Annotated in this window: 90 protein-coding genes, 4 tRNA genes, 3 pseudogenes and 1 other annotated feature (2 of these 98 cut by a window edge); of the genes and pseudogenes, 60 read left to right on the top strand and 37 right to left on the bottom strand. The window is 54.3% G+C overall.

All coding sequences use genetic code 11. The features are described from left to right. The 9 genes and pseudogenes from ACQG1K_RS14515 to yegD form a co-directional block, all read right to left on the bottom strand. Positions 1-215: pseudogene (locus ACQG1K_RS14515) on the bottom strand (hypothetical protein); it reaches 751 nt to the left of the window's first position. 409 nt (positions 216-624) lie between these two features. After that, entirely contained in the window at positions 625-1986 is a 1362-nt protein-coding gene (gene yegQ / locus ACQG1K_RS14510) for a tRNA 5-hydroxyuridine modification protein YegQ (protein ID WP_367076010.1), read from the bottom strand. 176 nt (positions 1987-2162) lie between these two features. Then, a complete protein-coding gene (gene baeR / locus ACQG1K_RS14505; protein WP_015572364.1) occupies positions 2163-2885 on the bottom strand; it encodes a two-component system response regulator BaeR in 723 nt (240 codons plus the stop codon). Next, positions 2882-4285: a two-component system sensor histidine kinase BaeS gene (gene baeS / locus ACQG1K_RS14500; protein WP_023306582.1), complete on the bottom strand. Its 1404-nt coding sequence runs from the start codon at positions 4283-4285 to the stop codon at positions 2882-2884. Before baeS ends, baeR begins: the two co-directional genes overlap by 4 nt. Beyond that, complete coding sequence (locus tag ACQG1K_RS14495; protein WP_045621313.1) at positions 4282-5697, bottom strand: MFS transporter; 1416 nt, start codon at positions 5695-5697, stop codon at positions 4282-4284. Before ACQG1K_RS14495 ends, baeS begins: the two co-directional genes overlap by 4 nt. Next, positions 5698-8775, bottom strand: a complete 3078-nt coding sequence (gene mdtC / locus ACQG1K_RS14490; RefSeq protein ID WP_367076007.1) for a multidrug efflux RND transporter permease subunit MdtC — start codon at positions 8773-8775, stop codon at positions 5698-5700. It abuts the gene before it with no gap. Further along, on the bottom strand, positions 8776-11898 hold the full coding sequence (locus tag ACQG1K_RS14485) for an MdtB/MuxB family multidrug efflux RND transporter permease subunit (RefSeq protein ID WP_367076005.1): 3123 nt from the start codon (positions 11896-11898) through the stop codon (positions 8776-8778). Beyond that, positions 11898-13100: an MdtA/MuxA family multidrug efflux RND transporter periplasmic adaptor subunit gene (locus tag ACQG1K_RS14480; protein WP_032623941.1), complete on the bottom strand. Its 1203-nt coding sequence runs from the start codon at positions 13098-13100 to the stop codon at positions 11898-11900. Before ACQG1K_RS14480 ends, ACQG1K_RS14485 begins: the two co-directional genes overlap by 1 nt. 211 nt (positions 13101-13311) lie before the next feature. Further along, on the bottom strand, positions 13312-14664 hold the full coding sequence (gene yegD / locus ACQG1K_RS14475) for a molecular chaperone (RefSeq protein WP_023306578.1): 1353 nt from the start codon (positions 14662-14664) through the stop codon (positions 13312-13314). A gap of 130 nt (positions 14665-14794) precedes the next feature. On the opposite strand from yegD, the gene alkA reads away from it, so the two are divergent. Continuing rightward, positions 14795-15667 carry a DNA-3-methyladenine glycosylase 2 gene (gene alkA / locus ACQG1K_RS14470; protein ID WP_367076003.1) on the top strand — a complete coding sequence of 291 codons (873 nt, stop codon included), beginning with the start codon at positions 14795-14797 and terminating at the stop codon, positions 15665-15667. Here alkA and ACQG1K_RS14465 read toward each other — a convergent pair. Next, on the bottom strand, positions 15632-18961 hold the full coding sequence (locus tag ACQG1K_RS14465) for a diguanylate cyclase (protein WP_367076001.1): 3330 nt from the start codon (positions 18959-18961) through the stop codon (positions 15632-15634). The two genes, alkA and ACQG1K_RS14465, sit on opposite strands and share 36 nt — an antisense overlap. Before the next feature lie 342 nt (positions 18962-19303). Between ACQG1K_RS14465 and udk the strand changes: the two genes are divergently transcribed. From udk to asmA, 3 genes are all read left to right on the top strand, one after another. Continuing rightward, entirely contained in the window at positions 19304-19945 is a 642-nt protein-coding gene (gene udk / locus ACQG1K_RS14460; protein WP_000130320.1) for a uridine kinase, read from the top strand. A 91-nt stretch (positions 19946-20036) separates the two neighbouring features. Further along, the gene (gene dcd, locus ACQG1K_RS14455) at positions 20037-20618 is read left to right on the top strand and encodes a dCTP deaminase (protein WP_006811250.1); all 582 of its coding nucleotides are present in this window, start codon (positions 20037-20039) and stop codon (positions 20616-20618) included. Between the two features lie 23 nt (positions 20619-20641). Next, the gene (gene asmA / locus ACQG1K_RS14450) at positions 20642-22492 is read left to right on the top strand and encodes an outer membrane assembly protein AsmA (RefSeq protein WP_367076000.1); all 1851 of its coding nucleotides are present in this window, start codon (positions 20642-20644) and stop codon (positions 22490-22492) included. A 90-nt stretch (positions 22493-22582) separates the two neighbouring features. Here the strand turns inward: asmA and ACQG1K_RS14445 are convergent, their stop codons facing one another. Further along, complete coding sequence (locus tag ACQG1K_RS14445) at positions 22583-24166, bottom strand: TerC family protein (protein WP_367075998.1); 1584 nt, start codon at positions 24164-24166, stop codon at positions 22583-22585. Between the two features lie 693 nt (positions 24167-24859). Between ACQG1K_RS14445 and ACQG1K_RS14440 the strand changes: the two genes are divergently transcribed. The 37 genes from ACQG1K_RS14440 to ugd all read left to right on the top strand — a co-directional run bounded on the left by ACQG1K_RS14440 (position 24860) and on the right by ugd (position 66210). Then, on the top strand, positions 24860-25996 hold the full coding sequence (locus ACQG1K_RS14440) for a polysaccharide export protein (protein WP_022648641.1): 1137 nt from the start codon (positions 24860-24862) through the stop codon (positions 25994-25996). Between the two features lie 6 nt (positions 25997-26002). Beyond that, positions 26003-26446, top strand: coding sequence for a low molecular weight protein-tyrosine-phosphatase Wzb (wzb, locus tag ACQG1K_RS14435; RefSeq protein WP_003862078.1), 444 nt, complete (start codon positions 26003-26005; stop codon positions 26444-26446). Positions 26447-26448: 2 nt separating this feature from the next. After that, positions 26449-28611 carry a tyrosine-protein kinase Wzc gene (wzc, locus tag ACQG1K_RS14430; RefSeq protein WP_022648640.1) on the top strand — a complete coding sequence of 721 codons (2163 nt, stop codon included), beginning with the start codon at positions 26449-26451 and terminating at the stop codon, positions 28609-28611. A gap of 122 nt (positions 28612-28733) precedes the next feature. Continuing rightward, entirely contained in the window at positions 28734-29576 is an 843-nt protein-coding gene (gene wcaA, locus ACQG1K_RS14425; protein ID WP_006811246.1) for a colanic acid biosynthesis glycosyltransferase WcaA, read from the top strand. Continuing rightward, positions 29576-30067, top strand: coding sequence for a colanic acid biosynthesis acetyltransferase WcaB (gene wcaB / locus ACQG1K_RS14420; protein ID WP_023300548.1), 492 nt, complete (start codon positions 29576-29578; stop codon positions 30065-30067). The genes wcaA and wcaB overlap by 1 nt, the downstream gene beginning before the upstream one ends. Then, complete coding sequence (gene wcaC, locus ACQG1K_RS14415) at positions 30064-31281, top strand: colanic acid biosynthesis glycosyltransferase WcaC (protein ID WP_045308632.1); 1218 nt, start codon at positions 30064-30066, stop codon at positions 31279-31281. The genes wcaB and wcaC overlap by 4 nt, the downstream gene beginning before the upstream one ends. Beyond that, complete coding sequence (gene wcaD / locus ACQG1K_RS14410; RefSeq protein WP_022648637.1) at positions 31256-32476, top strand: colanic acid polymerase WcaD; 1221 nt, start codon at positions 31256-31258, stop codon at positions 32474-32476. Before wcaC ends, wcaD begins: the two co-directional genes overlap by 26 nt. Before the next feature lie 16 nt (positions 32477-32492). Then, entirely contained in the window at positions 32493-33239 is a 747-nt protein-coding gene (wcaE, locus tag ACQG1K_RS14405; protein WP_367075994.1) for a colanic acid biosynthesis glycosyltransferase WcaE, read from the top strand. A 16-nt stretch (positions 33240-33255) separates the two neighbouring features. Beyond that, on the top strand, positions 33256-33804 hold the full coding sequence (wcaF, locus tag ACQG1K_RS14400) for a colanic acid biosynthesis acetyltransferase WcaF (protein ID WP_367075992.1): 549 nt from the start codon (positions 33256-33258) through the stop codon (positions 33802-33804). Between the two features lie 24 nt (positions 33805-33828). Further along, positions 33829-34950, top strand: coding sequence for a GDP-mannose 4,6-dehydratase (gene gmd, locus ACQG1K_RS14395; RefSeq protein ID WP_003863514.1), 1122 nt, complete (start codon positions 33829-33831; stop codon positions 34948-34950). Positions 34951-34952: 2 nt separating this feature from the next. Further along, positions 34953-35918 carry a GDP-L-fucose synthase gene (gene fcl, locus ACQG1K_RS14390; protein ID WP_015572377.1) on the top strand — a complete coding sequence of 322 codons (966 nt, stop codon included), beginning with the start codon at positions 34953-34955 and terminating at the stop codon, positions 35916-35918. A gap of 2 nt (positions 35919-35920) precedes the next feature. Continuing rightward, on the top strand, positions 35921-36400 hold the full coding sequence (locus tag ACQG1K_RS14385) for a GDP-mannose mannosyl hydrolase (RefSeq protein ID WP_072201098.1): 480 nt from the start codon (positions 35921-35923) through the stop codon (positions 36398-36400). Beyond that, a complete protein-coding gene (gene wcaI / locus ACQG1K_RS14380; protein WP_022648633.1) occupies positions 36397-37620 on the top strand; it encodes a colanic acid biosynthesis fucosyltransferase WcaI in 1224 nt (407 codons plus the stop codon). The genes ACQG1K_RS14385 and wcaI overlap by 4 nt, the downstream gene beginning before the upstream one ends. A gap of 3 nt (positions 37621-37623) precedes the next feature. Continuing rightward, positions 37624-39060: a mannose-1-phosphate guanyltransferase gene (gene cpsB / locus ACQG1K_RS14375; RefSeq protein ID WP_023300545.1), complete on the top strand. Its 1437-nt coding sequence runs from the start codon at positions 37624-37626 to the stop codon at positions 39058-39060. A gap of 108 nt (positions 39061-39168) precedes the next feature. After that, entirely contained in the window at positions 39169-40539 is a 1371-nt protein-coding gene (gene cpsG, locus ACQG1K_RS14370) for a colanic acid biosynthesis phosphomannomutase CpsG (protein ID WP_022648631.1), read from the top strand. Between the two features lie 128 nt (positions 40540-40667). Further along, positions 40668-42062: an undecaprenyl-phosphate glucose phosphotransferase gene (gene wcaJ, locus ACQG1K_RS14365; RefSeq protein WP_426720824.1), complete on the top strand. Its 1395-nt coding sequence runs from the start codon at positions 40668-40670 to the stop codon at positions 42060-42062. 1 nt (position 42063) lies between these two features. Beyond that, the gene (gene wzxC, locus ACQG1K_RS14360) at positions 42064-43542 is read left to right on the top strand and encodes a colanic acid undecaprenyl disphosphate flippase WzxC (protein ID WP_063841326.1); all 1479 of its coding nucleotides are present in this window, start codon (positions 42064-42066) and stop codon (positions 43540-43542) included. 15 nt (positions 43543-43557) lie between these two features. Next, on the top strand, positions 43558-44838 hold the full coding sequence (gene wcaK, locus ACQG1K_RS14355; protein ID WP_367075988.1) for a colanic acid biosynthesis pyruvyl transferase WcaK: 1281 nt from the start codon (positions 43558-43560) through the stop codon (positions 44836-44838). Continuing rightward, positions 44835-46055, top strand: a complete 1221-nt coding sequence (wcaL, locus tag ACQG1K_RS14350) for a colanic acid biosynthesis glycosyltransferase WcaL (protein ID WP_367075986.1) — start codon at positions 44835-44837, stop codon at positions 46053-46055. Before wcaK ends, wcaL begins: the two co-directional genes overlap by 4 nt. A gap of 12 nt (positions 46056-46067) precedes the next feature. After that, complete coding sequence (wcaM, locus tag ACQG1K_RS14345) at positions 46068-47459, top strand: colanic acid biosynthesis protein WcaM (RefSeq protein ID WP_367075984.1); 1392 nt, start codon at positions 46068-46070, stop codon at positions 47457-47459. Positions 47460-47633: 174 nt separating this feature from the next. Next, complete coding sequence (galF, locus tag ACQG1K_RS14340; protein WP_023306567.1) at positions 47634-48530, top strand: GalU regulator GalF; 897 nt, start codon at positions 47634-47636, stop codon at positions 48528-48530. Between the two features lie 353 nt (positions 48531-48883). After that, positions 48884-49966 (top strand): dTDP-glucose 4,6-dehydratase, encoded by a 1083-nt coding sequence (rfbB, locus tag ACQG1K_RS14335; RefSeq protein ID WP_367075982.1) that lies wholly within the window; start codon positions 48884-48886, stop codon positions 49964-49966. A 51-nt stretch (positions 49967-50017) separates the two neighbouring features. Beyond that, positions 50018-50962 (top strand): NAD-dependent epimerase/dehydratase family protein, encoded by a 945-nt coding sequence (locus ACQG1K_RS14330; protein WP_063199128.1) that lies wholly within the window; start codon positions 50018-50020, stop codon positions 50960-50962. Next, positions 50962-51996, top strand: coding sequence for an MraY family glycosyltransferase (locus ACQG1K_RS14325; RefSeq protein WP_148741928.1), 1035 nt, complete (start codon positions 50962-50964; stop codon positions 51994-51996). The genes ACQG1K_RS14330 and ACQG1K_RS14325 overlap by 1 nt, the downstream gene beginning before the upstream one ends. Further along, a complete protein-coding gene (locus tag ACQG1K_RS14320) occupies positions 51997-52557 on the top strand; it encodes a sugar O-acyltransferase (RefSeq protein WP_063199134.1) in 561 nt (186 codons plus the stop codon). It begins immediately after the preceding gene. Between the two features lie 38 nt (positions 52558-52595). Further along, positions 52596-54482: a nucleoside-diphosphate sugar epimerase/dehydratase gene (locus tag ACQG1K_RS14315; RefSeq protein ID WP_047363176.1), complete on the top strand. Its 1887-nt coding sequence runs from the start codon at positions 52596-52598 to the stop codon at positions 54480-54482. A gap of 81 nt (positions 54483-54563) precedes the next feature. Next, positions 54564-55103 (top strand): dTDP-4-dehydrorhamnose 3,5-epimerase, encoded by a 540-nt coding sequence (gene rfbC / locus ACQG1K_RS14310; protein WP_063199136.1) that lies wholly within the window; start codon positions 54564-54566, stop codon positions 55101-55103. Continuing rightward, the gene (locus ACQG1K_RS14305) at positions 55100-55918 is read left to right on the top strand and encodes an NAD-dependent epimerase/dehydratase family protein (protein WP_063199139.1); all 819 of its coding nucleotides are present in this window, start codon (positions 55100-55102) and stop codon (positions 55916-55918) included. Before rfbC ends, ACQG1K_RS14305 begins: the two co-directional genes overlap by 4 nt. Next, positions 55911-57170 carry an O45 family O-antigen flippase gene (gene wzx / locus ACQG1K_RS14300; RefSeq protein WP_367075980.1) on the top strand — a complete coding sequence of 420 codons (1260 nt, stop codon included), beginning with the start codon at positions 55911-55913 and terminating at the stop codon, positions 57168-57170. The genes ACQG1K_RS14305 and wzx overlap by 8 nt, the downstream gene beginning before the upstream one ends. Continuing rightward, the gene (locus tag ACQG1K_RS14295) at positions 57157-58131 is read left to right on the top strand and encodes a glycosyltransferase (RefSeq protein ID WP_367075978.1); all 975 of its coding nucleotides are present in this window, start codon (positions 57157-57159) and stop codon (positions 58129-58131) included. The genes wzx and ACQG1K_RS14295 overlap by 14 nt, the downstream gene beginning before the upstream one ends. A gap of 1 nt (position 58132) precedes the next feature. Then, the gene (locus tag ACQG1K_RS14290; RefSeq protein WP_063199147.1) at positions 58133-59281 is read left to right on the top strand and encodes an O-antigen polymerase; all 1149 of its coding nucleotides are present in this window, start codon (positions 58133-58135) and stop codon (positions 59279-59281) included. Next, a complete protein-coding gene (locus ACQG1K_RS14285; protein ID WP_063199150.1) occupies positions 59274-59810 on the top strand; it encodes a serine O-acetyltransferase in 537 nt (178 codons plus the stop codon). Before ACQG1K_RS14290 ends, ACQG1K_RS14285 begins: the two co-directional genes overlap by 8 nt. A gap of 1 nt (position 59811) precedes the next feature. Then, the gene (locus ACQG1K_RS14280) at positions 59812-60822 is read left to right on the top strand and encodes a hypothetical protein (RefSeq protein WP_049137382.1); all 1011 of its coding nucleotides are present in this window, start codon (positions 59812-59814) and stop codon (positions 60820-60822) included. A 48-nt stretch (positions 60823-60870) separates the two neighbouring features. After that, positions 60871-61743 (top strand): glucose-1-phosphate thymidylyltransferase RfbA, encoded by an 873-nt coding sequence (gene rfbA, locus ACQG1K_RS14275; protein WP_028013773.1) that lies wholly within the window; start codon positions 60871-60873, stop codon positions 61741-61743. Positions 61744-61800: 57 nt separating this feature from the next. Further along, complete coding sequence (locus tag ACQG1K_RS14270; protein ID WP_148741926.1) at positions 61801-63267, top strand: glycoside hydrolase family 1 protein; 1467 nt, start codon at positions 61801-61803, stop codon at positions 63265-63267. Positions 63268-63414: 147 nt separating this feature from the next. Further along, positions 63415-64821, top strand: coding sequence for an NADP-dependent phosphogluconate dehydrogenase (gndA, locus tag ACQG1K_RS14265; protein ID WP_063199153.1), 1407 nt, complete (start codon positions 63415-63417; stop codon positions 64819-64821). 222 nt (positions 64822-65043) lie between these two features. Further along, positions 65044-66210, top strand: a complete 1167-nt coding sequence (gene ugd, locus ACQG1K_RS14260) for a UDP-glucose 6-dehydrogenase (protein ID WP_367075976.1) — start codon at positions 65044-65046, stop codon at positions 66208-66210. Between the two features lie 49 nt (positions 66211-66259). On the opposite strand, the gene ACQG1K_RS14255 is transcribed toward ugd, so the two are convergent. Then, the gene (locus tag ACQG1K_RS14255) at positions 66260-67264 is read right to left on the bottom strand and encodes an NAD-dependent epimerase (protein WP_367075974.1); all 1005 of its coding nucleotides are present in this window, start codon (positions 67262-67264) and stop codon (positions 66260-66262) included. A gap of 192 nt (positions 67265-67456) precedes the next feature. On the opposite strand from ACQG1K_RS14255, the gene wzzB reads away from it, so the two are divergent. Both wzzB and ACQG1K_RS14245 read left to right on the top strand, forming a co-directional pair. Continuing rightward, on the top strand, positions 67457-68437 hold the full coding sequence (gene wzzB / locus ACQG1K_RS14250; protein WP_063199162.1) for an LPS O-antigen chain length determinant protein WzzB: 981 nt from the start codon (positions 67457-67459) through the stop codon (positions 68435-68437). A gap of 112 nt (positions 68438-68549) precedes the next feature. Beyond that, positions 68550-69505, top strand: a pseudogene (locus tag ACQG1K_RS14245) (IS4 family transposase); the annotation flags it as partial. Positions 69506-69616: 111 nt separating this feature from the next. On the opposite strand, the gene hisIE reads toward ACQG1K_RS14245, so the two are convergent. From hisIE to hisL, 9 genes are all read right to left on the bottom strand, one after another. Beyond that, on the bottom strand, positions 69617-70228 hold the full coding sequence (gene hisIE, locus ACQG1K_RS14240) for a bifunctional phosphoribosyl-AMP cyclohydrolase/phosphoribosyl-ATP diphosphatase HisIE (RefSeq protein WP_023306558.1): 612 nt from the start codon (positions 70226-70228) through the stop codon (positions 69617-69619). Further along, a complete protein-coding gene (gene hisF / locus ACQG1K_RS14235; protein ID WP_367075972.1) occupies positions 70222-70998 on the bottom strand; it encodes an imidazole glycerol phosphate synthase subunit HisF in 777 nt (258 codons plus the stop codon). Before hisF ends, hisIE begins: the two co-directional genes overlap by 7 nt. Next, positions 70980-71717 carry a 1-(5-phosphoribosyl)-5-[(5-phosphoribosylamino)methylideneamino]imidazole-4-carboxamide isomerase gene (gene hisA, locus ACQG1K_RS14230; RefSeq protein ID WP_032654196.1) on the bottom strand — a complete coding sequence of 246 codons (738 nt, stop codon included), beginning with the start codon at positions 71715-71717 and terminating at the stop codon, positions 70980-70982. The genes hisF and hisA overlap by 19 nt, the downstream gene beginning before the upstream one ends. After that, positions 71717-72307 (bottom strand): imidazole glycerol phosphate synthase subunit HisH, encoded by a 591-nt coding sequence (hisH, locus tag ACQG1K_RS14225; RefSeq protein WP_003859485.1) that lies wholly within the window; start codon positions 72305-72307, stop codon positions 71717-71719. The genes hisA and hisH overlap by 1 nt, the downstream gene beginning before the upstream one ends. Then, positions 72307-73374 (bottom strand): bifunctional histidinol-phosphatase/imidazoleglycerol-phosphate dehydratase HisB, encoded by a 1068-nt coding sequence (gene hisB, locus ACQG1K_RS14220; protein WP_038416352.1) that lies wholly within the window; start codon positions 73372-73374, stop codon positions 72307-72309. The genes hisH and hisB overlap by 1 nt, the downstream gene beginning before the upstream one ends. Beyond that, on the bottom strand, positions 73371-74432 hold the full coding sequence (gene hisC, locus ACQG1K_RS14215; RefSeq protein WP_022648605.1) for a histidinol-phosphate transaminase: 1062 nt from the start codon (positions 74430-74432) through the stop codon (positions 73371-73373). Before hisC ends, hisB begins: the two co-directional genes overlap by 4 nt. After that, the gene (gene hisD / locus ACQG1K_RS14210) at positions 74429-75733 is read right to left on the bottom strand and encodes a histidinol dehydrogenase (protein WP_023300525.1); all 1305 of its coding nucleotides are present in this window, start codon (positions 75731-75733) and stop codon (positions 74429-74431) included. The genes hisC and hisD overlap by 4 nt, the downstream gene beginning before the upstream one ends. 5 nt (positions 75734-75738) lie before the next feature. Further along, complete coding sequence (gene hisG / locus ACQG1K_RS14205; protein ID WP_000886595.1) at positions 75739-76638, bottom strand: ATP phosphoribosyltransferase; 900 nt, start codon at positions 76636-76638, stop codon at positions 75739-75741. A gap of 45 nt (positions 76639-76683) precedes the next feature. Continuing rightward, positions 76684-76807: a sequence feature (His leader region), on the bottom strand. Then, positions 76783-76833, bottom strand: a complete 51-nt coding sequence (gene hisL / locus ACQG1K_RS14200) for a his operon leader peptide (RefSeq protein WP_099516347.1) — start codon at positions 76831-76833, stop codon at positions 76783-76785. (Overlaps the previous feature by 25 nt.) Before the next feature lie 172 nt (positions 76834-77005). Here hisL and ACQG1K_RS14195 point away from each other — a divergent pair, with 172 nt between their 5' ends. From ACQG1K_RS14195 to ACQG1K_RS14180, 4 genes are all read left to right on the top strand, one after another. Then, entirely contained in the window at positions 77006-77830 is an 825-nt protein-coding gene (locus ACQG1K_RS14195) for an SDR family oxidoreductase (RefSeq protein ID WP_006811206.1), read from the top strand. 41 nt (positions 77831-77871) lie between these two features. Then, positions 77872-78801: a LysR substrate-binding domain-containing protein gene (locus tag ACQG1K_RS14190; RefSeq protein ID WP_022648603.1), complete on the top strand. Its 930-nt coding sequence runs from the start codon at positions 77872-77874 to the stop codon at positions 78799-78801. A gap of 219 nt (positions 78802-79020) precedes the next feature. Then, positions 79021-79083, top strand: a complete 63-nt coding sequence (gene yoeI / locus ACQG1K_RS14185; RefSeq protein ID WP_099458931.1) for a membrane protein YoeI — start codon at positions 79021-79023, stop codon at positions 79081-79083. After that, positions 79073-80431 carry an APC family permease gene (locus ACQG1K_RS14180; RefSeq protein WP_022648602.1) on the top strand — a complete coding sequence of 453 codons (1359 nt, stop codon included), beginning with the start codon at positions 79073-79075 and terminating at the stop codon, positions 80429-80431. The genes yoeI and ACQG1K_RS14180 overlap by 11 nt, the downstream gene beginning before the upstream one ends. Positions 80432-80554: 123 nt before the next feature. Here the strand turns inward: ACQG1K_RS14180 and sbcB are convergent, their stop codons facing one another. Beyond that, positions 80555-81991, bottom strand: coding sequence for an exodeoxyribonuclease I (sbcB, locus tag ACQG1K_RS14175; RefSeq protein ID WP_400182190.1), 1437 nt, complete (start codon positions 81989-81991; stop codon positions 80555-80557). A 191-nt stretch (positions 81992-82182) separates the two neighbouring features. Between sbcB and dacD the strand changes: the two genes are divergently transcribed. The 4 genes from dacD (at position 82183) to ACQG1K_RS14155 (ending at position 85580) form a co-directional block, all read left to right on the top strand. Next, complete coding sequence (gene dacD, locus ACQG1K_RS14170; RefSeq protein WP_139153925.1) at positions 82183-83355, top strand: serine-type D-Ala-D-Ala carboxypeptidase DacD; 1173 nt, start codon at positions 82183-82185, stop codon at positions 83353-83355. A 118-nt stretch (positions 83356-83473) separates the two neighbouring features. After that, entirely contained in the window at positions 83474-83947 is a 474-nt protein-coding gene (sbmC, locus tag ACQG1K_RS14165) for a DNA gyrase inhibitor SbmC (RefSeq protein ID WP_022648599.1), read from the top strand. 91 nt (positions 83948-84038) lie between these two features. Next, the gene (locus tag ACQG1K_RS14160) at positions 84039-85097 is read left to right on the top strand and encodes an FUSC family protein (protein ID WP_022648598.1); all 1059 of its coding nucleotides are present in this window, start codon (positions 84039-84041) and stop codon (positions 85095-85097) included. 147 nt (positions 85098-85244) lie between these two features. After that, entirely contained in the window at positions 85245-85580 is a 336-nt protein-coding gene (locus tag ACQG1K_RS14155; RefSeq protein WP_000450410.1) for a DUF496 family protein, read from the top strand. A 146-nt stretch (positions 85581-85726) separates the two neighbouring features. On the opposite strand, the gene ACQG1K_RS14150 is transcribed toward ACQG1K_RS14155, so the two are convergent. Further along, positions 85727-85802, bottom strand: a tRNA-Asn gene (locus tag ACQG1K_RS14150). Positions 85803-85963: 161 nt separating this feature from the next. On the opposite strand from ACQG1K_RS14150, the pseudogene emmdR reads away from it, so the two are divergent. Beyond that, positions 85964-87447: pseudogene (emmdR, locus tag ACQG1K_RS14145) on the top strand (multidrug efflux MATE transporter EmmdR). Between the two features lie 103 nt (positions 87448-87550). Further along, a tRNA-Asn gene (locus tag ACQG1K_RS14140) sits at positions 87551-87626 on the top strand. A 142-nt stretch (positions 87627-87768) separates the two neighbouring features. On the opposite strand, the gene ACQG1K_RS14135 is transcribed toward ACQG1K_RS14140, so the two are convergent. From ACQG1K_RS14135 to shiA, 3 genes are all read right to left on the bottom strand, one after another. Continuing rightward, positions 87769-89541 (bottom strand): aminopeptidase P family protein, encoded by a 1773-nt coding sequence (locus ACQG1K_RS14135; RefSeq protein ID WP_045623417.1) that lies wholly within the window; start codon positions 89539-89541, stop codon positions 87769-87771. Between the two features lie 15 nt (positions 89542-89556). Next, on the bottom strand, positions 89557-91011 hold the full coding sequence (locus tag ACQG1K_RS14130) for an AMP nucleosidase (RefSeq protein WP_022648595.1): 1455 nt from the start codon (positions 91009-91011) through the stop codon (positions 89557-89559). A 76-nt stretch (positions 91012-91087) separates the two neighbouring features. After that, on the bottom strand, positions 91088-92404 hold the full coding sequence (shiA, locus tag ACQG1K_RS14125) for a shikimate transporter (RefSeq protein ID WP_022648594.1): 1317 nt from the start codon (positions 92402-92404) through the stop codon (positions 91088-91090). Positions 92405-92660: 256 nt separating this feature from the next. Here shiA and pagP point away from each other — a divergent pair, with 256 nt between their 5' ends. Next, positions 92661-93236: a lipid IV(A) palmitoyltransferase PagP gene (gene pagP, locus ACQG1K_RS14120; RefSeq protein ID WP_023300518.1), complete on the top strand. Its 576-nt coding sequence runs from the start codon at positions 92661-92663 to the stop codon at positions 93234-93236. Here the strand turns inward: pagP and ACQG1K_RS14115 are convergent. The 3 genes from ACQG1K_RS14115 to ACQG1K_RS14105 are packed head-to-tail and all read right to left on the bottom strand — an operon-like array spanning position 93233 to position 98342. Then, positions 93233-94156, bottom strand: a complete 924-nt coding sequence (locus ACQG1K_RS14115) for an acyltransferase (RefSeq protein WP_160863192.1) — start codon at positions 94154-94156, stop codon at positions 93233-93235. The genes pagP and ACQG1K_RS14115 overlap by 4 nt on opposite strands. 38 nt (positions 94157-94194) lie before the next feature. After that, entirely contained in the window at positions 94195-97257 is a 3063-nt protein-coding gene (locus tag ACQG1K_RS14110) for an efflux RND transporter permease subunit (RefSeq protein WP_367076600.1), read from the bottom strand. Then, positions 97257-98342 carry an efflux RND transporter periplasmic adaptor subunit gene (locus ACQG1K_RS14105; protein WP_367076598.1) on the bottom strand — a complete coding sequence of 362 codons (1086 nt, stop codon included), beginning with the start codon at positions 98340-98342 and terminating at the stop codon, positions 97257-97259. Before ACQG1K_RS14105 ends, ACQG1K_RS14110 begins: the two co-directional genes overlap by 1 nt. A 472-nt stretch (positions 98343-98814) precedes the next feature. Here ACQG1K_RS14105 and ACQG1K_RS14100 point away from each other — a divergent pair, with 472 nt between their 5' ends. From ACQG1K_RS14100 to ldtA, 3 genes are all read left to right on the top strand, one after another. Next, a complete protein-coding gene (locus tag ACQG1K_RS14100) occupies positions 98815-99246 on the top strand; it encodes a universal stress protein (protein ID WP_023300514.1) in 432 nt (143 codons plus the stop codon). Positions 99247-99293: 47 nt separating this feature from the next. Beyond that, positions 99294-101987 carry a cation-transporting P-type ATPase gene (locus ACQG1K_RS14095; protein ID WP_426720831.1) on the top strand — a complete coding sequence of 898 codons (2694 nt, stop codon included), beginning with the start codon at positions 99294-99296 and terminating at the stop codon, positions 101985-101987. A 62-nt stretch (positions 101988-102049) separates the two neighbouring features. Next, positions 102050-102964, top strand: a complete 915-nt coding sequence (gene ldtA / locus ACQG1K_RS14090; RefSeq protein WP_367076596.1) for a L,D-transpeptidase — start codon at positions 102050-102052, stop codon at positions 102962-102964. A gap of 47 nt (positions 102965-103011) precedes the next feature. On the opposite strand, the gene ACQG1K_RS14085 is transcribed toward ldtA, so the two are convergent. Both ACQG1K_RS14085 and ACQG1K_RS14080 read right to left on the bottom strand, forming a co-directional pair. Next, on the bottom strand, positions 103012-104169 hold the full coding sequence (locus tag ACQG1K_RS14085) for a DDE-type integrase/transposase/recombinase (RefSeq protein WP_023305267.1): 1158 nt from the start codon (positions 104167-104169) through the stop codon (positions 103012-103014). A gap of 194 nt (positions 104170-104363) precedes the next feature. After that, positions 104364-104439, bottom strand: a tRNA-Asn gene (locus tag ACQG1K_RS14080). Between the two features lie 320 nt (positions 104440-104759). Between ACQG1K_RS14080 and nac the strand changes: the two genes are divergently transcribed. Together nac and cbl are read left to right on the top strand one after the other, a co-directional pair. Next, positions 104760-105677, top strand: coding sequence for a nitrogen assimilation transcriptional regulator NAC (gene nac / locus ACQG1K_RS14075; RefSeq protein WP_022648585.1), 918 nt, complete (start codon positions 104760-104762; stop codon positions 105675-105677). A gap of 96 nt (positions 105678-105773) precedes the next feature. Next, on the top strand, positions 105774-106724 hold the full coding sequence (gene cbl / locus ACQG1K_RS14070; RefSeq protein WP_003859532.1) for an HTH-type transcriptional regulator Cbl: 951 nt from the start codon (positions 105774-105776) through the stop codon (positions 106722-106724). A 99-nt stretch (positions 106725-106823) separates the two neighbouring features. Here the strand turns inward: cbl and ACQG1K_RS14065 are convergent. The 6 genes from ACQG1K_RS14065 to ACQG1K_RS14040 form a co-directional block, all read right to left on the bottom strand. After that, a tRNA-Asn gene (locus tag ACQG1K_RS14065) sits at positions 106824-106899 on the bottom strand. Positions 106900-107066: 167 nt separating this feature from the next. Next, on the bottom strand, positions 107067-109256 hold the full coding sequence (locus ACQG1K_RS14060; protein ID WP_048966154.1) for a TonB-dependent siderophore receptor: 2190 nt from the start codon (positions 109254-109256) through the stop codon (positions 107067-107069). Between the two features lie 26 nt (positions 109257-109282). After that, positions 109283-110608 (bottom strand): lysine N(6)-hydroxylase/L-ornithine N(5)-oxygenase family protein, encoded by a 1326-nt coding sequence (locus tag ACQG1K_RS14055; RefSeq protein ID WP_023306541.1) that lies wholly within the window; start codon positions 110606-110608, stop codon positions 109283-109285. Then, on the bottom strand, positions 110605-112347 hold the full coding sequence (gene iucC / locus ACQG1K_RS14050) for an IucA/IucC family protein (RefSeq protein WP_032623996.1): 1743 nt from the start codon (positions 112345-112347) through the stop codon (positions 110605-110607). The genes ACQG1K_RS14055 and iucC overlap by 4 nt, the downstream gene beginning before the upstream one ends. Next, positions 112344-113291 (bottom strand): GNAT family N-acetyltransferase, encoded by a 948-nt coding sequence (locus tag ACQG1K_RS14045; protein WP_032623998.1) that lies wholly within the window; start codon positions 113289-113291, stop codon positions 112344-112346. The genes iucC and ACQG1K_RS14045 overlap by 4 nt, the downstream gene beginning before the upstream one ends. Further along, positions 113291-115033, bottom strand: coding sequence for an IucA/IucC family protein (locus ACQG1K_RS14040; protein ID WP_426720832.1), 1743 nt, complete (start codon positions 115031-115033; stop codon positions 113291-113293). Before ACQG1K_RS14040 ends, ACQG1K_RS14045 begins: the two co-directional genes overlap by 1 nt. 138 nt (positions 115034-115171) lie before the next feature. Here ACQG1K_RS14040 and ACQG1K_RS14035 point away from each other — a divergent pair, with 138 nt between their 5' ends. After that, positions 115172-115343, top strand: partial view of an MFS transporter gene (locus ACQG1K_RS14035; protein WP_038416336.1) — the beginning only. Its footprint extends 1037 nt past the window's final position; 172 of the gene's 1209 nt are visible here — the first part of the coding sequence; its start codon is at positions 115172-115174; its stop codon lies beyond the right edge, outside the window.

Here is a 115343-nt window from a genome sequence, read left to right as displayed (position 1 = left end):
GAGCTTTCGTTTGGTGTCGCAATCCTTCTTGATGGCCGTACTAGCCACTGACGTGTACCGTCTGAGTAGATAATCCCGGCCTGGCTAAAATTTCTGCTGCAGTCCAGTTGACCTGCAAGTGCTGTGAAATTTATATCGCCGCCAGAGGCAAGACCAAGACTGCGTGCGAGTTCGTAATCTGGAAGATCCTTTGAAAATTGTCCTGTAAATGTCACTTCATCTCTCCGTCCGTGTGAAACGTTGACTGTTGATAAATCAAGAGTAAAGGTCCTGTTAACACTTAAAATTAGGAATGTTCCGTATAGTGTTCATCCCTCTCAAAGCCATTAAAAAATGTGATTAGGCTCCTTTGTTCGTTCGATTTGCTTAGATGATACGCCTAATGCTGACACAAACCTTTCCCGGGTCAATGCAACGCCATATTTATCAGGGGGAAAAATTTCAGGAGTTAACAAAAAAATAAGCCCGCGTAAGGGAGATTACGCAGGCTAAGGAGGTGGTTCCTGGTACAGCTAGCATTTATGGGTTATGTTTTTCAGCGGGGGGATAATACCCGTATTGAACGAAGCGGTATGTGATCCGATTCTAAGAATTATCCCAGCGTGAAAAAATCCCGTTGATTGACTATTTGCCGTGCGGATTTCGGGTATTTTCACCTTCAAAATTGCGCATCAGCAGCGCAAACTCCAGCTCTACTTCTTCAGGAACCGGCAGCCAGACCACATGGCCGTCGCCAGGTGCGACCTCAATCGCCTCACCTTTTTTGTTTTCCAGATGCTCCAGGCGGAAGTTCATGTTGCCCTGTGGTGTCATCAGCTCCAGGCTGTCGCCTTTAGTGAATTTGTTTTTTACGGCGACGGCGGCCAGCGGGCCTTTACGCTCGCCGGTGAAGTCGCCTACAAACTGCTGGCGCTCGGAAATCGAATAGCCATGCTCGTAGTTCTGGTAGTCGTCGTGGGTATGTCGACGCAGGAAACCCTCGGTATAACCGCGATGCGCCAGGCCTTCCAGCGTTTCCAGCAGGCTGGTGTCGAACGGTTTACCGGCGGCGGCATCGTCGATGGCTTTGCGATACACCTGCGCGGTACGAGCGCAGTAGTAATAGGACTTGGTGCGGCCTTCGATTTTCAGGGAGTGCACGCCCATCTGGGTTAAACGCTCCACGTGCGCGATGGCGCGCAGATCCTTCGAGTTCATGATATAGGTGCCGTGCTCGTCTTCGAAGGCGGTCATGTACTCACCCGGACGTTTGGCTTCTTCGATCATAAACACGCTGTCGGTAGGCGCGCCGATACCCAGCGTTGGCTCAACGTTGGTGACCGGGATCGGCTCGTGTTTATGCACGATGTTACCGATGTCATCCTCTTTGCCTTCCTGAACGTTATATTCCCAGCGGCAGGCATTGGTGCAGGTGCCCTGGTTCGGGTCACGCTTGTTGATGTAGCCAGAGAGCAGGCAGCGGCCGGAGTAGGCCATGCACAGCGCGCCGTGAACGAAGATTTCGATCTCCATATCCGGCACCTGGGTGCGGATCTCTTCGATCTCTTCGAGAGACAGCTCGCGAGACAGAATGACGCGGGTCAGCCCCATCTGCTTCCAGAATTTCACCGTTGCCCAGTTGACGGCGTTAGCCTGCACCGAGAGGTGAATGTCCATATCAGGGAAGTTCTCCCGAACCAGCATGATTAAACCCGGGTCCGACATGATCAGCGCGTCCGGCCCCATCTCCACGACCGGCTTCAGGTCACGAATGAACGTTTTCAGCTTGGCGTTGTGCGGCGCGATGTTCACCACCACGTAGAATTTTTTGCCCAGGGCATGCGCTTCGTTGATGCCGAGCTGAAGATTCTTATGGTTGAATTCGTTGTTACGCACGCGCAGCGAATAGCGCGGCTGGCCCGCGTAGACGGCGTCGGCACCATAGGCGAAAGCGTAACGCATATTTTGCAGCGTTCCCGCCGGGGAAAGGAGTTCCGGTTTAAACATGTTTGTTCTCGTTCTGATGACAGGTCAGATCCGCGTGCACCAGGTGCAGCGGTAAGGGGAGATCCCCCACTTTAAGGGCGGGCATTGTAGCGCTGCGGGGCGGGGAGGTAAAGCCCGGACCCCTTACCCTAACCCTCTCCCCCCTGGGGAGAGGGCAGGGTGAGGGGAGAATGTTGTCAGGCAATCCTGCACGCATCCGCTTCCCAGCGATACCCCACGCCGTACACCGCGCGAATAAACGACTGGTCGGCGTCCAGCGCCTCCAGCTTGCGGCGCAGGTTTTTGATGTGGCTGTCGATGGTGCGGTCGGTCACCACGCGGTAATCGTCATACAGATGGTTGAGCAGCTGCTCGCGGGAAAACACTTTTCCCGGCTCGTGGGAGAGGGTTTTCAGCAGGCGGAACTCCGCGGGGGTGAGATCCAATAGTTTGCTGCGCCAGCTCGCCTGGAAGCGGCTTTCGTCGACTATCAGCGGGCTTTGTGCATCCAGCACCTGCAATTCACGCTGCGGCTTGCAGCGGCGGAGGATGGTTTTCACGCGAGCGACCACCTCCCGCGGGCTGTAAGGCTTGCAGATGTAATCGTCAGCGCCGATTTCGAGCCCCAGCAGACGGTCGATCTCTTCGATTTTGGCCGTCACCATCACGATGGGCACATCGGAGAAACGACGAATTTCGCGGCACAGGGTTAGGCCGTCGGTACCCGGCAGCATCAGATCCAGCAGGATCAGATCCGGCGGCGTCTGGCGCACGTAGGGCAGCACCTGGTCGCCGTGGCTGATAAGCGTTGGCGCGTAACTCGCAGCGCGCAAATAGTCGATCAGCAGTTGCCCAAGTTTAGGCTCGTCTTCCACGATCAAAATACGCGGTGTGTTGTCGTCAATCGGTAACTCGGTCATGCTTCCCTCGATAAATCCCGTTCCAGAGGTAACTCTACTGTAATGCTAACCCCGCCAAAAGGCGAATGGGCGGCGCGGATGGTGCCGCCGTGGGCCTCCACAATATTAACGCAAATCGCCAGGCCAAGGCCGGAGCCGCCGCTGGCGCGGTTGCGTGAACCTTCGGTGCGATAGAAGCGCTCGAACAGTTTTTCCAGCTGCGCATCCTTCACGCCAGGGGCGGAGTCCGCAAAGGTCAGGGCAAAGCGCCCGTTCTCCTGCTTGCCGGAGATATGCAACCCGCCGCCGCCGTCGGTGTAGCGGAGGCTGTTCTCCAGCAGATTATTGAACAGCTGCATCAGGCGATCTCTGTCGCCGAATACCACCGCGCTGTCAGGCAGCGAGAGGTTGATTTTCAGGTCACGGCTGGCGAAGCGTTCGCGGAACGCGCCGGTCACAACTTCAAGGATATTGATCACGTCGATCGGTGCTTTCTGGTAGGCCAGGGCGCCTTCATCGGACATGGAAAGCTGATGCAGATCGTCCACCAGCTTGGTCAGCGTGCCGACTTCCGCCTGTAGCGAGGCCACGGATTCGGGGGTGAACTGCCGCAAGCCGTCCTGAATCGCCTCCAGCTCGCCGCGCAGCACCGCCAGTGGGGTGCGCAGCTCGTGCGAAATGTCGGCCATAAAGTCGCGGCGCATCTGCTGGTTTTTCTCCAGCGTGCTGGCGAGCTGGTTGAAGTCCTGCGCCAGCTTGCCCAGTTCATCCTGACTGCGGGTGTCCACGCGGGTCGAGAAATCACCCGCCGCCAGCTTATGCGTGCCTTCCACCAGGCGTTTTACCGGCGCCAGCAGGCCACGCGCCAGCGGGAAGGTGGCGAGCGCCGCAAGCAGGGTAGAAAGCGCGACAATCAGCCAGCTGGTCTGGCGCTGCTGGCGATCAAAGTTGATGTCGGTGTTGCGCGTCAGCCGCTCGACCGGCGAGGCAATAACCCAGCCCACCGTGGCGCCGTTGGAGGTGATGGCGCGCTTTGTACCGTCCGGCGGTACCGGCGAGCGCGGGCCAACGAGCACGTGCATCTCCTGATCGATCACCCAGAACTGGGTGCGCCAGCCGTGCGGCGGCATGCCCGGCCCCGGACGGTCGTCGTCATTATCGTGCTCCAGCGAGCGCAGAATTTGAAATATAAAACGATCGTTATTGCGCAGAAAACGCCAGTTACCGTGCAGGCTATACTGTTCCCCCAGCGCGTCGCTTAAGCCCTGTAAACGCTGTTCGTTACCGTGCTTAATGTAGTCAATAAAGCCGCGCTCAAAGCTGACACGCACCGCCCAGTGCATGGTAATCAGCAGGACGATACAGGTGGCGAAAATCGCCACAAAAAGCTTACCGGTGATCCCCGGACGCCAGAATTTCATGGTGCACTCCTTTTGCCGCGTCGGATCACAACGTTTTTGGTCGTGTCATTCGGTACTCTGGCAAAGATAAAAGCGGGCAGGGCGATAATTACCGCCATGCTGAGGTAGGTGTATAAAAAGACCTGATGCGCGACGGGGGTGTCGGCGCTGAGATGGTGCTGACCGTACATGCCGAGCAGCAATCCGGCGACCGTGACCCCCACGCTCATAGAGAGCTGCATGATCATCGACAGCAGGCTGTTACCACTGCTCGCCAGTTCGTCCGGCAGATCTTTCAGCGTCAGGGTGTTCATCGACGAGAAGCGCATGGAGTTGATGATCCCCTGGCAGAACAGCACCAGCGGCAGGATGTAGTACCAGCCCAGCAGCGCCACGGCCATAAACAGCAGACTAACCAGCGCCAGCCCGAGCGTGGCGGCCACCAGCACCCGGCGATAGCCAAAGCGGTTTACCACCTGCACCACAATACGCTTCATCCCCATGCTGCCGAGCACCATCGGGATCATCATCAGCCCGGCATGGAACGGCGAGAAGCCCATCCCAATCTGTAAAAATACCGGCGTCATAAACGGCAACATGCCGCTGCCGATGCGTCCGGCAAAGCTGCCGAACAGACCAAGACGGTAGGTGGGATTCTTGAACAGGTTCAGGCTAAACAGCGCGTTAGCGTTGCCTCTGGCATGCCACAGATACCAGAGAATGGCGGTGACACCCAGCGCTACCAGCAGGGCGAGCGACAGGGAGGAGATCCCCAGCCCTTTTTGCCCGTCGAGCGCCAGGGTGAGCGTCGCCATGCCAGCTGCCAGCAGGATGAAGCCAAAGAAATCAAAGCGCCGGGTCTGCATTTTATAGTTCGGCATCAGTGTCAGGGTGGCAATCGCGCCGATAATACCGACCGGCAGGTTGATCAGGAAGATCCAGTGCCAGGAGGCATACTCCACCAGAATACCGCCCAGCGCCGGGCCCAGCAGCGGGCCGACCTGACCGGGCAGGGTGACGAAGGTCATCGCCGCCATATACTGCGCGCGCGGAACAATTTTCATCACCGTTAACCGCCCGACGGGCACCATCATCGCGCCGCCGACGCCCTGTAGCACGCGCGCCATCACCAGCTGGTCAAGGGTATTGGCCTGGGCGCAAAACAGCGAGCCGGTGGTAAACAGCACAATGGCGGTGAAAAAGATGTTTCGCACGCCGACTTTATCCGCCAGCCAGCCGCTGGCGGGCAGCATCACGGCGACCGTCAGCACGTAGGCGACAATCACCATATGCATGTGCAGCGGGCTCTCCCCCAGGCTTTTCGCCATTGAGGGGAGGGCTGTGTTCACGATGGTCGTGTCCAGCGACTGCATAAAGAAGCCGAACGCGACGATCCACAATTGCCAGCGAACGTTACTGGGTAGGTCGGTCATTTACTCGGTCACCGTGGTTCTCTTTTTTCGCGAAAAACGCAGCCGCAGGCGGTCAAAGAACAGATAGACTACCGGCGTGGTGTAGAGCGTCAGCAGCTGGCTCATCACCAGGCCGCCAACGATCGTGATCCCCAGCGGCTGGCGCAGTTCAGAGCCGTCACCGCCGGATATGACCAGCGGCAGTGCGCCGAACAGCGCGGCCAGCGTAGTCATCATGATCGGGCGAAAACGCAGCAGACAGGCCTGGAATATCGCCTCGTCCGGCGTCAGGTTGCCGTTGCGCTGGGCGTCCAGGGCAAAGTCGACCATCATTATCGCGTTTTTCTTCACAATACCTATTAATAGCATGATCCCAATGAGCGCGATGAGGCTGAATGGAGCACCGAACAGCTCCAGCGCCAGCAGCGCCCCCACGCCCGCAGAGGGAAGCGTGGAGAGAATGGTCAACGGATGCACGTAGCTTTCGTACAGCACGCCCAGCACGATGTACACCGTGGCAATGGCCGCCAGGATCAAAATGACCTGCGAGTTCATGGTGTCCTGGAACACCTGCGCCGTACCGGCAAAGCTGCCGCGCACGGAGGAGGGCACCCCAAGCTGGGTCATGGCGCGGTTAATGGCATCGCTGGCCTCAGACAGCGACGAGCCGGTTGGCAGGTTAAACGAGACGGTCGAGGCGGCGGAAAGCCCCTGGTGGTTCACCGACAGCGGCGCGTTCGACGGCTGCCAGCTGGCGAAGTACGACAGCGGGATCGCCTTGCCGTCATCATTGATCACAAACATCTTGTCCAGCGCGCTGATGTCCTGGGTGTAGCGCGGATCAACTTCCATTACCACCTTGTACTGGTTCATCGGCTGATAGATGGTGGAGACTTCACGCTGCCCGAAGGCGTTGTTAAGCAGGCTGTTGGCCGCCTCCACGTTAATGCCCAGGCGGGCCATAGTTTCACGATCGTAGGTGAGCGCCATCTCCGCGCCGTTGTTCTGGCTGTCGGAGTTCACGTCCGCCAGCTGCGGCAGCGCGGCCAGCGCTTTACGGATCTTCGGCTCCCACTCGCGCAGGGCGGCTAAGTCATCCGAGAGCAGGGTGTACTGATAGCTGGCGTTAGCCTGTCGTCCGCCGACGCGGATATCCTGAACGGCCATCAAAAACAGGTTCGCCCCCGGCTCTTTGGCGAGCTTCACCCGCAAGCGATCAATGATCTGCTGCGCCGTTTCGTGACGTTCACCGCGCGGCTTAAGGGTAATAAACATCATCCCGCTGTTAACGCGCGAGCCGCCGGTAAAGCCGGTAACGTTGTCTACGGCCGGATCTTCCCGGATGATTTTCATAAAGTCCTGAAGCTTGCCGCGCATTGCCTGGAACGAAATGCTCTGGTCTGCCTGAATACCGCCCATCAGCACGCCGGTATCCTGCTCCGGGAAGAAGGTTTTCGGGATGGTGATATACATCCAGACGTTGAGCCCGATGGTGGCGATAAGCACCAGCCCGACAATACGCGTGTGGTTCAGCACCCATTTCAGCGATTTGCCGTAGCCGGACTGCATCGCCATCAGGACGTGGCCAAAGCCTTTCATGCGCGGCTGTGAGTGTGGTTGGCTGCGCTTTAGCATCCAGCCGCACATCATCGGCGTTAGCGTCAGTGAAATCACCAGTGAGATACCAATGGCGACGGAGAGCGTGACGGCAAATTCGCGCAGCAGTCGCCCCGGCAGGCCGCCCATCAGCAGCAGCGGCAGGAACACCGCCACCAGCGACAGGCTCATGGACAGGACCGTGAAGCCCACTTCGCGCGTCCCCTGAAGCGCCGCCTGGAGCGGCTTCATGCCCGCTTCCAGATGACGCGAGATATTCTCCAGCACCACGATGGCATCATCCACCACAAACCCGGTGGCAATCGTCAGCGCCATCAGCGACAGGTTGTTAAGGCTAAACCCGCACAGGTACATGGCGGCAAAGGTGCCTATCAGCGATACCGGGACCGCTACCGCCGGGATCAGCGTGGCGCGCCCCGAGCGCAGGAACAGGAACACCACCAGAATTACCAGCGCGACGGAGATGATCAGCGTTTGCTCTACCTCTTCAAGCGAGGCGCGGATGGTGGGGGAGCGGTCCTGCGCAATCTGGAGATCGATGGCCGCCGGAATGGTTTCCTGAAGCTCCGGCAGCCGCGCGCGGATGCTGTTCACCGTCTGAATGATGTTGGCTTCCGGCAGCTTGCGGATCATCAGCAAAATCGCCGGTTTGGCATTGGTCATCCCGGCGTTACGCACGTCCTGCACCGAATCGGTGACGCTGGCGACGTCGCTCAGGCGCACCGCCGCGCCGTTATTGTAGTGAATAATCAACGGCTGATACTCGGCGGCGGTTTTCAGCTCGTCGTTGGTCTGGATCTGCCAGCGGTGGCTGCTGTCCTCAATCGCACCCTGCGGCTTACGCACGTTGGCGTTGCTGATAGCGGATCGCACGTCGTCAAGCGACACGCCCTGATTAAACAGCGCCTGCGGATTCAGCCCCACGCGCACGGCGGGCAAGGAGCTGCCGCCGACATCCACGTCGCCCACGCCGTCAATCTGGGCGATGGTTTGCGCCAGCTGGGTGGAGGCAAAATCGTACAGCTCGCCCTGGGAGTAGGTCTCTGACGTAAGCGTCAGGATCATGATCGGCGCATCGGACGGGTTGGCCTTGCGGTAGGTTGGACGGCTCGGCATGCCGCTCGGCAGCAGGCTTTGGGCGGCGTTAATCGCGGCCTGCACGTCACGCGCCGCACCGTTAATATCCCGGTCGAAGTTAAATTCCAGAATGATGCGCGTGCTGCCCAGCGAACTGCTGGAGGTCATCTCGTTAACCCCGGCAATCCGCCCAAGCGATCGCTCAAGCGGCGTCGCCACCGATGAGGCCATGGTTTCCGGCGATGCGCCCGGCAGCGAGGCGCTGACCATGATCACCGGGAAATCGACCTGCGGCAGCGGGGCCACCGGCAGCAGCCGGAAGCCGAGCACGCCGCACAGGGTGATAGCGACGGAGAGTAAAATCGTCGCCACCGGACGGTAAATGAAGAGGGCGAAAAACTTCACTTACGCCTCCTCTTCACGTTTCGGGAAGCGGCTTTTTGTCCACAGGGCCAGACGGTCAAACAGCAGGTAGATAACCGGCGTGGTAAACAGTGTCAGCACCTGGCTCACCAGCAGACCGCCGACCATGCCGATGCCCAGCGGACGGCGCAGTTCGGCCCCCACGCCGGTGCTTAGCATCAGCGGCAGGGCGCCCAACAGGGCGGCGAGGGTGGTCATCAGGATCGGGCGAAAACGCAGCAGACAGGCCTGGTAAATGGCCTCGCGCGGCGCCATACCCTGCTCGCGCTCGGCGGCCAGCGCAAAGTCGATCATCATGATGGCGTTTTTCTTCACGATGCCGATAAGCAGGATGATGCCAATTATCGCAATCACGTCCAGTTCGCTCCCCGCCAGCATCAGCGCCAGCAGCGCCCCCACGCCCGCCGTCGGCAGGGTGGAGAGGATGGTGATCGGGTGGATGAAACTCTCATACAGCACGCCAAGCACGATATACATCGCCACCACCGCCGCGACAATCAGCCAGACGGTGCTGCCCAGCGCGGCCTGGAACGCCAGCGTACTGCCCTGGAACTGGGTCTGAATATCGGACGGGAAGCTGAGTTCTTTCTCCGCGCCCAGAATGGCCTCCACCGCTTCGCCCAGGGAATACCCGTCCGGCACGTTGAACGAAATGGTGGTGAACGGGAACTGATCGAGATGGTTAATCGACAGTGGGGTGTGGCGCTCTTCCACGCTGGCAATGGCGCTGAGCGGCACAATCCCGCCGTCTTTGCTGGTCAGGCGTATCGAGTCCAGCGCGGCAAGCCCGGGCGTGTTCTCGGTGTTATGTTCCAGCACCACGCGATACTGGTTGGCCTGGGTGTAAATGGTGGAGATCAGTCGCTGACCAAAGGCGTTATACAGGGCGTTATCCACGTCGGACATGGTAATGCCCAGACGGCTGGCAGTGTCGCGGTTGACGTTCACGTACGCCGCCAGCCCTTTATCCTGCCAGTCGCTGCTGACGTCAGAAACCTGCGGCAGTGCTTTCAGCTTATCCACCAGCTGCGGCACCCAGGTGCTGAGTGCATCAAGCGAGGTGGCCTGGAGCGTAAACTGGTACTGCGTGCGGCTCACCTGCGTATCAATGGTTAAATCCTGGATCGGTTGCAGATACAGCTCAATGCCCGGCACGCGCGCCACCGCGCTTTGCAGTCGCTCAATTACCGCGTTGACGCGATCGTCGCGGTCATCGAGCGGTTTAAGGTTAATTTGCAGGCGCGCGCTGTTGAGCGACGGGTTGGTGCCGTCCACGCCCACGTAGGCAGTCAGGCTTTCCACCGCCGGATCTTTCATGATGATCTCAGACACCTGCTGCTGGCGCTGCGCCATGTTGGCGAAGGAGACCGTCTGCGGCGCCTGAAGCGTGCCCTGAATAATGCCGTTGTCCTGAATCGGGAAGAAGCCTTTCGGAATGAAAATCCACAGCATCACGCTGAGCGCCAGGGTGCCGAGCGCCACGCCGAGCGTCGCCCAGGGATGATTCAGGACTTTCGCCAGCACGCGGCCGTAGGCGGCGATAATGCGCTCGAACATCCGCTCGGAAGCGCGCGAGAAGCGGTTTTGCTTGCGCAAAGATTCGTGGCTCAGCATGCGGGCGCACATCATCGGCGTTAGCGTCAGCGACACCACGGCAGAGATCAGAATGGCGACCGCCAGCGTCACGGCAAACTCGCGGAACAGCCGCCCGACGATATCGCCCATAAACAGCAGCGGGATCAGCACCGCAATAAGCGAGAAGGTGAGCGAGATGATGGTAAAGCCAATTTCTCCTGCGCCCTTCAGCGCGGCGGCTAAGGGCTTTTCACCTTTTTCGATATAGCGCGAGATGTTCTCGATGACCACGATGGCATCGTCCACCACGAACCCGGTGGCGATGGTGAGCGCCATCAGCGTCAGGTTATTAATCGAAAAGTCGAGGAACACCATCACCGCAAACGTCCCGACCAGCGAGAGCGGCACGGCGACGGCGGGAATGATGGTTGCCGGAACGTTGCGCAGGAACAGGTAGATGATCATCACCACCAGCGCAATCGCCAGCATCAGCTCGAACTGGGTGTCTGACACCGAGGCGCGAATATTCGTGGTGCGGTCAGAAAGCACTTTCACGCTCACCGATTTTGGCAGGCTTTCCACCAGCTGCGGCAGCATGGTGCGAATGCTGTCGGCGGTATCAATAATGTTCGCGCCCGGCTGGCGCTGAACGTTCATGACAATCGCCTGCTGCTTATTGGCCCACGCCCCGAGCCAGCTGTTTTCCGCGCCTTGTTCGACGGTTGCCACGTCGCCGAGGCGGATCGGCGCGCCGTTTTGATAGGCCACAACCAGCTGACGGTACTCATCGGCGGACTGCATCTGGTCGTTGGCAGAGAGCGTGACCGCACGGGTTGGGCCGTCCAGCGAGCCCTTCGCTGAGTTAACGTTGGCGCTGCTGATGGCGGTGCGAATGGTTTCGCTGGTTAACCCCAGCGCGGCAATGGCCTGGGCATTGAGCTTAACGCGCACAGCGGGGCGTTGACCGCCCGCCAGCGTCACCAGTCCCACGCCGGTCACCTGCGAAATCTTCTGCGCCACGCGGGTTTCGACCATGTCTTCCACCTGCGTCATCGGCATGGCGGAGGAGGTGACGGCAAGCGTCATGATCGGCGGGTCTGCCGGGTTGACCTTGCTATAAGCCGGTGGATTCGGCAGGTCAGACGGCAGCAGGTTAGTGGCGGCGTTAATCGCGGCCTGCACCTCCTGCTCGGCGACGTCCAGCGACAGCGTGAGCTGGAACTGAAGCGTGACGACCGAGGCGCCGCCGGAGCTCTGGGAGGACATCTGCTTCAGGCCAGACATCTGGCCAAACTGACGCTCCAGCGGGGCGGTGATGGCGGACGTCACCACATCCGGACTGGCGCCCGGATAGAGGGTGACAACCTGAATGGTCGGGTAGTCCACTTCCGGCAGCGCCGACACGGGCAGAAAACGGTAGCCAATGATCCCGGCCAGCAGGATCGCCACCATCAACAGGGTCGTCGCAACCGGACGTAAGATAAACAGGCGTGATGGCCCACCTGTAGAGCTCGGCGGCATCACCTGCATCAGGCTTTTGCTCCTGTATTCTGCGCTTCCACCACCTCGACCTGCGCCCCTTCGGTCAGACGGTCAATACCGTCGGTCACGACGCGGTCGCCAGCGGACAGCCCGGCACTGATCACCACCGTCTGACTGTCCTGGATCCCGGTTTTCACCAGATGTTTGCTGACCTTGTTTTCGCTGTTCAGCACCCAGACAAAGTTGCCTTCACTGCCCATTTGCAGGGCCGCCGTCGGGATCACCACGGCGTTTTCTTCTGTCGCGACCAGCATTCGCGCATTGACGAACTGATTCGGGAACAGGGCATCGTCCTGATTGTTGAAGCGTGCTTTAAGCTTGATGGTGCCGGTGGTGGTATCGATCTGGTTATCCAGGCTCAACAGCGAACCTTCGCTCAGCTTCTGCTTGTTGGTGCGATCCCAGGCTTCAACCACCAGCGCTTTTCCGGCCTTCTGCGCCTGTATCACCGTCGCAATGTCGCTTTCCGGCAGGGTAAAGACGAGATCGATAGGGTGCGTTTGGGTGATCACCACGATGCCCGTGGTATCTCCGCTGGAGATTTGGTTGCCGATATCAACCTGTTTCAGGCCCACGCGGCCGTCAATCGGCGCGGTGATCCGGCTCCAGTCGAGCTGGAGCTGGGCGCTGGCGACCGCGGCTTCGTCGGCCTTGATGGTGCCCTGAGATTCACTGACCAGAGACTGCTGGGTATCCAGCTCCTGGCGCGACACGAGGTTGGTTTTTACCAGCTGCTGATAGCGGGCTAAATCGCGGCGGGCATTGGCGAGGGTGGCTTTGTCTTTCGCGAGCTGCCCCTGCGCCTGCGCCAGGGCCACCTTAAACTGGCTTGGGTCGATTTCCGCCAGCAGATCGCCGGCTTTCACCTGCTGGCCTTCCTGGAAGTGGATGGCCATCAGCTGACCATCCACGCGGCTACGTACCGTCACGGTGTTGGCGGCGGTGATGGTTCCCAGCCCGGAGAGATAACGAGGCACCGCTTTATTCACCGCCGTTGCCGCCTGCACCGGTGCCAGCGCCGCGCCGCGCATACCGTGGCGCCCGCCGCCCGTTGGACGTTGTGAGGGGCTATTGGCGCCAGCAGGTGCCGTGGAGTTCGCGGACTGGCTGTGCCAGTACCAGGCGGCGGCCAGGACCACCACAATCAGACCAACGGCGATTGCCCAGCGGGATTTGTTACTGCCTTTCATCGTTATACGTTCTCGTCCTGAAACACTTTCGGGGAATGATACTAGTTTAGTCAGGTAACACAGCGGAAAAATGGAGGAAATATGGAAGACTGTCAGGAATGGTCTGAGTGTGGTGCGTTGTTTCGCCGGGTGGCGGCTTCGCCTTACCCGGCCTACAAGATCCTCGAACCGTAGGCCGGGTAAGGCGAAGCCGCCACCCGGCACAACCCCATTAGCTAAACACCACCTGCGCCCAGCGGGCCAGTCCTGCCGTAACGGAGCCAAAGTCATCGCCGCCGGCAATCGGGATCCCCGGCAGCTGTTCCGCCAGCGCTTTCTTGATCAGCGGGGAACGGGCGCTACCGCCGGTCAGGTAAATCACGTCCGGTTTCTCTTTGCCATTCTCAAGCGCCAGCTGCACCTGCTCCAGAATACGCTGTAGCGGCTGAGCCAGCGCCATTTCCAGCCCTTCCTGGGTGATAGCCGTAGCCAGATCGTCCCTGATAAACGGTAGCGTAACCGCATGCTCAGGACGATCGGAAAGGGCGATTTTGCTCTCTTCGGCGGTGCGCACCACCCGGTAGCTCAGACGCTGACGCCACACCTTATACAGCAGCGCGACCTTCTCTGCATCCTGCGCATCACGCACCAGATCGTTAAGGAAACGCCCATTCGCGGTGCTGTAAAAATCACTCTGGGCAGGGACGTCGTTGATGGCAATCGCATTCCACCATGGCAGGATCGGCAGGGCGATGCCTTTCTCGGTTTGACCGCCCATGCCGAGCAGCGGCATCAGGCTCTTGAATGCCAGGGCGATATCCAGATCGTTACCGCCCACGCGGCAGCCGCTGTGCCCCAGCAGGCTGTTTTCACGATCGCGACGATGATGCCACTGCGGACCCATCAGCAGTAATGAACAGTCCGTCGTACCGCCGCCGATGTCCACCACCAGCACCCGTTTCTCTTCCGTCAGCGTGGCTTCAAAATCCAGTCCCGCCGCAACCGGCTCATACTGGAACACCACGTCACGGAAGCCAGCCCGGTGCGCTGCACGCTCAAGGATCCCCTGCGCCTGCTGGTTGGCTTCGTCGCCGCCCAGCCCCTGGAAGTTGATCGGACGGCCAATCACCGCCTGGGTGATGGCATCCGGCACCTGCGACTGCGCCTGATTGCGGATGTGCAGCATCATCGCGCAGACCAGATCTTCAAACATCGCCACCTGCTGTGGCTTCAGGCCGCTGGCGCCGAGGAAGGATTTCGGTGATTTAACGAAGTAGACCTCTTCCGGGTCTTCAATGTACTGCCCGAGGGAAGAGAGGCCGAACTGCACGCTGGAAGGGGTAACGTCGATATCTTCCTCGCGGTTAAAGCTGACCGCACGGCGCAGCAGCGCCTGGGTTTCCGCCGCCGTGGCCGGAACCTGATGATGGCGGAACAGCCACTCGCTCACCGCTTCACGCGTGGGCGCACAGAGCATTGACGGCAACAGCGTACTGCCGTTTTCCATTTTCAGGAGCTGTGGTTGTCCGTTTTGCATTATCGCAACCGAGCAGTTTGCGGTGCCGTAGTCGAATCCAATAAACACAATAAATCCCCATGCCGGTGAGAAGGGGCGAGACTTTAGCGAAATGTCTGCCAGGCGACAACAGGAATATGAAAGCAAGGCGCAACGCGATCTTTCGGTTTATGCTGAGGTAAATACAAAAGGAGAGACGATGTACACCCTGAACTGGCAACCGCCCTACGACTGGCAGTGGATGTTTGGCTTTCTTGCCGCGCGTGCGGTCACAGGGGTTGAGACTGTTACGGAGGATTACTACGAACGCAGTTTTGGCTATGCGGGGCACCAGGGCGTTTTACGGGTTACGCCAGACAGCGCAACCCATACGCTGGCGGTGTCGCTCAGCCCTGGCCTGATCCCGGTGGCGGATATTTGCCTGGACCGCACTGCCCGCCTGTCCGATCTTGATTGCGACCCGCTAAGAATTGCGCAGACCCTGGGCGACCTCGGCGCGGCGCGGCCGGGGTTACGTTTGCCGGGCGCGATGGATGCCTATGAGCAGGGCGTGCGCGCCATTCTCGGGCAACTGGTGAGCGTTGCGATGGCGGCAAAACTGGCGTCAAGAGTGGTGGCGCTGTGCGGTGAACCCATTCAGGACGCGCCGGGCTACCTCTGTTTTCCTCCGCCAGAGGTACTGGCCGCGGTGGATCCGCTGGCGTTGAAAGCCCTTGGGATGCCGCTCAAGCGTGCGGAGTCGTTGATTCATCTGGCGCAGTCGGTGGTGGACGGTGAATTCCCGCTGTTCCCGCCTGCGAACGTCGAGGCCGGGATGAAGGCGCTACAGCAGCGCCCCGGCATCGGGCGCTGGACCGCAAATTATCTGGCCTTGCGCGGCTGGCAGGCGAAGGATGTATTCCTGCCGGATGATTATCTCATTAAACAGCGCTTTGCCGGTATGACGCCCGCGCAGATCCGTCGCTATGCCGAGCGCTGGCAGCCGTGGCGCTCGTATGCGCTGTTACATATCTGGTACACCGACGGCTGGTCGCCGTCAGTTGATGGCGAAATAGCTGGTATTCAGCAGTAGATCGAGCGGCTGCGCTTCCCCGATGGTGTCGCCGTAAATAAAGTCAATGCCGATGCCCGACAGCGTATTCATCATGATCGACTGATGGCATGGCCCGGCAATGGTTTTTATGCCCAGACGCTGGGCGTGGCCCTGAATGATGGTCACCATCATCTCATCCATCAGATTGCCGTGGACGTTGGTCACCACGTCTGCATCCAGCAGCAGATAATCAGCGGTGTTGGCGCTGAGCTGGCTGAAGACGTTCATATCGCGTCCAACCCGGGTCAGCACCACGCGACAGCCAGCCTGACGAAGCTTTTGCAGACCCTGCTGCACGTTTTCATCCGTATTGCTCAGCACATCAACGGCGATCGCCAGATGCAGCAGCCGCGCCGGCAGCGGACCTCTGGTGATCAGCTCGAGCAGCTCATCCACCAGCGTGACGCTGGCTAAACCCGCTTCTGAGAGCGGCAGCGCGACGCCCATCCCTTTGGCCGCCACCTGTGCGGCATAGGTACGGAAAAATTCGCTGAATATACGTCGGTCAAGGGCGTGCAGCAGCTCCGGCTCCGCCAGCCCGGCGCGGAAGGCATGCTCTTCCAGCACTTCCCCCTGGCTGGTCCACAACCGCAGGGAAATCAGCCAGAAGCTACTGCTCTCGGGAATGCGCGGTGAGGCGACGCTGCGGGCGATCATCAGCAGATGATTATCTTTGATCATGTGCCACTGCTCATCCAGCGACATCATGCTGCGCGTGCTGTGGATCCGCTCCTGCTGGGGTTCATAGACGGTGACCACACCGCGCCCGCTGTTTTTCGAGGCGTAACAGGCGATATCGGCCTGAGACATCACTTCCGCTGTCTGATAATTAGCGTCGTCAATCAACGTGATCCCCGCGCTGGCGCCGATGCGGTGCAGGCGTCCTTCCCAGGAAAAATGATAGTTGTTGATGGCGTCGATCAACCGGCCCGCAATATAGCGTGCGCTTTCGACGTTGCAGTCCGGCAGCAGCAGGCCAAACTCGTCGCCGCCCAGACGCGCCAGCACGTCGCTGGAGCGCAGCATGGTCAGCATCAGCGAAGAGAGTTCGCGCAGGAGCGCGTCGCCCGCCGCGTGGCCTGCGGTATCGTTCACCGCCTTAAAACGGTCAAGATCGATAAAGACCAGCGCGTGACGCTGATGGGTCTCCTGTACCGTCTGCAACAGGCGCTTAAGATGGTTTTCAAAACTGACGCGGTTCGCCAGGTGGGTAAGGGCGTCATGGGAAGCGCTGTAGCTCAGCTGGCGCAGCATTTTGCGCGACTCGGTGACATCCTGAATCACCAGCACCGAGCCGATAGCGTGCCCCTCCAGGGTGCTGAGCGGGGTAATGCTGTAATGAATGTCGAAACTGCCTCCATTCCGGCAGTTAAGCACCACATCCTGTTCGATATCGGTACGGGACATATCGCCGCTGTGGATGTTTTCCATTAACGGGCCGTTCTCGCCGAAGGTAATGTGCAGCACCTTCAGAACGGGCTGACCCAGCGCTTCGCTTTGCGACCAGCCGCTCATCTTCTCGGCGACCGGGTTCATAAAGGTGATGTTCATGTCGATATCGGTGCACAGCACCGCTTCGCCGATGGAGTCGAGGGTGATATGCAGGCGCTCTTTTTCCTGGAACAGCGCCTCGTTCAACTGCTTCACCTCGGTCATATCCATGTTGATCCCTAACAGCCGCTCCACTTCGCCCTGTTTGTTCAGCACCCGGTTCGCCAGCGAACGAATGTGGCGAATGCCATCCTTGACGCGAATGCGAAATTCCAGCTTGAAAGGCACCCTGGCCTGGAGTGACTCACGCAGTACCTGTTCGGCGTGCGCACGATCTTCAGGCACCATGGCCGCATGCCAGAGCTGCCAGGTGGGTTTAATGTGCGGGGGGATCTCGTACAGCTCAAACATCCGTTTATCCCAGCTGATCACGTCCGGCTCGAGATCCCACTCCCAGATCCCGATGCCGCCGGCTTCGTTCGCGAGGGTGATACGCTCCATCAGACGCTTATTCACCCACTCGGTCTGTTTCAGGTCGTTGATGTCTTCAATCTGGGCAATAAAGTAGAGCGGCGTGCCGTCTGCATGGCGCACAACGGAAACGGCCAGCAGCGCCCACACCACCTCGCCGCTGCGGGTGTAGTAGCGTTTTTCGAGGCTGTAGCTGTTGATCTCCCCGTTAATCAGCTGTTGCAACTGCTCCAGGTCGGTATTTAAATCTTCCGGCCAGGTTAATTGCTGGAACGTGAGCGACTGAAGCTCAGACTGACTGTAACCGAGGAAATTGCACAGCGCCTTGTTGGCCTGAAGCCACTGGCCCTCAATGCCCACCAGCGCCATACCAATCGCGGAATATTCCATCGCATTACGAAAACGTTCTTCGCTTTCAGTAATATGTTTACGCTCGGCCCGGAAGGCATACATCACCATCGTCATAATGTTGGCGGGGAGCAGCATCATCAGAAAGGGAAGCCATGGCGCGTTGAAGGTCACCATCATGTTTGAAGGTGTCATGGAGGGCGGGTTTCGCGCCATCATCAAGGACACCATCATGATGGTGAATAAAAAAATCAGGAATGCTTCCATTCGCGGCAGGCGTACCGCGCTCCACATCAGCAAAACGATGATGCAGGTGAACGGCCACGGCAGCCAGGTGATTGCCGTCCAGCTAAGAACCAGCGTAACGACCAGGGTCACCAGCGTTTCCAGCAGCAGTCTCGGGTTTCGGTGGCGCAGCAAGTAATGCGGTTTAAACAGCAGACCTAACGGTACAAGCGCCAGCGCGCCAATGGCTTCTGAAAGTACCCAAAACAGAAAATTACGCAGCGGCTCCGCGCCTGGCACCAGAAAATGAACCAGAATGCCGCCCACCAGCGGTGGCACCAGGGCGCTGCCGAGGGCAAGGCGTATCCAGTCGTTGAGGTTTTGCAGCGGGTTATACCAGGGGAGCAGCTTACGCAGCAACACCGCACCAACACAGGCCTCAATAATATTGATTGCCGTGTAGGTTAAGTTGATTGATTCCCATGAAAAGAGCATCCACGAGGCAAAAATATTGCCAAAGGAGCAGGCGAGGGCGATGCCGGGCCACATTTTTCCCGCATGGCGGTAAAACGCCACCATCATAATGGAGGTCGGGAACCACAATGGCGCCAGCAGCGTACCGAAGCGAGTCAGCTCAAGGGAAAATAAGGTGAAGATGAACGTGACCAGACCCAGACAGACAAGCCGCAGTAAAGGATGTGGGGTAGTAACCAAAACCCGCTGGTATTGTTTATTCATTACCGCTCTATCCAGGGACGCCGTGTTGTCAGGAGCCAGCTCCGGACGCGTGAAATCATTAATTTGGTTTATGCTAGTACAAACATTTTACAATTCATATGCTGAGTGCTCAGATTTTGACTTCATAGACTTATAAAATAGTTACTCTGCGAAGAAGGGGGATGAAATGGTGAAAATCCGTGCGTAAAAATTTCGCTAAAGGCGTGAAACGGCGCTTTTCAGCCCGCCTCGCATAACCTGCGCATTCGACTGGTATCACGCCCCCGAAATCCCTATAATTGCCGCGTTTGACGCTCCGGCGTCGTCCTTCCTTACATCCAGGTTAATCAGGTCGCTAAATTTATGACTGATAAGTCTCATCAGTGCGTCATCATAGGCATTGCCGGCGCATCGGCTTCAGGTAAAAGTCTTATTGCCAGTACGCTTTATCGCGAACTGCGTGAACAAGTGGGTGATGAGCATATCGGTGTTATTCCCGAAGATAGCTATTACAAAGATCAATCCCATCTTTCGATGGAAGAGCGCGTAAAAACCAACTACGACCACCCCAGTGCGATGGATCACAGTCTGCTGTTCCAGCATCTGGAAGCGCTGAAGCGCGGCGAGGCGATTGAGCTGCCCGTCTACAGTTACGTGGAACATACCCGCACCCAGGAAACGATCCGCATTGAGCCCAAGAAGGTGATTATCCTTGAAGGGATTTTGCTGCTCACCGACGCCCGTCTGCGCGAATCAATGAACTTCTCGATTTTCGTCGATACCCCGCTGGATATCTGCCTGATGCGGCGTATTAAACGCGACGTTAACGAACGCGGTCGCTCCATGGACTCCGTGATGGCGCAGTATCAGAAAACCGTTCGTCCGATGTTCCTGCAATTTATTGAGCCTTCTAAACAATACGCCGATATTATTGTGCCTCGCGGCGGTAAAAACCGTATTGCCATTGATATCTTAAAAGCGAAAATCAGTCAGTTTTTTGAATAAGCCGTGTGAATTGTGTACCGTTCAGAGATAACCTGGTTTTGCCCTGACGCCGTAAGGATTCAGGGCGCGATGCACGAAAGGAGAAAGTGCCATGCGTCTTTGTGACCGCGATATAGAAGCCTGGCTGGATGAAGGCCGCCTGTCTATCACCCCGCGTCCGCCGGTTGAGCGTATTAACGGCGTGACCGTCGATGTACGTCTGGGGAATAAGTTCCGCACCTTCAGCGGCCACACGGCACCGTTTATCGACCTCAGCGGGCCGAAAGACGAAGTCAGTGCAGCGCTGGATCGCGTCATGAGTGACGAAATCGTCATCGAAGAAGGAGAGGCGTTTTATCTCCATCCTGGCGAACTGGCGCTGGCGGTGACCTTTGAATCGGTCACGCTGCCTGCGGATCTGGTCGGCTGGCTTGACGGACGCTCTTCTCTGGCGCGTCTGGGCCTGATGGTGCACGTCACCGCGCACCGTATCGATCCGGGTTGGTCTGGCCGTATCGTGCTGGAGTTCTTTAACGCCGGTAAACTGCCGCTGGCGCTTCGCCCGGGAATGATGATCGGTGCGTTGAGCTTCGAACCGCTGACCGGCCCGGCAGACCGTCCTTATAACCGCCGTCAGGACGCAAAATATCGCGACCAGCAGGGTGCGGTTGCCAGCCGTATCGATAAAGACTGATCTGTGAGTTCACTGAGGAAGCCATGAGAAGAGTTCTGACAACGCTGATGATTTTGCTGGTGGTGCTGGTGGCTGGCCTTTCAGCGTTGGTGCTGCTGGTTAACCCGAATGACTTCCGGGCCTACATGGTGCGGCAGGTTGAAGCGCGCAGCGGGTATGAACTCAAGCTGGACGGGCCGCTGCGCTGGCACGTCTGGCCGCAGCTCAGCATTCTCTCCGGACGTATGTCGCTCACCGCGCCGGGCGCCGCGCAGCCGCTTGTTACGGCGGATAACATGCGTCTTGATGTCGCGCTCATCCCGCTCTTATCCCATCAGCTCCAGGTTGAACAGGTGATGCTGAAAGGGGCGGTGATTCAGCTTACGCCACAAACCGAAGCCGTTCGTCAGGCGAATGCTCCGGTCGCACCGCGTGAAAACACCTTGCCTGACGTCCCGTCTGACACCGGCTGGTCGTTCGATATTGGTAATCTGAAAGTTGCCGACAGCGTGCTGGTTTTCCAGCATGAAGATGACGAACAGATCACCGTACGCAATATCAACCTCAGGATGGAGCAGGATGCCAACCATCACGCCACCATGGAGTTCTCCGGGCGGATCAACCGTAATCAGCGCGATCTCAACCTGTCGATGAATGCGAACGTGAACGCCTCTGACTACCCGCACCAGCTGACGGCGGACGTTCAGCAGGTCAACTGGCAGCTGACCGGCGCGGATTTACCCGCGAAGGGGATCGCCGGCCAGGGCACGATGCAGGCGGTGTGGCACGAAGAGCGCAAACAGCTCGAACTGAACGCGCTCAACCTCCAGGCCAACGACAGTTCCCTGAAGGGGCAGGCGAGCGTCACGCTTGATGAGAAACCCAAGTGGGTGTTGGATCTGCAATTCGACAAGCTGAACCTTGAGAACCTGCTCGCGGCCCAAACGGTGAATGCGACCGATGAGGGTGTCGCGCAGGTAGGGCAAAGCCAGGTCACGCAGTCGCGTCCGGTGATCTCCTCCAGTCTCAATCTGCCTGACTACAATGGTCTGCGCGGATTTACCGCCGACATTCTGCTGAAAGCGAACAGCGTGCGCTGGCGTGGGATTGATTTTACTGACGTCAACAGCCAGATGTTCAACCACAACGGCCTGCTGGTCATCTCTGAGCTCAGCGGAAAAATGGGGGCAGGAAATCTCTCCCTGCCGGGCACGCTGGACGTACGTAAAGACGTTGCCAGCGCCGCGTTCCAGCCGCGTCTGGAAAACGTTGAAATTGGCACCATCCTGAAAGCCTTTAATTACCCGATTTCCCTCACGGGGCAGCTGTCGCTGGCCGGGGATTTCTCCGGCACGAAGATTGATGCGGACGCCTTCCGTCGTAGCTGGAAGGGGCAGGCGCACGTTGAGCTAAAAGATTCGCGCATGGAAGGGCTGAACTTCCAGCAACTGGTGCAGCAGGCGGTAGAGCGCAGCAGCAGCGTGAAGGCGAATGAAAACTACGATAGCGCAACCCGTCTCGACAGCTTTACCAGCGAGCTTGCCCTCGACAACGGTCAGCTCTCGCTCGACGAGATGCAGGGAATCTCGTCCCTGCTGGCGCTGACCGGAAACGGCGCGCTGGATCTGGTGAAGGAGACGGTTGACACCCGCTTCAACGTCCGCGTGAAGGCCGGCTGGGAAGGGGAAGGCCAGCTTGTCGAGTTCCTGAAAGAGACGCCGATACCGCTGCGCGTGTACGGAAAATGGCAGGAACTGAATTACAGTTTGCAGGTCGATCAGATCCTGCGTAAGCACCTTCAGGATGAAGCGAAACGTCGGCTGAATGACTGGGCGGACCGCAATAAAGAGTCTCAGTCTGGTAAAGACGTGAAAAAGTTGCTCGATAAGCTCTGATGCCTGTTGTGCCGGGTGGCGGCTTCGCCTTACCCGGCCTACAAAAGCCAGACACCGTAGGCCGGGTAAGCGAAGCGCCACCCGGCTTTTTTACACCTCAAAATCCATCTCATCTTCACCGCGCAGCGGTATCAGCTGCACCTTCTGCACGCGATGGCTCTCTACCTGCAAGGTTTTGATCATGTAATTCCCCACCTGGACCTCTTCGCCCGGCTGCGGAATACGTTGCAGATATTCCATCAGCAAACCGGCGATAGTGTGGTATTCGCGCTTCTCGTCCAGCGGAAGCGGAACGAACTGCACCAGATCTTCGAGCGGCATATGGCCGTTGGCGGTCCAGCTGCCGTCTGCGTTTTTCTGAATATCGTGGCGTGCATCGATCTCATCCACCTCATTAGGCAGATTACCGGCGATGGTTTCCATCACGTCGCTGAGCGTCACCAGCCCTTCCACAGAACCAAACTCATCAACGACAAACGCGAAGTGAGTACGCGCGTTGCGGAACTGCTCCAGCGCGGAGAGCAGCGGCAGCGCTTCCGGGAAGACCAGCGGCTGGCGCACCAGCGCGCGCAGGTTGAGCGGCTCACCGTGAAGCTGCTGTTGCAGCAGGTCAATCACGTGTACCACGCCCAGCAGCTCTTCTTCCTCTTCTCCGCCGGTCACCACCACGCGGGTGTGCTGGTTTTTATCCAGCAGGACACGGATCTGCTCTTCCGGTGCCGTCAGGTCAATATGCTCAATGTCGTGGCGGGAGGTCATGATACTGCTGACCGAGCGCTGGTTGAGGTTAAGCACGCGCTCTATCATCCGGCGTTCCTGCGGGTTGAAGATCTGCCCGTCGCTGTGGTCGGCTAGCATCGCAGCGGATTCAGCATCCAGCTCGGCATCCTCTTTTTTGCCGCTCAGCAGGCGCATCACCGTATCTGCGGTGCGCTGTCGTAATGTCTGGTTCGCGGAAAGAAAACGGCGGCGGTTGAAAATGGCCAGTTGGTTAAGAAACTCAATAAGCACCGAGAAACCAATGGCTGCGTACAGATATCCTTTCGGGATATGGAAGCCAAAACCATCCGCCACCAGGCTAAAGCCAATCATCAGCAGGAAGCTCAGACAGAGAATGACGATAGTCGGGTGACTGTTCACGAAGCGCGTCAGGGCTTTACTGGCGAGCACCATCAGGGTGATGGCAATGATCACGGCGGCCATCATCACCGCCAGATGGTCAACCATCCCGACGGCAGTAATCACGGAGTCGAGAGAAAAGACGGCATCCAGCACCACTATCTGCGCGACCACCGGCCAGAATTTAGCGCCTCGCCGCTGGGTGGGGTTTTCACTGTCTTTTCCTTCCAGCCGCTCATTAAGCTCAACCGTGGCTTTGAACAGCAGGAACAATCCGCCGAAAAGCATGATCAGGTCGCGGGCGCTAAAGCTCAGACCCTGCACGCTGAATAAGGGTTTGGTGAGCGTGACCAGCCATGATATTGAGGCCAGTAACAGCAGACGCATCACCATGGCGAGCAGAAGACCCGTCACGCGGGCGCGGTCGCGTTGTGAAGGGGGTAATTTATCGGCAAGGATGGCGATAAACACCAGGTTATCAATGCCGAGCACTAATTCGATGACGACCAGCGTCACCAGCCCGGCCCAGATTGATGGATCGGCAATCCATTCCATAGTAAATGCAATACCTTCTGTTATATGACTAATGTCACACTTCGATCATGGATAAAGCAGACGGAAATTGCAATGCCGGGGTGAGATTTCTCTTAATGCTACACTCAGGTAAAACCCATTTGCGGGGATGTGTAAATAAGGTAATTGCGAAGATTTAATTACAAAAGACGATATTTAGGATATATCGCAATAAATGGTCTGGTGCTCTATTTTGTCAATATAAAGAAAATCCGAAAACCTCAAAACTTTGCTCTTAATATTAATCTTAAAAACGAATATTAGGACGGTTGTCTCCTTGCCTGCTATTAGGTTAGCTGCAACAATTCTTCCAGCATCAAATGTTAAATCTCCTTGTTGCTATTTTTGTTTCAGTCTTTGGTGAAGGTTATACATTATCAATCACCCGTTTAAGGTGGCGGATATATTTCTCAAAAGGCCTGATCCAAGAGGGTGTCTAACCATAACGCATTGTTTAGTCAGTGGATTGGTAACTGAAAGCCAAGGGCGGTAGCGTGCCTGAAAGCGTGTGAATCAGCCTCAATTATTCTGTCAATAGCCAATGGATGAATAAGCTTTTTTTAGGACTGATGCCAGTTATATTGCTAAATGATTAACTGCATTCTGATTGTCACCACGACCCGCGCTTATTTTAATTGCACAGGATAATTACTCTGCCAAAGTGATAAATAATCAATGATGAAATCCAAAATGAAATTGATGCCATTATTGGTGTCTGTGACCTTGATGAGTGGTTGCACGGTCTTTCCCGGCAGCAATATGTCAACAATGGGCAAGGATGTGATTAAACAGCAGGATGCTGATTTTGATCTCGACAAAATGGTGAATGTTTACCCATTAACCCCACGTCTGGTAGAACAATTACGCCCACGTCCGAATGTTGCTCAGCCAAATATGTCTCTGGACCAGGAAATTGCCTCTTACCAGTATCGCGTTGGTCCGGGTGACGTCATTAACGTGACCGTCTGGGATCACCCGGAACTGACCACACCTGCGGGCCAGTACCGTAGCTCAAGCGACACCGGTAACTGGGTACAGTCCGATGGCACCATGTTCTATCCCTACATTGGCAAAGTGCACGTCGCGGGCAAAACGCTTGCTGAGATCCGTAGTGATATTACCGGCCGCCTGGCGCAGTACATTGCTGACCCGCAGGTGGACGTTAATATCGCCGCGTTCCGATCCCAGAAAGCCTATATCTCAGGCCAGGTCAACAAATCCGGCCAGCAGGCTATCACCAACGTCCCGCTCACCGTTCTTGATGCGATCAATGCCGCAGGCGGCTTAACCGACGGTGCTGACTGGCGCAACGTGGTGCTGACCCACAACGGCAAAGAGCAGCGCATTTCGCTTCAGGCTCTGATGCAAAACGGTGACCTGACCCAGAACCGTCTCCTCTATCCGGGCGATATTCTTTACGTGCCGCGCAACGACGATCTGAAAGTGTTCGTGATGGGTGAAGTGAAGAAACAGAGCACCCTTAAGATGGACTTCAGCGGTATGACCCTGACCGAAGCGCTGGGCAACGCGGAAGGTATCGATCTGACCGCCTCCAACGCCAGCGGCATCTTTGTGATCCGTCCGATCAAAGGCGAAAACGCGAAAGGCAAGATTGCCAACATCTACCAGCTGGACATGTCCGACGCGACGTCGCTGGTCATGGCAACGTCGTTCCGTCTCCAGCCATACGATGTGGTCTATGTCACCACCGCGCCGGTTGCCCGCTGGAACCGTCTGATCAACCAGTTGCTGCCTACCATCAGTGGCGTTCGCTACATGACGGATACGGCGAGCGACATTCATACCTGGTAAGCCGCGATGTTTAACAAAATTCTGGTGGTGTGTGTGGGGAACATTTGCCGTTCCCCCACGGCTGAAAGGCTGTTGAAAAATTACCAGCCTGCGTTAACGGTCGACTCCGCAGGGCTGGGCGCGCTGGTCGGAAAAGGTGCCGACGAACGTGCCGCAAGCGTCGCCCTTGAGCATAACCTCTCACTCGACGGGCACGTTGCCCGTCAGGTCTCTGGCCGAATGTGCCGGGAATATGACCTGATCCTCGCGATGGAAAAACGCCACATTCACGCGCTGTGCGATATCGCACCGGAGATGCGCGGCAAGGTGATGCTGTTTGGTCACTGGGATGGTGAGCGCGAAATTCCCGATCCGTATCGCAAGAGCCGCGAGGCCTTTGAGGCGGTATACACCTTACTAGACCAGTCTGCCCGCCAGTGGGCGCAGGCACTGAAAGCTCAGCAGGGATAACAATGACAGAAAAAACAAGACCTTCTGCCGCCCCGACGTCGGGCAGTGATGAAATCGATATCGGTCGCCTGGTCGGGACCGTTATTGAAGCGAAATGGTGGGTGCTGGGTATAACCGCCATCTTTGCCGTGGCGGCGATCGTTTATACGCTGTTCGCGACGCCTATTTACAGCGCCGACGCGCTGGTGCAGATCGAACAAAATACCGGAAACTCGCTGGTTCAGGATATCGGCTCTGCGCTGGCCAACAAGCCGCCGGCATCGGAGGCTGAAATTCAGCTGATCCAGTCGCGCCTGGTATTGGGCAAAACGGTTCACGATCTGGGGCTGGATATCGCGGTCACCAAAAACACCTTCCCGGTGTTTGGCGCAGGCTGGGATCGCCTGATGGGGCGCAGTAACGATACGGTAAAAGTGACCGACTTCGTGATTCCAAAAGGGGCAGGGGACCAAACCTTTACCCTGACCGTGCTGGGACCAAAACAGTATCAGCTGACCAGCGACGCAGGCTTCAGCGCGCGCGGCGAAGTGGGGCAGATGCTGACCAAAGATGGCGTGAGCATCAGGGTTGGTGCCATCCAGGCGCACGAGGGCGGTGAGTTTACGGTCACCAAATTCTCGACGCTCGGGATGATCAACAATCTGCAAAACAACCTGACCGTCACCGAAAACGGCAAGGACACCGGCGTCCTGAGCATGACCTTCACCGGTGAAGACAAGGATCAAATCCGCGACATCCTGAACAGCATCACCCGTAACTACCTTGAGCAGAACGTTGAGCGCAAGTCAGCGGAAGCCGCTAAAAGCCTCGCGTTCCTCAGTAAACAGCTGCCGGAGGTGCGCGCCCGTCTGGATGACGCCGAGAACAAGCTGAACGCATACCGTCAGGATAAAGACTCCGTCGACCTGCCGCTGGAGGCGAAATCGGTTCTCGACTCCATGGTCAATATTGATGCGCAGCTAAACGAGCTGACCTTTAAAGAGGCGGAAATTTCCAAGCTCTATACCAAACGTCACCCGGCGTACCGCACGCTGCTCGAGAAACGTCGTACCCTGGAAGAAGAGAAGGCGAAGCTGAATGACCGCGTGACCGCGATGCCGAAGACGCAGCAGGAAATCGTACGCCTGACGCGTGATGTGGAATCCGGCCAGCAGGTTTACATGCAACTGCTGAACAAGCAGCAGGAGCTGAAAATCACCGAAGCCAGCACCGTGGGCGACGTGCGTATCGTTGACCCGGCGATTACCCAGCCGGGCGTGCTGAAGCCGAAGAAAGCGCTGATTATCCTCGGCAGCATTATTCTCGGCCTGATGCTCTCTATCGTCGGCGTGCTGCTGCGCTCGCTGTTCAACCGCGGTATCGAAAGCCCGCAGGTGCTGGAAGAGAACGGGATCAGCGTGTACGCCAGCATCCCGCTTTCGGAGTGGCAGAAGTCCCGTGACAGCGTCAAAACCGTTAAGGGCGTCAAGCGTTACAAACAGAGCCAGCTGCTGGCCGTGGGTAACCCGACCGACCTGGCGATTGAAGCGGTGCGTAGCCTGCGTACCAGCCTCCACTTCGCCATGATGCAGGCCAAAAACAACGTCCTGATGATGACAGGTGTCAGCCCGTCAATTGGTAAGACCTTCGTCTGTGCCAACCTGGCGGCGGTGGTGAGCCAGACCAACAAGCGCGTGCTGCTGATCGACTGCGACATGCGTAAGGGCTACACCCATGAGCTGCTGGGTACCAACAACGTTAACGGCCTGTCGGAAATCCTGCTGGGTAAAGGGGAGATCAGCGAGAGCGCCAAGCCGACCTCGATTCCGAAATTTGACCTGATCCCGCGTGGCCAGGTACCGCCGAACCCGTCTGAACTGCTGATGAGCGAGCGCTTCACGCAGCTGATCGAGTGGGCAAGCAAAAACTATGACCTGGTGCTGATCGATACCCCACCAATTCTGGCGGTCACCGACGCCGCCGTGGTAGGGCGTCATGCGGGCACCACGCTGATGGTTGCACGCTATGCGGTGAACACCCTGAAGGAAGTGGAAACCAGCCTGAGCCGCTTTGAGCAGAACGGTATTGAGGTGAAAGGGGTCATTCTGAACTCCATCTTCCGCCGTGCGACGGGTTATCAGGATTACGGCTACTACGAGTACGAATACAAGTCTGACTCTAAATAACAAAACACACCCCACACCCCTCACCCTAACCCTCTCCCCTGAGGGGAGAGGGGACTGCCTGGTGCGGTCTTTCACCCTCCCCCCTTCGGGGAGAGGGCCGGGGTGAGGGGCAGGAGGAATACATGAGCACACAACGCCCTTTGATTTCTATCTATATGCCGACATGGAATCGTCAGCAGCTGGCGATCCGCGCGATTAAATCGGTCCTGCGTCAGGATTACGATAACTGGGAACTGATTATCGTGGATGACTGTTCCTCCTCTTACGAACAGCTGCAAAAGTTTGTCGAAGACCTGAACGACCCGCGCGTGGTGTACACGCACAACGCCATCAACTCCGGGGCGTGCGCGGTGCGCAATCAGGCGATTATGCAGGCGAAAGGGCAGTATCTGACCGGTATCGACGATGATGACGAATGGACGCCAAACCGTCTGTCGATCTTCCTGTCGCACAAAGCGCAGCTGGTGACCCACGCGTTTCTGTATGCCAACGACTATGTCTGTCAGGGCGAGGTCTATTCGCAGCCGGCCAGCCTGCCGCTGTATCCGAAATCACCGTATTCCCGCCGCCTGTTCTACAAGCGCAACATCATTGGCAATCAGGTATTTACCTGGGCCTGGCGCTTTAAGGAGTGTCTGTTCGATACCGAGCTGAAGGCCGCACAGGATTACGACATTTTCCTGCGGATGGTGGTGGAGTACGGCGAGCCGTGGAAGGTGGAAGAGGCCACGCAGATCCTGCACATCAACCACGGGGAGATGCAGATCACCTCGTCACCGAAAAAATTCTCGGGCTACTTCCATTTTTACCGCAAGCACAAGGACAAGTTTGACCGTGCCAGCCGGAAGTATCAGCTCTTCACCCTGTATCAGATCCGTAACAAGCGCATGAACTGGCGCACGCTGCTGACGCTGCTGTCGGTGCGTAACGGCAAGCGTCTGGCTGACGGGCTTCGGGGGAAATAATGTTTCTGGAAGATTGCCGCGCTAACAGCTGGAGCCTGCGCCCGTGCTGCATGGTTCTGGCCTACCGTATTGCGCACTTTTGCTCGGTGTGGCGCAAAAAAAATGTGCTGAACAATATCTGGGCCGCGCCGGTGCTGGTGCTGTACCGCATCATCACCGAATGCTTTTTTGGCTATGAAATTCAGGCCGCTGCCACCATTGGCCGCCGCTTTACCATTCATCACGGCTATGCGGTTGTCATCAACAAGTTCGTCGTCGCGGGTGATGATTTCACCATTCGCCACGGGGTGACAATCGGCAACCGTGGGCCAGACAGCCTGGCCTGCCCGGTGATTGGCAATAACGTCGAGCTGGGCGCCAACGTGGTGATGATCGGGGAGATTACCGTGGGCAATAACGTGACGGTTGGCGCAGGTAGCGTGGTGCTGGACAGCATTCCGGACAATGCGCTGGTGGTGGGCGAGAAAGCCCGCGTGAAGGTGATTAAATGAACATTCTGCAATTTAACGTACGCCTCGCAGAGGGCGGGGCGGCAGGCGTAGCGCTGGATCTGCACCAGCGCGCGCTGCAAAAAGGATTACAGTCGCGCTTTGTTTACGGTTACGGCAAGGGCGGCAAGAAAAGCGTCAGCCATGATAACTATCCGCAGGTGCTGAAGCAGACGCCACGTCTGACCTCCATCGCCAATATTGCGCTGTTCCGCCTGTTTAACCGCGACCTGTTCGGCAACCTGAATAACCTCTACCGCACCGTCACCCGCACCCGCGGGCCGGTTGTGCTGCACTTCCACGTGCTACACAGCTACTGGCTGAATCTGGAAGAGGTGGTAGCGTTTTGTGGAAAAGTGAAGGCGCACAAGCCGGACACCCGTTTCGTCTGGACGCTACACGACCACTGGAGCGTGACCGGACGCTGCGCCTTTACCGACGGCTGCGAAGGCTGGAAAGATAACTGCCAGAAATGCCCTACGCTCAGCAACTATCCGCCGGTGAAGGTCGATCGCGCGCATCAGCTGGTTGAGGGCAAGCGTCAGCTGTTCCGCGACATGCTCTCGCTCGGCTGCACCTTTATCTCTCCAAGCCAGCACGTGGCAGATGCTTTTAATAGCCTGTACGGAGCAGGGCGCTGCCAGATTATCAACAACGGTATTGATGTGGCGACGGAAGAGATCCTGGCCGAACTGACGCCCGTAGCCATTACCACCGGCAAGCCGAATATTGCGGTCGTCGCCCATGACCTGCGCTACGACGGCAAAACCAACCAACAGCTGGTGCGCGACATGATGGCGCTCGGCGACAAAATTGAGCTGCATACCTTCGGCAAATTCTCGCCGTTCGAAGGCGCTAACGTGGTGAATCACGGGTTTGAAACCGACAAGCGCAAACTGATGAGCGCGCTCAACGGTATGGACGCGCTGGTGTTCAGCTCCCGCGTGGACAACTACCCGCTGATCCTGTGCGAAGCGCTCTCCATTGGCGTGCCGGTCATTGCCACCCACAGCGACGCGGCGCGCGAAGTGCTGGAGAAATCGGGCGGTAAAACCTTCAGTGAGAACGAGGTGCTGCCGCTGGTGCAGCTGTCGAAGGCCGATATCGCGCAGGCTGTTTTTGGCACGGACCTGGAATCGTTCCGCAACCGCAGCCGTAAAGCGTACAGTGGACAACAGATGCTGGAGGAGTATGTCTCGTTCTATCAGAATCTGTAGTTATCTGCTGCTGCCGCTGATCTACCTGCTGGTCAACGTCAAGATTGCCCAGCTCGGTGAAAGCTTCCCAATCACCATCGTCACCTTCCTGCCGGTTCTGCTGTTGCTATACGTTGATAAGCTTAACCTCAAAAAGCTGATGATTGCGCTGGGGATCGGGTTTGGTCTGACGGCGTTTAACTACATCTTTGGTCAGTCGCTGGACGCCAGCAAATATGTCACCTCCACCATGCTGTTTGTTTATATCGTTATCATTATTGGCATGGTGTGGAGTATTCGTTTTAAAACTATCTCTCCGCACAATTATAGGAAAATCCTCAGGTTCTTTTATATTGTCGTCGGGCTGATTGTTATGCTTGCGGCATTGGAGATGGCGCAAATTATTCTCACAGGCGGCAGTAGCCTGATGGAAATAATTTCGAAATATCTTATATACAGTAACAGCTATGTACTGAACTTCATTAAGTTTGGTGGCAAGCGTACCACTGCGCTCTATTTTGAACCGGCGTTTTTTGCTCTGGCATTAATCTCAATTTGGCTCAGCATCAAACAGTTCGGTATCAAAACCCCCAAGACCGATGCTATGATTCTTGCAGGAATCGTTCTGTCAGGGTCGTTCTCAGGGGTAATGACGTTTATTCTGTTTTACCTGCTGGAGTGGGCGTTCCAGTACCTGAACAAAGAGGCGATTAAGAAAAAACTGCCGCTGGCGATCATTTCTCTGACGGTATTTTTAGTGGGCGTAATATTCGCATTCCCGTACATTTCTGAACGTCTGGGTGATTTGGGAACGGAAGGTTCGTCGTCCTATTATCGCATCATTGGTCCACTGGTGATGGTGGGTTATTCCTTAACCCATATTGATGGCGTAGTAAGATTCGGCTCACTTTACGAATATGTTGCATCATTCGGAATCTTTAACGGTGCGGATGTCGGTAAAACCATAGACAATGGTCTGTATCTGTTAATTATCTATTTTTCCTGGTTCGCCGTACTGTTGACACTGTGGTATCTGTTTAAAGTTTTCAAAATGATGATTAACGCGTTTGGTGATAACCAGAACTTTCGCGTGCAACTTTATCTGTTCACACCGGTGTCGTTGTTTTTTACCGGGTCAATATTTAGCCCGGAATATGCATTCTTAATTGTATGTCCGTTTATTTTGCGCAAAGCGCTGAATATTACGAGCGTATGAAGAAATGAGGTGATTTATGTTTCTTAGCGTCATTACTGTCGCCTTTCGTAACCACGAAGGGGTGGTAAAAACCTGGCGCTCGCTGCGCAACCTGGCGCGCGATCCGAGCCTCACCTTTGAGTGGATCGTGGTCGATGGCGGCTCGAACGACGGCACGGCGGAGTTCCTGGAAAAACTTAACGGTGAGTTCAACTTACGTTACATCAGCGAGAAAGATAAAGGCATTTACGATGCCATGAATAAAGGCATCAACATGGCGCAGGGGCGCTACGCCATCTTCCTCAATTCCGGCGACGTGTTCCATGAAGATGTGGCGATGTTTGCACGCCAGCTGGCGCGCCAGAAAGAAGATGCCATGTTTATCGGTGATGCGCTGCTTGATTTCGGCGAGGGGAAAAAAGTCCTGCGCGGCGCGAAACCAGGCTGGTATATCTACCACAGCTTGCCGGCAAGCCATCAGGCTATTTTCTTTCCGATGAGCGGCCTGAAAAAGCAGCCTTACGATTTGCAATATAAAGTGTCATCAGATTATGCCCTGGCCGCCAGCCTGTACAAATCTGGCTACCCGTTCCGTCGAATTAAAGGACTGGTATCCGAATTTTCAATGGGCGGCGTGTCAACCTCGAATAATCTGGAATTGTGCCAGGATGCCAAAAACGTGCAGCGTAAAATATTACGCGTACCGGGGTTCTGGGCGGAATTATCTTATTTCTTACGTCTGAAAACGACGGGTAAAGCGAAAGCCTTATATAACAAAGCCTGAGATATAAGGAAACGTAATGCAGGAATTAAATGGATTCTCCGTGCCGAAAGGCTTTCGGGGCGGGAGCGGTATTAAAGTTCAACTGTGGTGGGCTGTACAGGCAACGTTATTTGCCTGGTCGCCGCAAATACTGTACCGCTGGCGCGCATTTTTACTGCGTCTGTTTGGCGCAAAAATAGGAAAAAACGTAGTCATTCGTCCTTCGGTGAAAATTACTTATCCCTGGAAATTAACGCTTGGGGATTACGCCTGGGTTGGGGATGACGCGGTGTTATATACCCTTGGCGAGATTACGATTGGCGCAAATTCGGTGGTTTCACAGAAGTGTTATTTGTGCACCGGCAGCCACGATTTTATGAGCCCGCATTTTGATATTACCGCTTCGTCTGTTGTGATCGGTGAAAAATGCTGGCTGGCAACGGATGTTTTTGTTGCACCCGGTGTTTCTGTTGGCGATGGCACGGTAGTCGGTGCCCGCAGCAGCGTTTTTAAATCGCTACCGGCAAATAAAATTTGCCGTGGCAACCCCGCAGTGGTGATACGCGAACGCGTTGAAACTGATTAAATTCATAAGTAGAGGAATATAAACATGTCTAAAGTCGCTCTCATCACCGGCGTTACCGGGCAGGATGGTTCTTACCTGGCAGAGTTACTGCTGGAAAAAGGGTATGAAGTACACGGTATTAAACGTCGTGCGTCTTCATTTAACACCGAACGTGTCGATCACATTTACCAGGATCCGCATGCGGCAAACCCGAAATTCCACCTGCACTACGGCGACCTGACCGATACCTCCAACCTGACCCGCATCCTGCAGGAAGTACAGCCGGATGAAGTCTACAACCTGGGCGCGATGAGCCACGTTGCGGTTTCCTTCGAATCCCCGGAATACACCGCTGACGTGGACGCCATGGGTACCCTGCGTCTGCTGGAAGCGATTCGCTTCCTGGGTCTTGAGAAGAAAACCCGTTTCTATCAGGCATCTACCTCTGAGCTGTACGGCCTGGTGCAGGAAATTCCACAGAAAGAGACCACGCCGTTCTACCCACGTTCTCCGTACGCGGTAGCGAAACTGTACGCTTACTGGATCACTGTGAACTACCGTGAATCCTACGGCATGTACGCCTGTAACGGCATTCTGTTCAACCACGAATCCCCACGTCGTGGCGAAACCTTCGTGACCCGTAAAATCACCCGCGCGATCGCTAACATCGCTCAGGGTCTGGAGTCTTGCCTGCACCTCGGCAACATGGACTCCCTGCGTGACTGGGGCCATGCGAAAGACTACGTGAAAATGCAGTGGATGATGCTGCAGCAGGAACAGCCAGAAGACTTCGTGATCGCGACCGGCGTGCAGTACTCCGTACGTCAGTTCGTTGAGATGGCTGCGGCACAGCTGGGCATCAAGCTGCGCTTCGAAGGCACCGGCGTGGAAGAGAAGGGTATCGTTGTTTCCGTGACCGGCCACGACGCACCGGGCGTGAAGCCAGGCGACGTGATTGTTCAGGTGGATCCGCGTTACTTCCGTCCTGCTGAAGTGGAAACCCTGCTGGGCGACCCAACCAAAGCGCACGAGAAGCTGGGCTGGAAACCAGAAACCACCCTGCAAGAAATGGTATCCGAGATGGTGGCCAAAGATCTTGAAGCAGCGAAAAAACACTCCCTGCTCAAGTCCCATGGCTACGAGGTTGCCATCGCGCTGGAGTCCTGAGAATGACAAAACAACGTATTTTTGTCGCCGGTCATCGCGGAATGGTGGGTTCCGCGATTGTCCGCCAGCTTGAACAGCGCGGCGACGTTGAGGTGATTGTTCGCACCCGCGACGAGCTGAACTTGCTTGACAGCAAAGCGGTGCAGGACTTCTTCGCCAGCGAACGTATCGACCAGGTGTATCTGGCGGCGGCGAAGGTGGGCGGCATTGTCGCTAACAACACCTACCCGGCGGATTTCATCTACGAGAACATGATGATTGAGAGCAACATCATTCACGCGGCGCATCTGCACAACGTGAACAAGCTGCTGTTCCTCGGTTCATCCTGTATTTACCCAAAAATGGCGAAACAGCCGATCGCCGAGAGCGAACTGTTGCAGGGCACGCTGGAAGCCACCAACGAGCCGTACGCGATTGCCAAAATTGCCGGGATCAAGCTGTGTGAATCGTACAACCGTCAGTATAACCGCGACTATCGCTCGGTGATGCCGACCAACCTCTACGGACCGCACGACAACTTCCACCCGAGCAATTCGCACGTGATCCCGGCGCTGCTGCGTCGTTTCCACGAGGCGACTGCCGAAAACGCCCCGGACGTGGTGGTGTGGGGCAGCGGCACGCCAATGCGCGAGTTCCTGCACGTGGACGATATGGCGGCAGCCAGCATTCACGTCATGGAGCTGGATCGCGAGGTGTGGCAGGAAAACACCGAGCCGATGCTGTCGCACATTAACGTCGGGACCGGCGTGGACTGCACCATTCGCGAGCTGGCGCAGACCATCGCGCAGGTGGTGGGCTACAAAGGACGCGTGGTGTTTGATGCCACCAAACCGGACGGCACGCCGCGCAAGCTGCTGGACGTGACCCGTCTGCATCAGCTTGGCTGGTATCACGAGGTCTCACTGGAGCAGGGGCTGGCCAGCACCTACCAGTGGTTCCTGGAAAACCAGCACCGCTTCCGGGGGTAATGATGTTTTTAAGTCAGGAAGATTTTGCCACGGTGGTGCGTTCCACTCCGCTCATCTCAATTGATTTGATCGTGGAGAACGAACGCGGCGAGTTCTTGCTGGGGAAACGAACCAATCGTCCTGCACAGGGCTTCTGGTTCGTGCCCGGCGGGCGCGTGCAGAAGGATGAGACGCTAAGCGATGCGTTTGAGCGTCTCACTCTGGCGGAACTGGGCCTGCAACTGCCGATGGCAGCGGGCCAGTTTTACGGGGTCTGGCAGCACTTCTATGACGATAACTTTTCGGGCACCGGGTTCACCACGCACTATGTCGTGCTGGGGTTCCGCCTGAAGGTGAGTGAGGCAGACCTGCGTCTGCCTGATTCTCAGCATGACGATTACCGCTGGTTAACGCCAGAGGCGCTGCTGGCAAGCGACAACGTCCATGACAACAGTCGGGCGTACTTCCTTGCGGAACGTCAGGCCGAGGTGCCAGGCCTATGAAAATCCTCGTCTACGGAATTAACTACTCGCCGGAGCTTACCGGTATCGGGAAATACACCGGCGAGATGGTCGAGTGGATGGCGAGCCAGGGACATGACGTGCGGGTGATTACCGCCCCGCCGTATTACCCGGAGTGGAAGGTAGGCGAACGCTATTCCAGCTGGCGCTACCGCCGCGAAGAGGGGGCTGCGACCGTCTGGCGCTGCCCGCTCTACGTGCCGAAACAGCCCTCGACGCTGAAACGTTTAATTCATCTGGGCAGCTTTGCCCTGAGCAGTTTTTTCCCGCTGATGGCGCAGCGTCGCTGGAAGCCGGATCGCATCATCGGCGTGGTGCCGACGCTGTTCTGCACGCCAGGCATGCGCCTGCTGGGAAAACTCTCCGGCGCGCGCACCCTGCTGCACATTCAGGATTATGAAGTGGACGCCATGCTCGGACTGGGGATGGCCGGGAAAGGCAAGGGCGGCAAGGTGGCGAAGCTCGCCAGCGCCTTTGAGCGCAGCGGCCTGCACAACGTGGATTACGTCTCGACCATCTCGCGCTCGATGATGAACAAGGCGCAGGAGAAGGGTGTCCCGGCGGAGAAGGTGATCTTCTTTCCGAACTGGTCCGAAGTGGCGCGTTTCCGCGATGTGACAGACCAGGATGCGCAGGCGTTACGCGCGCAGCTCGGGTTGCCTGAAGATCAAAAAATCATTCTTTACTCAGGCAACATCGGCGAAAAACAGGGGCTGGAGAGCGTGATTGACGCCGCGCTTCAGCTGAGCGAACACCCGTGGATGTTCGTGATAGTCGGGCAGGGCGGCGGTAAAGCGCGGCTGGAAAAAATGGCCAGCGAGCGCGGACTGACCAACATCCGCTTCTTCCCGCTTCAGTCTTATGACGCGCTGCCCGCGCTGCTGAAAATGGCGGATTGCCATCTGGTGGTACAAAAACGCGGCGCGGCGGATGCGGTGCTGCCGTCCAAGCTGACCAACATTCTGGCAGTGGGCGGAAATGCGGTGATTACGGCAGAAGCCGCAACAGAATTAGGCCAGCTGTGCAACAGCTACCCGGGCATTGCCGTTTGCGTAGAGCCAGAATCGGTTCCTGCGCTGGTGACCGGAATTGAGCAGGCACTCGCCATGCCAAAAGAGAACACGGTGGCACGTGAATATGCCGAACGCACGCTCGAGAAAGAGAACGTGCTGAGCCAATTTATTGCAGATATACGGGGATAAATCATGAGTCAAACCACTTTGTATCCGGTCGTAATGGCGGGTGGATCCGGGAGCCGGTTGTGGCCACTGTCCCGCGTGCTTTATCCAAAACAATTTCTGTGCCTGAAGGGCGACCTCACCATGCTGCAAACGACGGTTAACCGTCTGCACGGCGTGGAGTGTGAAAGCCCGGTGGTGATCTGTAACGAGCAGCACCGCTTTATCGTTGCCGAGCAGCTGCGCCAGCTGAATAAACTGACCGAAAATATCATTCTGGAGCCTGCCGGACGCAACACCGCGCCTGCTATTGCTCTTGCGGCGCTGGCGGCAAAACGCAGCAGCCCGGACTGCGACCCGCTGATGCTGGTGCTGGCGGCTGACCACGTTATTCAGCAGGAAGACGCCTTCCGCGACGCGGTTCGCGCGGCGATTCCTTACGCTGAGAACGGCAAGCTGGTGACCTTCGGCATCGTGCCGGATCTCCCGGAAACCGGCTATGGCTACATTCGCCGCGGCAGCGTTACGCCTGGTGAAGGCGACAGCGTGGCCTTTGACGTGGCGCAGTTTGTCGAAAAACCGAATCTGGAAACCGCCCAGGCCTACGTGGCCAGCGGTGAATACTACTGGAACAGCGGTATGTTCCTGTTCCGCGCCGGTCGCTATCTGGAAGAGCTGGAAAAATATCGCCCGGATATCTTAAATGCCTGCGAAAAAGCGATGGCGGTGGTGGATCCGGATCTCGATTTTATCCGCGTGGACGAAGAAGCCTTCCTCGCCTGTCCGGAAGAGTCCATTGACTATGCCGTGATGGAACGTACGGCAGATGCGGTAGTGGTGCCGATGGATGCGGGCTGGAGCGACGTTGGCTCCTGGTCGTCACTGTGGGAGATTAGCGCCCATACCCCGGAGGGTAACGTCCATCACGGTGATGTGATCAGCCACAAAACGGAAAACAGCTACGTCTACGCCGAATCTGGCCTTGTCACCACGGTAGGGGTGAAAGATCTGGTGGTCGTGCAGACCAAAGACGCGGTGCTGATTGCCGACCGTAATGCCGTGCAGGACGTTAAAAAAGTGGTGGAGAAGATCAAGGCCGATGGCCGCCACGAACACCATATTCACCGCGAAGTCTACCGCCCGTGGGGCAAATATGACTCCATTGACGCCGGCGAGCGTTACCAGGTGAAACGCATCACCGTGAAGCCTGGAGAAGGGCTGTCGGTGCAGATGCACCATCACCGCGCCGAACACTGGGTAGTGGTGGCGGGGACAGCCAAAGTGACCATCAACGGTGAAGTGAAGCTGCTCGGTGAAAACGAGTCCATTTATATTCCGCTGGGTGCCACGCACTGCCTGGAAAACCCGGGGAAAATTCCACTCGACTTAATTGAGGTGCGTTCCGGTTCGTATCTGGAAGAGGACGATATCGTGCGCTTCCAGGACCGCTACGGGCGGGTGTAGCGCCGTCTTAACGCCGGATGGCGCTTCGCTTATCCGGCCTACGAATGAATAAAAAACAATTAAGCCTGTTAACGGGCGGGCCAACTGTTGCCTGAAAAAGGGGTCATCATGGAAAAATTAACCTGTTTTAAAGCCTACGATATTCGCGGCAAGCTGGGCGAAGAGCTGAACGAAGACATTGCGTGGCGCATCGGCCGCGCGTACGGCGAATACCTGAAACCACAAACTATCGTGCTGGGCGGCGACGTGCGTCTCACCAGCGAATCCCTGAAGCTGGCGCTGGCGAAAGGGCTACAGGACGCGGGCGTCGACGTGCTGGACATTGGCCTTTCCGGTACCGAAGAGATCTATTTTGCCACCTTCCACCTCGGCGTGGACGGCGGTATCGAAGTGACGGCCAGCCATAACCCGATGGACTACAACGGCATGAAGCTGGTGCGCAAGGGCGCGCGTCCTATCAGCGGCGACACCGGTCTGCGCGATGTGCAGCGTCTGGCCGAGGCCAACGACTTCCCGCCGGTGAACGAAGCGAAGCGCGGCAGCTATAAGCAGATCAACCTGCAAAAAGAGTACATCGACCACCTGCTGGGCTACATCAACGTGGCGAACCTCAAACCGCTGAAGCTGGTGATTAACTCCGGCAACGGCGCGGCAGGCCCGGTTGTCGATGCACTTGAAGCCCGCTTTAAGGCGCTGAACGTGCCGGTGACCTTCGTCAAAGTGCACAACACGCCTGACGGCAACTTCCCGAACGGTATTCCTAACCCGCTGCTGCCGGAGTGCCGCGACGACACCCGCAACGCGGTGATTGAGCACGGCGCCGATATGGGTATCGCCTTTGACGGCGATTTCGACCGCTGCTTCCTGTTCGACGAGAAAGGGCAGTTTATCGAAGGCTACTACATCGTTGGCCTGCTGGCGGAAGCGTTCCTTGAGAAAAACCCGGGCGCGAAGATCATTCATGATCCGCGTCTTTCCTGGAACACCGTTGACGTGGTGAAGGCCGCGGGCGGCGAGCCGGTGATGTCCAAAACCGGCCACGCGTTTATCAAAGAGCGTATGCGCGAGGAAGACGCCATCTACGGCGGCGAGATGAGCGCCCACCACTATTTCCGTGATTTTGCCTACTGCGACAGCGGGATGATCCCGTGGCTGCTGGTAACCGAGCTGCTGTGCCTGAAAGGGCAGAGCCTGGGCGAGCTGGTGCGCGACCGCATGGCGGCGTTCCCGGCGAGCGGGGAGATCAACAGCAAACTGGCACAGCCAGCCGAGGCCATCGCCCGCGTCGAACAGCACTTTGCCATTCATGCGCTGGAGATTGACCGTACCGACGGTATCAGCATGGCGTTCCCGCAGTGGCGCTTCAACCTGCGCTCCTCCAACACCGAGCCGGTGGTGCGCCTGAACGTGGAGTCCCGCGCCGATACCGCGCTGATGGAAGCCCGAACGAAGGACATTCTGGCGCTGTTGAATCAGTAAAAATAAAACCTTACCCCTCACCCTAACCCTCTCCCCAAAGGGGAGAGGGAACTTGAACACCCTCTCCCCTTTGGGGAGAGGGCCGGGGTGAGGGGCGAGGGGAAAGGTTTAGAACTAAAGGAACAACGATGACAAATCTAAAAAAGCGCGAGCGAGCGAGAACGAATGCATCGTTAATCTCTATGGTGCAGCGTTTTTCTGATATCACCATCATGGTCGGCGGACTGTGGGCGGTGTGTTGGGTCAGCGGGCAGCCGTTCTTATACATGCACTTGCTGATGGCGTTGATTGCGCTGGTGGTGTTTCAGATGATCGGCGGCATGACCGATTTCTATCGTTCATGGCGTGGCGTCAAAATGACCACCGAACTGATGCTGTTGCTCCAGAACTGGACCTTAAGCCTGATTTTCAGCGCAGGCCTGGTGGCGTTCAGCCATGATTTTGATAATCGGCTTGTGACCTATCTCTGCTGGTATCTGTTAACCAGCGTTGGCATGGTGGTCTGCCGCTCGCTGATCCGCTTTGGCGCGGGCTGGCTGCGCAACCGTGGGTATAACCGTCGCTTTGTTGTCGTGGCGGGCGACCTGCCGGTGGGACAGGTGTTGCTCGACAGCTTCCGCAAAGAGCCATGGTTAGGTTTTGAAGTGGTCGGGGTTTATCACGACGCGAAGCCCGGCGGCGTACCATCTGACTGGGCGGGCAGCTACGAACAGCTGATAGAAGACGCGAAAGCCGGCAAAATTCACAACGTCTACATCGCCATGCAGATGAAAGATGAATCCCGCATCAAGAAACTGATGCGCGAGCTTGCCGATACCACCTGCTCGGTGATCCTCATCCCTGACGTGTTTACCTTCAATATTCTCCACTCCCGTATTGAAGAGGTGAACGGGGTACCGGTTGTTCCGTTGTACGACACGCCGCTGTCGGGGATTAACCGCGTGCTGAAGCGCGTGGAGGATATCGTACTTTCGTCCCTGATCCTGCTGCTCATCTCCCCGGTGCTGTGCTGCATTGCGCTGGCGGTGAAGCTCAGCTCTCCGGGGCCGATCATCTTCCGTCAGACCCGCTACGGCATGGACGGTAAGCCGATCATGGTGTGGAAATTCCGCTCCATGAAGGTGATGGAGAACGACAAGGTGGTGACCCAGGCGACGCAGAACGATCCGCGCGTCACCCGCGTGGGTAACTTCCTGCGCCGTACCTCGCTCGATGAGCTGCCGCAGTTCATCAACGTGTTCACCGGCGGGATGTCCATCGTCGGTCCTCGTCCCCACGCCGTGGCCCATAACGAGCAGTACCGTACCCTGATCGAAGGCTACATGCTGCGCCATAAGGTGAAGCCGGGCATCACCGGCTGGGCGCAGATCAACGGCTGGCGCGGCGAGACCGACACGCTGGAAAAAATGGAAAAACGCATCGAGTTCGATCTGGAGTACATCCGTGAGTGGAGCCTCTGGTTCGATATCAAGATTGTTTTTCTGACCATTTTCAAAGGCTTCGTGAACAAAGCGGCGTACTAAGATGAGCTTACGAGAAAAAACCATCAGCGGCGCAAAATGGTCAGCCATGGCCACCATCGTCATCATTGGCCTCGGCCTGGTGCAGATGACGGTGCTGGCGCGCATTATCGATAACCACCAGTTTGGTCTGCTGACCGTCTCGCTGGTGATTATCGCCCTGGCCGATACGCTGTCGGACTTTGGTATCGCCAACTCCATTATCCAGCGCAAAGAGATCAGCCATCTGGAGCTGACCACCCTCTACTGGCTGAACGTCGGGCTGGGTATCTTCGTCTTTGTGCTGGTGTTCCTGCTGAGCGATGTGATTGCCAGCGTGCTGCATAACCCGGACCTGGCGCCGCTGATGCGCACCCTGTCGTTTGCTTTCGTGGTGATCCCGCACGGGCAGCAGTTCCGCGCGCTGATGCAGAAAGAGCTGGAGTTCAATAAGATAGGCATGATTGAAACCAGCGCCGTGCTGGCGGGCTTTACCTTCACCGTTGTCAGCGCCCATTTCTGGCCGCTGGCGATGACCGCCATTCTCGGCTACCTCGTTAACTCTGCCGTGCGCACGCTGCTGTTTGGCTTCTTTGGCCGCAAGATTTATCGCCCGGGACTGCATTTTTCGCTGGCGTCTGTTTCATCCAACCTGCGCTTCGGCGCGTGGCTGACGGCAGACAGCATTATCAACTATGTGAATACTAACCTCTCTACGCTGGTGCTGGCGCGCATTCTGGGCGCGAGCGTCGCGGGCGGCTACAACCTGGCGTATAACGTCGCGGTTGTCCCACCGATGAAGCTCAACCCAATCATTACCCGCGTGCTGTTCCCGGCGTTCGCCAAAATTCAGGACGATACCGAGAAGCTGCGTGTGAACTTTTACAAGCTGCTCTCCGTGGTGGGGATCATCAACTTCCCGGTACTGCTGGGGCTGATGGTTGTCGCCAGCAATTTCGTACCGCTGGTGTTTGGCGAGAAGTGGAACAGCATCATCCCAATCCTGCAACTGCTGTGCGTTGTGGGGCTGCTGCGCTCGGTGGGGAACCCGATTGGTTCTCTGCTGATGGCGAAGGCGCGCGTGGATATCAGCTTCAAGTTCAACGTGTTTAAAACCTTCCTGTTTATTCCGGCAATTATTGTGGGCGGGCACATGGCGGGTGCCATTGGCGTGACGCTCGGCTTCCTGCTGGTGCAGATCGTCAATACCGTGCTGAGTTACTTCGTGATGATCAAACCGGTGCTGGGCTCCAGCTACCGTCAGTACATCCTCAGCCTGTGGCTGCCGTTCTATCTCTCCTTACCGACGCTTGCGGTGAGCTACGGCCTGGGCGTGGTGCTCAACGGGCATCTGCCGCTGGCGGCGCTGCTTGCGGTGCAGGTCGCGGCAGGCGCGCTGGCATTCGGCGTGATGATTGTACTGTCACGCAATGCGCTGGTGGTTGAGATAAAGCGCCAGTTTTGCCGTAACGAAAAAATGAAAACGCTGCTTCGCGCAGGCTAATTTTACGAGGCCATTATGAAATTACTTATTCTTGGCAACCATACCTGCGGCAACCGTGGCGACAGCGCCATCCTGCGCGGTTTACTGGATGCAATTAACACCCTTAAGCCTGAGACAGAAGTGGATGTGATGAGCCGTTATCCGGTCAGCTCATCCTGGTTACTGAACCGCCCGGTGATGGGCGACCCGCTCTACAGCCAGATGAAACAGCATAACAACGCCGCGGGCGTGATGGGGCGCGTGAAGAAAGTGCTGCGTCGCCGCTACCAGCATCAGGTGCTGCTTTCTCGCGTAACCGACACCGGCAAGCTGCGCAACATCGCCATCGCGCAGGGCTTTACCGATTTCGTGCGTCTGCTGTCCGGCTATGACGCCATTATTCAGGTGGGCGGCTCGTTCTTCGTCGACCTGTACGGCGTGCCGCAGTTTGAGCATGCGCTCTGCACCTTTATGGCGAAAAAACCGCTGTTTATGATCGGCCACAGCGTCGGGCCATTCCAGGATCCGCAGTTTAACCAGCTGGCGAACTATGTCTTCGGCCACTGCGACGCGCTGATCCTGCGTGAATCGGTCAGCCTCGACATGATGAAGCGCAGCGAAATCGACACCACCAAAGTGGAGCACGGTGTAGACACCGCCTGGCTGGTGGATCATCAGGATGACAGCTTCCAGGCCAGCTACGCGGTACAGCACTGGCTGGACGTGGCGGCAAAGCAGAAAACTGTCGCCATTACCCTGCGTGAACTTGCGCCGTTCGATAAACGCCTCGGCACGACCCAGGCGGCGTACGAGAAAGCCTTTGCCGATGTGGTGAACCGCGTGCTGGACAGCGGTTACCAGGTGCTGGCGCTTTCCACCTGTACCGGTATCGACAGCTACAACAAAGATGATCGTATGGTGGCGCTGAACCTGCGCAACCTGGTGAACGACCCGTCCCGCTACCACGTGGTGATGGACGAGCTGAACGACCTGGAGATGGGCAAACTGCTCGCAGCCTGCGACCTGACCGTGGGTACCCGTCTGCACTCGGCCATTATCTCGATGAACTTCGGCACGCCAGCCATCGCCATTAACTACGAGCACAAGTCTGCGGGCATTATGCAGCAGCTCGGCATGCCGGAAATGGCCGTCGATATTCGTCATCTGCTGGACGGATCGCTGGGTGCAATGGTGGGCGACACGCTCGGCCAGCTGCCTGCGATCAACGAACGTCTGGCGGTGGCGGTAAAAGCCGAACGCGAAAAAGGTATTGGCATGGTGAAATCCGTACTCGACCGCGTCCGGGAGGGGAAATGAAGGTTGGTTTCTTCTTACTGAAATTTCCGCTGTCGTCTGAAACCTTTGTGCTGAACCAAATCACCGCGTTTATCGATATGGGGTATGACGTGGAGATTATCGCCCTGCAAAAGGGCGATACGCAAAACACCCATGCGGCGTATACCCGGTATGGGCTGGAGGCGAAAACCCGCTGGTTGCAGGATGAACCCGCCGGACGATTGAACAAACTGCCCCATCGCGCCAGCCAGACGCTGCGCGGCCTGCATCGCGCCTCGACGTGGCGGGCGCTGAATATGTCGCGCTATGGGGCGGAGGCCCGCAACCTGATCTTATCCGCCATTTGCGGGCAAACGGCCCAGCCGTACCGGGCCGATGTCTTTATCGCCCACTTTGGCCCGGCGGGCGTAACGGCGGCAAAACTGCGTGAGCTGGGGGTGATTGACGGCAAAATCGCAACCATTTTCCACGGTATCGACATCTCCAGCCGGGAAGTGCTGAACCACTACACACCGGAATATCAGCAGCTGTTCCGCCGTGGCGACATGATGCTGCCGATAAGCAACCTGTGGGCCGGGCGCCTGAAAACCATGGGGTGCCCGAGCGAGAAAATCACCGTTTCACGCATGGGCGTGGATATGGAACGCTTCACCCAGCGACCGGTCAAGGTGCCGGGCAAGCCGCTGCAAATTATCTCTGTTGCCCGCCTGACTGAAAAGAAAGGGCTGCACGTAGCCATCGAAGCCTGTCGCCAACTGAAGGCGCGTGGTGTGGACTTCCACTACCGCATCCTGGGTATCGGGCCGTGGGAGCGTCGCCTGCGCACGCTGATTGAACAGTATCAGCTGGAAGACGTGGTCGAGATGCCGGGCTTCAAGCCGAGCCACGAAGTGAAAGCCATGCTTGATGACGCGGATGTGTTCCTGCTGCCTTCCGTAACCGGCGCCGACGGCGATATGGAAGGCATTCCCGTGGCGCTGATGGAGGCGATGGCCGTCGGCATTCCGGTGGTCTCGACGTTACACAGCGGCATCCCGGAGCTGATCACCTCTGAGCATTCCGGCTGGCTGGTCCCTGAAAACAATGCGCTGGCGCTGGCGGACCGTCTGGCCGCGTTCAGCGATATCGATCAGCAGACGCTGATCCCTGTGCTGCAAAATGCGCGGCAAAAAGTTGAAGCAGAATTCAATCAGCAGGTGATTAATCGCCAGTTAGCGAGCCTGCTGCAAACGCTGTAACGCTGAGGTTGTATGCTGAATAAGATTACCCGACGCCGATTTGTCTCTTCTTTATCCGTCCTGGCTGCCATGCCGCTGCTGTCACCCCGCGCTGTGCGGGCGGCAACCGGGAAGACGGTTTCTGTCGATCGTTACAACAATAACGACTGGATCGCCGCCTTCAGGCAGGCATTTGCCGAGGGCGATACCGTTGTTGTTCCCGCCGGGTTAACCTGTGAAAACATCAATACCGGCATTTTCATTCCTGATGGCAAAACCCTGCTGATCCGCGGTGCGCTGAAGGGCAACGGCCGCGGGCGGTTTGTGCTTCAGGAGGGCTGCAAGGTCATTGGGGAAGGAGAAGGGCGCACGCATAACATCACGCTGGACGTGCGTGGCTCCGACTGTGTCATTAAAGGGCTGGCGATGAGCGGCTTCGGCCCCGTCACCCAGATCTACATCGGCGGTAAAAAACGGCGAGTGATGCGCAACCTGCTCATCGATAACATCACCGTGACGCAGGCCAACTACGCGATCCTGCGTCAGGGGTTCCACAATCAGGTGGACGGTGCGCGCATTACCAACAGTAAATTCAGTCACTTGCAGGGTGATGCGATTGAGTGGAACGTGGCGATTAACGACCGCAACATCCTGATCTCGGACCACGTGATCGATAACATCAACTGCACCAACGGCAAGATCAACTGGGGCATAGGCATCGGGCTGGCCGGCAGTACGTACGACAATGATTATCCGGAACAGCAGACCGTTAAAAACTTCGTGGTGGCAAATATCACCGGCAGCAACTGTCGGCAGCTGGTGCATGTTGAAAACGGTAAACACTTTGTGATCCGTAATATCAAGGCCAGCAATATTACCCCTGACTTCAGTAAAAAGGCCGGAATTGATAACGCGACGGTAGCTATTTATGGCTGTGATAATTTCGTTATTGATAATGTCGATATGGTCAACAGCGCCGGAATGCTAATTGGCTATGGCGTGATCAAGGGCGATTATCTGTCGATACCGCAGAACTTCAAACTTAACGATATTCGCCTGGATAACCGACAGCTTGCCTATAAGCTGCGCGGCATACAGATTTCCTCCGGCAATGCTACGTCGTTTGTTGCCATCACCAACGTTGAGATGCAGCGGGCAACTCTTGAGCTGCATAACAAACCCCAGCACCTTTTCTTACGTAATATCAACGTGATGCAGGAGTCAACGACGGGGCCGGCTTTGAAGATGAACTTCGATTTGCGCAAAGACGTGCGCGGGAAGTTTATGGCTAAAAACGAGACGTTGCTGTCGCTCGCGAACATAAAAGCGGTTAATGAAAAGGGGCAGAGTTCGGTGGATATTGATCGCGTTGATCAACACGTGGTGAATACGGAACGGTTGAATTTTGCGCTGCCGCACAGGTAATCATCCAGACTATTTTGCGACAATTCCTGGAACGAAATCGCGATCTATTCAGATTACAACTACTGTAATTTGTGGTGGGGTGACCTAGGATTACTTCATATTTAAGGCAAAACATGCTGGCGAAAACAGGTTTAAAAGCTATAATTCGTCAACCATTTTAAGGTGGAAGAAATAATGATTAATTTGAAAGCAGTCATACCGGTAGCGGGTCTGGGCATGCATATGTTGCCAGCCACGAAGGCAATTCCTAAAGAGATGCTGCCGATCGTTGACAAGCCGATGATTCAGTACATCGTCGACGAGATTGTTGCTGCAGGGATCAAAGAAATCGTTCTGGTGACGCACTCTTCGAAGAATGCGGTAGAGAACCACTTCGACACCTCTTATGAACTCGAAGCGTTGCTTGAGCAGCGCGTTAAGCGTCAGCTTCTGGCGGAAGTTCAGTCTATCTGCCCTCCTGGCGTGACCATCATGAACGTGCGTCAGGCGCAGCCGCTGGGTCTGGGCCACTCGATCCTGTGCGCGCGTCCGGTCGTAGGCGATAACCCGTTTATCGTGGTACTGCCCGATATCATCATTGATACCGCTTCTGCCGATCCGCTGCGTTACAACCTGGCGGCAATGGTGGCACGCTTTAACGAAACGGGTCGCAGCCAGGTGCTGGCGAAACGTATGAAGGGTGATCTCTCTGAGTACTCAGTTATTCAGACTAAAGAGCCGCTGGAGTCGGAAGGGCAAGTGAGCCGGATCGTTGAGTTTATCGAAAAACCCGATCAGCCGCAGACCCTGGACTCCGACCTGATGGCAGTCGGCCGTTATGTGCTGAATGCAGATATCTGGGCTGAGCTGGAAAAAACCGAGCCGGGTGCCTGGGATCGTATCCAACTGACCGATGCGATTGCTGAGCTGGCGAAGAAGCAGTCGGTTGATGCCATGCTGATGACCGGTGACAGCTATGACTGCGGTAAGAAAATGGGGTATATGCAGGCGTTTGTGAACTATGGCCTGCGTAACCTGAAGGAAGGGGCGAAGTTCAGAAGCCGGATTGAGAAGCTGCTGGCTAACGACTGATAGTCCTGCCACGGCCTGAACAACGGCAGTTATCATTTTGGGATGTTGAGACATTACCAAAGTGATAACTGCCGTTTTTTGTTATTAATTTTAATGATTACATACGGTTATCTGATTCAAATCTCAGCAGCTTTGTAGCGATTTGTGCTTGTTTCTGAGGACGTTTAGGACGACAATTAACGCCAGTTTTTGTCTGTAACCAGACAAATAGAATCATTCAATCAAACATCGCTCAGTGCACTGGTAGCTGTTAAGCCAGGGGCGGTAGCGTGCTCAATTTCTGAAACCGTTATTAAACACTCAGGTTTCAGAACCCCAGTATCCAGACATATACACTAGACGGAACAGATAACGTGAAAATTCTTGTGACGGGCGGGGCTGGTTTTATCGGCTCAGCGGTTGTGCGACATATTATTAAAAATACCCAAGACGATGTCGTCAATATAGATAAGCTCACCTATGCCGGTAATCTGGAGTCGCTAACAGAAGTTAGTGATAGCAACCGATATGCTTTTGAACATGCCGATATTTGCGACAAAGACGCCATGGATCGCATCTTTGCAAAGCATAAGCCTGATGCGGTAATGCATCTGGCTGCTGAAAGCCACGTTGACCGTTCTATTACGGGCCCGGCAGCGTTTATCGAAACCAATATTGTCGGCACTTATGTGCTTCTGGAAGCCGCCCGTGCGTACTGGTCTACGCTGGATGAGCAGGCGAAGAAAGCGTTTCGTTTCCATCACATCTCTACCGACGAAGTGTATGGAGATTTGCCGCATCCTGATGAGCATCCTGCATCAACTGAGCTGCCACTCTTTACTGAAACTACCGCGTATGCGCCCAGCAGTCCGTATTCAGCGTCAAAAGCCTCCAGCGATCATCTCGTTCGTGCCTGGATGCGTACCTACGGTTTCCCGACCATCGTCACCAACTGTTCAAATAACTATGGCCCTTACCATTTCCCGGAAAAACTGATTCCGCTGGTTATCCTGAATGCATTGGACGGCAAAGCGCTGCCTATTTACGGCAAGGGCGATCAAATCCGCGACTGGCTCTATGTTGAAGACCATGCGCGTGCACTCTATACCGTGGTCACCCAAGGGAAACCGGGGGAGACGTACAACATTGGTGGACATAACGAAAAGCAAAACCTGGATGTGGTGCATACGATTTGCGATCTGCTGGATGAGATTGTGCCTAAAGAGGGGTCGTATCGCGATCAGATTACCTATGTTGCTGACCGTCCGGGCCATGACCGCCGCTATGCGATTGATGCTGAGAAAATTGGACTTGAGCTTGGCTGGAAGCCTGCGGAAACATTTGAAAGTGGGATTCGTAAAACAGTTGAATGGTATTTGGCAAACACAACATGGGTAGAAAACGTTAAAAGCGGGAATTATAAGACCTGGATTGTACAAAATTATCAAAATCGTTAAGGGCTATCCGCCTCGATATTTATATGGTTAATTAGCTGATAGGGGACGACAATGAAAATTTTAGTGACTGGGGGAACTGGATTTCTCGGTACTGCTTTAGTCAAAACGTTAAGATCAGCAGGTCACCAGGTAATTTTCACTACGCGTCGAGAAGAAAATATTGAACAGGGAAAGTATAATCTTGGCGATATTTCGGCTCAAACGAATTGGACTACGCTTTTACAAGGTTGTGATACTGTCATTCATACCGCAGGAAGAGCTCATATCCTTAAAGATGATGCTGAAGATGCGCTGACAGAATTTCGTCGTGTCAACCATGATGCGACAATGAAATTAGCTAATGACGCTGCAAACTGTGGCGTAAAACATTTCATCTTCGTCAGTTCAATTGGAGTAAATGGTAATTCCACATCGGGAATCCCTTTCAGTGAATCGACACCTGCCAGACCAACGTCAGATTATGCTATTTCCAAGCTGGAAGCCGAGGAAAGCCTTCTCAAGGCATTTTCAGGAAGTAATATGGCAATAACAATCGTTCGTCCGGCTTTAATCTGTGGTCCAAATGCTCCGGGTAATATTCAACGCTTATTAAAGTTAGTGTCTAAAAACCTGCCTCTGCCTTTTAAGTCAGTAAAAAATAAGCGCGCCCTTGTTTCACTGGACAATGTTGTGAGCTTTATAAGCGAATGTACAACAAATGAAAAGTCAAAAAATGAACTTTATCTTTTGGCTGACCAGGAGCATCCTTCAACTGAAGAAATGATTACGGCATTTTCTACCGGGATGGGCATGACAGCGCGGATTGTTTATTTCCCTCGGGTATTACTTAAAATTTTTCTTTCAGCAATGAGGAAAAAAAGTATATATGACCAACTGTATGGCGATCTGGAAGTCGACTCAACGAAATCAAGGGAACAGCTTCAATGGACTCCACCCGTTACGTTGCAGGAAACGATGGTAAAAACAGCGAAGAATTTTATTGAAGGTAAAAAATAATGTTGTATCTGGGGATTGTCGTTTTTGCATTCTTTATCTCATGCGCGATGACCTGGGGTTTAAGGTTGTACGCCATCAAGAATAATGTGATTGATCAGCCAAACCAAAGAAGCTCACATAGTGTGCCGACGCCGCGCGGTGGAGGGGTTGCTATAGTATTAACATTATTAGCTGCATTACTATGGTTGGTACTGACGAAACATATCTCTCATGAGACATTTTTAGGCTTCTTCGTGCCGGGCTTATTGATTGCGGTTATCGGTTTTCTCGATGATCATGGACACATTGCTGCGCGCTGGCGTTTGCTGATGCATTTCTTAGCAGCAGCAATAGGTCTCTATTTCTTAGGAACGTTTCCGGATATTGATATATTTGGCTATGTCGTATCTTTGTCATGGTTTGGAATAATCATAGGAAGCGTCTATCTTGTGTGGATGTTGAATCTATATAACTTTATGGATGGCATTAATGGTCTTGCAAGCTCTCAAGCCATTACTTTTTCTCTGTGCAGTGTCGTTATAATAACGCTTAGCCAAAACGCTGGTTCTCCTGATGCGATGACGATGATTGCACTGGCTCTCGCTGGGGCTGCCGCAGGATTCATTGTGTGGAACTTTCCTGTGGCAAGGATCTTCATGGGGGATGCTGGAAGTGGTTTTTTAGGTATTACTATTGGCCTGATGATTCTTTATTTTGCAAAGCTAGATTCACATGTCTTGTTCGCTGAACTTTGTCTGCTTGGCATTTTTATTGTGGATGCAACTACTACCTTGCTTAGAAGATTACTGGCTGGTAAAAAAGTTTATGAAGCACATGCAAGCCATTGCTATCAAATTCTTGCCCGCAAATATAAGAGCCATGTTCCGGTAACATTGGCGGCGATTGCAATAAATATTGTGTGGTTGTTCCCAATTGCATACTTAATCATTTCTGCAAAAATTGATGGAATTGTTGGCATCATCATCGCGTGGCTACCATTGATATTTATCGCTTTCAAATGTGGGGCTGGAGTCAAAGACAAAGAGAATGCATAAATGAATGATCTGATCATTATAGGAACTGGAGGGCATGGACGTACGCTGTACGAAACTGCTAGACTTTTGGGATATGAAAATATTGTATTCCTCGATGATAATGAATCGTGCTTAAATACTTCAGAGATTCATGTTATTGGGAAAACATCAGATCTTAATCTCTATGCGGACACTGCCAAACATATTGCTATAGGCATTGGCAATAATAAGCTAAGAGAAGTATTCCACCATCAGCTTCAAAGTTTAAGTATTACTCCGACAACGCTGGTACACCCCTTTGCATTTGTGAGTCCGTCCGCTACCTTGGGGAGCGGGAGCGTAGTTTTAGCCGGTGCAGTTATTGGCGCAAACTCAACCTTAGGAGCAGGTACGATAGTTAATAGTCATTCGACGGTGGATCATGATTCGACTCTTGGTGATTTTGCCCACTTAGGGGTTGGCGTGCATCTTGCCGGTGGTGCGAATATTGGGAGATCGGCTTTTCTGCAAGCGGGAACAGTGGGTGGATATAGTGCAACAGTGGATGAGCATGCCATATGCCCTCCCGGTACTATTTTATAAATTAATAGCAAGCTTTAACGAGGCGACTAGTTTTTAGTATGCTAACTTATTTAATTTCTTTGCCAAGACCAATAAAACGGATTATTACACTCTCCATTGATGTTGTTTTGTTAACGTGTGCATTTTGGTTTGCATTTTGGGTTCGTATTGATTCTATGACACCGTTAACTAGCGTATCCCACTGGTTACTGCTCACATCAATAATAGTAATTACTCTTGCCATCTTTGTAAAACTTGGACTTTATAGAGCTGTAATACGTTACATAACCGCGAAAATACTGCTTGTTGTTTCTCTTGGAATGCTAATTTCGTCGTTACTCCTGATTATTGCCGCTTTTTACACAAACCTCTATCTTCCAAGAACCATCCCCTTTATTTATTTCTCGTTCGGGGTATTGCTTGTGGCGGGCTCGCGCCTTGGAATGAGAATGCTAGTTAATCGTGGCTTAAAATTGGGAACACGCGTCATCATATATGGGGCCGGAGCTTCAGGACGACAGTTACTTCCCGCGTTGAGTCAGATGGATGAATACTATCCCGTTGCGTTTGTTGACGACAATCGCTCATTACAGGGGCAGGTTATCCATGGTGTAAGTGTGTTTTCGCCAGAAAAATTGGCATGGCTAATCGAGAAGTATGAGGCTAAGAAAATTCTGCTGGCGATGCCAAGTGCCAGCCGTGCGAGAAAAAATGAGGTGATTTCTACCCTCGAAGGACTACCTTGTGAGGTGCTTTCGATTCCGGGAATGGTTGACTTGGTTGAAGGAAAAGCGAGAATCGATGCTTTACGTAAAGTAGTAATTACCGATCTGTTAGGTCGCGACCCTGTTTCACCGATCCCTGAATTAGTCTCAAAGAATATTCTTGATAAAACGGTCATGGTCACTGGCGCAGGAGGATCTATTGGTTCTGAACTATGCCGACAAATAATCAAAAATAAACCTTCACAACTAATTCTTTTCGAGTTATCAGAATACTCACTTTATTCTATCGATTCTGAGCTAAGAAATTTAATTCTGACACAATCCTTGAATACTAAGATTTACCCAATTTTAGGTAACGTTCAGGATATGGAACATCTTGAAAGGCTAATCAAGGCATTTAACGTTGAGACTATATACCATGCGGCAGCCTATAAGCATGTTCCGCTAGTTGAATTCAATGTTATTGACGGTGTCCGTAACAATATCTTTGGAACTTTGTGCTGCGCTCAAGCTGCCGAAAATTGTGGCGTCGAAAGTTTTGTTCTTATCTCTACAGATAAAGCTGTGCGGCCAACAAACACAATGGGTGCGACAAAGCGTATGGCGGAGCTGATTCTGCAGGCCCTGGCATCAGAATCGAGTAAAACCTGCTTCAGCATGGTCAGGTTCGGGAATGTGTTAGGTTCGTCCGGTTCGGTTGTGCCCCTATTTGAAAAACAAATCGCTGCTGGTGGCCCGGTAACATTAACGCACCCTGATATCACCCGTTATTTCATGACCATTCCTGAAGCAGCGCAGCTTGTGATCCAGGCTGGAGCAATGGGTAGTGGGGGAGATGTTTTTGTGCTGGATATGGGCGACCCGGTTAAAATTATTGATCTCGCCCACCGCATGATTGCATTGCAGGGACTTTCCGTCCGCGATGATAAAAATCCTTATGGTGATATTGCTATCAAAACGACGGGACTGCGGCCTGGAGAGAAGCTTTATGAAGAGCTTTTAATAGGCGATAACGTCTCTATAACACAACATCCACGAATTAAAACGGCTAATGAAGTCATGCTTCCGTGGAGTGAAATGAAAAATATTCTTGCAGAATTAGATATCTCATGTCGCAACTTTGATTATGAACGGGTGCGCAAAATATTGCTAAATGCACCTACTGCATTTAATCCTACTGATGACATCTGTGACTTACTCTGGAAAGAAAACAACAGTTAAGTATTTTAAGTCAGTACCAAAATCTGAAATTAACTCACAAAGTAGATGGGAAAGAGATTCTTTCCCACCGAAGGATTTATAATGAACGTAATTCAAACACCTTTAAAAGATTGTGTGATCATTGAGCCTGAGGTTTTTGGTGATTCTCGCGGTTTTTTTCTTGAAGCCTGGCATAAAGAAAAATATGAAGATGCAGGAATTAAAGGTACTTTTGTACAGGATAATCGCTCACGTTCGAGTCGAAATGTTCTACGTGGACTGCATTTCCAGAAAACGAAGCCTCAGGGTAAATTAGTTAGCGTAATCAGCGGTGAAGTTTATGATGTTGCAGTGGATCTTCGCCAAGATTCTGATACATTTGGCCAATATGTTGGTGTACTTCTTTCAGGCGAGAAGAATAACCAGTTGTACGTTCCTCCTGGGTTTGCCCATGGATTCTGCGTATTAAGCGATTATGCCGATTTCCACTATAAGTGTACTGATTTTTACGATCCAAAGGATGAAGGTGGGATTATCTGGAATGATCCGGATATTGCCATTGACTGGCCGATAACATCACCACTCCTCTCTGAAAAAGACATCAAATTAATTACACTCGCTGAGTATAAGAAAACGTTATGAAAGCACATTATACAGTGATCGGTGGACGTGGTTTCATTGGTAGTGAAATCGTGGAAAACCTTCTGGCTAAGGGCGAAAAAGTTGAAGTCCCGCCACGCGATGATGAGACTCTTTTTGATAGAGATCTGGGCATTGTCATCTATGCTGCTGGCAATGGTGATTGTGCAAACACACCATTTGATGTATATAAATCAAACACCGAGTTGCTGGCATCAATTTTGGAACGCGCTGAGTTCTCGAAATTAATCTATATTTCATCAACGCGCGTATATATGGAACAAGATAGCGCGTCGGAAAATGATAATCTTACGGTATGCAGCAGCGATAACCGAAGACTTTTTAACCTTACTAAACTGGTAAGTGAAGAGTTATGCCTTAAAAGCAGTCGAGATACGATTATTGTCAGACCTAGTAACGTTTACGGTTTGGCATTAAAAAGTAAGTTATTCCTGCCAAGTATAATAAGAAATGCAATTTCGAATAAACATATTGATATGTATGTTGCGCCTGCATATGCAAAAGATTATGTTTCAGTTACGGATGTTGCAGAAATGATTTACCTCATCAGCCGTAAGAATGAACATCACATCTATAACATTGCTTCTGGTGTAAATACCAAAGCATCTGATATTGCAGATTTAATTGCAAGTAAAACTGGCTGTACGATCAAATGGCATGAAGGTTTCAAAGGTGAGTATTTCCCTCCTACGGATAATACCAGAACTATAAATGAGTTCGGCCATGTCTATAAAAGTGTATTGTCTGATATAGAAATAATGATCGATAACTTTAAAAAGAATATGACAGATGTCTAATTTTTTCTTATCAGCCATTAAAAAAAATGTGGCGGATGAAGATAAACGAAAAGTCTTTGTGAACTTTTTTTATCTTAGCCTCGAGAGAATCACTCAACTCGTTATCATTATTATTATTAACAGATTATTGATAAATCATTATAATTTTGGTGATTTCAGTAGCTGGCAATATTCTCTCGTTATTCTGGCTATATTCATGACAGGCACATGGATCTGTGGGGCTGAGGTGGTTATTCCTAAATTGCTGGATGCACCATCAAAAATAAACTCCACTATGAGCAACGTGATTTTATTGCGTCTAGCGGCAGGAGTTTTCGTTGCATTGTGCATGGTGGCATGGGGAATCTTTGCTGCCAGTGGACTGTCCAGACAGTTTATTATTGGTTTGGCCATATCTGTTGCATTACGAGAAACTTTTATTGTAGGTTTAACATGGTACCAAAGCCAGGCTCGTCTCAAGTTACCTTGCCTCGTGCTTATGTTCGCTGCAATAATTAAACTCATTGTCATTTATATTGGTGTAAGGAATCAATTGCCAATAAATTATCTTTGGGTGGCATGGGTTATTGAATCACTTTTACCATGTGGCTTTATCTTTTATACTTTCAGAAAAGCTACAGGATTTAAATTCGTGAAGGTTGATTCTGAGATTTTTTCGTATTTTAAGATTGGTGTCGCCGTATGGTTTTGTTTGATTATGCAGCAGGTCACCATGAAATTTGATCGAGTATATCTCGAAGGAAAAATTTCTGGAGAAACGTATTCGAACTATGCAGCAGCACTTCAGTTAGTCGATAACTGGTATGCAATATGTATTCTGTTTGTTCAGGCAATCGCACCAATTTTTATATTTAAATTTATTGATATTACAACAATAAAAATAAAATTGCCGTTCTGTATTTTCGCTACGCTTTCAGTAACCTGTGCTGGCGCACTGTTTACAACAATTCTTGCCGACATGATTATTCACGTCCTTTATGGTGCAAAACTCGTTTACGCATATAGTTATTTAAAAACATTTGTCTGGTTAACACCAATATTAGCTATAGATCAGTTGCTCAGTATGGTTCTAATTAGAATGAAGCAGTTAAAAAAATTAGCTATTAAGTGGTTGATAGCCTTCTGCCTGGTAGTGGCTATTGTTCCTGCCATTTTCCATTATATGGGGGTGAGTAACATCGTCATCGGTTTAGCAGTAGTCTACGCCTTTAATATAATTTATTCTACGAGGTGCATTAGTGCAGTACAATGATAAGATTTCAATAGTGGTCCCTGCTTACTGTGAACCATCGAAAGTTAAGGGCTTCATGGATGCTATACTGAATATTGATTATCCAAACAACCTTGTCGAATTAATTCTTATTGACGATTGTAGTCCGATTTCACTTGCAGAAATCGCAGACTCGTATGCGGAAGCGTTTAAAGATAAGATAAATTTTTTATTCCACAGGAACCAAATAAATTCTGGCAGGGCAATTTCCCGTAACGTGGGTATTTCTCTCGCGACAAATTCGTTGATAATGTTTATTGATATCGACAACCTGCTTGAACCTAACGCATTAAAAAAGATCGTTTCTTTTTTCCATGACAAGAGCTATACAGCAGCCAGAATTAACATACGAATCGATCCCGCCAGACTCAACACCAGCAATTATCTCCGCTATTTTGACAGTCGTTATTTGGGGGCGCGTAACATGCCTGAAGGAATTATAAGCACTCGTTTCTTCGCAAGTGACGGCATTATCCTGACGCGAGATATAATTGACACAATTGGCGGTTTTGATGAAACTTTCTATCATTACGGCTGTGAAGATGAGGAACTTGGCATCCGAGTTTCAAAAGCAAAGTATGACTTTTATTTTTTACCCGATGCAAGAGCAGAAGACAGTGATACCCCAACTTTGCGCAGAGCTTCGGAAAGAATGGTTGTATATGCATCAAAATCGTTCCCTGTTTTGAAAGAAAAACATCCGGAATGCGTGAAGGACAGTCTCTTTTCATCTTACGAAGTGATGTTGGAAGATACAAAACTCCTTAGTAAACTACTCATAAAGGCTATACATATTCTTCCAATAACAACGACACGAAAAATTCTGCTCTGCTTGTGTGATGAATTAGATTCAAAAACGATTAAAATACCCGATTTTGTATATAAAGTCGTATTGGCACTTTCATATATTGAAGGTGGAAGACTTCGACAGCTGAGGATGTAGGATGAGTATTTTTTTATTGTCCCCAGGGTTTGTATATGCTTCAATTTGGTTGTTTACAATTTTCTTATATTCGCTTGGATTGACGACTAATATTAGCCCTCTCTCAAGTGAGATGATGGTGTTTTTGTCAATCAATGTTGTTCTGGGGTTGATTTTTTCACTTCCATTTATCACTCCTGGCAGTATTAATCATGTTCGTCTTAAAGATATTATGCCATCTTGGCGGGCGACTAAAATATGGCTCATCATTTGGTGCTTTGCAATAATACCTGATGTGGTTGTTGCTGGTGGGATCCCAATGATTATGCAATTTAGGGGCGGCTATAACTATACCGAGTTCGGAATACCAACATATCATGGCATAGTTAATATGCTATTCCTTTTTGTTTTTCCGTCACTATATTATCATTTTCTTTTATCAAAACGGAAAAGTATACTTCTGGTAATTCTGTTAATGAGCATCTGGGAAATGCTGGTCTTCAGACGTGGTATTCTGATGTCTGGTCTCGTAGAAATATTCTTTTTATTCTTTATTTATAAAAAATTCACGAAAAAGATGTTTGTTTATACTGTATTGTCAGTTGTGACAATAGTTCTAGTTTTTGGAGCAGTAGGAGATATCAGGGGCGCAGAAAATCCGTATCAATATTTGTTGTCACCACAAGGACAATTTTTGTCGAGTCTGCCTTCAGGATTTACATGGTTTTATGTCTATGTTACTGCGGGTCTTGCAAATCTCGCCTATAACTTTGCGGATATAGTGCCGGTATACGATTTTACAAGCTTCCAGGATCTTTTCCCCAGTGTTATCCGAAATCTCATTTATAGTGATTTAGGATTCCACGATACCATGGCATTAGTAGATGATAATGCCAACGTTTCAACAATGTTTGAAAAGCTAATGCCCGATCTTGGCATCGCGGGCTCCCTAATTGTGGTTACATGCTTACTTCTGCTTTTCAGTATTGCCTACAAGAATTTGCTAAAGTCATATCGTTTTAGTTTATTTCCTTATGCGATTGCAATGCAGTGCGCAATATTTAGTGGCTTTTATAATTTATTTTTTATTCAGACATATTTCTTACTTTTCATTGTTACTCTTGTTCTTGTGAGAATTAAAATATTTACAGGGAGTCATCCTAATGTTTGAGTTAGTTAAGGAAGATGTACGGAGATATTACAAACTGAGTGGGCGTAATAAATCAAAAGTTTCTCTTTTAGGTATAATTTCAGCTTTTATCGGAATGAAAATGACTCCAGTTATTTTATACCGCATGAGTCATTTTTGCTATAAGAAAAGAATCCCTGTTTTAGGAAAGATTTTTTCGCTAATAAATTTTATTGTTTTTGGGGTTGAAATTGCGTCAAACTGCGAAGTAGGTGGTGGTTTTTTTATACCACACTCGCAGGGTATTGTTATTGGCGCATCTAAAATTGGTGTTAACGCAACAATATACCAGCAAGTTACGCTGGGTGCGAAAAATATCGATATTCCATTCAATCACGCTAATCGCCCTGTTTTAGGTGATAATGTAGTAATTGCATCAGGGGCTAAGGTTCTTGGTGGTATTCGAATTGGTGACAATGTTATTGTCGCGGCTAACGCTGTTGTAATGCATTCCTGTGATGACAATGTGCTACTTGTAGGCATTCCGGCCATTGTGAAGAAGAGTATTTAAAATGAAAGTGCTGTTTTTATGTCCTCGCTTTTTTAATTATGAGACCGAAATATCTGATGGATTAAGGCGAGCCGGTGCCACCGTTGATTATTTCGATGAAAAGCCATTTAATAACGTCTTTTTTAAAATTTTACTTAGGCTCTGGAAAGATAATAATTTCCTTAAACGCATTTCAGACGCGTATTTTGAGAGGATATTGCTTCAAACAAGAGATGATTACGACTATGTTATAGTGCTTAAAGGTGAGTCTCTCGATAGAAAAAATCTACTTAAATTCAAAAATAAATATAAGAGTGCTCAATTCATTTACTACGCGTGGGATTCTATTAAAAATTACCCTCATATTCAGGAGTATCTAAACTTATTTGACCGAGTGTTTACCTTTGATGATAATGATGCTCGAGAATATGATTTTATGGATCATTTGCCATTGTTTTATTCCCCTGATTTTGTAAGCACAGCGACAAGAAAAACAGCAAAGAACGTTAAGCCAAGTATTGCATTCCTCGGTACCGTACATAGTGACAGATACAAGCTATTAGGGGAAATTTATGAGAAATATAAAAATGAATATGATTTAAGGTTTGTGCTTTATTTTCCTTCTATTGTTGTATTGGCTGGTTTTATTCTTACCAATATAAAAGATGTCATTAAATACAGACTCTTTAGTTTTACACTTCGCTCTAGAAATAAAAAACAGATTGCGTCATTCTTCTCTGGTGCTGATGCTGTGCTTGACATCCAGCATCCCCGGCAGACAGGTTTGACGATGAGAACAATAGAATGCTTACCTCTAAAGAGGAAGTTCATAACAACTAATAGCAGAGTTAAGGACTACGACTTTTATGCATCTGAAAATTTTTATTTTATAGACCGCAAAAATATTTATATAGACTCTGCTTTTTTTGATATCCCGTATGATGAAAAGCATACGGATGCAATTTCGCGTTATAGCGTAGACTCATGGGTAAAAACATTGTGCTCAACTGATATCAGAAAAGATGTTGTTTAATTGAAAGATATTAATTCTAATTTAGCTTAAGAGTATTGAGGTAGTAGAATGAAGGGTATTATTCTTGCTGGCGGTTCAGGAACACGTTTACACCCAATTACACGTGGAGTCTCTAAACAACTTTTACCCATTTATGATAAACCTATGGTTTATTATCCAATGTCGGTGCTTATGCTTGCGGGTATCCGTGATATTCTCTTAATCACAACACCTGAAGATCTGCCTTCTTTTAAACGTTTGTTAGGAGATGGTAGTCGTTTCGGAATTAATTTGTCCTATGAAATTCAGCCGTCTCCTGATGGCCTTGCGCAAGCATTCATTATTGGTGAAGAGTTTATCTCTGGTGATAAATGTGCCTTAGTATTAGGTGATAATATTTTCTTCGGGCAGAGTTTTGGTAGGAAACTTGAATCGGTTGTTTCAGGTAATGCCGGGGCTACTGTTTTTGGCTACCAGGTAATGGATCCAGAGCGTTTTGGTGTTGTAGAGTTTGATGAAAACTTCAAGGCATTAAGTATAGAAGAAAAACCAGCTGCACCTAAATCCAACTGGGCTGTTACTGGCCTATATTTTTATGATGCAAACGTGGTTGATATGGCAAAACGCGTTAAACCATCAGCACGCGGTGAACTTGAAATTACTACGCTGAATGAGATGTATCTCGAACAGGGAAATCTTCAGGTAGAATTACTGGGACGAGGTTTTGCATGGCTCGATACCGGTACCCATGACAGTTTAATCGAAGCATCACAATTTATTCATACTATTGAGAAACGACAAGGGTTCAAAATCGCCTGCCTGGAGGAAATTGCTTACCGTAACGGTTGGCTCACTGAGAGTGAGGTCCTGACCTACGGAAATGAAATGAGCAAGACCAATTACGGTCAGTATTTGCTCAATTTAATAAAAAATAGCAAATAGCGATTCATAAAATTAACAATATCATACCCTTAATAGCTATCAGGTTTTGATTATAAAATGAAAGCAAAATATTTTTTCCTTACCTCTGCGCTTCTTTTACCTCCTGCATTCTCTGGTGAAAAACAGCAATGTGATTTTCTCTGGGGCACGGCATCCTCATCTTACCAGGTTGAAGGTGGCTGGAATGAGAGTGGAAAGGGTCCTTCAAACTGGGATTATTTTACTCATAATGAAGTAACAAAATATACTATTGGTACCGTTGAAAATGGAGATGTTGCAGCCAATCAAATTTCTCGGGATGTCTATCTAAAAGATATACAACTCATGAAAGAATTAGGTGTCAATTCGTACCGCTTCTCCATATCCTGGTCCAGGGTCATGCCTGACGGTGTAACGGTAAATAAAAAGGGATTAGAATATTACAACCAACTTATTGCTGACTTAAAAGAAGCTAATATTGAGCCGGTGATTACACTTTACCACTGGGACATGCCATTAGCGCTTTATAAAAAAGGTAGTTGGTCTAACCCTGAATCACCAGTGTGGTTCGAAAAATTTGCGCAAGTAATTTTTGAGAATTTTGGTAATAAAAGCCATAATTTTATTACCTTTAATGAGCCTGAAGGCTATGTTTTTACTCTTGAACCCCTTGCAGCAAATCTCATTGAAAAAAAACCAGACGGATACCGTGACGTTTTGTCCGTAGCGTCTCGTGGAAAACAAGCGGTAGCATTACACAACCTTTTGATTGCAAATGCGATGGTGGTACGTAATTACCATAAGGCTAAATATGATGGACGTATTGGCATTGCGTTAAACTTATCTCCTTGCATCGATAATGGACATCCAAATAGTACTACTGAGCAGTTATGTAACGATCTCCACAACAACTGGATTCTCGATGCTCTATATAAGGGAAAATATCCAGATCCAGTATTGAAAATGTATCAATCAGCATATCCTAAATTTAAGCCCACATCTCAAGATATGCAATTGATTACCCAAGGAAAACCTGATTTCATCGGCGTAAATTATTATGGTCCAACATTGGTTAGGCATGATAAATCTGAACCGTTTGAAATAGGTAATGTCCCTAACCCAGATAAAAAACCATCCGTCAACGGACCTGTTTCTCCTGAGGCGTTGGTTACAATGATGAAAAAGATTGATGCCGAATATGCTCATCCTACCTTCATTATTACTGAGAATGGTGCAGGTTTTGGTTTAGCTGATGAACAACTTAAGGAAGGGGTCATTTCTGATAAGTTGAGAGCAGACTATCTCAAGAGACATGTTACTGCCGTTATGAATGCAAAAAAGGAAGGATTGGATATTCAGGGCTATCTATTTTGGAGCTTGCTCGATAATTTCGAGTGGTTATGGGGTTACAAAAATAGATTTGGAATAATTGGTGTCGATTTCGATGATAAGAATTTGAAACGTATACCTAAGTTAAGCTATTATATTTACCAGAAAACTATTAAAGAATATAAAAAGCAATGTATTTCAACGACGCAAAAATGACCACTTGATAAAGCCATGCTTTTGTTATGGCTAAGTGTATTAATGACCATAATTACCTACCTCTGCTCTCGATTTCTGAGTTAAGATTATTCGATAATATATCCACCGGGAAGTACCTGGTGGGACCACACCTGACAGGAGTATGTAATGTCCAAGCAACAGATCGGCGTTGTCGGTATGGCAGTGATGGGGCGCAACCTGGCGCTCAACATCGAAAGCCGTGGTTATACCGTCTCCGTTTTCAACCGCTCCCGTGATAAGACTGAAGAAGTGATTGCCGAGAACCCAGGCAAGAAGCTGGTTCCTTTCTATACGGTGAAAGAGTTCGTTGAGTCTCTGGAAACGCCTCGTCGAATCCTGCTAATGGTGAAAGCGGGCGCAGGTACCGATGCAGCTATCGACTCCCTGAAGCCTTACCTCGAAAAAGGCGACATCATCATTGATGGCGGTAACACCTTCTTCCAGGACACCATTCGTCGTAACCGTGAATTGTCCGCTGAAGGCTTCAACTTCATCGGTACCGGTGTTTCCGGTGGTGAAGAGGGCGCGCTGAAAGGCCCATCTATCATGCCTGGTGGCCAGAAAGAAGCGTACGAACTGGTTGCGCCTATTCTGACTAAAATCGCTGCTGTTGCGGAAGATGGCGAGCCGTGTGTGACTTATATCGGTCCGGACGGTGCGGGTCACTATGTAAAAATGGTGCACAACGGCATCGAATACGGCGATATGCAGCTGATCGCAGAAGCATACTCCCTGCTGAAAGGCGGCCTGAATCTCTCTAATGAAGAGCTGGCTGAAACCTTTACCGAGTGGAACAAAGGCGAGCTGAACAGCTACCTGATCGACATCACCAAAGATATCTTCATGAAAAAAGATGAAGAGGGTAAATACCTGGTTGATGTGATTCTGGATGAAGCAGCGAACAAAGGTACCGGTAAATGGACCAGCCAGAGCTCTCTGGATCTGGGCGAGCCGCTGTCTCTGATCACCGAATCCGTCTTTGCGCGTTATATCTCTTCTCTGAAAGAGCAGCGCGTTGCGGCTTCTAAAGTGCTGTCAGGCCCACAGGCTAAACCAGCCGGTGACAAAGCTGAGTTCATCGAGAAAGTTCGTCGCGCCCTGTACCTGGGTAAAATCGTCTCCTACGCGCAGGGCTTCTCTCAGCTGCGTGCGGCGTCAGACGAGAATAACTGGGACCTGAACTACGGCGAGATCGCGAAGATTTTCCGCGCGGGTTGCATCATTCGTGCGCAGTTCCTGCAGAAAATCACCGATGCCTATGCTGAAAACGCAGGTATCGCTAACCTTCTGCTGGCACCGTACTTTAAGAAGATTGCAGACGAGTACCAGCAGGCGCTGCGTGACGTGGTTGCCTACGCAGTACAGAATGGTATTCCGGTTCCAACCTTCTCCGCTGCGGTGGCATATTACGACAGCTATCGTGCTGCCGTTCTGCCAGCGAACCTGATTCAGGCACAGCGTGACTACTTCGGTGCGCATACCTATAAGCGTACGGATAAAGAAGGTGTGTTCCACACCGAATGGCTGGATTGAGTTAATGCAGCTGCGGTGAACATAACCCGGAGATATCTCCGGGTTTTTTTACGTTAAAAAATGACGTTTTTTTTCGAAGTTGTCTGAATGTCGGCCCGCTCGCGGGGATTAGTCCTGGTTTGCCTTGACAGTTCTGTCAGGCTGGAGGTACAAAGCCCAACAGTCTATTTCGCGATGGTCTGACGATCATCTCTACAATTAACTCAAAGAAGTCATAAGCGAATGAAAATAACTATCTCCGGAACTGGTTACGTTGGCCTCTCAAACGGTATATTGATTGCCCAGAATCATGAAGTGGTTGCGCTGGATATCGTTCAGGCCAAAGTGGACATGCTGAACCAGAAGCAGTCTCCTATTGTTGACAAAGAGATTCAGGATTATCTTTCGAATAAATCGCTTAATTTCCGTGCTACTACCGACAAAGAAGATGCGTATCGTGATGCGGATTACGTCATCATCGCCACGCCAACCGACTACGATCCGAAAACCAACTACTTCAACACCTCTACCGTTGAGGCAGTTATTAAAGACGTTGTAGCGATCAATCCTAACGCCGTAATGGTTATCAAATCGACCATTCCAGTAGGCTTCACCAAATCGATTAAAGAAGAGTTGGGTATTGATAATGTCTTCTTCTCGCCGGAGTTTCTCCGCGAGGGCAGGGCGTTATACGATAACCTGCACCCATCCCGTATCGTGATCGGTGAGCGTTCCGAGCGTGCGGAGCGTTTTGCGGTGCTGCTTCAGGAAGGCGCCATCAAGCAAGATATTCCGGTTCTGTTCACCGACTCCACTGAAGCAGAGGCGATTAAGCTTTTCGCTAACACCTATCTGGCAATGCGCGTGGCTTACTTCAACGAGCTGGACAGCTATGCAGAGAGCTTAGGCCTGAACACCCGTCAGATCATTGAAGGCGTGTGCCTCGACCCGCGTATCGGCAACCACTACAATAACCCGTCATTCGGTTACGGCGGCTACTGTCTGCCAAAAGACACCAAGCAGCTGCTGGCAAACTATCAGGCTGTGCCAAATAACCTGATTTCCGCAATTGTGGATGCTAACCGTACGCGTAAAGACTTCATATCGGATTCCATTCTGGCGCGTCAGCCGAAAGTGGTGGGCGTGTATCGCCTGATCATGAAGAGCGGTTCCGATAACTTCCGCGCTTCTTCCATTCAGGGGATCATGAAGCGTATTAAGGCGAAGGGCGTGCAGGTCATTATTTATGAACCGGCCATGCAGGAAGACGAGTTCTTCCACTCTCGCGTCATTCGCGATCTGGATGCATTCAAGAAAGAAGCGGATGTAATTATCTCCAACCGTATGGCGGAAGAGCTGGCGGACGTGAAAGATAAAGTCTATACCCGCGATTTGTTCGGCAGCGACTGATTAAAATCGTGATATAAAAAAACCCGGCAATCTGCCGGGTTTTTTGTTTTTAAACGTTAAAGAAGTTGCGGTACCAGTCGACGAAGTTTTTCACGCCTTCTTTGACTGAGGTTTGTGGTTTAAACCCAATAACGTCATACAGCGCTTTGGTGTCCGCACTGGTCTCCAGCACGTCCCCCGGCTGGATCGGCATCATATTTTTCACCGCTTCTTTGCCCAGAGCCTCTTCAAGCGCGGTGATGTAATCCATCAGTTCGACAGGTGAACTGTTACCGATGTTATACACGCGATACGGGGCAGAACTGGTTGCTGGCGAACCGGTTTCGACCGTCCAGTCGGCATCTGCCTGAGGAATGACGTCCTGTAGGCGAATAATCGCCTCCGCAATATCATCGATATAGGTGAAGTCGCGCTTCATCTTGCCGTAGTTGTATACGTCGATGCTGTTGCCTTCAATCATGGCTTTGGTGAATTTGAACAGCGCCATGTCCGGGCGCCCCCACGGGCCATAGACGGTAAAGAAGCGCAGGCCAGTGGTCGGCAGGTTATACAGATGCGAATAGGTATGCGACATCAGCTCGTTGGCTTTTTTGGTTGCGGCATACAGCGATACCGGATGATCTACGGAGTCGTCAGTAGAAAACGGCATCTTACGGTTGAGGCCGTACACAGAGCTGGATGACGCATACAGAAGATGCTGAACCTTATTGTGGCGACAGCCTTCCAGCACGTTCAGGTGACCTACCAGGTTCGCATCAGCGTAGGCATGCGGGTTTTCCAGCGAGTAACGCACGCCCGCCTGTGCGGCAAGATGGATTACGCGGTCAAATTTCTCATTGGCGAAGAGCGCAGCCATGCCCTCGCGGTCCGCTAAGTCCAGCTTGTGGAAGGTGAAACTCCCGGATTTGAGCAGTTCGAGGCGAGCGAGCTTGAGGTTAGGGTCATAGTAATCATTCAGATTATCAATCCCAACAACTTCATGCCCTGCATCAAGCAGGCGCTTGCTGACATGAGAACCGATAAAGCCCGCCGCGCCCGTTACCAGAAATTTCATAGCTTCCCTCATTCACAGTGTTCTTGTTGATGTCCTAGGACATCAGAATCCGTCTATGATAGCGCGTTGCTCTTCACATACATAACCCATCTTTCCGATATAACTCATCGGATTCTTATAGAATTTTCTACAACAAGAGATACACTATGGAAACAAGATTATTTTTGCCCTTTTTCATCTGTTAGGGATTGTATGACGCAAAACAACCATAACCTGGTCGCACGTAACAATGACCCGGAGCAAATTGATTTACTTGATGTAATGTTACAGCTGTGGCGTGGTAAGTGGGTGATAGGGGCTTTTATTGCTGCTTTCATCGTTCTTGCTGGCGTTTACATCACTGTAGCCAAAGAGAAATGGACGTCATCTGCCATCATAGCCCAGCCTGATGCGGCACAAATCGCCACCTATTCCAATGCATTGAATATACTCTATGGCGGGGCAGCTCCTTCCATGTTGGACATTCAGAATCGTGCTATTGGACGTTTCAATTCCTCCTTCTCGGCATTAGCTCAGGCGCTGGAGAATCAGGAAGAACCGGAAAAACTGACTATAGAGCCTACGGTTAAAGGACAAAGTTTGCCTTTAACCGTAAGCTATCAGGGCGAATCCGCTGAAGCAGCTCAAAAGCAATTAGCTCAGTATATTCAGCAGGTTGACGAGCAGACGGCAAAAGAACTATCGCTTGACCTCAGAGATAACCTCAAGCAGCAGATCACAACCTTGAACGACTCCCTCCAGAATCAGGAGAAGGTCGCTCAGGAGCAGAAAGATTTACGCATCAAGCAGATTACTGAGGCGCTGAAGAACGCAGAAGCCGCGAAGATTATCACTCCGCAACTTCAACAGACTCAGGATGTCACTCAGGAAACCATGTTCCTGTTGGGTACCGTAGCGCTCAAGTCAATGATTGATAACGAAGCGTCACGTCCACTGGTCTTCTCAGGCGCTTACTACCAAACCAAACAAAATTTACTGGATATTCAGAACCTCAACGTTAACCCAGACACTATTCACGTTTATCGTTACGTCATGAAGCCGAACCTGCCTATCCGACGCGACAGCCCGAAAATTGCTATTACCCTCATCCTTGCCGTACTGCTCGGCGGAATTATCGGTTCTGCTGTCGTCCTTGGCCGCAATGCGCTGAGAAACTACAAACCAAGAGCCTGATTTACAAACCAAAAAGACCGGGTCGCCCCTAATGCCGATCTTTTAAGGATCGGTTGACCGATCCAGTGGCTGGAGTAAAAAAGGTTCATGTCTCTTCATGGACCCTTTTAAAATGGAACTTTCTCAGGCTCCCGGTAATATACATCTCACCGCACCGGAACGTGCCTGTTCCCTTTCCGAACTCATCCACGCAGAACTTATCCGGGAAGCCTTCAGGCTGACCGATACTGTGACGCTCCGTAAACGTAAACTCCCATTGAATCAATTGCATGGCTTGTTGTTGGCATGTCTGTTTTCTGTGACAGGCCGATGACCGTATTGTTAATCTCATGGATATCACTGACCGTTCGGGCGCGCCATTCACCGCACGAAGCGCCGTTATCCAGCGCCGCAAAAAGCTCGGCGAGGGGGCTGTCCGGGAGCTTTTTGATATCACGCAGCAATACTGGAACCAGCAGGTGTCACACCCGCAATGGCACGGACTGTACCTGTTTGCGATGGATGGTGTGGTCTGGAGAACGTCTGATACGCGGGAGAACAGCGAAGCGTTCAGCAAACACGGCAACCAGCACAGCGAAGGCAACTATCCGCAGGTGCGCATGGTCTGTCTAATGGAGCTCAGCAGCCATCTGATTAACGCCAGCGCTTTCGACAGTGAGAGCGTCAGCGAAATGCGTCTGGCGGCACAGTTAACGGACCGGGTACCGGATAACAGTATCACCCTGTTCGACAGGGGATATTACTCCCCGGGGCTGCTGCATCACTGGCAGCACGCCGGAGAGAACCGGCACTGGCTGCTGCCCCTGATAAAGAATACCCAGTATGAGGTCGTGTGCCGTCTGGGGAGGGGTGACGAGCGGGTGAAGCTGAAAACGAGCCCGCTGGCCCGGAATCAATGGCCGGGACTGCCGGAAGAGGTCACTGCCAGACTTCTGAGCCGGAAAGTGGACGGAAAGGAGTAGAAAAGTCCTCACGTCTCTGGAAGACCCCTGTCGTTATCCGGCGGGTGCGGTGAGCGAGCTGTACCGTCACCGTACGAACAGGCGAGATGGCTGGTATTACCGGGAAGACGGGAGCGTAGTTACCCGAGAGAGCTCAGGGTGAAGGGCAGGAATTACCCGGATAAAAAAACTGCTGGTCACCTTAAGTGACCAGCATAAGGGTTTCCCCGGTCTTTATTTATTTATGCCGTTTCCGCAGATTCTCAATCACCGTCGTTAAATCCAGCTCCTGATCCTGAAGCAGCACCAGCAGGTGATACATCAAATCCGACGCTTCGTTCGTCAGCTCCTCCCGATCATGCACGGTGGCCGCCAGCGCCGTTTCAACGCCTTCTTCACCCACTTTCTGCGCAATCCGTTTGGTGCCGCTGGCGTACAGCTTCGCCGTGTACGAGCTCTCGGGATCCGCTGATTTACGCTCTGCCAGCAGCTGTTCCAGCTGATAGAGGAACAGCCACTGGTGGCTCGCCTCGCCGAAGCAGCTGCTGGTGCCTTTGTGGCAGGTCGGCCCAATCGGGTTGACCAGCACCAGCAGGGTGTCGTTGTCGCAATCTGGCGTAATGCTGACCACATTCAGGAAGTGACCCGAGGTTTCCCCTTTCGTCCACAGGCGCTGTTTGGTGCGCGAGAAAAACGTCACCTTGCCGCTGTCGAGCGTTTTTGCCAGTGCCTCCTGGTTCATGTATCCCAGCATCAGCACTTCGCCTGAAACGGCATGCTGTACAACCACCGGCAGTAATCCGTCAGTTTTTTCCCAGTCCAGCTGCGCCTGTTGTTGCTCTGTTAACATACCCTGATCTCCACGCCCTGGTCGGCCAGGTACGTTTTTAACTCACCAATATTGATAATCTGTTTATGGAACACAGAGGCGGCCAGCGCGCCGTCCACGTTCGCATCGCGGAAGGCTTCAAGGAAGTGTTCCATGGTGCCCGCGCCGCCGGAGGCAATCAGCGGAACCTGGCAGACCGCGCGCACTTTTTTCAGTTGCTCGAGGTCGTAACCGTTGCGTACGCCGTCCTGGTTCATCATGTTCAGCACGATCTCACCCGCACCGCATTTTTGCACTTCCTGCACCCAGTCCAGCGTCTCCCATTGGGTGACGCGCGTGCGGCTTTCATCGCCGGTGTACTGGTTAACGTGATATTTTCCCGTTGCGGCATCAAACCAGGTGTCGATCCCCACGACAATGCACTGCACGCCAAAGCGATCCGCCAGACGCGTAATCAGCTCCGGGTCGGCCAGGGCAGGGGAGTTAATGGAAATTTTGTCCGCACCGAAAGAGAGAATCTTCGCCGCATCGTCAGCAGATTTAATTCCGCCCGCCACGCAGAAGGGAATATCAATCACCTCTGCCACGCGCGCCACCCAGCTTTTGTCCACCACGCGGCCATCGCTGGAGGCGGTGATATCGTAAAATACCAGTTCGTCTGCGCCTTCTTCGGCATAGCGTTTAGCCAGGGGAACGATATCGCCAATGATCTCGTGGTTGCGGAACTGCACGCCTTTTACAACCTGACCATCACGCACGTCCAGGCAGGGAATTATCCGTTTTGCCAGCATTGAATCGCCTCCTTCACCGTAAATTTGCCTTCCAGCAGCGCGCGACCCACGATCACGCCGCGTACACCGGTTCCGCGCAGAGCGGCGATATCCGCCAGGTCGCCGATACCGCCAGAGGACTGGAACGCCACCTGCGGATAACGCGCGCAAACCTCTTCATACAGCGAGACGTTAGAGCCTGCGAGCGTACCATCGCGTGAAATATCCGTGCACAGCACATGCTTCAGCCCTACCGGGAGATACATCCCGACCAGCTCTTCCAGCGTTACGCCGGAGTTTTCCTGCCAGCCGCTGACCGCGACCTGCTTGTTACCCTGCGCGTCAATGCGCACATCCAGCGCCAGCACCAGCGCATCCGCGCCGAAGCGGCGGAACCAGCCCTTGACCGTCTCAGGATCTTTCACAGCGGTCGAACCGACTACCACGCGCGCCACGCCCGCGTCCAGTAAGGCGGCAACATCGGCTTCCGTACGCACGCCGCCGCCCACCTGCACCGGGACGTCCACGCCAGCCACCAGTGTTTTAAGCAGTGGGATCTGGCGTTTGGCCGGATCTTTCGCGCCGGTCAGATCGACCAGGTGCAACACCTCAGCGCCCTCAGCGGCGTAAGCCTGTAACCGCGGCAGCGGGTCGTTGCCGTAGTCGCGCTGCTGTCCGTAATCGCCCTGGTGGAGACGAACAACCGTGCCGTCAATTAAATCTAAAGCGGGAATTATCATCACATCTCCAGGAAATTTTTCAGCAGCTGCGCGCCGGCGGCGCCGGAGCGTTCCGGGTGAAACTGCACGCCGTAAAAGTTATCTTTCTGCACGGCGGCGGTGAACGCCTCGCCGTAATTGCACTGGGCGATGGTGTAGGTGTTCACGGGCATGGCGTAGCTGTGGACGAAGTAGAAGTACGCGCCGTCTTCGATTCCCTGGAACAGCCTGTTGCCCGCCTTCGGATAAACGCGGTTCCAGCCCATGTGCGGCAGCGGCAGGCCGTGGTCGGTCATTTTCGGCACGTCTTCTTCTATAATGCCCAGCAGATCGACGCCGTTGCTCTCTTCGCTGCGGCGGCCAAGCAACTGCATGCCGAGGCAAATGCCCAGCACCGGTTGAGTACAGGCTTTGATGAGATCCACCAGCTCGCGCTCGTGGATCTGATCCATCGCCGCCTGGGCGGTGCCTACGCCCGGCAGAAAGAGTTTATCCGCGCGCAGCACCACGTCCGGGTCGCGGCTCACCACCGGCTCGTAGCCGTGGCGCATAATCGCCGACTGTACGGAGTTCAGGTTGGCGCATCCGGTGTCCAGAATCACCACGTTCATTACAGCACTCCTTTCGACGAGGGAAGGGCGTCACCTTCCACGCGGATCGCCTGGCGCAGGGTACGGCCAAAGGCTTTGAACAGGCTCTCGACGCGGTGGTGATCGTTTTTGCCTTTGGTTTTCAGGTGCAGCGTCAGGCCCATGGTGTAAGAAAGTGAGCGGAAGAAGTGCTCCACCATCTCGGTGCTGAGATCGCCCACGCGCTGGTAGGTGAAGTCGGCTTTATATTCCAGGTGCGGACGCCCGGAGATATCCATCGCGCAGCGCGCCAGGCACTCGTCCATCGGCAGAACAAAGCCGAAGCGGTTGATGCCGCGCTTGTCGCCGAGCGCCAGCTTCAGGGCTTCGCCCAACGCCAGGCCGGTATCTTCCACGGTGTGGTGATCGTCGATATACAGGTCGCCCTTAACGGCGATCTCCATGCGGAAGCCGCCGTGAGTGGCGATTTGATCCAGCATATGGTCGAAGAAACCGACGCCGGTGTGGATCTTGCTGCCGCCTTCACGATCGAGCCAGACCTTCACGTCGATCTGCGTCTCTTTGGTGTTGCGTTCTACGTGAGAATAGCGGTCGCGTCTGGTGAGCTGCTCGCTAATCATCGCCCAGTTTAGCGTGTCGCGGTTATAGCGCAGACCCGCAATGCCCATATTTTCGGCCAGCGTGATGTCCGTGAGGCGATCGCCAATCACATAGCTGTTCGCTTTATCCAGCGCCTCTTCGGCCAGATAACGCTCAACAAGCTTCACTTTTGGCTTGCGGCAGTCGCACTCGTCGGCAGGCATGTGCGGGCAGATCAGCACCTCGTCGAAGGCGATGCCCTGCGAGGTCAGCACCTGCATCATCAGGTTGTGCGGGCCGTCAAAGTCCGCCTGCGGGAAGCTGTCTGTGCCCAGACCGTCCTGGTTGGTGATCATCACCAGCTTATAGCCTGCTTTCTGAAGCTTCAGCAGCACCGGGATCACGTCGGGTTCAAAGGCCAGCTTGTCGAAACGATCGACCTGAAAATCGCTGGGTGGCTCCGAGATGATGGTGCCGTCACGATCGATAAAGAGATACTTCTGACTCATACTTTCTCCGCTTTCAGGGCGTCAATCACGCGCTGGCTCTCCGCGCGGGTGCCGACGGTAATACGCAGGCAGCCGCTCAGGGTAGGTTGTTTATTCTGGTCTCGTAAGATAATGCCCTGATCCCACAACGATTTAAATATCGCGCTTGAGGCGGTGAAGCGCACCAGGATGTAGTTGGTCTCCGAGTCGAACACTTGCTCCACGCACGGAATCGTTTTCAGGGCATCGACTAGATACTGACGCTCCTCCAGGATCTGCGCCACACGCTCGCGCATCGCGCTGATGCCCTGCGGGGCCAGTGCCTGTGCCGCAATATCGGCAACCGGCGTTGAGAGCGGATACGGGGCGATCACTTTCAGCAGCAGGTCGATAACCGCTTTATTTGCCAGCGTAAAACCGCAGCGAAGACCGGCGAGAGCGAAGGCTTTCGACAGGGTACGCAGCACGACGAGATGCGGATACTCTTCAAGCCAGCCTGCCAGCGTCGCCTGCGGGCAGAACTCAATGTAGGCTTCGTCGGCCACAACCAGCGCTTTGCCGCGCGTCATTTCCAGCAGGGAACGGATATCCTGCGGATTGATAATCTGCCCGGTCGGGTTGTTCGGGCTACAGACAAACACCACCTTCACGCCGTCGAGGTTATCGGCGATGCCCTGCAAATCCAGCTGCCAGTTGTCGAGCGCCTGTACGTTGCGGCAGGCCACGCCAAAGGTTTCGGCGCTGACGCTGTACATCCCGTAGGTGGGCTGGCAGTACATCACCGCGTCTTTACCCGGCTCGCAGAAGGCGCGGATCAGCAGCTCAATCCCTTCATCCGCCCCACGGCTGACCAGTACCTGCTCAGGCTTCACGCCTGCATACTGCGCATAGTTCTCGATCACCGCTTTCGGCTGACACTCCGGGTAGCGGTTCAGCGTCTGCTGCGAGAGCTCAAAGGCCACCGCCGTGGGGTATTCGTTGGCATTCAGCCAGACGTCGCCGTTCCCGCCCAGACGACGCGCAGACTGATAGGGCGTCAGGCGACGGACATTTTCGCGGGCTAATTCTTCAATGTTCATGCTTGCTCCTTCAGGGCGGCAACGCGCAGCGTCACGGCATTTTTGTGGGCAGTCAGGCGCTCGGCGGCGGCCAGGGTTTCGATGGTCGACGCCAGCGAGGCAAATCCCTCGCGGGAGAGTTCCTGCACGGTCATGCGCTTCTGGAAATCCGCCAGCCCCAGGCTGGAGCAGGTTGAGGTATAGCCATACGTGGGCAGCACGTGGTTGGTGCCGGAGGCGTAATCCCCGGCGGATTCCGGTGACCAGTCCCCGAGGAACACCGAGCCTGCGCTGGTTATGCTGTCGACCAGATCGCGCGCGTTACGGGTCTGAATAATCAGGTGCTCAGGACCGTACTGGTTGGAGATGGCGATGCACTGGTCGATATCGCGAGCCACAATCAGTCGGCTGGCCGATAGCGCCTGACGCGCCGTTTCCGCACGCGGCAGGTCGGCCAGCTGACGCTCAACGGCCTCGCCCACGCGTTTTGCCATGTCGGCATCTGGCGTCAGTAAAATCACCTGCGAGTCAGGGCCGTGCTCGGCCTGCGAGAGCAGGTCAGAGGCCACGAAATCCGGTGTAGCGCCGCTGTCGGCAATCACCAGCACTTCAGACGGACCGGCAGGCATATCAATCGCCGCGCCGTCCAGACGCTGACTGACCTGGCGCTTCGCTTCGGTAACGTATGCGTTACCCGGGCCAAAGATTTTGTCGACTTTGGGAACAGACTCCGTCCCGAACGCCAGGGCGGAAATCGCCTGCGCACCGCCCACTTTATAGATCGCCTGCACGCCGCACAGCTTCGCCGCATACAGGATCTCATCGGCGATCGGTGGCGGAGAGCAGAGCACCACCTTCTGACAACCGGCAATACGTGCCGGAGTGGCCAGCATCAGGACGGTCGAAAACAGCGGGGCAGAGCCGCCAGGAATATAGAGGCCAACGGACGCCACCGGGCGCGTCACCTGCTGGCAGCGCACGCCGGGCAGGGTTTCCACATCCACCGCCTGCAATTTCTGCGCGGTGTGGAAGGTATCAATATTTTTCACTGCGACGGCCATCGCCTGTTTGATCTCATCCCCAAGGCGGCTTTCCGCCCCGGCGATCTCCTGCGCGGTGACCTGTAACGCGTCGACCTCAGTTTTATCAAACTTCGCGCTGTACTCGCGCAGCGCGTCGTCTCCGCGGGCTTTGACGTTATCGAGGATCTCCGCCACGGTGCGGGTGATGCTCTCTGAGGCTGAAATTGCCGGGCGCATCAGCAGCTCGCGCTGTTGCGCGTCGCTACAGGTATTCCAGTCGATGATTGTGTTAAAGCTCATGGTCGTTACTCCATCATCTTCTCAATTGGCAGCACCAGAATAGAACTCGCGCCCAGCGCCTTCAGTTTTTCCATCGTTTCCCAGAACAGGGTTTCGCTGCTCACCATGTGCATCGCCACGCGCTGCTGGTCGCCCGCCAGCGGCAGAATGGTTGGGCGCTCAGCACCTGGCAGCAGGGCAATCACTTCGTCCAGGCGCTCGGTAGGCGCGTGCATCATGATGTATTTGGATTCACGCGCCTGAATCACGCCCTGAATACGGGTCAGCAGCTTGTCGATGAGCTGCTGTTTGGCATCGGCCATCTCGCCGTCGCGCTGGATAAGGCACGCTTTGGAGCGGTAGATCACCTCCACTTCGCGCAGGCCGTTCGCTTCGAGCGTGGCGCCGGTGGAGACGAGGTCACAGATGGCATCGGCCAGGCCCGCGCGTGGCGCCACTTCAACAGAGCCATTCAGCAGACAAGATTTAAACTGCACGCCTTTTTGATCGAGGTAACGCTTCAGCAGGTGAGGGTAAGAGGTGGCGATACGTTTGCCGTTCAGCGCGGCCGGGCCATCCCAGGCTTCATCAACCGGCGTGGCCAGCGACAGGCGGCAGCCGCCGAAGTCCAGACGACGCAGGGTAAAGTAGCGCGGATCTTCGCCCTGCGCGCGGCGGGTTAATAACTCTTCTTCCAGTACGTTTTCGCCGATGATGCCGAGGTCAACGACGCCATCCATCACCAGGCCCGGAATATCGTCATCACGTACGCGCAGAATGTCGATCGGCATATTTTCAGCCAGGGCGATCAGGCGCTGGGTGTGCAGGTTGATTTTAATCCCGCAGCGGGCCAGCAGTTCGCGTGAATCATCGCTTAAACGGCCTGATTTTTGAATAGCTATGCGTAAACGTGAGTTATCTAACATTCTGTGTTCCTCGTTAACCTGTTTTAACCTGTCTGAATGCGGTCCAAAAAAAAGCCCCCGGAAGAAGATCTTCCGGGGGCTTTTTCATGCGTTCATGCACCACTGGAAGATCCAAACGTCTTCCAGCACACATCGCCTGAAAGACTAGTCAGGATGATGGTGATGATGGTGGTTTTTAAAAGGAACGCGTGTCATATAAATTCTCGTTGAATGCTTATGCATTTGATGTCTTTTAACCTAAACCAGTTGTACGCCATAAAGCAAGGGCTTTTTTTGATCATTAATTCATTTCATATTGATGGTATGAATTGTGCGTTCCATAAGGCTGGCGTAGCCTTATAACAGGCGTCGTTAAGCGGAGAATGTCATGAAAAAGGTCGCGATTGTCGGATTAGGGTGGTTAGGAATGCCACTGGCGATGTCATTAGCCGCGAAAGGCTGGCAGGTGACAGGGAGTAAGACTACGCGGGACGGGGTTGAGGCGGCGCGCATGTGCGGCATTGATGGTGTCGAGCTGCGTCTCGAACCCGAGCTTATCTGCGATACCGACGAGCTGGATGAACTGATGAATGTGGACGCGCTGGTCATTACCTTACCAGCGCGGCGCAGCGGGCCGGGCGAGACGTTTTACCTGCAGGCGGTGCAGGAGATTGTCGACAGCGCCCTGGCGCACCATATTCCGCGTATCATTTTCACCAGCTCGACCTCCGTCTATGGCGATATCGACGGTACGGCGAAAGAAAACACCGAGCGCCGTCCGGTAACCGCCAGCGGACGGGTACTGAAAGAGCTGGAAGACTGGCTGCACAATCTGCCAGGCACGCAGGTGGATATTTTACGCCTCGCCGGGCTGGTGGGGCCGGGGCGTCATCCGGGACGCTTCTTTGCCGGTAAATCCGCGCCGGATGGTCAGCACGGCGTTAACCTTGTACACCTTGAAGATGTTATCGGTGCAATAGAGCTGCTTTTACAGGCTCCGAAAGGGGGGCACATCTATAATATATGTGCGCCTTCGCATCCGCCACGCAGCACCTTTTATCCGCTGATGGCGCGCCAGCTTGGTCTGGCGCCGCCGGTGTTCAGTGAGGCGCAGGGGGAGCGCAAAGGCAAAATTATTGATGGCAATCGTATTTGCCATGAACTGGGATTTGAATATCAGTATCCCGATCCGCTGGTTATGCCCATGGAATAATTGCGCCGGCGGAGGCCATCGCACACCGCAAGGGGGCGAAGATGAAACCGCTGCTGGATGTTCTTGTTATTCTGGATGCGCTGGAAAAAGAGGGGAGCTTTGCCGCCGCCTCGGCGAAGCTCTATAAAACCCCTTCGGCTCTGAGCTACACCGTGCAAAAGCTCGAGAGCGATCTTAATATTCAAATCCTTGACCGCACTGGCCATCGCGCGCGTTTCACCCGTACTGGGCAGATGCTGCTGGAAAAAGGGCGTGACGTGCTGCATACGGTTCGCGAGCTGGAAAAACAGGCCGTCAAACTTCATCAGGGCTGGGAAAATGAGCTAGTGATTGGGGTTGATGATACTTTCCCTTTTTCGCTGCTTACCCCGCTTATTGAGGCGTTCTATCAGCGCCATAGCGTCACGCGGCTGGTTTTTATCAACGGCGTGCTGGGCGGCTCGTGGGATGCCTTAACGCAGGGCAGGGCGGATATCATCGTTGGAGCGCTGCATGAGCCTCCTCAACTGAGTGAATTTGGTTTCGCCCGGCTGGGCGTTCTGGAGCAGATCTTTGCCGTTGCGCCTCACCACCCGCTGGCGAATGAACCGGAGCCTGTTTCAAGACGCGTCATTAAAAACCATCGCGCCATTGTGGTGGGAGACAGCTCCCGCCCCGAGTGCGGCATTTCATCGCAGCTTCTGGATGAGCAGGAGGCCATCACCGTTTTCGATTTTAAAACCAAGCTGGAACTGCAAATAAGCGGCCTGGGGTGCGGCTACCTTCCCCGTTATTTAGCACAGCGCTTTATTGAAAGCGGCGCGCTGGTGGAAAAACAGGTTTTAGCGCAGAGCAGTAACGAATCGGTATGGGTGGGCTGGAATGAACAGACCGCCGGGCTTGCCAGCGCCTGGTGGCGAGACGAAATTTTAGCAAATAGTGCTATCGCGACAGTTTACACTCAGGCAGATGATGGGAAATCAACCAGTTAGTAAAATTAATTTATGGGCAGGTTTCTCAATGTATTGCCTTTTGTATCTGGAATAGGGCAAAATGCCGCCGCTGCAAACAAATGAATAATCGACGATATAAAAGGCGTCGGTTATTTTTTTTTGCATGTACGAAACGAAACTAAAAACCAAGAGGCCGGGCTTCGTACCGGATAGATATTTACTAAAATCCGACAGTTGTTGTCGCTGAGGAAGAAAGAAATGGGGCAATTTTTCGCTTACGTGGCGGTTATCACCGTAAAGGAGAATAACTATGTCGCATAACGCAACTCCAAACACCTCTCGCGTGGAATTACGTAAAACGCTTACGTTGATTCCGGTTGTTATGATGGGCCTTGCCTATATGCAACCGATGACGCTGTTCGATACATTCGGTATCGTATCAGGCCTTACTGACGGTCACGTTGCAACGGCGTACGCCTTTGCGCTGGTCGCCATTCTCTTTACAGCGCTGAGCTACGGTAAACTGGTTCGCCGTTTCCCGTCCGCAGGCTCTGCGTACACCTATGCTCAGAAATCCATTAGCCCGGCTGTTGGCTTTATGGTGGGCTGGTCATCACTGCTGGACTACCTGTTCATGCCGATGATCAACATTCTGCTGGCAAAAATTTACTTCGAAGCGCTGGTACCTTCCGTACCGTCGTGGATCTTCGTTGTGGCGCTGGTGGCCTTTATGACCATCTCTAACCTGCGCAGCATCAAGACCGTGGCTAACTTCAACACCCTGATCGTGATCCTTCAGATGGGGATTGTTGCGGTTATCGTTGGGCTGATCATCTACGGCGTTTCCCACGGTGAAGGCGCAGGTACGCTGACCAGCACCCGTCCGTTCTGGTCTGAAGGTGCGCACGTTGTGCCGATGATCACCGGGGCGACTATCCTGTGCTTCTCGTTCCTGGGCTTCGACGGTATCTCTTCTCTGTCTGAAGAGACCAAAGACGCTGAGCGCGTGATCCCGAAAGCGATTTTCCTGACCGCGCTGATTGGCGGCCTGATCTTCATCGGTGCGTCTTATTTCTTACAGCTGTACTTCCCGGATATCTCTCGCTTTAAAGATCCGGATGCATCGCAGCCTGAAATCATGCTGTACGTGGCGGGTAAAACCTTCCAGTGGGGCGTGCTGATCTTCTCCAGCGTCACCGTACTGGCATCCGGTATGGCAGCGCACGCGGGCGTTTCTCGTCTGATGTACGTGATGGGCCGTGACGGTGTGTTCCCAACTCGCTTCTTTGGTTACGTGCATCCGAAATGGCGTACCCCGGCGTGGAACGTACTGCTGGTGGGCGCGATTGCCCTGCTGGCAATCAAGTTCGACCTGGTAACGGCCACTGCGCTGATTAACTTTGGTGCGCTGGTGGCGTTCACCTTCGTTAACCTCTCCGTGATTTCGCAGTTCTGGATCCGTGAGAAGCGCAACAAGACGCTGAAGGACCACATCAACTATCTGGTGCTGCCAGTGTGTGGTGCCCTGACGGTGGGCGCCCTGTGGATCAACCTGGAAGAGAGCTCAATGGTTCTGGGTCTGATCTGGGGTGCAATCGGTCTGATTTACCTGGCTTGCGTAACGAAGAGCTTCCGCAACCCGGTTCCTCAGTACGAAGACGTCGCGTAAGACTGTGTCGGGTGGCGGCTATGCTCAACCCGACCTACAGTTTTGTAGGCCGGGTAAGCGTTAGCGCCAACCGGCAAAAAAAAAAGCCGGAGACATCGCCTCCGGCTTTTTTGTACCCGCTACTCAGACAATTTCTTGCGCGTACTGGAACAGCGCTTTCAGCAGCGCCTGTTTCTCAGCATTCCCTTCATACTGGCCGTAAAGCATCTCCAGCTCCTGGGCATAGCTATTAAGAAACTCAGGCGTAAACACGTTGCGCCGATGCTGTAACCAGCGCTCCTGCTCTGCTTCATCCAGCGAGCCTGGATAGTTGCGCGCACGGTAGTTAAACATCAGCTTCTCAATACGCGTGTCCGCAAAGGTGATATCCAGCGCGGGCAAATTACGCGGGTCGGTTTGCAGCACGATGTTCATCGCCGCGCGATCGGCATCGCTAAAGAAGCCGTTATAAAGCTGCGCATCCACATTCTCAGACGGCACGAACGGCTCTGCTTCGGCAAAAATGGCGACGACTTTCTCGCGCACCTGCGGGTTGTCGCGCAGCACTTTCAGGTTATCGAGGCAGTGCTGACGGTTAATCCCCAGCCGGTCGGCGTCTTCCGGGCGCAGCGTGTTGGCCTGCGCAAGCACCGGGCATTTATTGATGTGCACCAGTTTTACGGGTACGGCTGGCAGGTCACCCAGCGCCTCTTTCGGCGTATAAAGCCGTTCACGTAAGGTGTCGCTGTCGAGCTCAAGCAGCGGCGAGATATCCCCGGCAAGATCCACCATGATGACGGCGTTACGGTTGTCTGGATGCCAGGCAAGCGGCGCCACCCAGCTTGTGTTCCCGCGCCACGCACCGAACATCCCTGAAATATGCACCAGCGGTTTCATCTGCGGCACGTCAATCAGCGTCATCAGCTTTTGCTTGCTGCGATGGCTCAGCAGATACTCAAACAGGCGAGGCTGCGCGGTTTTTACGAGCTTCGCCATAGCGATGGTCGCGTAGACGTCTGCCATCGCGTCGTGGGCGTTGCTGTGCTCAATGCCGTTGGCCCGCGTCAGATGCTCGAGCCTGAAGCTCGGCAAGCCGTCGTCGTTCTCCGGCCAGTTAATTCCCTCCGGGCGCAGCGCATAGCAGGCGCGCATAATATCCAGCAAATCCCAGCGCGAATTGCGGTTCTGCCAGCTCCAGGCATACGGATCGTAGAAGTTGCGGTAGAAGATATTGCGCGTCACTTCATCGTCAAAACGGATGTTGTTGTAACCCACCACGCAGGTATTGGGCACCGTGAACAGGTCGTGGATGCGACGGGCAAATTCTGCTTCGCTAACGCCTTTATCCCGCGCTTCCTGAGGGGTGATGCCCGTCACCATCACCGCGCCCGGCTGCGGCAGATAGTCATCGGCGGGTTTACAGTAAAACACCTCGGGTTCGCCGATGACGTTAAATTCGTCATCGGTTCGGATAGCCGCAAACTGCGCCGGTCGGTCCAGCGCCGGATGGGTGCCAAAGGTTTCGTAATCGTGGAACAAAAAAGTCGGGCGCGCGGCAGAGTCAGACACCAGTAATCTCATCCTGTTAAAAATTGACGTCTCTATGGTAAACGATTGGGGTGAGCAGTCCGAATAAAAAGCACCTTCAGGCAAGAAATTTGCGAGATTTGTTCCGAAAAAATCTGCGTGCTGTCACATTTTTTTGCAATTAAGGCAGGTAACGACATCAGAACTCCCGTAAAAAGGTCATCGATTTTTACTGACCTGAGGATATACCGTTGAAACGCCGTCTGTTTATTGCTGTTTCTTTACTCGCTTCGAGTATTTCATCCGCGCTGGCTGCCGAGCCGCTGGATTTTTCACCTCAGCCGCCTGCCATCCAGGCAGGATCCTGGGTATTGATGGATTACACCACGGGTCAAATCTTAACGGCGGGCAACGAACATCAGCAGCGTAATCCGGCGAGCCTGACCAAACTGATGACGGGGTACGTTGTCGATCGTGCTATTGATAGCCACCGCATCAGCCCCGATGACATTGTGACGGTCGGACGTGACGCCTGGGCAAAAGGCAATCCGGTCTTTGACGGTTCGTCGCTGATGTTTCTGAAGGAGGGCGATCGGGTTTCCGTGCGCGATCTCAGCCGCGGCCTGATTGTTGATTCCGGCAATGACGCCTGCGTGGCGCTGGCGGATCACGTGGCGGGCGGTCAGCCGCAGTTCGTCAGGATGATGAATGACTACGTTGAAAAGCTGAACCTGCGCGATACCCACTTCGAAACCGTACACGGGCTGGATGCACCCGGTCAGCACAGCTCCGCTTACGATCTAGCCGTGCTTTCCCGGGCCATCATCCACGGCGAGCCTGAGTTCTACCACATGTACAGCGAGAAAAGTCTGACCTGGAACGGCATCACTCAGCAGAACCGCAACGGCCTGCTGTGGGATAAGACCATGAACGTGGATGGTCTGAAAACGGGACACACCTCGGGCGCGGGCTTTAACCTGATCGCCTCCGCGGTGGATGGTCAGCGTCGACTGATTGCGGTGGTGATGGGGGCAGACAGCCCGAAAGGACGTGAAGATCAGGCGCGCAAGCTGCTCCACTGGGGACAGCAAAATTTCGATACGGTGCAGATCCTGCATAACGGCAAAAAAGTGGGAACCGAACGCATCTGGTATGGCGATAAAGAGCAGATCGCGCTGGGCACGGATCAGGATTTCTGGCTGGCATTACCCAAAACGGAAGTGCCGAACATCAAGGCGAAATATGTAATGGATAAAAAAGAGCTGGAAGCGCCGATTGCCGCGCATCAGCGGGTAGGGGAGATCCAGCTGTACGATCGTGACAAGGTGGTAGCGCACTGGCCATTGGTTACGCTGGAGCGCGTTGAAAAGGGCGGCCTTTTCTCCCGCCTCGGCGATTATCTGCATCATAAACTCTAACCTTTTCGGGCAGACTGGCAGTGTTGCGAGTCTGCTCACATAATAAACACTCCTGGTTTGCCGATAATCTCGATTCTGCTTTATAGTGTATATATATACAGTAATAAACGGAGGCAGCATGGACTACAGCATCAGGCAGCAACAGAAACGTACGATCGCTGGCTTTCATCTCGTGGGGCCGTGGGAAAAGACGGTCAAGCAGGGATTTGAACAGCTGGTTATGTGGGTAGATGGACGTCATATTCAGCCGCAGGAGTGGGTGGCCGTTTATTATGACAATCCGGATGACGTGCCGGCAGAAAAGCTTCGCTGCGTTACCGCCGTAACGGTAGCGGACGATTTCACTATCCCTGATAACAGCGAAGGGGTAATGCTGACCGAAATTGCTGCCGGAGAGTATGCTATTGCCGCCGCGCGCGTCGAAAATCATGATTTCGCCACCCCGTGGTATCAGTTCTTCAACTCCCTGCTGGAAGACAGCAAATTCCAGATTGCGCCAAAACCCTGCTTCGAACGCTATCTGAACGATGGCAATGCTGACGGCTACTGGGATATTGAGATGTTTGTACCGGTAGAGCACAAAGTGGGATAATCCTGCGAAACGCAGGGTTTTTCAGCCGGGCGCGATCCACCCGGCTGAAAACACAGTACAATTGTGGTTTGCCGTAGAGCTGGAGACGGGTGTGCGCCCCGACAAGTCATTAACCCCTTTTGAAATTCGGTTATACAAACATTATCGCGTGGTGCACGGTTGCCGCATTGCGCTGGCGTTTGTGCTGACCTTCGTACTGGTTCGTTTGCTGGATATCCCGGAAGGAACGTGGCCGCTGATCACGCTGGTGGTGGTGATGGGGCCGATCTCATTCTGGGGGAACGTGGTCCCTCGCGCTTTCGAACGCATAGGCGGTACCGTTTTAGGCTCGGCGCTTGGGCTTATCGCCCTGAAGCTGGAGCTAATTTCATTTCCGTTCATGTTGCTGTGGTGCGCGGTGGCGATGTTTCTTTGCGGATGGCTGGCCCTCGGCAAGAAACCGTATCAGGCGCTGCTGATTGGCATTACGCTCGCGGTAGTGGTCGGCGCACCGGCGGGCGATATGACCACCGCATTGTGGCGAAGCGGGGACGTGATCCTCGGCTCGTTGCTCGCCATGCTGTTTACCGGCATCTGGCCGCAGCGCGCCTTCCTGCACTGGCGCATTCAGATGGCAAACTACGTCACGGCATTTAACCGGGTTTACCAGGCCGGGTTTTCGCCGAATCTGATTGAGCGTCCGCGGCTGGAAAAGCACCTGCAAAAAATCCTTAATGATGTGGTCAAAATGCGCGGGTTAATTACCCCGGCAAGCAAAGAGACGCATATCCAGAAAGCCATTTTTGAAGCCATTCAAACGGTCAGCCGTAATCTGGTCTGTATGCTTGAACTGCAAATCAATGCCCACTGGGCCTCACGCCCCAGCCATCTTCTGATGCTCAACGCGCATACGCTGAAAGAGACGCAGCAGATGACGCAACAAACCCTGCTGACCATCGCTCATGCACTTTACGAAGGTAACCCACAGCCGATACGGGCGAACAGCGAGCGGCTGAATGACATCGTCATCGAGCTCAAACAGCTGATGAATGAGCGTCAGGGCGACAATGTGTCGGAAACGCCCATCCACGGCTATGTCTGGCTGAGTATGGAGCTGGCGCGACAGCTGGAGTTGTTATCGCAGCTGATTTGCCGGGCACTGCGCAAATAAAAAGCGTATGTGATGCCTGCTGCTTCGATTCAGCAACAATTAGGGTTATGATGGTTTTAAACGATATACTCATTGTCATTCGCAGCCGCTGTCTGTTAAAACGGTTGCTTTAACGAATCCGAATCTCACATTATCAGGGGTGTAAAAATGGAAACTACCAAGCCTTCGTTCCAGGATGTTCTGGAGTTCGTCCGCCTGTTCCGCCGCAAAAACAAGCTACAGCGCGAAATCCAGGACGTAGAGAAGAAGATCCGTGACAACCAGAAACGTGTCCTGCTGCTGGACAACCTGAGCGACTACATCAAGCCAGGTATGAGCGTTGAAGCCATTCAGGGCATCATCGCCAGCATGAAGAGCGATTATGAAGATCGCGTTGATGACTACATCATCAAAAACGCTGAGCTGTCCAAAGAGCGTCGCGACATCTCCAAAAAACTGAAAGTGATGGGCGAAATCAAAAACGTCGACGCTAAAGGCGAGTAATCGCACACTCTGTTGCCCGGTGGCGCTGCGCTTACCGGGCCTACAGTACTGTTATCACGTAGGTCGGGTAAGGTGAAGCCGCCACCCGACAATTTCACGAACGCAAAAAAGCAAAAAGCCTGCTCTAAAAGCAGGCTTTTTAAATTTGGCTCCTCTGACTGGACTCGAACCAGTGACATACGGATTAACAGTCCGCCGTTCTACCGACTGAACTACAGAGGAATCGTTGTGGAGGCTTATCTTAGCGGCGAAAAAACTTTTGTCAAACCTGATCTCAGGCAAAAGTGATTGTTTGATGATTCTGTCGTCATTTTGTTGTAAATCCAAACATAATTTTATGGAAAATACTTTGCAGGATACGCATTTCTGCCCCATCATTTGAAATGGAGTTTCAACTTTCTCGTTAAGGCCCATTTTGAACGTCACCGCACCCCTGCGCCAGGCGATTATGCGCACGCCCTGGTATGCAAAACGTAAGAGTTATCGAGTTCTGTTCTGGCGTGAAATCACCCCCCTTGCTGTGCCTATTTTCCTGGAGAATACCTGCGTCCTGTTGATGGGGGTGTTAAGCACCTTCCTGGTGAGCTGGCTCGGTAAAGAAGCCATGGCCGGGGTAGGGCTGGCGGACAGTTTCAACATGGTTGTGATGTCCTTCTTTGCCGCTATCGATCTCGGTACAACGGTAGTGGTGGCGTTTAGTCTTGGGAAACTCGATCCAAAACGCGCCCGGGAGGCGGCCAGACAGTCGCTGATGATCATGACCCTCTTTTCGATCATCCTGGCGGCGGTTATCCATTATTACGGCAAAGAAATTATCGACATCGTCGCGGGTGAAGCGACAGGTGAAGTGAAGGATCTGGCGCTCACCTATCTGGAAATGACGGTGCTGAGCTATCCGGCGGCTGCCATCGCGCTGATTGGTAGCGGTGCGCTTCGTGGCGCAGGGAATACCAAAATTCCACTGCTAATAAACGGCGGCATGAACATCCTGAACATCATTATCAGCAGCGTTTTGATTTACGGTGTCTTTTCCTGGGAGGGGCTGGGCTTTGTCGGCGCGGGATTAGGGCTGACCATTTCCCGTTATATTGGTGCGGCGGCGATAATCGGCGTGCTGATGGCGGGAATTACGCCATCGCTGCGCCTGACGCTGAAAAGCTATTTCCGTCCGCTTAACTTCGCCATTATCTGGGAAGTGATGGGGATCGGTATTCCGGCCAGCATCGAATCCGTGTTGTTTAACGGTGGGAAACTGCTGACGCAGATGTTTGTTGCCGGGATGGGAACAGACGTCATCGCCGGCAACTTTATTGCTTTCTCCATCGCCTCGCTCATTAACCTGCCCGGAAACGCACTGGGATCGGCGTCGACGATCATCACCGGCAGACGCCTCGGAAAGGGGCAGATAGGGCAGGCGGAACGGCAGCTTCGGCATGTCTTCTGGCTTTCAACCATTGGACTGACGGCGATTGCGTGGGGAACTGCGCCTTTAGCCGGGCTGATGGCCTCGTTCTATACGCACGAAAATGACGTGAAAGAGGTCGTGAAGGTGCTGATTTGGCTCAACGCGGCGTTTATGCCAATTTGGGCCGCGTCCTGGGTACTTCCTGCCGGGCTGAAAGGGGCGCGCGATGCCCGGTTTGCGATGTGGGTCTCCATGCTCGGCATGTGGGGCTGCCGCGTCGTGGCGGGCTACACGCTGGGGGTAATGTTAGGTATGGGCGTTGTCGGCGTCTGGCTGGGGATGTTCCTTGACTGGGCCGTGCGCGGGGCGCTGTTCTACTGGCGCATGGTGAGCGGACGCTGGCTGTGGAAATATCCGCGAAAAAAACCGGAGCAGGAGGTTTCGGAAACGGCAAGTGCCTGACAAATGTGCGAAGTGGAGAATAAATCGGCAAACGATTGAAAATCTGCATTCACCCTTTGACATCCTCAGGGCGCATCGATAATATGCGCCCCGTTCACACGATTCCTCTGTAGTTCAGTCGGTAGAACGGCGGACTGTTAATCCGTATGTCACTGGTTCGAGTCCAGTCAGAGGAGCCAAATTAAAAAAGCCTGCTTTTAAGCAGGCTTTTTGCTTTTCTGCGTTCAGTAAAATTGTCGGGTGGCGCTCCGCTTACCCGACCTACAAAAACATCGAATCGTAGGCCGGGTAAGGCGAAGCCACCACCCGGCAAAAGCCGCACTACCGGTTCACACGTATTGGCGCCGTTGCCTCCACCAGCCACGGCCGCGCATCGCTGTCCACCCGGGGTGAAAGCGCCTCTCGTACCTGCTGGTGGTACTCATCCAGCCACTGTTTTTCTGACTCGCTCAACAGATGCAGCTCCACCTGGCTTAAATCGATTGGGATCAGCGTCAGCGAGGCAAACTTACAAAATCCCGGACGGCTTTCGACAATCTCCACCTGGTTTTCAATGCGAATACCGTGGCTATCGCCCAGGTAGTAACCCGGCTCAATGGTCATAATATTGCCCGCCACCAGCGGCCACGGGTTGACCTTTTGCGCAAAACGGTGCGGGTTCTCGTGGATCAGAAGCTGATGCCCTACGCCATGCCCGGTGCCGTGGTCGTAATCCAGTCCCAACTCCCACAGCGGACGGCGCGCAAAGGCATCCAGCTGGTGCCCCTGAGTGCCGGACGGGAACTGAAGGGTAATCAGCGACAGGAAGCCTTTAAGCACTGCGGTGTAGTGCAAACGCTGCTGTGGATCGACCTTTCCCCAGGCCAGGGTACGCGTCGCGTCCGTGGTGCCGTTGCGGTACTGCCCCCCGGAATCATTCAGGTAAAAGTGGTCGTGGCCGATGGGCTTGTTGCTGGCCTCGCTTGAGTGGTAATGGCACATCGCCGCGTTACTCGCGGAAGCGGAAATGGTGGCGAAACTCGGCTCGACAAAGCCAGGCTGTTGCAGGCGGAACGCAAGCTGTTTCGCCTGCACGTCAAGCTCGGTCAGCGGCATTCCCGACGCGGCCCGCTGAGGAACTTCCCGGCTCAGCCAGGCCAGGAAATTCACCCATGCCGCACCGTCCTGGTGATGACATTCACGATAGCCCGCCAGCTCCACCGGGTTTTTCGAAGCTTTCATCAGGGTGATCGGGTCGGTCTGCCAGATAATTTCCCCCTGAGGTTCAACCGCAAAGCGTAACGCCACCGGTGCGGAATCGGGATCGATCATGACCCGCTTACCCTGCGCAAGCTGCCTACAGCGCGGGATAAAGGCTTCCTGAGGCGCAATCGTGAAGGCGTTCCGCACGGCATCCGGCAGCGCATTCAGCTTGCTGTCATCCACAAACCATTCCACCGCACCCTCGCGGCTCAGCAGGGCAAACGACAGAGGCACCGGGCAAAAGGGGATATCTGAGCCCCGCACGTTCAGCAGCCAGGCGATATTGTCCGGCAGGGTAACGGCCAGATAATCCGCGCGGTGCTCTGCCAGCACGGCGGCGGCGCGCTGGCGTTTGGCGGCGCTGCTTTCGCCGCTGATGTCTACAGGCATCTCGCGGATAAGCCCTGCGGGGGCGGCAGGGCGGTCAACCCAGAGGGTATCGAACGGAGAGCGCGCGAGCGGTACCAGTTCGCACGGCGTGGCCGAGAGCCGCGTAAACTCTGCATTGGTCATCAGCAGCGTATCAAAGCCGATGCGCGTGCCGGCCGCAACGTTTTTCGCCAGCCACTCGGCCAGCGGCTCGTTGTGCAGATGGTGGATCTCCACCTCGTGGAGATTGACCTGTACGCGGGCCTGAACCTGATAGCGTCCGTCAACAAACAGCAGCGCTCTGTCTTTCAGTACCAGCGCCAGCCCCGCCGAGCCGTCAAAGCCCGTCAGCCAGGCCAGCTTTGCATCATACGGTGCGCAAGATTCGCTCTGCCAGGCATCGGCGCGCGGCACAATCATCCCGTCGAGCTGATTGTCCTGTAGCCACTGGCGCAGGGCCGTAAGCGGTGATGTGGTGTGCATATTGTGTCCTTAGTATCACCTAAACGGTGGCTCATTGAAGGTGCGCAGCTTACGGGAATGCAGTTTGTCGCCCTCTGCACGCAGTAAATCGATGGCGCGAATACCAATCTGAAGGTGCTCTGAGATCGCCCCTTCGTAGAAACGGTTCGCCTGACCCGGCAGTTTGATCTCGCCGTGCAGCGGTTTATCGGACACGCACAGCAGCGTGCCGTACGGGACGCGGAAGCGGTAGCCCTGCGCGGCAATGGTGGCGCTTTCCATATCGATCGCGACCGCACGGCTGAGATTGAAACGCAGGGCGGAGGCGGAATAGCGAAGCTCCCAGTTACGATCGTCGGTGGTGACGACCGTACCGGTACGCAGGCGCTGCTTCACCTCTTCACCCGGCATGCCGCTCACCTCTTTGGTGGCGTCGTACAGGGCGCGCTGTACTTCCGCAATACTCGGGATAGGAATGTCCGGCGGCAGAACCGCGTCAAGGACATGGTCGTCACGCAGATAAGCGTGGGCGAGGACATAATCACCAATCAGCTGGCTTTCACGCAGGCCGCCGCAGTGGCCGATCATCAGCCAGACGTCCGGGCGCAGAACCGCCAGATGGTCGCAGATGGTTTTTGCATTCGACGGGCCAACGCCGATGTTAATCAACGTAATGCCCTGACCGTCGGCGGTGACCAGGTGCCAGGCGGGCATCTGGTGCTTTTTCCACGCCAGGTCGGAGATGGCCTCTTCCGGTGCTTCGGTTTCGGCGGTGATCCAGATCCCGCCCGCGCAGGAGAGAGCGATGTAAGGGCTGTCCGGGTCAAGGATCTGGCTACAGCCCCAGCGGACAAATTCGTCTACATAGCGGGTGTAGTTGGTAAACAGTACGAACGGCTGGAAATGTTCGGCTGGGGTGCCGGTGTAGTGGCGCAGGCGTGCCAGCGAAAAATCGACACGGCGGGCATCAAAGTGCGACAGCGGTGAAAACTCTGCCGGGTGATAGATCCCGTCCGCCGTCTCATCGCCAATCTGCGACAGCTCAGTGGTCGGGAAATGGCGGGTCAGCCCCGCGCTCATGGAGCGATCCAGCGTCAACGCTGAGCCGTCTATCACGTACGGGTAAGGGATCTCGTGCAGGGACGGTTCAACGCTGATATGCGCGCCGTAATCCTGATACAGCAGGGTAAGCTGCTCTTCCAGGTAGGGGCGGAACAGCGCAGGACGCGTGATGGTCGTGCTGTAACAGCCGGAGTGGGTGAAACGCGCATAGGCGCGGGTTTTCGGATTGCTGCTGGCGCTGCCGTCCCAGGTGACAGAGAGCGATGGATAAACAAAAAGGCCCTGGGTTCTGGCCTTTTCATCGGGAAGTTTCCCTGTTTCGATATAGTCACTGATGGCGCTGCGCAGTGCATTGACGGACTGTTCATACAGCGCGTCGAGTTTTTCCAGCGCCTGAGCCGGGGTCAGGCTGGAGCCCTTATTATTCATGTCTGTCTCCTTGTTCCACAGGTGTGCGGCTATACCCGATAGTATGTCACACGCCTGTGAAACAAAAGTGAGGAGATCAGCTGTGCGCGGTTTCCTTCATCAACAGGGCGGTGGCAGCAGAAAGCAGGCAACCTGCCAGCAGATAAATCGCCACGCTATGCCAGTTCCCGCCGGAGAACGTCACCAGCGCGGCGGCGATAAACGGCGTAAACCCGCCGCCGACCACGCTCGCCACCTGATATCCCACGCCCGCGCCGCTGTAGCGGTAGCTTGCGCCAAACAGCTCGGTAAACATCGGCTGCTGCACGCAGACCACCATATCGTGAGCGATGTTCGCGAGCATGATCGCGAAGAAGACAATCCAGAAGACCGACTGGGCCTCCAGCGCCATAAAGAACGGCCAGGCGCTGAGTGTGCCGATAAGCGCCCCGGTGATATACACCCGTCGACGGCCAAAGCGATCCGCCAGCCAGGCGAAGCAGGGGATGGTCAGGCAGCTGATCCCGCCCACCACCAGGCCAATGTTCAGGAACAATTCCCGCGGCAGACCGAGGTTTTGAGTGGAGTAGTTGAGGGCGAAGGCGGTGACGATATACATCGTCAGCAGTTCGCACAGGCGCAGGGCGATAATTTTCAGAAAAGCGCCAGGGTGCTGCACCAGCGCTTCCATCACCGGCAGCCGTTTTTTCGCGACCGGTTTTTCGCGTTGCTGCTGCTCAAACTCAGCCGACTCTTCCATGCCGTTACGGATCCACAGGGCCACCACGACCAGCACAATGCTGAAGATAAACGGAATACGCCAGCCCCAGCTCAGAAACTGCTCGTCTGTCGTGAGCTGGCTAATGAGCGACACCAGGCCCGTGGAGAGCAGCAGACCCACGCCATAACCTACCTGCACGCCGCTGCTGTAGAACGCTTTCTTGTTCTTCGGCGCGCTTTCCACGGACAGCAGTGCCGCGCCGCCCCATTCACCGCCGACGGCAAAGCCCTGAATGGCGCGCAGCGTCACCAGCAACACCGGAGCCCACCAGCCAATCGAGGCAAAGGAGGGCAAAATACCGATCAGCGCGGTGGCAATGCCCATCATCCAGACGGTGAGCATCAGCATGCGCTTACGTCCAAGGCGGTCACCGAAGTGGCCGAAAATTATCCCGCCCAGCGGACGAAACAGAAAACCGACGCCGAAGGTGGCAAACGCAGCAAGCGTGCCCATGGCGGGGCTGATCTGAGGAAAGAATTCACGGTTAAAGACCAGCGCAGCGGTAATACCGTAGAGCAGAAAGTCATACCAGTCGACGACGGCGCCTGCGAAGCTACCTAAAGCGGCGCGGCGGGCGCGGTTAAGCGAAGGTGTCTCCTCGTTGCGGCGAGCGGAGATGAGGGTGGAGTCCATAGTTGTCCTGTCTGTACTGATTTTTAATTATTGGTATAAGAAAAGGTCACTCACGTTGCAGCCGTCATATTGACGGAACGTATGAGACTACCGCGACAGACGGCCTGAGAAAACGTTTTTATCTTTCCTGAAAGCGCAGAATCAATAAATTTCATCTTATCGGGTCCCAATATAAATCAGCCTGTTTGGCTCCGGTTAGGGCTGAATGGTTTACAGTAATAATGATCGCTGTGTGACGTAAGCTGAGGGAATAACGATGCAACGCCTCTTTCCTGCACTCTGGGTAGTCCTGTTTTTGGTGGCTTCGCCGCTGCATGCGGAGCCAAAAGTCTACGGCGAACAGCGCATCCACCGCTGGTGGGATGCGGTAACAGACGATATTTCCCAGACATGGGAACAGCCGGATCGTTACGATCTCTACCTGCCGTTTCTGAGCTGGCATGCCCGCTTTATGTATGACAAAGAGAAAACGGATAACTACAACGAAATGCCGTGGGGCGGCGGACTGGGCGTTTCTCGCTACAACGACGAGGGCAACTGGAGCGCACTCTTTGCCATGATGTTTAAAGATTCACATAACGAGTGGCAGCCCGCGATGGGCTACGGCTGGGAAAAGGGCTGGTATCTGGATAACGCAAAAGATTTCCGTCTGGGGCTGGGGGCCGCCGCGGGGATCACCGCGCGCGACGACTTTGCCAACTATGTCCCGCTGCCATTTATTTTCCCGCTTTTCTCTGCCGGATATAAGCGCGTCACCGTACAGTTCACCTATATTCCCGGAACCTACAACAACGGCAACGTGCTGTTTGCCTGGCTGCGCCTGGGCTTTTAAAGTGTGATCACTTTTTTGGCCACTGCGTTGGACAGAATCAGCAGCGAAAACAGGACCGACGTAACAAAGGTGAGCACAATCAGAGCAAGTTTGGTGCTCAGGGACGTTACCGGAATGAGCGCCGTCAGCAGGTGAAACACCGAGTAGTGCATGATATAGACCCCGGTCATCGTTTTGCTAATGGCGGCCAGCACGGACTCTTTAAACTCCGCATTGCGGCGAAAACGTACGCCGTTGGCCGCAATCACCAGGGCAATAATCAGGATGTAGATTTGCGATCCGGTGAGGATAAAGGCGTTTCTGTCCGCTTTAAATAGCGCAAAAAAGAAATGCCGTTCGTAAAACCACGTGAAGAGATAGATAAACGGTATGGCAATCACCGCTGCCCTGACCACATTTTTGCGGCCGATCCACGCCGCAATCTGCGGATCGCAAAAGAGCTGCCCCGTCAGATAAAACAGCAGCCACGTCCACAGGCGATACTGCGGCGACAACGAAAGCACGTGGACATCAGGATAGAGGGCTGACAGCAAATCGTACCCGTATGAGAAAAGCAGCAGGGTGACAATCACCCCGCAAAACAGCGTTCGCCGCTGGCTGAGCCACTCCACCGCCGGATGAAAAGTGTAAATCACGACAAATGCGAACACGAACCAGGGCTGGATAAGATATCCGCGCTGATAGGGCTCCCACAGGTAGTAAATGGTTACCCAGAACAGAAAGACGATCACCAGGCTTTTGATCTTATCAAGCTGCCAGCGCGTGCCGTGTCGGGATTGCCCATCCAGATACCCTGCAACCACAAAAAACAACGGCGTGGCGATGGTCGAAATGAAGGTTAAAAAACCGAGGATCCAGTGATAGTCATAATCGTAATGGTCCCAGGTGTTGTAGATGGTGAAGAAGGTGACCGCCGTCATACAGCCCAGCGTCTTGATGATGTTCAGCCCTGTCGCATTCATTGTTGTTCAGCTTCGTCCTTACGATGAAAACACGCGTAAATTACGGGGAGTACCAGCAGCGTCAGGATTGTAGCAAACCCAAGCCCAAACATAATCACAACGGCCATGCTCTGGAAGAACACATCCAGCAGCAGGGGGGCGAGGCCAAGCACGGTCGTAAAGGCGGTGAGCAGGATGGGACGCAGGCGCGACGTGGCGGCGTAAACGATCGCACTGTGCTGATCCTGCTGCGCTTTCTGCTGCTCAATCTCTTCCACCAGCACAATGCCGTTGCGGATCAGCATCCCGCTCAGGCTCAGCAGGCCAATCAGTGCCATAAAGCCAACGGGGATCCCGGTAAGTAAAAAACCGGGCGTAACGCCGATCAGCGCCAGCGGCACGGTCAGCCAGATAGCGACGGCGTTTTTCACCGAACTGAACATCAGCACCGTGATCACAAACATCACCAGATACCCGAGCGGCAGCGTGGTAAATAGCCCCTGCTGCGCTTCGCTGGAGTTCTCCGCGTCCCCGCCCCATTCGATGCTGTAGCCGTGGGGCAGAGGCAGGGCATCTATTTGCGGCTTCACGCGGGCGAGAATATCGCCGGACGTTTGCTGGCTTAGCGGGTCAGGGTCGGTCTGCACGGTCAGCACGCGCGAGCGGTCGCGACGCAGGATCAGCGGATCTTCCCACTCCAGCGCGAAGCCGCTGACGACGTTGCTCAGCGGAATATACTGCTGCCGGGTCTGGCTCCAGACCAGGACGTTATTCAGGTGATTGGCGTCCAGCCGTTCACTTTCCGGCGGGCGCACCACCACGGGTAACAGGTCGCTTCCTTCTCTGTACAGTCCCGCCCGGCTGCCGGAGAAATTCATCTCCAGGGCGTTATCGACGTCTTGCTTATCCACGCCAAGCTCACGTCCCAGCGCGGTGACGTACTGCGGGCGGATCACTTTGCTGCGGTTTTGCCAGTCGTTCCTGACACTGTCCGTCGCCGGATCGCGCGTAAGAATACTGTCTACCTGGCTGGCGATCAGACGCAGCCTGTCCGGATCGGGGCCCTTAATACGTATTTCAATGGCGCTGTCACCGGAGGGGCCAAACATCACCCGTTTCGTGCTGGCGTTAACCTGCGGGTAGTTCCGTGCAATGTACTCATCAACGTGGCGGGTCAGGGCGGGGATGTTACGCTGGTCGTCCATTCTCACCATGATTTGTGCATAGTTGCTGTACTGCCGCTGTCCGCTGTAGGTCAAAATAAATCGCATACTTCCCTGACCAATCGTCGAGACCGTAGTTTCCACGCCAGGCTGGCCGTTAATGGTTTTCTCGATATCACCGGTCATCTTCTCGGTCCAGTTAATGTCGGTCCCGTAAGGGAGCCAGAGGTCGACAAAGAAAATTGGCGTACTGGAAGAGGGGAAGAAGTTCTGCCGCACCGAGCCAAAGCCCCAAATGGCGGCAGCCAGCAGTGCGGCCATCACCATCAGCGTTGGCGCTTTACGCCGTAACAGCGCATTGAGCAAACCCCGGTAGATCCGATAGATGCGTTTGTCGTAGGGATCCGTTTCGTCGGCGTCTGGCGGTGCAGCGTCATGTTTAAACAGCCACCATTTAATCAGCACCGGCGTAATGGTGAGGGCTGAGAACCAGCTCAGCATCAGCGAAATCAACAGCACCTGAAACAGCGACTTACAGTATTCGCCGGTGGAATCCTGTGACAGCCCGACGGGCGCAAAAGCCAGGATGGCGATGACCGTCGCACCCAGCAGCGGCAGCGCAGAGCGGCGAATTATAGCGTTAATGGCGTTAAGCAGGGGCGAGCCCTGCTGCCGGGCTATCAGTACCCCTTCGACAACCACGATGGCGTTATCGACCAGCATACTGAGGGCGATGATCAGCGCCCCCAGTGAAATACGTTGTAGTTCTATGCCCCAGAGATACATGAGCAGCAGCGTGCCCAGCACGTTGAGCGCGAGGGAAAAGGCGATAATGAGCCCGCTGCGTAAGCCCATAAAGATCAGCAACACACCGACGACAATCGCCAGCGCCATCAGGAAATTAATGATAAATCCGTTGACGGAATGCCCGACCTCCGCCGCCTGATCGTAAAACAGGTCGATGTGGATACCTGCCGGTTTCTCGGCTGACATCTGCTCAAGCTTCGCCTCCAGGGCATGTCCCACGTCGATCACGTTAACGCCGGGTATAAAGGAGACGCCCATGGTGACGGCTTTTCTGCCGTTGGCATGGTAGATGCTGGCAGGGGACGCATCCAGCCCGCGTGACAGGATGGCAATATCCCGTAAACGGGAAGCCGCCCCAACGCCGGGCGGGGTCACTATGAGATCGGCCAGCTCGTCAATACTTTCGAATTCACCTGTAGGATGCAGACGAATTGACTCTGTACCGGAGGGGATCTCTCCCGCGCTGGAAACCACGTTCAGCCTGCTGAGCTGGGCAGAAAGCTGGTTAAGCGTAATCCCGCGCGCGGCCATTTTGCTCAGAGAAATGTCCACGTTAATCTGCTGGGTGAGGGCTCCGCCGATGGCCACTTTGCCCACGCCCGGCACGAGGACCAACTCCCGGCGCAGCTGCTCGGCATACCGCACCAGTTCCGGATTGCTGAATTCATCGCCGGAAATGGCAAAGAAAAAGCCGAACACATCGCCAAAATCGTCATTCACAAACGGGGTCACTACCCCCGGTGGAAACTGTCGGGCGGCATCTCCCACCCGGCGACGCAGTTCATCCCAGATTTGCGGCAGCGCATTTGAGTGGTAGCGCGAGGCTATATTGACCGTGATCTGCGACAGGCCGCTGGAGGAGATGGAGCTGACGTTATCCAGGTAAGGTAACTGCTGAAGCGCGTTTTCCAGTGGCAGGGTGACCTCTTCCTCAACCTGCTGCGCCGACGCGCCCGGATAATGAGTGATTACCACCGCCGTTTTGATGGTAAACGCCGGATCTTCCAGTCTGCCGATGTTCAACAGGGCAATAATGCCACCTACGCCCAGCAGCAGAATAGTCAGCCAGACGCGAACCGGGTTGCTGATAAACTGACGAGAGATATCCATTACAGTCCCCGTTCACGCGTCCAGATACGTACCGGCTGGTTGGGATGTAACTCCCCAACGCCTGCGGCCACCACGCGTTCACCGGCCTTAAGCCCACCGACGATGACGACCCCCTCAGCGCTGACTTGCCCGACGCTGACCTTACGATCTTCCAGGTGCAACGTATCGCCTTCGCCCGTCACCACCCAGACGTGTGGCTCATTGCGCGGGCGGTTATCCGGGTTAAAGACCGCTTCAACCGGCACCACCAGCGCCTCACTGCCCGAGCCCGCCGGTAGGTTGGTTAAATTGATGGTGACCGTTCCGCTGACGCCGCCCACGACGGGAAAATCATCCGGGCGGGGCATGGTTAAAATCACCTGCCAGGTCAATGTGTTGCTGTCGCTACTGCCTGAGTGCTCTTTGTACACAGCGGTAAACTCGCGACCGGGCAGGGCGTTGATCCTCACTACCGGTTTGTACTGCGCATTGCGGATATCGAAGGTGTTAAACAGGTTCTCTGGAAGGCTGAACACCACGTCCAGCAGGTCGGTACGGGTCAGGGTGACGACGGGCTGGCCGGCTGAGACGACCTGATGATTTCGCACATGTACGCTGGCCGCTGTCCCGCTAAAGGGGGCGACGAGCGTCATCTGGCTTAATTCCTCGCGAGCAATCTGTAGCGCGGCGTTTGCAGAATCGCGGTTTGCGCGCTGGACATCCATCTCGGCCTTCGACACGGCCTGGCGTCCTGCCAGGGTCTGGAAGCGGTCGAATTGCCGCTGAGCCAGGGTCGCCGCCGTTTGCCTGTCGTTCAGACGCTGCCGGGCTTCGCGATCGTTAAGACTGGCGAGCCGTTGCCCCTGTTTGACAACGGCACCCTGGCGAATGTCCAGGGTCTCAATCTGCCCGGCACGTTTGAACGCGAGATCGGTGGCGTCGCCGGATTCGATACGCGCGGGAAATACGCGCTGCTGCGCGTTGCCAGCCTTAACCACCTCTGCGACTTTTACCATTTTCGGCAGGGGCGCGGCGCGGTCGGGTTTGGGGTCGCACGCCGTCAGCAGCAATAAAACAGCAGGCAGAAGAGAGAGGTAGCGCTTCACAGTATTCCCCTGATAATAATTGTTTTATTTATTTCGTCATCAATGCTGGGGTGGCACTATTCCGCCAGGGCCGAGACGACCACATAGGTAAATAAACCGATTGCTGTGCTGGCGATAATGGCAAGCGCAATAAACAAACCAAGGCGAATCAGGCTTAAACCGTACATGCATTCCTCCATGAGGTTGAAGGTGGCGCGGGATAATGAGAATGAACGTGTTGCATGTCTGACTATGAGCATAGTCGGTGAATAAATAAATGTTAAATAACCATTATTAGTGGCGTGACATACTCAGGCGAAACAAGCGATACGATAGCGTATCCCCTTTGAATAACATCCTGATATTCCTGTGCTACGTTTAATAGCATCCATTCCTTTTTTCCGTAAAAGGCATTCACGCCTGTACCCATAGGTTTGATGCGATCTCTCCTGATTCACTCACTGTTGTGTTGGTTATAAAAAGGACGCTTGATATGTATAAAACGATTCTGGTGCCGGTGGATGTATACGAAACAGCGTTGTCTGATAAAGCGCTACAGCATGCCCAATTCCTGGCGCAAAGCGCATCGGGTAATGTCCATCTGCTGTACGTTATGCCAAAGTTCTCGGCGGAACTGACCCGCGGTTTTATTGCAGACGCGAGAAAGATGGATGAATATATGATTAATAATGCTAAAGAAAAACTGGCCGCGCTGGTAAAAAAAATCAGCCTGCCGGAAGCAAATGTCCATCTACATGTTCGCAGCGGGAATATACGTGATGAGGTAATCAAACTGGCGGATGAACTTAACGTCGGCGCGATTATTGTGGGGTCGCGCAATCCCAATATTCAAACCCATTTATTAGGGTCAGAGGCGGCGAGTATCGTTCGTTATGCACATGTTCCTGTTTTCGTTATTCGTTAATGACATGAAAGCAAGGTGATTTCTGAAAAGAACCCGAGGAAGGAACGATGATAACAGAAAAGCCTCACCATCCGTATTATCAACAGACCGTTGATGAAACCCTGACAAATATCCAATCCAGCCTGGACGGACTTACCAGTGCAGAAGCCACCGCCAGACTGGAAAAATACGGTGAAAATGCCTTACCGCAAAAACCGGGTAAACCTGGCTGGCTGCGCTTTCTGGCCCATTTCAACGATGTTCTCATTTACGTCCTTCTGGCGGCGGCGCTGCTGAAGCTGATAATGGGACACTGGGTGGATATGTTTGTCATTCTTGGGGTGGCTATCATCAACGCCCTGATTGGACATATTCAGGAGAGCAATGCGGAGAAATCGCTGCAAAGCATTCGTAATATGCTCTCCAGCGAGGCTGTGGTCATCCGGCAGGGCAACCATGAAACTATCCCGACGACAGCGCTGGTGCCGGGAGATATCGTGGTGATACGCGCCGGGGATCGCATTCCTGCCGACCTTCGCGTAATAGAGGCGCACAACCTGCGGGTGGAAGAAGCTATTCTTACCGGCGAATCCACGGTAGTGGAGAAAAGCAGCGATGCGCTCCACGGGGAGTTGCCGTTAGGCGACCGTTACAACCTGCTTTATTCTGGCACCACCGTCAGCTCCGGCGGGGGAAAAGGGCTGGTGGTGGCGACCGGGGGGGAGACCGAACTCGGCCATATCAACCAGATGATGTCGGACATTGAAAAACACCGTACCCCGTTGATGGTGCAAATGGACAAGCTCGGCAAGACCATTTTTATCACCATTCTGGTGATGATGCTGGCGCTGTTCGTTTTCAGTCTTATCTTCCGTGATATGCCCGTATCAGAGCTGGTGCTGTCGCTGATTAGCCTTGCGGTGGCGGCGGTGCCGGAAGGTTTACCGGCCATTATCTCCATCATCCTCTCGCTGGGCGTGCAGGCGATGGCGCGTCGCAAGGCGATTATTCGCAAGTTGCCTACCGTGGAAACGCTGGGGGCGATGACGGTGATCTGCTCGAATAAAACCGGCACCCTGACCATGAATGAGATGACGGTAAAAGCGGTGATTACCGCGGACACCACCTACCGCGTGGAGGGAGACAGCTACGAGCCGGTGGGCAATATTCACCCTGTTGACGATCCAACACCGGTAACCGTGACCCAGGGGTCTGTGCTGGAGCGCTATCTGCGCACCGTCGATCTCTGTAATGACAGCCAGCTGATCAAAGATGAGCAGGGGCTGTGGAAAATCACCGGCGGGCCTACCGAAGGCGCGCTGAAGGTGCTGGCGGCAAAAATCCCGCTTCCGGCAATTGACGCCGAATTGCGCAGTAAAATCCCATTCGATTCGCAATATAAATACATGTCCACCCTTTATCGCCTGGGCGACGAAGAGGTGATGTTAATCACCGGTGCGCCGGACGTCCTTTTCCGTCTTTGCCAGCACCAGCAGACTCAAAACGGGCTGGAGCCGTTCAACCTGCACTATTGGGAAGAGAAGATTGAAGAGTATGCGCGCGAAGGATTGCGCATGGTGGCTGCGGCCTGGAAACCGGCCGCCAGCGGGCAGCGCGAGCTGACGCATGCGGATCTGCAAGAGGGGGTCATACTGCTCGGCATTGCGGGCATGATGGATCCCCCGCGTCCGGAAGCCATTTCGGCCATTGCCGACTGCTTGCAGGCGGGCATTCGCGTGAAAATGATTACCGGGGATCATCCACAAACGGCGATGAGCATTGGTCAGATGCTGGGTATTGGCAACGCGGCGAGCGCCATTACCGGGCGCGAACTGGAGGCGATGGACGACCACCAGCTGAGCGAGGCGGCGCAAAAATACGATATCTTTGCCCGAACCAGCCCGGAAGATAAATTCCGTCTGGTGCAGGCGCTGCAAAGTAAGCAGGAAGTGGTCGGGATGACCGGGGACGGCGTGAACGATGCGCCTGCGCTGAAGCGGGCGGATGTCGGCATCGCGATGGGGATCAAAGGTACTGAAGTCACCAAAGAAGCCGCCGATATGGTGTTAACGGATGATAACTTTGCCACCATTGCCCGGGCGGTCCATGAAGGGCGTCGGGTCTACGACAACCTGAAAAAGACCATTCTGTTCGTTATCCCGAGCAACATCGCCCAGGCCCTGCTGATCATTATTGCCCTGCTGGCGGGGAACCTTATCCCGTTAACACCGGTACTGATCCTGTGGATGAACATGGCAACCTCGGCAACGCTGTCGTTTGGTCTGGCGTTTGAAGCGGGTGAGAAGGACATCATGAACCGGCCGCCGCGTAAGTCTAACCTGCACGTGATGGACGGTTACGCCATCTGGCGCGTGGTGTTTGTCGGCCTGATGATTGCCATCAGCGCCTTTGTGCTGGAGGCCTGGCTGCAACCGCGCGGTTACTCGGCGGAGTTCATCCGCACCGTGTTGCTGCAAACGCTGGTCACTGCCCAGTGGTTTTACATGCTCAACTGCCGCGTCACCGACGGCTTCTCCCTGAGTAAAGGTCTGCTGGCTAACAAGGGCATATGGATCGTGAGCGGCGTACTTCTGGCCCTTCAGCTTCTGATCGTCTATGCGCCATTTATGCAGATGTTGTTCGGTACCGAAGCGCTGCCGTTCCGCTACTGGATCATTACCTTCCTGATCGGGTTCGCAATGTTCATGATTGTGGAAGCGGAAAAAGTCCTTACCCGGAGATGGCGCACGACGAAAGGTTAACTGAATGAGTAGGCTAAGCCTGCCCACCGGCAGGCTTTCTCTTTGACCGAGTACAGAACACTATGATTCGATTTGCCGCGTTTGTTTTTACGCTTTGTATACTGGTTCCCGCTGCATCTGCTGTAACCTACCCACTCCCTCCCGAGGGGAGCCGCCTGGTGGGAGCGCCGATAACTGTCACCGTACCTGAAGGCAATACCCTGCCGCTCGAAGCGTTTGCAGCGCAGCACGGGCAAGGGTTAAGCAATATGCTGGAAGCTAACCCGGGGGTAGATCCGTTTTTACCACGTGCCGGTACACCGCTGGTGGTGCCGCAACAGCTAATTTTGCCGCCAACCGTGCGTGAAGGGATTGTGGTGAACGTCGCGGAAATGCGTCTTTACTATTATCCACCCGGCAACAACACGGTTGAGGTGCTGCCTATTGGCATTGGTCAGGCCGGGCGCGAAACGCCGCGTAACTGGGTAACCGCCGTTGAGCGCAAGCAGGAAGGCCCAACCTGGTCACCCACGCCAAATACGCGACGTGCTTACGCGAAGGAGGGGAAAACGTTGCCCGCGTTCGTTCCCGCCGGGCCGGATAACCCGATGGGGCTGTATGCCCTTTATATCGGCAGGCTGTACGCGATCCACGGTACCAACTCAAATTTCGGCATTGGCCTGCGCGTCAGCCAGGGCTGCATTCGCCTGCGTAATAACGATATCAAATACCTGTTCGATAACGTTTCGGTGGGGACGCGGGTACAGCTTATCGATCAGCCCGTAAAAATGACCACCGAGCCGGATGGTAGCCGCTGGCTAGAGGTTCACGAGCCGCTTTCACGCAATCGCGCGGAATTTGAATCAACCCGAAAAGTGCCGCTGCCCATTTCGGCCGCGCAAAGGACGCAGCTGATAAGTGAAGGGGCGGGCGCTGAGCTGGAACGGCGGTCGGGGATGCCGGTGAGGCTTGCAATGCCCGGTGGCGTTGCTGTATGACCGGATACATAGGTAACAGATCAGACCGGGAACATAGGTAACACTTTTCAGTCTATCCGGAGCACACTCTGGGTTTTTCGGTCGTAGTACGCAAGCGTTATTCCATTAAAGATGATGGCCTCCAGGCCATCATCTTGTTCTTCCAGCATGATGTACTCATCAGTCAGCGCTTCACTCAGGAACACCGTCCCCTTTTTCCCCATATAGAGTGTCCCCCTTGATTTCACCCTGTAGACCGTACCTCCTTCCGGATAAGCATATTCAGGAACCCTGCCATCCCAGTGCCGGCCTGAGGGTTGCCATACCGTTCCGGGCGTTGCACCCGCCAGGGCTTCATGCGGCCTTTCGTAGTTAAACTCTTCCCGGTAGCCACTGAACCACCGCTGTTGTTCTTCCATCGTCATAAATATGTTGCCCTGTTTTACTGCACTTTTCAGCGAACGATGCATTCGCTCATGACGGCCGTTTTCTTCCGGATGCCCCTTTCTGATGCGTTCCGGTCTGATGCCCAGCTTTATCAGCCAGACTGCAAGGCGACTTAACCCGGCGATACCTGTTCCTGCGAAAGGCTGACCATTATCCGTTCTCAGGACTTCCGGCAGACCGTACTCCAGGAACGCATCCGTCAGGCACTGCCTGACGAAGGGCTCGCTCTCCCGGTCTGCTCCCCGGCAGCTCAGAAGATACCGGCTGTGATTGTCGGTGAGGGTGAAGGGATGACAGTATTTCCGGCTCAGCAGCCTGAACTTGCCTTTAAAATCAGCGCTCCAGACCTGATTGTTCTCACTGATGATGGTCAGGGGCTGGCGATTGCCCGGGGTTCTGCGTTTTCGCTTTTTATCCGGAACCAGGCCTTCACGCTTGAGGATATCGCCGATAGTACTGGCAGCGGGGACGGTAAAATCGACGTGATGATTGAGCAGCCACATCCGCAGTTTTTTGGGGCCCCAGTCAGGGTGTTTTTGCCTCAGGGCCGTAAGCTGCCCGGCGATATCATCAGGAACTGTCCGGGAGTGGGAGTGCGGAGCACGCGACCGGTCAGAGAGAGATGACAGGTCAGAGGGGTCAAAACGCTGAAGCCATTTGTAACCGGTTTTTCGACTGATGCCGAAGAGACGGCAGAGGGCAGAAAAAGAATCCGTACCTGCATGGCAGGCACGGATGAAATCAAGGCGTTGCATAGGTCGCGTCTCAGTCCAGGGCATAGCGAGTCTCCTCTTCTATGCCAGTTATAACTGTTACCCATGTATCCGGTCTAAAGTGTTACCCATGTTTCCGGTTCATACCCTGCGCTTACCGGGCCTACAGGACCGTAGGTCGGATAAGCGGAGCGCCACCCGGCAAACTTACCAAACGCAGAAAAGCAAAAAGCCTGCTTTAAAAGCAGGCTTTTCAAATTTGGCTCCTCTGACTGGACTCGAACCAGTGACATACGGATTAACAGTCCGCCGTTCTACCGACTGAACTACAGAGGAATCGTGTGAACGGGGCGCATATTATCGACCTGCGTACGCCTTGTCAAAGGATGGATCGCCGACTTTAGACTGTTTGCTGACAAAAACAGCAAACTGACGTTTTTGCCAACGGAATGCACCATTATTGTGCAGATATACCCCGAATGGGGCAGATCGGAATCCGTTGTCACTGTCTGAAAACAGGCACCAGCGATTGGCTTTCCTTATTTTCAGCCGCTTAGCAAAGATATTGATTCGCTGCCAAAACCTGGCATCCATATTGCAAAACCTGTTTAACAACACAGCCGTTACCGGCACGCTATTTTCGAACAGGGGGCAACATGAACTTAAGACGACTGAAATACTTCGTAAAAATCGTCGATATCGGCAGCCTGACTCAGGCGGCTGAAGTGCTGCATATCGCGCAGCCTGCGCTGAGCCAGCAGGTCGCGACTCTGGAAGGCGAAATGGACCAGCAACTGTTGATCCGCACCAAGCGCGGCGTAACGCCTACCGAAGCGGGAAAAATTTTATATACCCATGCCCGTACGATCCTGCGTCAGTGCGAACAGGCGCAACTGGCCGTGCACAACGTAGGTCAGACCCTGAGCGGGAATGTCTCCATCGGCCTGGCGCCGGGAACGGCCGCATCGTCGGTAACCATGCCGCTGCTTCAGGCGGTGCGCGCGGAGCTACCGGAAGTGCTGGTTTATCTGCATGAGAACAGTGGTTCCGTGCTCAATGACAAACTGCTCAACGGTCAGCTGGATATGGCGGTGCTGTACGATCGCTCACCGGTTGCCGGGATCACCAGCCAGCCGCTGCTGAAGGAAGATCTTTATCTGGTCGGGACCCGTGATTGCCCCGGCCAGAGCATTGATTTAACCGCCGTGGCAGAGATGAACCTGTTCCTGCCGCGCGACTACAGCGCCGTGCGTGTTCGCGTTGACGAAGCGTTCTCGCTGCGCCGTCTGACGGCGAAGATTATCGGGGAGATTGATTCCATCTCCACGCTGACTGCCGCCATTGCCAGCGGCATGGGGGTAACGGTACTGCCCGAGTCTGCCGCACGTTCACTGTGCAGCGCGGCGAATGGCTGGATGGCCCGCATCACCACGCCATCCATGAGCTTACCGCTGTCGTTGAATATGTCCGCGCGCGGCTCCCTGTCACCGCAGGCGCAGGCGGTGAAAGAGATCCTGATGTCTCTGGTCAGTAAGCCGTCGCTGGAAAATCGCGAGCTGCAACTGGTCAGCTGATATTCCAAATAAGCATAAGATGCTGGTTTTTATTATTTGTTCTTCAGCCCGGCTGACTCTAACAATAGCCTTATGTCAGATGCGCCGGAGTGAATCGTGAATTTCCAGCAACTTAAAATTATTCGTGAGGCGGCCAGGCGGGATTACAACCTGACCGAGGTCGCCAACATGCTTTACACCTCCCAGTCAGGCGTCAGCCGACATATCCGCGAGCTTGAGGAGGAGTTAGGCATTGAGATTTTTATCCGTCGTGGCAAGCGCCTGCTGGGCATGACGGAGCCAGGCAAGGCATTGCTGACCATCGCTGAGCGCATTCTCAACGAGGCCAGCAACGTTCGTCGGCTGGCAGATCTCTTTACCAACGACGCGTCAGGTGTGCTGACAATCGCCACCACCCATACGCAGGCGCGCTACAGTCTTCCGACCGTTATCAAAGCATTTCGTGAGATCTTCCCGGATGTACGTCTGGAACTGATCCAGGGCACGCCGCAGGAAATCGAAGTGCTGCTGCATAACGGTGGGGCAGATATTGGTATCGCCAGTGAACGGCTGAGCAACGACCCGCTGCTGGTGGCGTTCCCGTGGTTCCGCTGGCATCACAGCCTGCTGTTACCCGCCGATCACCCCCTGAATCAGGTTTCGCCGTTGACGCTGGAAGAGATCGTCAAATGGCCGCTGATTACCTACCGGCAGGGCATTACCGGACGCTCGCGCATTGATGAAGCGTTCAAGCGTAAAGGGCTCACACCGGACGTGGTGCTGAGCGCGCAGGATTCCGACGTGATCAAAACCTACGTCGAGTTAGGGCTGGGGATTGGCCTGGTGGCCGAGCAGTCTGGCGGAGAATATGAAGCCGGAAATCTGGTGCGCCTGGATACGCGTCATCTTTTCGACGCGAATACCGTCTGGCTGGGGCTAAAGCGCGGGCAGCTTCAGCGCAACTACGTGTGGCGATTTATCGAGTTGTGCAATGCAGGGCTGTCCGTGGATGAGATCAAACGCCAGGTGATGGAGCCGGAAGAGGTGGCGATTGATTATCAGATTTAGTCGCTAATCAGTAGGCCGGGTAAGGCGCAGCCGCCACCCGGCAAATTTACCGAACCCACAAAAGCAAAAAGCCTGCTATAAAAGCAGGCTTTTCAAATTTGGCTCCTCTGACTGGACTCGAACCAGTGACATACGGATTAACAGTCCGCCGTTCTACCGACTGAACTACAGAGGAATCGTGTGAACGAGGCGCATATTATCGACCTCAGTGCGCCTTGTCAAAGGGGAAAACACCGTTTTTGTTCGTTTGCCGACAATTTCAGCAAACCGATGATTTAATAGCAAATTTGCTTTCAAATTGCACAGCAAATCGCGCCGCCCGCAGACAGGCAGCGCGCAGGATCAGAACAGAACGGAGTAGTTCAGACCAAACGTACGGCCACGGCCTTTATAAGTATAAAGACCCGGTGCGCCGTAGGTTGGACTATACAGCCCCGGTGCGCGCTGGCCCCAGGCGGTGGTGTAGTCTTTGTCCAGCAGGTTCTCCACGCTGAAGCTGACTTTGCCCACTGGCAGGGCGTAGCTACCCAGGAAATCAACGGTGTTATAGCCATCAATCTTCTTACCGTCGGCGTCAGACACGTCGAAGGTTTGTGTGCTCTGCACGCGCAGGGCCCAGTCGCCCGGCGCCCAGTTCACCCATGCGCTGGCTTTCGACGGGCTGGCGCTGTCGACCGTCAGCTTCTCCCATTTCCCGTTTTCACGCGTTTCGGACTTGATGGCGTTAAAGTTCGCCCCGGTGCTCCAGTCGCTGTCGGTGAAGAAATAATCCACCTGGCCTTCAATCCCGTAGATACGACGTTTGTCGTCTTCCAGGTTGATGGTCATGTCGCTCTTGTTGATGGTGATGGTTTTATCCGAGAGCGAGTAGTAGGCCGCCACCTGGGTACGCAGGTTATCGCCGGTGAAGCGCCAGCCCAGCTCGTAAGCATTGACCTTAATACCGTCCAGCGTTGAGTCGTTCACGTTCACGCTGTTTTGCAGGCGATAGTGACCATCGACCAGCTGATAGGTGCCGGAGCCGTAGTACTTCGCCAGGTCCGGAATTTCGAAGCCCTGGGAGAAGTTAAACCACAGCTGTTGCTGTTCGGTCAGACGTCCAAGGATCCCGGCGTTAAACAGGAAGTTGTTGTAGTCGGTTTTCCCGCCCGGCACCGCGTCAGCGGAGGTGGCTTTGCCCGTGGCGATTGCCTGCTGCTGGGCGTAACCGACAAAATCGTCCACCTTGTTTTCGGTGTACTGGTAGCGCACGCCGCCGCTCAGGGTGATAGCGTCAATGTCATAGCTGGCTTGCAGGAACGGCGCGAGGTTGGTAATGCTGTATCCCGGGTAACGGCCCACGTTGTAGGCGTTGTCCAGCTCCATGCCGCCGCTCGCCGCTGCTTTGCTTAAGTCGAAGAACTGCTGGTTGGCGTCGAACGTTTCGTGATCGGCATCCACACCCCAGGTGAGGGTCAGGTCGTCCATCGGCTTGCTGTTCAGCGTCAGCTTGCCGCCGTAAAAATCGGTTTTCTGCTGGGACGCGCCAATGCTGGTCACCGCGCCTTTGCTCAGCGTCGGGAACGGGTAGTAGGTCAGGCTCTCATCACGGTAGTAAATCTGCGCAACCAGATCTTGCCCCCAGAAGTCGGTGTTCGAGTACTGCAGGTTGATCAGGTGACGCTCTGTGCCCGGGATACGGTCAGAGTCCAGGTTATCTTTGTTATAGGCTTTGGCATCGCCCGTGACCGCAGCGAAATTCTCTCCGAGGAACAGCCCGTGTTTGCCGTCGGATTCGCTCTTGTAGTACTGGGTGGTTAACTGGAGCTGCTGATGATCGTCGATGTTGATGGTGCCCGTTCCCATCACGTCGATACGGTCGGAATACTGCAAGCCGGTCTGGGTGTTATCGATAATCACCTCGTCGCCGTTGCCGTCATACCAGCCGCCGTAGCGCTGATAGGAGACCGACAGACGTCCAGAGGCGTTGTCGTTGCCGCCGCTCACGGCTGCTGAGACGTTCTCATCATGGTCGTTATGGCTGTTAAACCCGCTTTTTGCCCCGGTCTGGAACTCCACTTCGGTCTCCGGCTGGCCTTTTTTGGTGACGATGTTCACCAGACCGCCGGTACTGCCGCCGCCGTACAGCGAGGTGGCGCCGGAAATGACTTCGATACGGTCAATGTTGAACGGATCGATAGAGTCGAGCTGGCGGCTGTCGCTGCGGGACGAGTTCAGGCGCACGCCGTCCACCATCACCATCATGGAGCGACCGCGCAGGTTCATGCCGTAGTTGGTACGTCCCTGGCTGCTGACGTCCATGCCGGGGATCAGCTGGGCCAGCACCTCTTTAATCTCTTTCCCGCCCTGAACCTGCTGCTCAATTTCCGCCCGCTCTATAACCCAGGTGGTTTGCGCCATCTCTGCCACGCTGCGATGTGCCCGGCTGGCAGAAACCACAATATCTTCTTCCTTTTGTTCTTCCGCCCACGCAGAGGTAGAAAGCATGGCAAGCAAGCACGGATTTAAAACCCAAAGATGAGAACGTTTCATTGTTATGTTGATCCTGAATGTGTGTGTCAGTACTCGGTGGTCTTCATTAATGATTTAAAAACCTGGCTGCTCTCCGGGCTGGTGGTGCTCCGCCAGTGGATCACGCCGGGGGTGGTTGCCAGTTCAAACGGCTCGTCATCGTGAGCGCGATTCAGAATTCGCGCCGCGCGCCAGGCCATCAGGCTGAGCTGGGGTTCGGCAATACCGAGACGGTGCATCCCGGCATTGACGGCAAACAGGCGGTTGCTCTGCGGGCCGTCCCATTCAAGGGTAAAATCGTTGTTGATGCAGAAGGCTTCATCCTCATCCAGACGCAGTCGGGAAGAGAGCGGAGCGAGGAAAGCAGGCTGCACGGCGCGGTAGCCGGTGGCGAAAATCACCACGTCGCTCTCCAGCTGTTCGCGACCGCCATCCAGGTGATGCTGGATGCTCAGGCGCTGCCCGTTCTCCTGGCGCGTCAGCGCCGTCACCGAGCGGGACGGCATCAGGTGCGCCCAGGGTTTTTCGCGCAGCACTTCGAAGCGGTGATACATAGCACGATAGATGGCCAGCAGCGACTCCGTGGTGATCCCGTCGGAGGTCATCTTCTGCTCCTGCAACATCTGGCGACGGGCGTCGTCACCGAGGGTGGAGAAGCTGTCCACATACTCCGGCGTGAAATACTCGTTAGCAAACGCGGCTTCATCCAGCGCGTTGTAGTTGTTGCGACGCGAGATCCAGTTGAGGCTCAGCGGCTGGCCCCATTCCCCACGGAAGATATTCAAAAACAGATCCGCACCGCTCTGGCCGCCGCCGACGACGGTGACGCGCTTGCCTGCTAAATCCGGCGTGCGCAGCATCATTTCGCTGGCGTGGAAGCAGGTGTCGTCCTGCGCGGTGACGCAGTCTGGCAGATTGATCTGCTTCCCAATCCCCACGCAGACGTGGCGCGCCAGGAAGCGATCCCGCTGGGTCACGACCTCAAACAGACCGTTTTGCTCATCAAAGCTGACCTGCTGCACCTGCTGGCTGAAGGCCAGATTAGTCAGGTTATCCGCCGCCCAGCACAGGTAGTCGGCAAACTCCTCGCGCGAGACAGTGCGCTGCTCGGTAGTGAGGAAACGGTAGAACTTTTTGCGCTGTACCAGGTAGTTCAGGAAGCTGTGGCGGTTGGTTGGCTCCACGGCGCTGACCAGATCCTTCAGGAAGCTGGTCTGCATGTGGCAGTCCGGTACCATCATTCCCGGGTGCCAGGAGAAGTGCGGCTTGCGTTCAAGAAACAGCGAGCTAAAACCGTCCAGCCCCTCTGCCAGCGCGGCAATACTGAGGTTGAACGGACCGATACCAATGCCGATGAAATCATAGGTTTTCATTGCGCTGACTCCTGGGAGACCAGAAAAAGAGGGTTATCAAGATCGCAGACGTAGTTCGGCAGCATGCGGCTGCCGCCATCGTGTTCAGAGAAGGTCAGTTTGACCGGGTTGAGGATCACGCGAATAATCTGCGGCTTAAACAGGTCGAACTTCGCGAAGCGTGCCGCAAGATCCGGATGGGCGGCCATATAGCGACGTAACACCTGCGCCAGGATCTGATAGAAGCGGGTTTCGCTCACGCCGGTTTGCAGGGTGAGACGGGAAATAAAGCGCAGCACCGTGACAAAGTTGCCGGTTTGCAGGTCGTGGATGATGTAATCCGCACTGAGGCGTGCGGTGACGGCTTTTACCTGCTCCGGCAGGCTCTGCGCCTGCGGGAAATCCTCGTCCACCAGGCGCATGTCGCCCTGGAAATCCTTCAGCAGAATGCGCTGTGGGACGTAATCTTTCATCACCAGCGTGACGTTCTGGCCGTGGGCGATGAGCGCCACCCCGTAGCGGCAGAGCAGGTGATAGAAGGGAATCACCGTCGCCTCAAACAGCTTTTCCAGCCATGCGTCTGCGGTTAACCCCGAGCGTTTGATCCATGCGTCAATCAGCGGGCGCTCGTCGTTATCGGTTTCCATCAGCGCGGCCATCAGCACCGCCTGTTCGCCATCCTGTAAATAGCAGGATGGGTTCTCGCGCCAGATCACCCCCAGCATCTCCTGATAGCGGTACGGCGCCTCAGGCAATGCGGCATAACCCGGATGCGACAGATATCCGGCTGCGGGTTCGCCAAGCACCTGCGCCCCGGAGTGAATCAGCGTGGCATCGCTGGCGAACTGCTGCTGTAGCCAGCGCGAGGCCAGCGGACCGGCGGCAATATACTTGCCCGGAATACCGCGGTAGCAGGAAGTGTTGTAGATGGTCAGCGGCAGCTTGATGTCATACGGCGCGCGACGGCTGGCGTTGGTCAGCGTGCGCAGGGACTGCTGCGCCAGATACTCATCGCCGAACTCTCCCAGCTCCACCATCTCACCGCGCGCGAGCTGTGCCAGGAAATGAATGGCAATTTTTTGCTGCCACTGCCACGGATGCAGCGGCACCGGCAGCCAGCTGTCGTCCAGATCCAGTTCCTGCCAGCGGGCGTCGAATCGGTTGCGCTCGGCATCGTCCATGGCGCTGGCGAGCAAGGTGTTGATATCGCAATCGGCGTCACTGCTCCAGACCAGACGATCGCGTTGCACGGCGACCCAGTGCAGACGAAAACGCCCGCGATATTCCGGCGCGTAAAGGCGCAGGGCATCCAGCCCCCAGCCGCGGCGTCCCTTGTTAAAAATAAACTTCGGGTGACCGCGCATAAGGCACTGTAATTCGTCCGGGTCGAGGTGGATCAGCGCATCGGCATCCAGCGTGTCACGCGCCTGCAACAGCTGCATGTCGCCCCGCAGCGTGGCGTAGAGATCTTCCATGTGCTCCGCCGTTTGCGCGTCGCTCATCTCCAGCACGGTGGCCAGTTGCAGCAGCGCGTTTTCCGCTTCGACCGCCGCGCCACTGGCGGTGGTCAGGGTATCAGGGTCAATATGCAGCCAGCCCCAGATCCCACGCGTGGCGCTAAACTGCCAGGTCGCGTTGCCCATACTGATGCGCCAGTAGTCCGCCGAAACCGGCTCGGCGCGCAGGGTGCGTTCATATTCCAGTTCAGCGAGGATCTTCGCCACCATCTCGCGGTTCACTTTCTGCCAGAGCGCGTTCACAGTTCCACCTCATGGAAGAAGCGGTGACGCTCGCTCATGATGAGACGGGAACGTTTGTGCGGGAAGTCGAACTCTTTCAACGTGTCAAAACCGGCGGATGCCAGATGGCGGAACAGACGCTGGTTGTCGAAGCGCGGTTCCGCCACAATGCGCGCCGTACGCGGTTCATCGAGATACAGATAGTGGCTGAGGCCGCGTAGCCAGCTGCGGATATACTGCGCCCCGCGCCAGTTCTCTTCACCCACCAGCATATGTAGCCCGCGGTCAAACGGCTGCCAGCGATAGTGGCGGCCAATGCGGTCTTCCGCCGCCCAGTAGAGTTCAAAATAGCCGAATGGCTGATCGTCAAAGCAGCCGATCACCGGGTAACAATAGGTCGAGTCGAGCTGACGGCGCAGGTAGTTTTCCTGCTCGGCCTGCGGGCCCGCCATCTCCCAGAAGGCGTTCACGCGTGGGGTGTTCATCCAGCGGGTAAAACGCTCGCCGTCCAGCGCCACGTCCGCTACGCGGAAGCTCAGGGTGCGCTTAATCTGCGGATCGTAACGGCGATACACTTCGCCCTGCGGACGATGAGGGCGCAGCGGGAAGTACAGCTGACGGCTTTCATCAAACTGCATTCCGCCGCTCACCTGCGGACGTTCGCCTTTCAGCCACAGCGGCAGCTGCCAGAATATTTCGCGCGCCAGATAATCCCCGTTTGCGAGGCTAAACAGCGCCTGCGCCTGAGGTTCATCCTGCCAGGCGGCCCACGGCAGGGTAATGCCGGTCAGGGCGGGGGAGGCTACAAACAGCTGGTCGAGGGCGTCCACCAGCCAGCCGTCCGGGAGCCCGGCCAGACGCGCAAGGACCGCGCTGCCGTCAAGACCCAGCGTCAGCGGCAGGTTTTGTTCCGTGGCCGTACAGCGAAAGCCGTAGCCGGAATGGACGATATTCGCGTTTGCCATCACGCCTTCTCCTTATAAAACGGGTTGCTAAAGTCGAAATAGATCACCGCCGGATCGACGATGGTGTTTTCGTTGCGATCGTGCAGGTAGCAGAAGAAGTTGCCTTTGCAGTTCCAGGTCGGGCTGTCGAGCACATAATCAAGGCAGCGGGTCTGCTTCGCCGTCGTGCGCAGTTTGGCCAGCGCGTCACGCACGCGGGGCATCAGGTTCTCTTCGCTGTCGAAGCCGGCAGCGGCGAGCGCGGCGGTGACGGCAAGGGTAGAGTTCAGCAGCAGGTAATAAGGGAAGTAGCGCAGCAGCTGGCTATCACCGAAGCGGTTTTCCACCTCGGTTTCGCCTGCCTCTTTCAGCCACGCGTCGGCCCCTTCGGTCCAGGCGCTGCCCTGACAATCGCGGTAGATCAGCCCAACGGGGAAATCCTGCTGCATCTCAACGAGGATATTTTGCTGGTGGGCCAGCAGGACCAGACCGTAGTCCGCCTCGGCGCTGAACAGCGGAAGCAATACGCGGTCGCAGTAGGCGTCCAGCCAGCAGCGCGCGGCCTGGGCGAGCGGGAGAGCCAGACGCTGGCTCAGACGGCGCACCGCCGCCGCCAGCAGGCTGTCGCCGCCGTCCGGTGCCGCCTGGGTCAGGCTCACCAGCACGTTGGTTTGGGTATCTGGCGTATCAAACAGCAGGTTGACGCGCAGGGCCATCAGGCTCTCTTCCTGAATGACGCCGCTTTCATCGCGCAGCCCGGCCCAGCCGTCTTCCTGCATCACGCGCATGGTCGGGTAGCGCGCCTGGAGTTCCTGCCAGCGTGCCGTTTTCGCCAGCCGCGCCAGGCGCATGCCGCGCTTAACTTCTTTGACCGACAGCGTGCGCACGGAGTTGGTCAGCCGCACGCTGAGGGAAAACTTAATCATGTCGCTATTGGTTTCGCTGTACAGCGAGCGGGAAGAGCTGGTAGGCAGCCACTGTGCGCCCGCCTCGCCAAGATCCCGCAGGGCGCCTTTTTCAACCAGACGCTGGCACCACGGCTGCTCCAGCAAATAGGCAGCCTGCCACGGATGCATCGGCAGTAGCCAGCGGGTGTCGGTGAAGTGGCCGAGAAGATCCGGCGCACTCTGGGCCGCGAAGCGCAGCAGACGTTCACGCAGGGAGACGTTCAGACTGTCCCCGGCAATCAGTTCATGCTCAACCGCAAACCAGCGCAGCGGGAAGCGCGAGGCGAAATCCGGCAGATAGCGGCGCGCCTCGGCCTCGTTAAACGGCTCGTGCGATTTTGGGGCAGGATGAAAAGCATGGCCGACCAGCAGCGCCTGTTCCGCTTCGGCAAAGGTCAGCGGCTTATCGCGCAGGTTTGCCCAGTTGTGGCGTAAATCAATGGCCTGCCAGGTGTGCGTATGGCTCTCCAGGACGCGCTGCTTAAAGCGGGCCAGCGTATCGGCGTCCAGAGCGCCTTTTACTGTCTCTTTTTCAATAATGAAATCAATCAGTTGATGGAATGTGACCGTGTCACCGCCGTCGCTGTCGGCCTGAATCAGCCTGGCCGGGAAACAATACTGGTGATGCTGCGTGGGGGAGAAATAGCGTACCGGAACCCGGATGGCCTGGGTTGGGGAGAGCGGGATATGTATCTGCGATAACTCATCCGCACGGGTTGCGGGAAGATAGTGCCAGTCCTTCGTTTCGCGCAGCAGCGCGTTCAAAAAACACTGGGCCGCAACATCTGTACCGGCGGAGCGGGGCAGAGCACGCATAGATGTACCTCATTCCATGACTGATAATAATTCTCGTTATGATATTCATTCTGTTTACAGCCGCAACTATTTTTGCAATATTTGTTTTCATAAACTTCATAATTTCCACACATTTATTGACATTATCTTCACAATTCTATGCGCACCTGTACTGAGAACATCACAGACAATATGGCCCCGAAGGCAAACTGGCCCCTTGCACTGGGCGCCGGTTTATTGGGTATCGGACAAAACGGTTTGCTGGTCATGCTGCCGCAGCTGGTCTCCCTGACCGGACTGTCGCTCTCCGTCTGGGCCGGGCTGCTGATGT

It is taken from the genome of Enterobacter cloacae complex sp. 402C9 (assembly GCF_050030745.1).
Taxonomy (GTDB): Bacteria; Pseudomonadota; Gammaproteobacteria; order Enterobacterales; family Enterobacteriaceae; genus Enterobacter; species Enterobacter intestinihominis.
The sequence above is the reverse complement of the archived record's forward strand: the minus strand, read 5'-3'. Positions and strand labels throughout refer to the sequence as shown.

Coding starts and splice junctions, on each gene's coding strand:
- wcaI (WP_022648633.1), top strand. CDS start 36,397: ATGAAAATCCTCGTCTACGGAATTAACTACTCGCCGGAGCTTACCGGT.
- nac (WP_022648585.1), top strand. CDS start 104,760: ATGAACTTAAGACGACTGAAATACTTCGTAAAAATCGTCGATATCGGC.
- hisG (WP_000886595.1), bottom strand. CDS start 76,638: ATGTTAGATAACTCACGTTTACGCATAGCTATTCAAAAATCAGGCCGT.
- ACQG1K_RS14325 (WP_148741928.1), top strand. CDS start 50,962: ATGTTGTATCTGGGGATTGTCGTTTTTGCATTCTTTATCTCATGCGCG.
- fcl (WP_015572377.1), top strand. CDS start 34,953: ATGACAAAACAACGTATTTTTGTCGCCGGTCATCGCGGAATGGTGGGT.
- hisB (WP_038416352.1), bottom strand. CDS start 73,374: ATGAGTCAGAAGTATCTCTTTATCGATCGTGACGGCACCATCATCTCG.
- ACQG1K_RS14115 (WP_160863192.1), bottom strand. CDS start 94,156: ATGACGGCGGTCACCTTCTTCACCATCTACAACACCTGGGACCATTAC.
- hisIE (WP_023306558.1), bottom strand. CDS start 70,228: ATGTTAACAGAGCAACAACAGGCGCAGCTGGACTGGGAAAAAACTGAC.
- ACQG1K_RS14255 (WP_367075974.1), bottom strand. CDS start 67,264: ATGAAATTTCTGGTAACGGGCGCGGCGGGCTTTATCGGTTCTCATGTC.
- wcaB (WP_023300548.1), top strand. CDS start 29,576: ATGTTTCTGGAAGATTGCCGCGCTAACAGCTGGAGCCTGCGCCCGTGC.
- gndA (WP_063199153.1), top strand. CDS start 63,415: ATGTCCAAGCAACAGATCGGCGTTGTCGGTATGGCAGTGATGGGGCGC.
- dcd (WP_006811250.1), top strand. CDS start 20,037: ATGCGTCTTTGTGACCGCGATATAGAAGCCTGGCTGGATGAAGGCCGC.
- wzc (WP_022648640.1), top strand. CDS start 26,449: ATGACAGAAAAAACAAGACCTTCTGCCGCCCCGACGTCGGGCAGTGAT.
- ACQG1K_RS14480 (WP_032623941.1), bottom strand. CDS start 13,100: ATGAAAGGCAGTAACAAATCCCGCTGGGCAATCGCCGTTGGTCTGATT.
- ACQG1K_RS14485 (WP_367076005.1), bottom strand. CDS start 11,898: ATGCAGGTGATGCCGCCGAGCTCTACAGGTGGGCCATCACGCCTGTTT.
- ACQG1K_RS14180 (WP_022648602.1), top strand. CDS start 79,073: ATGTCGCATAACGCAACTCCAAACACCTCTCGCGTGGAATTACGTAAA.
- baeS (WP_023306582.1), bottom strand. CDS start 4,285: ATGAAATTCTGGCGTCCGGGGATCACCGGTAAGCTTTTTGTGGCGATT.
- ACQG1K_RS14445 (WP_367075998.1), bottom strand. CDS start 24,166: ATGGAATGGATTGCCGATCCATCAATCTGGGCCGGGCTGGTGACGCTG.
- ACQG1K_RS14040 (WP_426720832.1), bottom strand. CDS start 115,033: ATGCGTGCTCTGCCCCGCTCCGCCGGTACAGATGTTGCGGCCCAGTGT.
- ACQG1K_RS14270 (WP_148741926.1), top strand. CDS start 61,801: ATGAAAGCAAAATATTTTTTCCTTACCTCTGCGCTTCTTTTACCTCCT.
- ugd (WP_367075976.1), top strand. CDS start 65,044: ATGAAAATAACTATCTCCGGAACTGGTTACGTTGGCCTCTCAAACGGT.
- ACQG1K_RS14100 (WP_023300514.1), top strand. CDS start 98,815: ATGTATAAAACGATTCTGGTGCCGGTGGATGTATACGAAACAGCGTTG.
- ACQG1K_RS14290 (WP_063199147.1), top strand. CDS start 58,133: ATGAGTATTTTTTTATTGTCCCCAGGGTTTGTATATGCTTCAATTTGG.
- ldtA (WP_367076596.1), top strand. CDS start 102,050: ATGATTCGATTTGCCGCGTTTGTTTTTACGCTTTGTATACTGGTTCCC.
- ACQG1K_RS14320 (WP_063199134.1), top strand. CDS start 51,997: ATGAATGATCTGATCATTATAGGAACTGGAGGGCATGGACGTACGCTG.
- ACQG1K_RS14095 (WP_426720831.1), top strand. CDS start 99,294: ATGATAACAGAAAAGCCTCACCATCCGTATTATCAACAGACCGTTGAT.
- ACQG1K_RS14110 (WP_367076600.1), bottom strand. CDS start 97,257: ATGGATATCTCTCGTCAGTTTATCAGCAACCCGGTTCGCGTCTGGCTG.
- hisC (WP_022648605.1), bottom strand. CDS start 74,432: ATGAACATTGAAGAATTAGCCCGCGAAAATGTCCGTCGCCTGACGCCC.
- sbcB (WP_400182190.1), bottom strand. CDS start 81,991: ATGAGATTACTGGTGTCTGACTCTGCCGCGCGCCCGACTTTTTTGTTC.
- galF (WP_023306567.1), top strand. CDS start 47,634: ATGATTAATTTGAAAGCAGTCATACCGGTAGCGGGTCTGGGCATGCAT.
- wcaJ (WP_426720824.1), top strand. CDS start 40,668: ATGACAAATCTAAAAAAGCGCGAGCGAGCGAGAACGAATGCATCGTTA.
- pagP (WP_023300518.1), top strand. CDS start 92,661: ATGCAACGCCTCTTTCCTGCACTCTGGGTAGTCCTGTTTTTGGTGGCT.
- baeR (WP_015572364.1), bottom strand. CDS start 2,885: ATGACCGAGTTACCGATTGACGACAACACACCGCGTATTTTGATCGTG.
- ACQG1K_RS14305 (WP_063199139.1), top strand. CDS start 55,100: ATGAAAGCACATTATACAGTGATCGGTGGACGTGGTTTCATTGGTAGT.
- sbmC (WP_022648599.1), top strand. CDS start 83,474: ATGGACTACAGCATCAGGCAGCAACAGAAACGTACGATCGCTGGCTTT.
- cpsG (WP_022648631.1), top strand. CDS start 39,169: ATGGAAAAATTAACCTGTTTTAAAGCCTACGATATTCGCGGCAAGCTG.
- wcaL (WP_367075986.1), top strand. CDS start 44,835: ATGAAGGTTGGTTTCTTCTTACTGAAATTTCCGCTGTCGTCTGAAACC.
- ACQG1K_RS14130 (WP_022648595.1), bottom strand. CDS start 91,011: ATGAATAATAAGGGCTCCAGCCTGACCCCGGCTCAGGCGCTGGAAAAA.
- wcaE (WP_367075994.1), top strand. CDS start 32,493: ATGTTTCTTAGCGTCATTACTGTCGCCTTTCGTAACCACGAAGGGGTG.
- ACQG1K_RS14440 (WP_022648641.1), top strand. CDS start 24,860: ATGATGAAATCCAAAATGAAATTGATGCCATTATTGGTGTCTGTGACC.
- wzzB (WP_063199162.1), top strand. CDS start 67,457: ATGACGCAAAACAACCATAACCTGGTCGCACGTAACAATGACCCGGAG.
- rfbA (WP_028013773.1), top strand. CDS start 60,871: ATGAAGGGTATTATTCTTGCTGGCGGTTCAGGAACACGTTTACACCCA.
- ACQG1K_RS14045 (WP_032623998.1), bottom strand. CDS start 113,291: ATGGCAAACGCGAATATCGTCCATTCCGGCTACGGCTTTCGCTGTACG.
- wcaF (WP_367075992.1), top strand. CDS start 33,256: ATGCAGGAATTAAATGGATTCTCCGTGCCGAAAGGCTTTCGGGGCGGG.
- wzx (WP_367075980.1), top strand. CDS start 55,911: ATGTCTAATTTTTTCTTATCAGCCATTAAAAAAAATGTGGCGGATGAA.
- ACQG1K_RS14495 (WP_045621313.1), bottom strand. CDS start 5,697: ATGACCGACCTACCCAGTAACGTTCGCTGGCAATTGTGGATCGTCGCG.
- ACQG1K_RS14285 (WP_063199150.1), top strand. CDS start 59,274: ATGTTTGAGTTAGTTAAGGAAGATGTACGGAGATATTACAAACTGAGT.
- ACQG1K_RS14195 (WP_006811206.1), top strand. CDS start 77,006: ATGAAAAAGGTCGCGATTGTCGGATTAGGGTGGTTAGGAATGCCACTG.
- wcaA (WP_006811246.1), top strand. CDS start 28,734: ATGAGCACACAACGCCCTTTGATTTCTATCTATATGCCGACATGGAAT.
- hisA (WP_032654196.1), bottom strand. CDS start 71,717: ATGATAATTCCCGCTTTAGATTTAATTGACGGCACGGTTGTTCGTCTC.
- rfbC (WP_063199136.1), top strand. CDS start 54,564: ATGAACGTAATTCAAACACCTTTAAAAGATTGTGTGATCATTGAGCCT.
- wcaC (WP_045308632.1), top strand. CDS start 30,064: ATGAACATTCTGCAATTTAACGTACGCCTCGCAGAGGGCGGGGCGGCA.
- ACQG1K_RS14060 (WP_048966154.1), bottom strand. CDS start 109,256: ATGAAACGTTCTCATCTTTGGGTTTTAAATCCGTGCTTGCTTGCCATG.
- udk (WP_000130320.1), top strand. CDS start 19,304: ATGACTGATAAGTCTCATCAGTGCGTCATCATAGGCATTGCCGGCGCA.
- shiA (WP_022648594.1), bottom strand. CDS start 92,404: ATGGACTCCACCCTCATCTCCGCTCGCCGCAACGAGGAGACACCTTCG.
- yegQ (WP_367076010.1), bottom strand. CDS start 1,986: ATGTTTAAACCGGAACTCCTTTCCCCGGCGGGAACGCTGCAAAATATG.
- ACQG1K_RS14190 (WP_022648603.1), top strand. CDS start 77,872: ATGAAACCGCTGCTGGATGTTCTTGTTATTCTGGATGCGCTGGAAAAA.
- wcaD (WP_022648637.1), top strand. CDS start 31,256: ATGTCTCGTTCTATCAGAATCTGTAGTTATCTGCTGCTGCCGCTGATC.
- ACQG1K_RS14280 (WP_049137382.1), top strand. CDS start 59,812: ATGAAAGTGCTGTTTTTATGTCCTCGCTTTTTTAATTATGAGACCGAA.
- ACQG1K_RS14385 (WP_072201098.1), top strand. CDS start 35,921: ATGTTTTTAAGTCAGGAAGATTTTGCCACGGTGGTGCGTTCCACTCCG.
- wcaM (WP_367075984.1), top strand. CDS start 46,068: ATGCTGAATAAGATTACCCGACGCCGATTTGTCTCTTCTTTATCCGTC.
- ACQG1K_RS14155 (WP_000450410.1), top strand. CDS start 85,245: ATGGAAACTACCAAGCCTTCGTTCCAGGATGTTCTGGAGTTCGTCCGC.
- gmd (WP_003863514.1), top strand. CDS start 33,829: ATGTCTAAAGTCGCTCTCATCACCGGCGTTACCGGGCAGGATGGTTCT.
- wzb (WP_003862078.1), top strand. CDS start 26,003: ATGTTTAACAAAATTCTGGTGGTGTGTGTGGGGAACATTTGCCGTTCC.
- cpsB (WP_023300545.1), top strand. CDS start 37,624: ATGAGTCAAACCACTTTGTATCCGGTCGTAATGGCGGGTGGATCCGGG.
- hisH (WP_003859485.1), bottom strand. CDS start 72,307: ATGAACGTGGTGATTCTGGACACCGGATGCGCCAACCTGAACTCCGTA.
- ACQG1K_RS14085 (WP_023305267.1), bottom strand. CDS start 104,169: ATGCCCTGGACTGAGACGCGACCTATGCAACGCCTTGATTTCATCCGT.
- wcaK (WP_367075988.1), top strand. CDS start 43,558: ATGAAATTACTTATTCTTGGCAACCATACCTGCGGCAACCGTGGCGAC.
- asmA (WP_367076000.1), top strand. CDS start 20,642: ATGAGAAGAGTTCTGACAACGCTGATGATTTTGCTGGTGGTGCTGGTG.
- wzxC (WP_063841326.1), top strand. CDS start 42,064: ATGAGCTTACGAGAAAAAACCATCAGCGGCGCAAAATGGTCAGCCATG.
- ACQG1K_RS14465 (WP_367076001.1), bottom strand. CDS start 18,961: ATGAATAAACAATACCAGCGGGTTTTGGTTACTACCCCACATCCTTTA.
- alkA (WP_367076003.1), top strand. CDS start 14,795: ATGTACACCCTGAACTGGCAACCGCCCTACGACTGGCAGTGGATGTTT.
- hisF (WP_367075972.1), bottom strand. CDS start 70,998: ATGCTGGCAAAACGGATAATTCCCTGCCTGGACGTGCGTGATGGTCAG.
- ACQG1K_RS14055 (WP_023306541.1), bottom strand. CDS start 110,608: ATGAAAACCTATGATTTCATCGGCATTGGTATCGGTCCGTTCAACCTC.
- ACQG1K_RS14135 (WP_045623417.1), bottom strand. CDS start 89,541: ATGCACACCACATCACCGCTTACGGCCCTGCGCCAGTGGCTACAGGAC.
- hisD (WP_023300525.1), bottom strand. CDS start 75,733: ATGAGCTTTAACACAATCATCGACTGGAATACCTGTAGCGACGCGCAA.
- ACQG1K_RS14330 (WP_063199128.1), top strand. CDS start 50,018: ATGAAAATTTTAGTGACTGGGGGAACTGGATTTCTCGGTACTGCTTTA.
- ACQG1K_RS14315 (WP_047363176.1), top strand. CDS start 52,596: ATGCTAACTTATTTAATTTCTTTGCCAAGACCAATAAAACGGATTATT.